The sequence below is a fragment of the Candidatus Thiodiazotropha endoloripes genome, assembly GCF_001708965.1.
Classification (GTDB): Bacteria; Pseudomonadota; Gammaproteobacteria; order Chromatiales; family Chromatiaceae; genus Thiodiazotropha; species Thiodiazotropha endoloripes.
This window is the reverse complement of sequence record NZ_LVJW01000003.1, coordinates 171,873-287,215: the sequence shown is the minus strand read 5'-3', so window position 1 is coordinate 287,215 and position 115,343 is coordinate 171,873. Positions and strand designations below refer to the sequence as shown.

The window sequence follows — 115,343 nt, the reverse complement described above, 5'->3', positions numbered from 1 at the left end:
ACGGGTACGTAGACACCCCCATGGGTAGTTGCCCAGACCCGAAACGCCTGATCCTTGTTGAAATTGTCGATCGCCTCCTGGCGTGCCAGCTCCAGCATCTCCGCATCCTCCTTGTTCAACGACCAGAGGAGCAACAACAGCACCATCAGTGTCCAGCCGAAAAAGACCAGCCAAAGCTGTACCCTTAACCTGGCCTTATCACTGTGAACAAGCGGAAATGATTGAATCATAGAGCTTACCAATCCATTTGGAACAACTCGTAATAGTTAAAAATTATCGCTAAACACAGTATATATCGGCAGGTATCAAAATATTTTAAATTGACCGTTTAACTGTGCGGCACTAGGTAACGGGGGCAATAGACAGGAATTCAATACCCTGTGGTAGCTAAAAAGCGTCAATTAAGGTATTAGGAGTGAGGTTTTATTGGATTCCTGGGACCAGGAGGGGAATTCTCTGAAGTGAAATGGGTGGGTAACAGATGTCGAGGACACCTCTCCTCCGCTATATCGGCTGTCCGCGAGCTTGAAAATCGTTATCGGTGCCCATGATCAGGCGGGAACAGGGGTGTTCTCCAGATTTCATCACGCTTTGACTTTATCAGTAAGCGCAGACAGCGTCCGCAATGATCCCCTGCCTGATCCAACCCTTAAGCAGACTGGCTGCCCGCATCGATACACCCTCCCGGTCAATCTGTGATGCCAATATTTCACATCCCTCATTGAAAGTACCGCCAGCGTGAAGCAGATCAAGGATCAACCGCTCATCCTCATCCAGCGAGCGAAAGCGCGTCACCAGATTTTGACGCCAGATCAACCAGCTGCCAGATGTCTCTATCGCCTCGACAGTTGCCGGTGGATCGGCGGTGAGAGACTTCCACATGGTTGGAATATTCCACTCATGATCGATACGGTAGACAGAGGGGCAAAACTCAAACCGAAGCGTGGGCCATGCGTCGGCCGGTATGGAGGCCATATCCTGTTCCTCCAGTAGCATGGATCCGGCCGCATCGAATGCCAGCCCCAAGGTCCACTCAAACTGCGCCAGCTCCGGCAGCCATGCCAGATCCCGCAGCGAATCTTCGCTGCCAACCTGTTCACGGAGGTAGGCTGCGAATCGACAGCCGAAATCCCGCAGAGAAAAGAAATGGGACGGGTGTTGCCTGATATAGCTTTCTGCCAGTGGTCCGAAACGATCATCACCAATGGCCATATTCACCGCAGGATAGTCAGTTTCCAGAACCTCTTTCAAACGTAAGAGATAGGCATTGGCATAGACTGAGAGCCGATAGCGTGATGGCACCTGGTCTGTCCCGCTTACCCATGAGATCTCCTCTCCATTTTCAGGCTGTAGAATGTAACTCTGAAAACGTGACTGCAATTCACTTAGCGGCATCATTGTCACCCCTTACGCCACCTGTTCACTATAAAGGGCATTACCGATCTGCCGAACACGATCGAGCTCAGACAGCAGATCCATCAGTGGCGGTATATTGTCATCACGCTCAATCATCGTGCTGACACGACCAAAGTGTCTGACCGCCTCGGCATACAACTCATAAACCGGATCTATAATAGGATGATCATGAGTATCCACGATCAGTCCCTTCTCTTGTGTGTGGCCAGCCAAGTGGATTTGATAGATCCGCTCACTGGGCATCGCCCTTAAATATTCAACTGGATCAAAATGGTGATTAAAGGCACTGACGTATATGTTGTTGATATCGAGCAGCATCAAACAGTCGGCGCGTTCCACCACCTCGCGTAAAAATTCCCATTCCGTCAACTGTGACTCGTTGTAACTTACATAACTTGATACATTTTCAATCAACATCTGTCGTCCAAGATAGTCCTGTACCTTGACGATACGTTCTACCACATGATCCAACGCCTCTTCTGTATAAGGCAGAGGAAGCAGGTCGTGCATGTTCAGTTTTTCGATACCGGTCCAGCATAGATGATCTGAAAACCAGGCAGGCTCGACACGCTCTATCAAAGCCTTCAATCTATCCAGATAATCGTAATTCAGTGGTTCAATACTACCGATGGACATAGACACACCATGCATTACCATGGGGTAGTGCTCACGAATCCGATCAAGATAATGGAGTGGCTTACCACCATCCACCATATAGTTCTCAGAGATGATTTCAAACCAGTCCACTTCAGGTTTGGTATCGATCACAGCTTCGTAATGCTGTCTTCGCAGACCCAATCCATAACCGAGAAAAGGTCTTTGATTGTCTTCAGTTTCGATCACAACGCTTCCCCAATCGATGATTGGCATGTGTGCAAGTAAGGAACTGGCATCACTATCCTTGGATAGCGCACCAGTCCATCGTTACTTGAATTACCCTTTCGGTTTATTTACAGAGCCACCAATCTCTTCACAGGCGTGTTGGGACATTTTAATAAATCCCTGCCCTTTACATGCTGCATGGCCCTTACAGGCATTATTGGCGGTTTTACAATCATTATGGCCCTTACACTTGTTTACACCATAACATTGCACATTCGCATCACTTCCGGCCTGGACCGTAGCGACAGGTGCCATGGAAAACATGGTGGCGGCGGTGGATGCCAGCGCAATCGAAGCGAATTTTCTGCGGGTTATCATGAATATCTCCTTCGGTTTACAAAATTATTCTGTAATGTAAAAACACTGAAGGCTGGCTTTGCCATCAGCGTGAATCAATTCTTATAGAGAATTATCACGGAAGTATCACGGTAAGATAACAAAAGACAATAGCGGGGAGTGCGGATGGGCGACGGATGAAGCAGCGTATTTAACCACTGCAAATTCTGAATAAACTGAGAGTCCTGTCAGTAATCATGAGGATTATAAAAAAAGCCGAGACACGAGCAGCAGGGATGGTATGGATATTCAGCATCCCCTGTTTACAGAAAGAACGATTACAGAGACCGTAACGATCGATAATATCGCTACAGGCCACCGATATCCTACTCAACCGGGCAAGAATAGACAGAAAGCAGCTTGTTGTCATAATCGGAGAGTCAACCAAGTTCACAGCGCTACTCCACGATCATGTTTGCGCCTAGGTCAATCGGCTCATAAGTGTCTGTGATGCAGATGAGGATGTCGAGAATTCCCAGCCCCACCCGGTTAGGGCCTGTTAGGCCATATACAAATTTGATGTAGGGCTCTTTGATTGAGTCATCAGAAGTAATTGGGTGTTGTCTACTCAATTTTTGCGGATAGATGCAGTTTCTGACAACAAATCAACGTCTTTCCGAGTTCTGTTTTGAATTACAGCATAGGCTTGTAGAATAAGCTTTTAAATCTCTCACTCAGGTTCTTTGATAGTTTGCCCTGCTGGGAATGACATTTCGGATTCCTCCGCTCGGGTTCTCTACATCCCCTTTGTAGCGCGGTAAAAGAATCACATGTAAATGGTCTATACTTCTTCCCGCTTCTCGTCCGTCGTTATTACCGATCGTGTATGCATTCGGCTTGTCTAACAAGAAGGGTAATTGTAAAACAGTTTCAATGTGATCCTTAGGCCGATTTTGGAGATAACGTCGATTAAGCATGTTTTGATAAAGCTCTATCATGTCAGTTGTTTCAATGACATCTTTAACACCCTTAATTGCATCGAAATAATCCTCATGCTCGGCATCATTTAGATTGAAGATAGATGCGACATGCCTACGTGGAATCACCAGTGCATGACCAGGGTTGACCGGATTAGTATCAAAGATACCGACAAAGGATCTGTTCTCGAAAATAAAAGGATCGGCTGTCTGACTGGTTACCTTGCAAAAGTAACAATTTTGTTCTGCTGAAAGAGTCATATTGGAATCTTTATAATAATTGGATTATTGCTATTTTTACAGATTTCAAAGCATCCGCGCCAATTCAGCGAATGAAAAATTGAAACCTGCTAGTTATTCAGAGTGCAATCTTATTTGATAAGCATGTAAACTGTAAACACTTGTTCAATCCGTCACCCCATGTTACACGACTTAAACAGCACTATTTCACTCTTAATCAAATAATTACATCTGTTAAACAACCGAAAAGTCGACCTGTCTACCACTTGCATCGATTGATCGTATAGTGAGCCTTCGATCACTACACCAGAACCATTCCGGAAGACTCTCAATTCACTTCCAGGCAATAAAGCCGGGTGCCATTTCAATTGCTGCACTGAACAAAACCAGGCATCACGGCCTGTGAGCTTTATCATCAGAAAAACAGAGGACAGGAATAAAATTCACTACATGGATACAGGCGATCTTATTTCTGTTTCAGATATGTCGATTTACTCATCGGATGCTCAATATTCTAATTCAATGATTTGTATTCATAATCAATACGGTTTACTGCCCGAACTCGCTCAATTCAACCAGCTATCTTTACTAAAATGAGCAGCAAATCTCAAACCTCGGTCTAGCGTCTTAACTACAGCAAAACGGTCCATTGGTAACCGCAACTAGGGCCTGTTACCAGTTTGAATGATCCACCTGCTATGGATCTCACTGACATGACATAAATAACCTTTATTCTTCCATTTGAATAAAAAATGAATTCCATGGTCGAATTGACTCATGATCAAAGCTTATTCGCAACGCCTCATGCCTCCTTACTCAGGATTGGTGCAAATCGTCGAGTCCGATACCGCAAGAGCGCTTACACTCGACGCCCTCAGCTGGGAGATCCATTTTCTCTACGATGCCGAAGTCAATTTGAATAAAGCCGGACAAACCGGGCGCAGGCGATTTATTCGGGTTCAAACACTGGAGCATGAGGCAATGAACACGATTGCCAAAACAGGATCACTACATGGCACAGTCATAGACGACAGAATCATTCAACTGGCTGAGTTTCTTGTTAATGCGAACTACCCGTTCCCGTCTGACGATCTGTATGAATACTGGATTCTTGACCCGAAAGATGAATCACCCTTAGCACTGGTTTTCAGCTGCAACAATCCTGATAGTTTCAGTAATTTTCCAACCAATACAGAGTGGAAAGCACTACCTGCCGCCGTGATGCCAATCGAATATACGGAAACAGAGAAACAGAACAATAAACCGCCTGTAAACTATAGAGTTGAACAGATGGTAACCAAAACAGCCGGTTACTTCCCTAAAGCAAAGTGGTTCAAACGGGGCATTGGCGAAGTGGAAAATTTCCCACCTATGATGATCAGGGAGGATTGGGGAGATGACCAGAAAAACAGCCTCTGCCAACGCTATATACAGAGACTGGCGCCACGTCTACTCATGTTGCCCGGTTTAGAGCTCGAGTGCAGGAGGAAGTTGGAATCATCAGCCGGAAAGCATGCCTTGGAAGTAGAAAGATTCCATAAACTCTATCCTGAAATCGCGGATGAAAAGAGATTGAATACAATCCTGGTAGAAGCCCGAATCCGCAGATCGACGAACGGGGATTTATCTCAATCACAACGTTGATACTGCACTCTTTATATTTCGCTACGGGACTCCACACCCAAGGCTATGCACAGGGGCAACAACAAAGATAAAGCCGGAAATCTGCGCCACCATTCGACTCAATTCGAATTCAGCGGCTGGTGACCCATTCCTATCATGAACTGTTCCTCCCTTATTTTGAAGTAGTTACTCTCACAATCAAAAATAACCGAAATTCTCAATCCTCCCCTATCTCTCCACCGGAGGCTCATTCAAGACACTAACCCAAAAATACTGTGTACTTGAAATTACTATACGTTCGTACTAATCTAAGTCGTCATTAATACACAGTCAGAAAAGGAAAACGCCCATGCGAGTTCTGATAACCGGCGCTACCGGCTTCGTTGGAAGTCATTGCATCGAAGCCCTGGCAAAACACCAGGACGTGATAACCATTGCGGCCTGCCGCGACCCTTCCAGATTACCGGGTGGATTCTCAGGGGAGTCCCGAATCGGGGATTTACGCGACGTCAACTACCTCGAGAAACTGATGCATGGGATCGATACGGTGATTCATGCCGCCGCCTGGACTTCACTTTGGGACCATCGAAAGCAATCCGATGAGTTGTTTCTCAAACCATCCCTGGCGTTGATCGAAACAGCCCGATGCCAGGGGGTTAAACGATTTATCTTTATCAGTACCGTGAGTGCCGCAGCGCCAGGGGCCTCATCTGATCCAATGAGCCCTGGTATCAAGCGCGCCTACTGGCCCCACGAGACGAATGTGGTACGAATCGAGGATCGATTACGCGAAGCCTCCAACGATCGTTTCTGTACGATTAATCTGCGCCTGGGTCTGTTTGCCGGTTCCCGATATGCACTCGGCCTGTTACCGATCCTGGTGCCACGCCTGAAAACCCACTTAGTACCCTGGGTAAAGGGCGGTAAAACCGGTATGACCATCACCGATGGTCGCGATATTGGCCACGCCGTCGAGCTAGCGGCCACCACCCCGAAGCTGACCGGCTATCAATCATTCAATATTCTCGGTCCGGAGGTTCCCCGGGTACGGGAAGTGATCGACTACCTGCATCAGCAATATGGACTGCCAAGGCCTCATTTCAGCGTCCCCTTCCCGCTCGCCTTTGTCTTCGCCTGGATGATGGAAAAGTTGAATCCGCTGCTGCCCTGGGAGCCGCTCGTGACCCGCAGCATCATCCATCTGTTACAGGAAACCAGTGCCGACAATGAGCGCGCATCAAAACTCCTCGGCTACAAGCCAAGACACCATTGGCGGGAAGCCATTGATATTCAAATGGCGGAGATGGGCAAACACCAGGGCAAGGCGATGTCCATGGCCCGACCTCTTCCCGGAGGGAGTGGCCGATGAAAGAGACTCAACTCAAACCCAGCGGGAGAGCTCCGACTTTCGAGACTCATGACTGGCAAGGCAATCCAATTGAGCCTTTCGGCTCGCATCCAGGCATGACCCTACTCAGTTTTTTTCGCTACGCCTCCTGTCCACTGTGCAATCTGCGGATCAGAGAGCTGATCACCAAACACCAGCAGTTTCTCGAAAGCGGTATCCGTATCCTGGCGGTATTCCAGTCACCACTGGAACGTATCGCACACTATGTGGGCACCCAGTCACCGCCTTTCCCGCTCATACCCGATCCGGATCTGAAACTCTATCGTCTGTATGGGGTGGAGAGTTCCTGGCGTGGATTCGCCCGTGCCTGGACTCTGGGAATACCCCAGGTCTACCGTGCGGTGGTGACAAACGGATTCCTACCCGGCACCATGGAAAACGAGATACATCGCCTACCCGCCGATTTTCTCATAGATCGTAACGGTCGCTTGATCGAAGTCTACTACGGGCGGGATATTGGGGATCACATACCACTGGAGCATCTGTTTTCCCATTCTTTGAATCCAACTTTAAAGATGGAGCGTATAAGTAACCGGACATAAGTGTCGGCTTGGATTTTTGTTGTACTCAAAGGCTGATATGACAATAAACTGGATGACACATCGAAACTGAAAAACTGTCCAAACGAAGTATCACATGGAGTAATTAACTATGAAAAAAAAGGCCAATAACCTGTCCATCATGATTTTAGTCATATCACTTCTCTGGCTACCGGTTTGCTATTCACAACAGGCTGGCCCGGAAGAGATCTACCATCAGTACCGCAAGTCCTTGTCATCAAGCAGCGACTTTGACTCTCTTACCGGCCTGCTCTCAAATCGTACTCTGAAGGCGAGTTATCAATATATCGAGAAACTCAAATCGAGGGGAATCTCTGAGGCGGAAGCCAAGTCCACTCTGTTTAGAGGCCGACAACGGGCCTTTAAGTACGAAAAGAGTCGAAAAAAGACAGACTTCCATCAATCGGATACGAAGGCTGTTATCACCTTTGTCGTTGAAGACGAAAACATCCCGAACCATTTCAGCAACAAACCTTCTGTGGATTCCGTTACCACTATTGAGAAGACCATTGAAGAGGTCCATCTAGTTAATGAAAATGGCTGGAAGCTGGATCGCAGAGTAATAAAACCCTTTAAATAATAGTACTCTACGTAGTTAATAGATACATATGCATTGGGTATGTTTAGGTTGAAAAGGTACTAAAATGAAACAGACGCTTATGGCGACCGTGATTTCGCTGCTGATCTCTATACCGGCTCATGCCGGCCCCGACTACGACTATTTCTCCCATGTACTGCAGTTGGAGAGTCGCTGGGCCAGGCTTTCGACAAAAACAATAGAAAACTATCAGCTTTACCTGGAAAAGAAAGGTCTGTACAAAAACCTCACTACCGAGGCAAAGAGCGGACTCAGAGAAGAGATTGAAGCGCTACTCAAGAGTCGCCTGACCTGGGACAAAGTTGGAGAGCGGGTAGTCGCAACGATAATATCTGCTTGCAGTGATGAAACACTAAGAGAATTTGCCAAGGCCTACCGGAACAGCGGAACCGAAACCGCAGTTTCGGCAGCTTCGAAGTACCTGGATTGTGCGACCGAAGGTGTGAGCCGAACCATACCCATCTTTCAAATGGAGTTTAAAGAGGCGGCCCCTTCACTTTCGCGCATTGCAAAAAAATACCGCAGCAAATAACCTGATATAAAAGTCACACTATGCATAGACCACAGCTTAATCGAGAGGCCATGAAGCAAGTACCGATATAATTACCAACAGATCCACATGCTGACAACCTCTACAATGAGAGAGAAGCCACATCCTGACGCGATTAATGGCACAACCTTTCGGTGACAACGGGACTTGCTGACGATCCCACCTCCCATAGGTACAGATCATGAAAACAGATCAGAAGAGAGCGGTAAAACAGCCCACACGTTTAGGCATTATTGACGCGGCCCGAAGCCACATCTACCACAAAGGCTTTGGTGCAACCTCCTACGCAAATATCGCACAACAAACGAAACTACAAAAAGGCAATATTCAGTACCATTTCAAATCCAAGGATGAATTGCTACAAGCCGTTATCGAGCAACAGGTTGAGGGTATCAGAGAACAGCTCGAGAGCTGGTCACTCGACTGCGGCACCACCTACGACTGCGTGGAGCGGTTCATCGCGATGGTTGATGACAATGCGGACAACCTCGCCCGGTACGGCTGCCCCATGGGTACCCTGAACAGTGAACTTGGCAAGGATCATCGTAAACAGCAGCACCAGGCAAGGGCCATGTTCGAACTTTACCTGCGCTGGCTGGAAGCACGCTTTAGCGCTATCCTGCCGCGAGAATCAGCGCGGGCGCGTGCAGAGCAACTGATGGTGATGGCCCAGGGAGCAAGTCTCATGGCGCATATCCATGAAGATCCGGAGATTGTCCGACGGCAATCAATCGTGATGCGTGAATGGCTGACCGAAGTATGCACCAACACCTAGGACTTGTAAGGCACATGGATAATAGTATGGACACAGATATCACAATTCATACGGCCACTGTCAACGATGTGCAGAAAGTGGCCATGTTAGTGGATGAGTTGCTGATTGAAATCACCCACGCCATTGGCGTTCAAGCATTCAATTATGACCTTGAAGAGACATCTTTAAAACTCAAGGATCTTATCGAGCAGAAAAAGTATTTTGTGTTCACTGCACGTAACGAGCAGAGTGAAAGTATTGGACTACTAACGCTGTATGAAAGTTACGCACTCTATGCTGGAGGCACCTTCGGCACTATACCGGAGCTCTATGTACGACCTGACTACCGTTCGAACAAGGTTGGACTACGGCTACTATCACACGCAAAAGAATTCGCCGCTTCGAAAGGCTGGAGTCGCCTGGAGGTCACAACACCCCCGCTCCCACAGTTTGACAAAACCCTGGCTTTCTATGTACGTGAAGGTTTCTCGATAACTGGAGGTAGAAAACTGAAAATGGATCTGTGAACCTGCATATCAGGTTCTTGATTTTTTTAGTTAGTTCGGAATGGCAAAGTTAACGGATATATCTCCCAGGTTCACCCAGCAAACTCCGCCACAGCGTCATAATCATAGGACACCGGTTTTTCCCAACTCACCAGGTGCCCTATGTTAATCAAAAAGCCGATTCAGAATCAGGTTGAACTGATATTGATCTCGCAATAGCGTTCAACATCCGCTGCTGTAATCGCACTCATATTGAAGATCCCGCGTGCTGTTACCGAAGGAATCACAATGTGAGCCGGCTTGCTGATGCCATTCAGGAACGGCCCAACCAATAATGCATCGGTCAGCGAGCGAATCAATCCAAGAGCGATATTTGCCGCATCGAGATTCGGCATGATCAACAAGTTGGCCGCCCCCGTCAGATTGGCACCCGGCAGGATACGTTTGCGAAGTTCCTCATTCATCGCCGTCAAAGCATGCATTTCACCATCGACTTCCACATCCGGATGTTTTTGTCTCAGAATTTTGGCCGCATCGCGCATCTTGTGCGCTGAACCACCGCGTGAAGATCCAAAATTGGAGTGTGACAGTAGCGCCACCTTCGGTTCGATGCCGAAATGACGTACGAATTCGATCCCGGATTCTGTAATGGACACAAGTTCTTCAGCGTCGGGATCGAGATTGAGGAAGGCATCGGCCAGGAACAGGGGACCGCTGGGCAGCAGCAATGCGCATACCGTGGAGGCACGCTGGTTTTTGCTGTCAGTGCCTAACACCTTGTGAATCGTTTTGAAATGGCTATCAAAACGACGTACTTTGCCGCAGATCATGCCTTCTGCTTCACCCATCGAAACCATTACCGATGCCAAAGCAGTCGGATTGTTGCGGACTTCGTTGCGTGCCGCCTCCACGTCTACGCCATTTCGCCCGACTCGATCATGATAGTGCTGCCAATAGCGATCATGCTGATCACAATCGTTGGGATTAAACACCATCACATCCTCACCGAGAGTAAAGCGTAAGCCGAGACGATCCATCTTCTGCTTCACGATTTCTGGGCGAGCAATCAGGATGGGGGTTGCAACACCTTCATCGACGATGGCCTGCATCGACATCAATACATCATCGTTTTCTCCTTCCGCATAGACCAGTCGACGCTTGGGTCCCTTTTTGGCAGCTTCAATCATGGGTTGCATGAATAAGCCGGAGGCATTCACAAACTCATGTAACGACTTACGATAAGCATCCAGATCCTCGATCGGTCTGGTCGCTACACCACTCTCCATCGCTGCACGAACCACGGCAACCGGCACTTCTTCAATCAACCGTGGATCGAAAGGTTTGGGAATAAGATAATCTGGACCAAACTTGAGCTCTTCCCCTAAGTAGGCTTCGGCAACCACGTCAGTTGCCTCCTTCATCGCCAGATCGGCTATCGACTTAACACAAGCCTGCTTCATCTCCTCGTTGATCGTTTTCGCACCACAATCCAGCGCACCACGAAAAATAAAAGGAAAACAGAGCACATTATTGACCTGGTTCGGGTAGTCCGATCGACCGGTGGCCAGGATCGCATCAGGGCGAACTTCCTTCGCCAGTTCCGGCCTGATCTCAGGTTCCGGGTTGGCCATCGCCAGAATCAATGGCCGCTCGGCCATTTTCTTTACCATCTCCTGAGTCAGCACTCCCGGTCCGGAAAGCCCCATGAACAGATCAGCGCCATCGATGGCATCATCCAGTGTTCGCATCTCTGTCTCACGGGCATACTTCTCTTTCCAGGGGTTCATGCCGGACTCCCTCCCCTGGTAAATGACACCACTGCGGTCGATCAAGGTGACGTTATCTTTCTGCATACCCATACTGACCAGCAGATCGACACAGGCAATACTGGCCGCGCCACTTCCAGAGACCACCAGTTTTATCTCTTCAATCTTTTTGTCTACCAGTCTTAAACCGTTGTATACCGCCGCCGCCGCAACAATCGCTGTACCATGTTGGTCATCATGAAAAACCGGAATGCTCATCCGTTCACGCAACTTTTGCTCCACCAGAAAGCACTCGGGCGCCTTGATATCCTCAAGGTTGATACCACCAAAGGTTGGCTCGAGGGCCGCAACGATATCGACCAGACGGTCAACATCACTCTCATTGACCTCGATGTCGAACACATCGATATTGGCAAACTTCTTGAACAGTACCGCCTTACCTTCCATCACCGGTTTTGAGGCCAACGGACCGATATTGCCCAAGCCCAGCACTGCGGTACCATTGGATACAACACCCACCAGGTTTCCACGCGCGGTCATCCTCGCAGCCTGACTCTCATCCTCGACAATCGCCTCACAGGCATAGGCCACGCCCGGTGAATAGGCTCTTGAGAGATCACGCTTGTTGGAAAGCGGTTTGGTCGCTTGTATTGCCAGCTTTCCAGGTACCGGACTGACGTGGTATCTCAGTGCACTTTCTTTAAAGTTTTCAGACATTCGGATGTTTCCTGATGAAATGGATGTTCAGATTTCGAAGTAGTATAACGGGCCGGACGCTCGTTGTATCGTCGAATAGAATCTAGCGATGAGACTCCAGAAGCAGATTCGGTTTGGTTATGCCAATGACAGAGTTGTGCGAACATCTGCAGATCCCAAATCACCCCACAAAGAGAGTGTAATCTTAATGCTTCTGGCAAGCATTAAGACAATAGAGCTTCGGTGCTCCAAGGCGAATTTGGTAACACTCCAGCCCTTAGGGGCTTCAAGGGAGAAGGGTGCTGGGCACATTGCATTAGAAAGTGCTGATATGAAGAATATAGGCGAATGAGGATATATCTGAAGGACAGGTACGGTAGTGATATCGCAGCGTTCATGCTGGGTGGCTGTTTCAATCTTGCGAACATTTCGCCAATGCGACTATCGCTCAGCCCGGCGTCCGACATGGATATCTCTATATGGTGCCAGCGAAAATTGCTGCACAGACGCACCGGCACGGATCAGATCCACAAGCAGATCGGCATCTGCACGTCCAGCCGACTACCTATTGAGTCGAGAACCAAATCTGCTCGTCACTGCAAAAAGATAGGATTTGGCTCCCCGTGCAAACAGCATGAGGTGCAGATTTGAAACCTCATCCCTACCCGAGCGCAGTAGTTTCAAGTAGGTAGATGCCGAACAAACCCTCTTCCGCCAACCAGTGTCTTACCGTAACCATACCCGCCTTTGATGCCAGGTCCAGGAACTCCTCCGGTTCGTATTTATAGGAATTCTCCGTATGCAGCGACTCACCCTGCTCAAATTCAAAGCAAAATCCGTTCAGGTGTAATAATTGATCCCGTCTGCTGACAAGATGCATCTCGATACGTCCGGCTGCGGCGTTATAAAAAGCATGATGATCGAATGATCTGGGATCGACCTCGATTTTGAGTTCATCGCGCATGCGATGCAACAGGTTTTTATTGAATTCGGCAGTCACACCAGCCGCGTCGTTATAAGCCGCATTCAACACGTACTCAGGTTTCTTGGTATCCAAGCCGATCAGAAGCATGCCCTCTTCGCCCAGTACTTCACGCACCAGTTTGAGAAATGCTTCCGCTTCCGTCATATCAAAATTACCCAGGCTCGAGCCCGGAAAGAACACCAACCTCGGGCTGTCCGGCGCCTCATCCGGCAGCGGCAGGGAATGAGAAAAATCCACGCAGGCGGCATGCACCGGCAGCCATGGGTATTCAGCCGCCAGTTGAGTGGCCACGGTTTTGAGATAATCAAAAGAGATATCCATGGGCACAAAAGCCGAAGGCTTCAGATCATCCAGCAACAGGCGCACTTTGGCGCCGCTACCCACTCCCGGTTCGATCAGCAGACGATTCTGCCCGGTCAATGAAGCGATCTCGGCAGACAGTTCGGACAGCATCTTGCGCTCAACCGATGGCGGATAATACTCGGGTTGTTCACAGATCCGGTCAAAAAGCTCGGAACCGCGCTCATCATAAAAAAACTTCGGCGGTATGCTTTTGTTCTCCTGCGACAGACCTTCGACGACGGCATCCAGGAAACTCAAAGCCTGCTGCTTGTGATCATGAAAAGTGACGTTCTGCATCAGGCATCCTCCGCCAGACGCAGGCCGGTAAAGGCCCAGCGTTCATTCGGGTAGAAAAAATTACGGTAAGTCGCGCGGGTGTGACCGGCAGGTGTTGCGGCGCTGCCGCCGCGCAGCACCATCTGGTTGGACATGAACTTTCCGTTGTACTCACCCATAGAGCCTTCCAGGGGCTTGAAACCTGGATACGCCGTGTAGGGTGACGAGGTCCAGGCCCAAAGGTCGCCGAACCACTGGCCTTGCTCTGATGCAGGTACCGGGTGTAAAAAATCAGATTCGGTAAAATTCCCTGTGACAGGCATCATCGACAGCGCCTGCTCCAGCTCCGCTTCGAGCGGAAGGCGTTTACCCGCCCAACGCGCGTAGGCGTCGGCTTCAAAATAGGACAGGTGACAAACCGGTTCATGCTCATTGAGCTCACGCATGCCACCCAAAGTGAACTGTCGCCAGCCATCGTCACCTTGTTGCCAGTACAGAGGTTGTGTCCAATTTTCTTTTTTAATCAGGGCCCAGCCGTCCGACAGCCACAACGCCACATCGTCGTATCCCCCATCCCTGATAAACTCAAGGTATTCGCCATTGGTGACAAAGCGACTAGCCAGGCGATAGTCCCGTAGCAAGACCTGATGGCGCGGTGTCTCGTTATCATAAGCGAAACCTTCACCGGCAAAACCGATTTCATGAATGCCGCCAGCCTGCTCAAGCCATCGCACAGGTCGGCTCTGTCCCTGTGGTATTTTCAGATCGTCGCGGTAAGTCGGCTTGACCGGATTGACCGAGAAATTGTGTTTGACATCCATGAGCAGCAATTCCTGGTGCTGTTGTTCATGGTTTAAGCCAAGGGTCACACGAAAAGCCAGTTCCTCACGGCGGGAGTCATCAATGTTATGCATCAACTGCAGCATTTGTTCATTGACATAGGCGCGGTAGTCATAAATCTCAGCCACGGTCGGCCTTGACAGAAGTCCGCGGTTCGGACGCGGATGCATCTGACCGTGCGTGTAGTAATAGCTGTTGAACAGAAAATCCATGACCGGGTTAAAGGGTGTGTAAGCCGGATTAAAATGCGGCAAAACAAAAGTCTCAAAAAACCAGGTGACATGGGCAATATGCCACTTGGGCGGACTGGTCTGCATAATGGACTGGATCTGGTAATCATCCGTCTGTAACGGACGACACAAAGTTTCGGTGTATGTCCGCACGTCGAGGAAGCGATTGATCAACTTCTCGCGAGCAGGGATTTGTTTTTTGTCTACTGCTACTTGCATTTCGACTCCTTTAGGGCCTGTTAACAGGCCCTAACACAAACTTACTTCATCAGCGCAGCACCATGGCCCTGCAGCTGTTGCAGGAATTCAAGCAGCATGGCCTGCGGATCGTTCGCTTTCAGCAACCTGGCATACGGCAGAATCGCTCCGACCCAGCCTTCGGTATGCCAATACGCCCCTTGTGACAATGCCAGGCCAGACCAGTTTTCAGGTATGGGATATGCGGTAACATAAAAATAAGCTTCATCTATTGAAGCGTCGCCGCTGACGAAACCAAAGTTCATCTGCTCATCCGCAGTATCCTCGTCGGCCGGATCCACGCCGGGCACCAGCCTGCCGGAAAACCAGTTCATCGCAATATCGAGGTGATGCGGAAACAACTGCACCGGACTGGTTTCCTGGCGCAATCCACCTTTGAAAGTCCGGAACACCACATCAATCCAACTGAGGGCGCGGTGAAAATCATCCGCAGTATCCGCATCATAAGCCAGTATGCTTTCATCCTCAAAAGCGCTCAGCAGCTGCTCATCCAGATCGATGCCCTGAGTAGCGAGCAGTTGCGTGATCTGCTGACGCATCCCGGCAGCACTGTTTCCCTTAAGAGGGATGCCGCAATTCCATCCCGTATTGCTGAAGATCGATAACTGATGTGAAATCAGATCGAGTTGCATTTCCAGAGTTCCACCACTTACAGGAAAAGGCGTCGTTGTCAGGCCATGTGCATTCACTGTAAGGGTGATATGCCACCAGTGTTTTGCCTTGGGCATGTAAAAGCCGCGTATCTTGCCGATGATGCGGGCGTATTGATGAATGGCATCACGGGTTTCTACCCAGTCGGCGAGAATCAATGAGGGAAGAGTTGCTGTCACGGTAATATCCTTTTTTAGGATTGATGATCGGGTAGTTTTTTTCCGCAATGCGGACAAAAATTCAGCGGCGACTGCAGCACCTCAATCGTGTTGGCGATAATGGAGCGAGCCTCAGCCCGGCTGATGAACAGTTGCTGACGGCGTTGTTCCACCTGCATCTCATCAACAGCCCCTTGCCTCTCGATCTGTTTTTCAACAAACATGCGAAAAAGATCCTGTTGGCTGTGCATGACCTGGGAAAAACGTGAAGCCAGCATGCCGGCCGGCAAGGCCACCATGCCCACGCCGAGAATCATGATCACGGCGCCCAGCATCCGACCAAACCCTGTTTGAGGAACGGCATCACCGTAACCGACGGTGGATAGTGTCACCACCACCCACCATAGAGCCGAGGGCAAATCACCAAAGGTGTCCGGCTGGTTCTCTCGTTCAAGCAGGTAAATACCACTTGCGGCAATCAGCATCAGGATAACAATTATCGTCAGAGCCGATAGCATAGGGCGGTATTCTTGGCGAATCACATTACCTAGCAACGCCAGGCTACGGAAATAGGGACTGAAACGGAAAACGCGAAACAGACGCAGCAGTCGTAACAGACGCAGATCGGCATTCAAAATAAAACCGAAATAAAAGGGTGCAATTGCGAGGATATCAATTAGGGTGTACGGGCTGGCCCAGAATTTAAGGCGGGAAGATTTTTCCCCTTCAGCACCGGCCATGTCCGCCACCCAATAGCGCAATAACAGCTCCAGCGTGAACACAGCCACTGAAAAAATCTCGAACCAATGAATCCAACGTTCATATTCGACAGCAAAACTGTTGACGGTCGACACAATCACCGCCAATACATTAGCCAGGATCAACAGTGATAAAAAAAGATCAAAAATACGCTGTGCACGACTTTGGCGGGGTATAGCTTCCAGCAACAGATAGAGTTTTGACTTGAATCCTGACATAACAGTAATCAGTCTCCTACCAGCTCCTCAAAATCCAGGCTTATGATCCGCAACGAGAGCAAAGCTCCACGCGCCAGATCGTTTGCAGCGGGTTTATGTGAATAGTCATGGATGGCGTCTATTTCGTCATGCAGATGGGCACAAAGTTTCGACGTGGAAAGAATCCTGAGCGTCGGCACTGAATCAAACAGCAAGTGGGCCAGCCAGGATTCAATCACACCGGTCATGACCCATCCTCCATATCCTTGAAGGTGGAAGAGAGTCGCAATGGCATAGCTTCGACACTGGCCTGTTCCGATGAAATGTCATCACCGCGACGCTGGCAGAGTTTCAATACCCTGGCATACAGGCTCACCCCCGGTAGTGCCGACAGGCCATGCAGAATGATGCTAAAAAAAACCGTGACAATCACCGTATCAAACACCAATGTCTGGTTCAGCAGTTGAGCATGTTCAAGCACCAACAAGACAAACAGAATCGAGGCCAGGCCACGCGGCCCGAACCAACCCACAAAAAGACCGGTTTCCCAGCGCAGCTGTTTACCCAGCAACGAAACAAACACCGGCAGCATGCGGATAACCGTCAGGCTCAACAGGGCGTAAACCACCATTTCGCCACTGATTCGTGGCCACACCTGCGGCAACAGTGCCACACCGAACAGGAAGAAAATCACTAGGTTCAATAACTGGCCTTCGGATTCGGCAAACTCATAAATCTCCTCATTGACATGCTTGAGCGTATTACCGGTCGCCACACCGGCGGCAAAAGCGGCGATAAAACCATTGCCGCCGACCAGGTCGGCCGCCAGGTAGGCAATAAACGTCATGCTCAGCAAATAAATATTGCAAAATTCATGGGTCAGAAAGCGTTTTTCAATCGCCATATTGATGGCTTTGGATCCCGACCAGCCAACCAGCGCACCAACCAGCGGACCCAATGTGAGTTGCAGCAACACAAAATTCAGCCAGACGGTATTCTGTTCACCAGAATGACTGCCAGCGGCAAACGAAATCACAAACAGCAGAGCTGGCAAGGCAATACCGTCGTTGAGCCCGCTCTCCACATTAAGCGACTGACGTATGCGTTCCGGCACTTTGGGACTACTGACCACCGCCTGTCCCAAGGCCGCATCGGTCGGCGCCAGGATGACAGCCAGCACCAGCGCCTCAAGCAACAGCAGTTGCGGCATCACGGCCAGCGCCAGCACCATACCCAGACCGATGGTCAGCGGCATGCCGATCAGCAGCAGGCGCATCGGCACATCATGGTCCGACCACAGGCTCTTGAGTTTGATGCGCGCCGCATCGGTAAACAAAACCAGAATCAGAGTGATCTCTGCTATGGCGTGAATCACCGCATTGTCCAAACCGAGATTGATCCAACCCAGCGCAATCGGACTGAGCAGTAGACCCAGGGCGGTAAAGGTCATCGGCGGTGTCAGGCTGCCGCGGCTGATCGGCCCGGAAAACAGTGCGAACAAGGCAATGCCGAGCAACACCAGTAACAGGCTGGCTTCATTCATGACTCAGACCAGTTCCGCATCAGTCAACACTTCCACCAGGGCTGGCCCCGGGTGGGCCAGTGCTTCATTGAATGCGCCTTCCAGATCGGCGGCATCGGTCACGCGTAGGCCTTTGGCTCCGCAAAGTTGCGCATACTCAGCAAAGTTGGGGTTGTGCAGGTTGGTCTGCCAGACCTCCCAGTTGCCAGCGCGCTGTTCCTTGCTGATCTTGCCCAGTTCACCGTTATTCATGAGCACATGAGTGATGTTCATGCCGTATTTGACTGCGGTGTTGATCTCGGCCAGATACTGACCAAAACCACCATCGCCAGAGACCGAAATAACCTGACGGCCTTTGAAGCGCGGGTCATCTTCCTGGGTCGCGGCCCAGGCGCCCATGGCTGCCGGGAAGGAGAAACCGATGGAGCCGAGATAACCCGACATCAGCACCGAATGCTCTTCACATTCAAAGTAACGACCGAACGCGTAAGTGTTGTTGCCAACATCCACGGCAATGATGGCATCTTTGTCGGCGCTGCTGGCGAGCTTATCAAACAGGATGGCCGAGTTGATGCCTTTGCCACGGTCATCCAGGGTGCGGCGCTGTTTTTCCTCACGCCAGATGGCCCAGCGTGTGGCGACATCATCTGTCTGGTCCTCGCTACCGCTGTAACCGGCCAAAGCCTCAGACAACAGTCTGGCAGTCACACCAACCTCACCCCATACCGGCACATCAATGGCATGGAACTTGGCCAGCGTCATGAGATCGTAGTCCACCTGGATGGTCGGACGTTTTTGCGTGATGCCGGTATGGTTGGAAAAACTCGCACCAAACACCAGCAGGCTGTCGGATTCATTCATCAGCCAGCTCGCAATCGGTGTACCGCTGCGACCCAGTACGCCGCCGGCCAGCGGATGAGTGTCGGCGATCTGACCCTTGCCTTTGAAGGTGGTGATGACCGGCGCCTTAAGCTGTTCGGCCAGGGCAATCACCGCGTCCATCTGGAAACGCGCGCCATGCCCGACCACAATGACCGGCCTTTTGCTGTTGGACAACAACTCCACTGCTGCCTGCAGGGCGTCGCCCGGCGGTGAGATTTCGCGCGAGGGCAAACGACCTTCGGGTGTGCCAGCCGGTGGCGGATTGTCCAGTTCACGCTTGGGCACTTCATCGGGGAAAATCAGGTGCGACACGCCGCTGTTGAGAATGGCACTTTTGCAGGCCAGGTTCATGAGTTCAGTATGTTTGCTGTCATGCATAACGGTTTGTGACCACTGCGCGACGCTGCCGAATGCCCCCACCTGATCAATCTCCTGGAACGCACCCGGACCCAGCACCTGGGTCTCGACCTGGCCGGTCAAAGCCAGTGCCGGAGCACGATCCACATTGGCATCCCACAATCCGGTCAGCAAATTGGTGGCCCCGGGACCGGCAATCGCCAGACAGGCGGCCGGACGGCCGGTCAGTTTGCCATAACTCGAGCAGGCAAAGGCGGCCGCGCCTTCGTGGCGGATACCGTAATAACTCAGGCGGCCGGCCTTCTCCTGGATGCGCAGGGCATCGGCCACACCAAGATTGGAATGGCCCACCATACCGAATACCTGATTGACGCCCCAGTTGGTCATGGTTTTCATCATCAGATCGCCAACGGTACCGATGTGGGTCTCTTCCGGCGGCAGACCGACATAGATGCCGTCGTCGCGAATTTCCACCGGAAAGGTTTCCACACCATCGTCAAAACCCGGCGCCTTGCCTGTCAGCGGATGATAATCCCAACCGTGCCAGGGACAACGCAGCAGGCCGTTTTCGATACTCCCCTCGCCCAGCGGGCCGCCCTGGTGCGGACATTTGTTGTCAAGCGCGCCGTATTGCCCCTCATGGTGGCTCATGCAGAGGGTTTTTTTCTTGCAGGTAACCGAAGTGACCCGACCTTCCGGTAACTCGTCTTTACTCAACACCTTGTGCCAAATGAGATCTATGTCCGCCATCTGTCATGCTCCTTTGGTTTGGTTTTTTAAACGTCAGTCCAGCTTCACACCCGCGTATTCAATGCCGGTCAGATGCGCAATGTCCCGGTCAAATGTGCTCAGGTCATCAATGCAGAACTTGCTGAGATGGTCATGGCCACAGGCGCGCGCCATGACCTGCATGAGCTCGGTTGAAGCCCGGAAAAAATTATTTAGCTGATTGGCCCCTTTTTCGATTTTGAGACGTTTGCGCAATTCCGGTTTCTGCGTGGCGATACCGACCGGACAGTTGTTGGTGTGGCAGGCACGCATGCCCAGACAGCCAATCGCCTGAATCGCCGAGTTGGACACGGCAATGGCGTCCGCTCCCAAAGCCATGGCCTTGATGAAATCTGCCGGCAGGCGCAGCCCGCCGGTAATCACCAGTGACACATCGTTACGGCCTTTTTTATCAAGATAACGGCGCGCACGCGCCAGAGCAGGAATGGTCGGTACGGAAATATTGTCACGGAAAATCAATGGCGCAGCCCCTGTGCCGCCGCCGCGTCCATCCAGAATGATGTAGTCCACACCGATCTGCAGTGCCGCTTCGATATCACGTTCAATGTGCTGGGCCGACAGTTTCACGCCAATGGGAATGCCACCGGTATTATCTCGCACTACCGCGGCGAAACGGCGATATTCGTCGATGTTGTCCCAGTCGGGGAAACGCGCGGGCGAAATCGCAGACTCACCTTCGTTGAGACCGCGCACTTCGGCAATCTTGCCCTTGACCTTGCTGCCAGGCAGATGACCGCCAGTACCGGTTTTGGCACCCTGACCGCATTTGAAATGGAAGGCCTGGCATTGTTTGACCTTATCCATGGAATAACCAAAACGTGCCGAGGCCAATTCATACAGATAGTGGCTGTTGGCCTGTTGCTCGTCGGGCAGCATACCGCCTTCTCCGGAACAGATGCCGGTGCCGGCCATTTCAGCCCCCATCGCCAAAGCCACCTTGGCTTCTTCCGACAGGGCACCGAAACTCATGTCCGACACAAACAAGGGCCGATCCAGTTTCAGCGGTTTTTCGGCATTGGGACCGATGACGACTTCAGTGCCGACCGGATCGTCATCGAGCATCGGTACCTTGTGCAGTTGCGCGGTGAGTATCTGGATCTCCTCCCACTTGGGCAACAGGTCACGCGGCACGCCCATGGCACCGACACGACCATGATGACCGACCTTGGAGAGGCCGTGCTCGGCCAGATGCTGGATGTATTTGGTATGCGGTTCTTCTGGCGCGCCGTGAATGTCCTGATACAGTCCCTGGTAGGCTTCACGGTTGTATGGTTGCGGATTGGTTTGCGTCCATTGGCGAATTTCGTCTTCATCCACCCAGACCTGGCCAGCTTCGATCCAGGCTTTGAAACGGTGCAGCTTTTCCGATGAGTTGTAAGAGCTGATCCCGGTTTTGTATTCGTAGTCCCAGTCATGCAGGCCGCAGACAATATTGTTGCCCTCGATGCGGCCGTCCGACATCAGTGCGCCGCGGTGCGCACAACGACCATAGAGCACCGAGACCTGCTCCTCATCAGGCCAGCGCACGATCACCAGATCCACATCAGCAACTAAAGCATAAGCTGGCTTTTCCGGCCCTAGTTCAGACCACTGGGCAATTGGGATTTTATTCATGTAATGGTCCTCTTTTTTTGAATTATTAATGCAGATACAACGTAATCTGTAACAGGTGCGGAAACGTAATTTTTTTTAAATTTGTATGGAACCGTCAACTGATTATTGCACATAGGATCTTAAGTTGGCTTTATATGATATATTTTCAGTGATGATTTCGACAGAAAATATCGATACCCATCGTCCACTTTATTTAACCAAACGTACATTTAATCAATATGGAAATGCATGATCCCAATAACGACATCAAAGATGATGCATTAACCCATTTTCTGACCAGGACTCATCTGCAGGCACGAATTTTCATGCACCGCAGCTATTGCGAAGAATGGGCCATTGATATTGCAGGCACCGGACAGATCCCCTTCTATCTCGTCGACAATGGTCAGGCATGGGTACACATGGATGGCACAGAACCCCGGTTAATCCAGGCTGGTGACCTGGTGATGTTTCCGCATGATTCTCACCATGTACTCGCAAATAGTCGAAAACCACAGAACAGGGAAAACATCAACCAACCAAAAGACTGTATAAAACAGGAGAGTTTGACCAGCGTTTTATGCGGCTTTTATGAATTTGAATCGGATGCCGCACAGTTGCTGTTAAATGATATGCCCGATATCGTTCTGCTGACTGATGCACGCAACAACCCAACGACTGATGGCATCGCCCATGTCATAGACACAATCCTTATCGAACTGAAGAACAACAACCCTGGGCGCAATATCGCACTTCGTGACCTGGCGCGCCTGCTGTTGCTGCACCTGCTGCGCAATTGTTATTCCGCCAACCTGTCACAGGGTTACCTCAAGGCATTGATCACTCCGCAAATTGGCCACGCCCTGCAATTGATCCATACCCGATTCAATGAGGAGTGGACCCTGGAAGATCTGGCCCGAACAATTGGTATGAGCCGTACAGCCTTCGCCCAAAAATTTCATGAATACGTGGGAATGCCGCCAGTCAAATACCTGACCTCATGGCGCATGCAGGAAGCCACCAACCTGCTGAAAAACACCACGCTCAACATCGAGAAAATTGCCGGGAAATGTGGGTACCAATCAGCAGCCTCTTTCAGAAAAGCCTATAAAAGTTTCACAGGGAATACACCCAGGCAACTCCGCAACAAAAGCCGGGATTCGTTTATCAGTCGTGCCCGACGGAGAATCCTGAGCTCCGAAGACCCTCCATCGAATCAATAAGGGTTTTTCAGTCAGGCCGAATGTAACCACAGCAAATAATGGATCATCCGCATGTTGCCATTATTCAAGAAATTTCCACATTTTTATGTATAGTTACTATTAAACACAAGCAGAATAGGGGGAGATCGTGCGACTCATTCGGGATCACATCGGAAACAAGATTCTGGTTGTGGTTGGGGTTTCCGCGCTGGTCAGCCTTCTCGGTATGGTGCTGTTCTATACCTGGAGCGAGAAACAGAGCATTCTCGAACAGTACACCAAGGGGCGCCAGGAGCTGTTGAACAGCGTAGACAGAGGCCTGCACTTCATCATGATCACCGGTTCCGCTGAAGCCGCCGAGAAGTATGCCCGTCAATTATTGGAAGCTCCAGATGTCACTGAATTTATAATTCTCCGAACAGACGGCAAGCAGGCCTTCCTTGATAACAACACCATTCACCAGGTCAACTGGAACAAGGGTGAGGAGCTGTTCACCCCCAGGGGTGAGGAAACCGAGCGACAGGTAATCGCCCCGGAAACCCCTGAATTCCGCAGGACAGTTCAGGAAGAACAGACCGTTCTATACAATGAGCAAGCTAGCAATGGGGAACCCTTGATAACCTTTCTGAAACCACTCGTCAATGACGAGGGCTGCCATCGCTGCCATGAACAGGGGGATCAAGTACTTGGTGTCATCAAACTGACCTCCTCCCTGCAGGCCACCCATGACGAAATAGAAAAGACCTGGCAAACCGCTTTAGTCGTCCTCGGAATATTTCTACTGATTATGCTGCTGATTACTGCGGCACTGATGCGCCGAGCCATCATTGTACCGGTCCAGTCGGTGACCAAGGCCATGAGGCAGGTTGAAGAGGGTGATTTTACCCAACAGGTGCCTGTACTTGGCAATGATGAACTCGGCCGCATGGCACGCAGCTTCAACAGCATGATCGAGAGACTGTTACAGACCTATACCGGCCTGCAACGGGAACAGGATAAGCTAACCACCATCATCCTCAGCTCCAGCGAGGGAATTGTGGTCACTGACCACGACGACCGCGTCGTGCTGGTCAATCCGGCGGCCGAGCGGCTGCTCGGTAAAAGTATGGGACAAATCATTCGGGAGGGCTTCAAACATCTTGCGGATCAACCCGACGTGCTGCAACAGCTAATGGACGGGAAGGTCGAGGATAGCAAAATCCTCAAATTCAACGATCGGTTACTGCAGATCTACGCGGCCCGTATACGCCGTAGCGACGGTGAACCCATTGGCTCTGCTGCCCTGATTCAGGACGTAACAGAGCAAAAGCGCCTGGAATCCGAACTTCGTCAACTCTCCTTCAATGATCAACTGACCGGCCTCTACAACCGGCGCAGCCTGGAAAAAACCCTCAAGAAGCAGTTGCACCTGGCGAACCGGCACCATTCCCCGTTGTCCATTGTCTTGTTTGATGTGGACCACTTCAAGCATTTCAACGACACCTACGGCCACGACCAAGGCGACAGGGTTTTGTCCACCCTGGGTGGTCTCTGTATGAACACCTGCCGTGAAACCGACCATCCCTGCCGTTATGGCGGTGAGGAGTTCTGCATCATTCTGCCACACACCAATAATGAGGGAGCCATGGTGTTTGCCGAGAAGTTGCGTCGCCGTGTGGAACAGGCCCGGGTTGACGAACTCCAGGTCACCATCAGTCTGGGTGTGGCCTGCACCCTTGGCCAAAAACCCATCCGCGACATCAATACTTTCATGAAGCAGGCCGACCAAGCGCTCTATGAGGCGAAAAACCAGGGGCGTAATCGTGCTGTCCTCGCAGTCTCGAGAGATAGCGATCAGCAACCGGACGATGGAGACGAAACATGACTGACTGGATCAAACTGAGCGCAACACTCTTGTTCTGCATTGGACTGATCATACAGACTATTGCTGTCGCCACTTCCGAACACGAAGACGAGGAGTATTATCTGGCACTGGGAGGGCGTGCCTACGACAACTGGATGAACCTGATTGATAAGAAAGAACGGAAGCAGCGCGGTCTGAGCATTCAGGAGTTCCACCACAACCACCCCCTCTACCCGGCCGCTGGCAAGAAACGGGGACTGACCACATGGCGTTGCAAGGAATGCCACGGCTGGGACTACCTTGGCAACCAGGGAGCCTATGGCTCAGGGTCTCATTACACGGGCATCAAGGGTATACGAGACATGCAGGGGGCAAGTCACGACAGCATCGCTGCGATCATCCGTGGCGACAGTCATGGTTACGATCAGCGCATGATTGACGATGACACCTTATCCGCTTTGGCACTGTTCATCAGCCGCGGTCAAGTGGATATGAACGCCTACATTGACCGTGATACTGGAAAGGCCAAGGGAACACCGGGAAAGGGCAAGCCCCTGTACAACTCCCTATGCGCTATCTGTCATGGTACCAAGGGCAGAAAGATCAATTTCAAGACATTCAACAAGCCCGAGTTCGTTGGAACCGTAGCCAACAGGAATCCGTGGGAAGTATTGCACAAGATACGTAACGGCCACCCCGGTGAGCAGATGATCTCGGTACTCGCACTCAATATACAACAGCAAGTGGATATCCTCAGATACTCTCAGGAGCTGCCAAAACAGTGAATACCTCGGGGCATTATTCCCAGGGTAGTTGAAAATATAAATCCTATTTTGTACTTCCAACGCTTGCAGTAGAGCTTATCGGGGACACTTTGAAATACTCAACGAACGCACCGAATCATTAGGAATAGTGCGAAAAGCGGATATTGCAAGTACACCACTTGTTTCAATCCACCGCTTATCTATCCCAGAACCAAACACCGGATTCACAACTTCCGTCCTCCCCACCAAACTGCCACCGAACAGCTTCCCGGCTCTCGTGGCCTCCATGGGGGCGTTGAGTACCAGCTGGTTGGTCTGCTCAGAGATCTTGTCAATGTATCGCAACACCCTGTCGACGCAGAGGAAATCCCCAGTCTACTGGTCGAGGAGGTGACCGCCTGCATCAGAGATTGGGCAACCTATTGATGCCGCCCCTCCACGGCTTAGAGCTTCGACTGCTGCATCAGCAGTGCATGCTCCACTGTGGTTGCCACCTGTCCCCTCTGCCGGAGTAGACGAATTCCAGGAGATCGTTGTCTGCGTATTGTTTGGCAGTTTTTCACAGTGTAGCGAGGGGACGTGTCACCAGATGTGCGATGAGGAGCGCCGGCGGTAGTCCGGCAATCAGGGACAGCAGACCATATAAGGACGAAAGCTGTCCGCTGAGGATGCCGACTCCGACCCCAGTCAGGATGATGGCGGACGTGATGTCAAAGGCCGGCTGGGCCTAGTTGAAGCAAAACTGGAGTCTACCCAGCAGCCCGTTACCGCCCTCTTTCCAGTTGACCAGTTGGTAGAGGTTTTTAGCGCGTTTTAGCTGCTCATGGGTGGGCGCATGCCTGACCGACTGGTAACCGCTGGGGTGTTCTCCCTCATAGACGGCGAAACATAGGCTTGGAACCAGTAGATGTCTCTGTTTTTGAAGCGATTTTTCACCACCCTGATCCAGGGATTGCCCACCTTCAGGATCTACCAGAGATTTTCGAAAGCCAGCAGGGGCAAATCAGGGTGGCGACCGATGTTGTGACTGGAGCCGATAAGCTCTTCGCGGCTGAAGAAGAATAAACAAATATTGATTTCACTCAGGAGAACGTCTGTTAATAAATTGAAGATACAAACTGTATCAGCAGGTCTGCTATTATTTAATAACCATATTATTTAAAAGCTTTTCAGTCTTTTCAAAACCCCCAGGCTGAGCCAGGCAGTAACCGGAAATACCGGAACGATTGAAAACATTATTGTTTATTCAGAAACAAAAATGCTATTTCCCCCTAAATATTTCATGCCAGGTTCTATTTTAGCGACCACTCTACTATTTTTTTGCCCGATCCTGGCGATAGCAGCGGATGCCAGCCGCATTCTTATCATACACTCGTATAGTCAGGAATACCCCTGGACCAAAGGCCAGCATGAAGGTTTTATCGATGGACTGCAACAAGAGCAGCCAGCACAAACCATCATCAAAACTGAATACCTGGATAGCAAACGCACCGACTACAACAACAGCTATGCCGACTGGTTCGAGCAGTATCTTCAGATTAAATACCAAGACTTCAGACCGGATGTCATTTATGTCACAGATGACAACGGCCTGAATTTCGGTTTGACCCACCTGGTGAATTTATTTCCGGAAACACCATTGGTTTTTTCCGGGGTCAACGACTATTCGATACAGGAAAAACTCGATCCTGCATTACAGACAGGCGTATTCGAAAAAAAGGAAATCGGCTCTAACCTGGAACTGGTGCAACAGCTGTTCGGCCAGCCTGATCAGGTTTTCATCGTTGGGGACAACTCCAACACCTACCAGGCGATCGAGCGTGAACTGCGAAAAAAACTGTCAACAGCGCAATTCCCGAAAACGATTTTTTTAGCTGACAACAACATCGATAACATCACCAAACATCTCAGCTCGGTAGAAAAACCACTGGTTTTACTGACTACGCTCGGTGCCATGCGGGATAACAGCGGATCAACCCTGAAACTCAACGACACGATAAAAAAGATCGTTACCTCCGGATCAGAGATTGTCATCAGCATGGAAGATGCCTACCTGTTTGATGGCGTACTCGGAGGTTATGTCACCAGCGGAAAGGCCCAGGGAATGTCAGCAGCTTCCCTGGTAAAAGCTTTTATAAACGGGGTAAAGATCACAGAACTGCCGCCAATTACAAAAAGCCCAAACGAATATATTTTTTCCGACCCCACTCTGCAGGCACTTAATCTAAAATTACCCGCAACCATCGCTAACAAGGTAACCATACTAAATCCACGAACCGGTTTTTATGGACGTTACAAACAAGTCATTATATCGACCATTGTTATTCTGTTCCTGTCACTGATTGCCAGCCTTATCCTGTATACCTGGCTTACCTCAAAGAAAAACAAGAAATTACAACAGCAGTCAGAATTGCTCAGATTGAAAAAAGAGCAGTTAAGTCAAAGTGAGGAAAAATACCGCTTGCTGTTCGAACGCCCCGAAGAACCCATGCTGGTTATTCGTAAAAACACCTTTGTCATCGCCAATGATTCTGCCGCCCGTCTTCTAGGCTACGAAAGCTCACTGGCACTTCAGCAAATACACCCGTCCGTTTTGTCGCCCGATAAGCAGCCTGACGGCCAGCCATCAATCGACAAAGCCAATGACATGATGGAACAGGCTTATAAAACCGGTTACCACAGATTTGAATGGCAACATTTAAAGAAAGATGGCACCCCGCTATTGATCGAGGTATCACTGACGCGCATTCCCTTTGAGAATGATTTCGCTCTGTTTTGTATATGGCGCGATATCACTGAATGGCGTAATGCAGAAAATGGGTTACGTGAAAAAACCACTTACCTAAACAGCGTGCTCAGCGCTTCGGTCAATATTGGTTTAATTGCCACAGACACCAGCCTAAAGATCAATTATTTCAACGAATCAGCCGCTCGTATTTTCGGAATGGAGCCCAACCAGCTGAAAGATCAAAGCATCCACATATTTCATGCAGGACACGGCTCTGAAAGCAAAAACCGTTTTAAAGCAGCCATGCAGATAGCGCAGGAGAAGGGAGAGTATCGTTTTCAACTGAACCTGCCAATCAAGGATGAAACTCGATACCTGGACGCCAGGATCTCGCCAATCAGGGATGATAACCAGGAACTGCAAGGTTATATCCTGATGATAGAAGATGTGACACGTCAGCGTGAGGCGGAAAGACTGATCAAATTCCAAGCATCTTATGATCACCTGACCAACCTGCCGAACCGACTTACGCTGCTGACTCGCCTGCAACAGACCATCTCTCGTTGTAAACGTCACAATCATCTCGGCGCAATTCTTTTCATCGACCTGGATAACTTCAAACAGGTCAATGACACGCTTGGTCACTCTGTTGGAGATTCACTGCTGCAGGAAGTTGCTCAACGCATGCTCAAAGATGTCCGGGATGAAGACACTGTAGCACGGCTTGGTGGCGATGAATTTGTTGTATTGCTATCCGAATCAGGCAACACGCTGGAAAAAGCGATAGCCGATATCAAACAGGTTGCGGATAAACTTAACGAAACGATCGCCCAGCCCTACCTGATTGACGGGCATGAGATTCGTACAACTACCAGTATCGGTATTAGTGTCTTTCCTACGTCAGATGAAACAGCCGATGACATTTTACGCCAGGCTGATACCGCCATGTACCAAGCCAAGGAAGCCGGACGCAATACATTCAGATTCTTCTCACTAAGCATGCAGAAAAATATTGAGGCACGCATGTACCTGCTTGATGAACTGCATCATGCTATTGAAGAAAACCAGTTCAAGGTTTATTTCCAACCTCAGTTTGACAGCTCCATGCAATTAGTCGGCATGGAATCTTTGGTACGTTGGAAAAAGGCAGACGACAAAATCATACAACCGGGAGATTTTATACATCTGGCCGAGGAGAGCGGTTTAATCCAGCCAATCAACAACTTTGTCCTGCGCCACTCTTTGCTCAAGCAGTTGGCATGGAAAAAAACCTATGCCGAGAAAGCAGTTCAACGCATCTCGGTCAATGTCAGCGCCGTTCAATTCAATCAGGATAATTTTGTGCAAAATATCCTGGATATCATCAGCCAAACAGGCACTGACCCATCTGTCCTGACTCTTGAAATTACTGAAAGCATGTTATTGCATGATATCAATGCAACGGCATTAAAGATGAAAGAGCTGAAAACGTCCGGTGTACGCTTTTCCATTGACGATTTTGGCACTGGTTATTCATCCCTGGCCTACCTGAAACGTCTGCCCATCAGTGAAATCAAGATCGATCGCTCATTTATCCATGACATGCTTGATGATCCCAATGATGCTGCGGTGGTTGAGACCATCATTAAGCTGGCCACCCAACTCGGCATGGAAACCGTGGCTGAAGGCGTTGAAAACAAGGATGTCCTCGATCAATTGATCGATTTTGGCTGCCAAGCATTCCAGGGATTTTATTTCAGCCAGCCTGTGGCTGCTAAGGAATTCGAAGAGCGTTTCCTGAATGAGAGTACTAACTGGTCCGCCAACCAGAGTACACGTTTTTGGAATGAATTAAAGACATAAAAAGGGCTGGTCAGCGGAATAAATGTTTGTATTGCATTTACCCCGAAAAAACAGCCTGCCAAGGTCGAGTGTTTATTTCTGAAAACTGCTTTCCAAGTTAACCGGTCAACACCACAATTTACCGGGGCAGCGGGGCAACTTATCCAATTGCCTTAGTCAGGGCCTTCTACATCACCCTGGTATTTCAGTTGAACTGATAGATTTGATCGTATCGTGCAGTTCCTTTTGTAGCGCTTCAATCTGCAAGAATTCAGGCAAATGCTCCAGTTCATAAACACCCACTGTGTCATACCATTTGCCGAATCTGCATGCAGGGTGTGAAAACGCCACTTTTTCATCAAGTGATGACACATCGGAAAATCAACAGTACTGCAACCATATCTTCAGCGAACACTCTGCTAATCATGGGAAGAGCTCATTCTCTGTCTGCGTGCACAGGCTATAGTCCTGGATCACCCTGCCATCCTGCAACTGCACCAGGCACCGGCAAGTCAGTTTTTCACAAGATTCGGTTATACTTGCAGAAAATTTGCAGTTTGGGGACACAGCCATGCACATTCAACATCAAGGACAGTGGGTCTTCGCGATCGGGCTGGTCGTAGTGTTGACCAGCGTGCTCGCCGGAAACTTCATCCAGGACGAGCTTGTCAGCCTGGGAGACCAGGCCTTTCTGGCCAAACACGGCGCAACAGGTTGGCTGACCTTTCTCTCTTTCGCCTTCGGATTTCCACTGGGCATGGCTGTCTGTGCCACCGGCATGTTCATGGCGAGCGAACCCGCAGCCGGAAAACGCCTGCTGTTTGCGATCACCGCACTGTTTGTCGCCCTGTCGGCCATCCTGGTGCCGGGAATCGCAGGGCGGGCACCCAGCCCCTATTTTTTCGGCACCGGCGGCTACATTATTCTGGTGCTGGTGCTGGCAACCCTCTGGTTTTGGGGCAGGCATCGGGCCAGCCTGCCACCCGAGGCGCGCCTAGGCGCGGACTTGCAGGGCGCCGGCTATCTGTGCTTCGCTGTTGTCGCCTGGAACCTGTGCGGCGTTGGCGGCATGCCCTCCTTTGCCCTGGATCCGGAAAAAATGCTGGCCACGGGCAGCCGCGGCTTTGCCATCGGGCAGATGAAAGCGATCATGGCGGCGCTGGTGGCCGGTTGGATACTCACAGCAGCCGGTTATCGCATGTCGCTTAAGACCTCGCAATAACCCCGCTCGGAGCAGGCGATATGCAGTACAACCCGTTCCGTATCGGCAACAGCAGCAGACCGGGCCAGCTGTTGCGAATTTTACAAGCACTCCTGCTGGCGCTGCTGCTTTCGTCCTGCAGTCGTATCCAGCTGGCCTATAACAACCTCGACTGGCTGTTGCCGCATTACCTCAGCTCTTACATGCCCCTGTCCGATAACCAGGACAGCCTGCTGGAAGCGGGCGTCGAGAATTTCCTCCACTGGCATTGCAGCACCCAGGTCACCAGCTATGCGCAACTGTTGCGCGAAGTCGATAGACGCTTCCGAAGCGACGATCTGATCCGGACCGAACTGGTAAACTTCAACGATCATGTCCAACAGGCCTGGACGGGCATCCTGCAGCAGGGCAGCCCGGCACTGGGTGTTATCCTGCTCACCGCGGATGAAACCCAGATCAGGGAACTCTTCGAAGGCTTTGAGGAACGCAATAGCGAGTGGCTGGAGGAGTTCGAAGCCACCAGTGACGAGGAGTTGCGCGATGACTACCGAGAACGCATGAGCAAGGAGTTGCAACGCTGGTTCGGCGAATTGGACGAGCGGCAGGAACAGCTACTGGTCGTCTGGAGCAGGCGGTTCCAGCCACTGGGCCTGCAAGGATTGGAAGTACGGCGGCGCTGGCAGTCACGCCTGCAGGAGATCATGAACGCCCGCAATGACCCCGAGGCTTTCCAGCGCGAATTCGCTGAACTGCTGACCAACCCGGGCACACTGCGCACCCCGGTTTACCAACAGCGCCTGGATCATAATCGCGATGTGACGATCGACATGCTCTATACCATAGTCCTACAACTCAGCGATGCGCAAAAGCACCACTTGAAACGGCAGGTCAAAGCTGTGGCAGGCGATTTTGACGACCTGGCATGCAGCGGTGTGCCCGTAGCTTCTTGATTCGAGAACTGTGTTATCAACCGGGTGCTGAATCTGCAGCAAACCCTTTCCCGTGTCCTGCCCAAAACGACTGTTCGTTCTCTATAGAGATGAATGCTTTATGCTTGCTGTTGCCAGCCAGTGCCCGTCATTGACTGTGGGTACCGGTCACTCCCACTCGATTGTCGCCAGTCTGGCGCATGGAAATGCCCTGTTAATGACAAAATGCTACCGCTGTAACAGGTACACCGGTTGCGATCAGTATTGCGAATACACTCCAGCTTTCCCCTGAGCCCTTTGCACTTGCCATGCTGTTTGGCGCCCATATGAGTTATGCAACACCCATGGCTTATCAGACAAATCTGTTGGTCATGCGTGCAGGAAACTATAAATTTTGGGATTTTATGCGGGTTGGTTTGCCGCTCATTCTGATTATCTGGCTTGCTTATAGTTGGATTTTACCGGCACTCTATTATTCTTAGAGCTTCAGAATCAGGCTAATAGTGACTGAATTCCCATTAGATGCTTGATCAATCACGTGATTCTCTGCCAACAAGTGAGAATAGTGTCGGCCGAGCCAGGAAGGTCATTGAATATCAATGGACATAGTGTGAAATGGCTTCTATTCTTCACCGATTGGATAGGTTGGGTGTAATATCGCGCTGTAAGTGTTACACCTGACTTTTGATTTACTGAGGATATTCGAGAAATTGAGGACACTCATTATATGTAGCGTTATTATGCAATTGATCTATAAGTATTTTTATTGATATTACACAGTAGGCACCCGTATTAGGTTATCTTCTTTCTCTCTTAATAGAGCCTCGGCAGCAGTTTCCATATACGCTAAATGATGGACCTCCCTGTTCTTTGGTTCTTTGAGAGGAGCTTTATGCGCGAATCGACCCTCTGTCCAGGGATATGATTCAGTCTTCGATTGAAGTTGAGGCAAAAAATCTAATGATTGGTTTGAAAAAACAGCCGATCAGCCATCGGAGATAAACTAATCCTTGAAATGTCACCTATAGATTCAGGATAATCTGATGTTGGTCTAGTCGTAGATCAAACACCTATTTTGGCCCTTGACCCGCCAATACAGAAACGACAAGCGCCACGTAGGTGCTTTACAAAGACGGCCCAACCTCCGCCGAGAATAACACTGCAGGCTCCTGAACGGGCAGATATTGGTAATTATTTACCAGAATCCCCTGTTTCATTGAGACCGGCATGGTAGCGATCGATGGACGGCGAATATGAAAAATGGGTTGAATAAACGAGGATCAAAGCCGCGATGGGCCAAGCGCTTCGCCGACAAGAGACAGAACAAGGCGAAATTCTCAAACAACAAAAATCATAGTGACCCGGCTCTTGCAAACCGTATTTTCAGCGCGTTCAAGGACGGCATCCTGGTAACTGATGCCAAGCTTCAGATCATTGACGTCAATGAATCCTTCAGCCGAGTTACGGGCTACTCCCGTGAAGAGGCCTTAGGGCAGAAACCCCAGTTGCTCTCATCCGGCCGACATGGCCCCGATTACTACGAGCGCATGTGGCAACAACTTGAGCAAAATGGAGTTTGGCAAGGCACAATCTGGAATCGCAGAAAAAACGGGGAAGTCTATCCTGAGTGGCTATCCATTGAGGCGTTGACCGACAGGCGTGGTGATGTGACTCACTATACCGCGGTTTTCTCAGACCTGAGTAAACACAAGGATATCCACAATCAGATTCATCTGATGGCCTACTACGACTCACTGACCGGTCTGCCGAATCGTCAACTGTTCTCGGACCGGCTCGATCTGAGCCTCTCCCTGGCCAGGCGTGAAAAACAGAAAGTGGCACTGTTTTTCATGGATCTGGACCGCTTTAAGGACATCAATGACTCTCTGGGCCACACCACCGGAGATCAATTGTTGAATGCCGTTGCCAATCGACTGACCAACAGCCTGCGCCAATCCGATACCATCGCCAGGCTGGGTGGCGATGAGTTCACCGTGATCCTCTCTGGTATCCAGGATAATGAAAAGGCTCTCAATGTGGCAAACAAGATCCTTGACTGCTTTCAGCAGCCGTTTCGTGTTGGCCGGCGGGACATCCATATCAGTACCAGTATCGGCATCAGCCTCTATCCTGAACACAGCACAGACAGCGAGCATCTAGTCAGGCATGCAGATACTGCCATGTATCAAGCCAAAGAGGCGGGAAAGAACCGCTTCATGCTCTACACCCCGCAGATGGGTAGTCAGCACAAGATGCGGGTAACTCTGGAAAATGAACTGCGCAAAGCCTTGACTGAGAATTCCCTGAAGCTGGCCTATCAACCGCAAATTGATCTGACTTCCAATAAAATTATCACCATCGAGGCATTGGCACGTTGGAACCATCCGGAAATCGGAGCCATTCCGCCAAACCACTTCATCCCAATCGCCGAGAAGTGTGGCCTGATCAATGATCTGGGCAGTTGGGTGCTCCACTCTGCCTGCAGTCAGTTAGCAAAGTGGCGCCAGCAGATTGGAATTGACCTTCGAATCGCTGTCAATGTCTCAGGCATTCAACTGCTTGAGGGTCGGCTCGACAGTGATGTCCGACTCGCTTTAAATGCCAATAAACTACCCCCATCCTCACTCGAGCTGGAAATCACTGAAAGTGTGCTGATGCTTGAAAATCATGAGGCGCTCAACGTGCTTTCGAACATCAAGCAGATGGGTGTTTTGATCTCCATTGATGATTTCGGCACCGGTTACTCTTCACTCAGTTACATAAAACGATTCGATATTGACAAGCTGAAGATCGATCGCTCGTTTATTTGCGACGTCAGTTCCAGTGATTGCGACCGTCAACTGGTCAGAACCATCATCAACATGGGTCACGACCTCTCCCTGAAGGTGACCGCAGAAGGCATTGAGGACAAGCTACAACTCGACTTTTTACAGGAGTCAGGTTGTGATCTGGCACAGGGGTATTATATAAGCCCCCCGGTGAGTAGCGGAGAGTTGACCCAACTGCTACAAGAAGCGCAACGAAGATTGCAGGCACAAACGACTGATGAAACCGATTGCCTTGATCCCATCTGACGTCAGAGAACAGTGTTGTATATGACCACCTCGATATATTCGAGGTCTATAAAAAGCACTTCACATTCATAAACTCAGTGTATGAGTAGTGCCATTTTCAAGAGACTATTCTACAAGCTGATGACAGACATCAACGACTCTGATACCGCAAAGTATTACAATTCGAATGGGCATGGAAGTCAACATCGAAGTCCTATATTGTGTACAGGAAGTACGATCATGAATACTTGGCGGGCTTTAGTATGAACAAGCAGGCCAAACTGTTACTTGTGGATAGCAATCAGCCTTCGCTGAAGGCGATGCGCTGCAGTCTGGAAACCACAGGTTACAGGGTATATACCGCATCCAACAAACAGGACGCAGCACGACTGAACAATCTTGAAAAACCCAACCTCGTCATTCTCAATAATCGATTGATAGGCAGCATAGGGTTGGATCTTGCGGATACGCTGTTGGATTCAGGTTCTCCCTTCATCTTTTACCAGCATCAGCAAGCGCCAGATCCGCTGCATTCGCACGAGACTGGTGAAGATTCCGCCATCTTGCTCAGACAGGATGAACAGGTTTCGAGCTTGATTGCCTGCATCGAGTCGTTACTTAAGCAGTCCTTTGAGTCAGAGGAGCTCAAAGGGCAAGAACAGCACTACATCAAGGCTATCGAGACAGGTAAGATCGTTGGTACGGTAGTAGGAATTCTCATGGAACGACATCGACTCAACCGTGCCAACGCATTCGATCTGCTGCGAACTAGAGCCCGCTCCCAACGACGCAGTCTGGTTGAATTGGCACAAGAGATTCTGGATGCGCTGGAAACGCTCACCCAGGTTAGCGAATGAAGGCAACTTCGTCTGCTATAAGCAGAATAACCGTTCCCTCCTGAATATCAAGGCAGAATACTGGAAGCGGGATATGCCTGAAACATCCGACTATCCAGTCTTAATCGATTTAACACCCTGGGATTCACGCTGATTCTGATCTCTTCTGCTCAGTTTCAGGCCCTCCGGTTTCCAACAGACAACGGATCACCGGCCACCTGCACTACGTTGCCGTGACGTGCTGTGATTGCTGATAAAAACCCAGTGCTATGCTGACCAGTCCGATGCGGGTGAGGCTCGTGTCTCAGGCAGCAATTCGGTTGCCGACGGACATGCGCCGATCTTCATGCAGGAAGCCAGAATTTTGTCGATGATCGGATGAAACTTGATGCTGGCAATAATTAAAGGGTACTGCCCCCCTTTAATCAGCTGACGGATATTCCCTATGGAAGTCAGGGATAGCCGAGTTTCTGAAACCGCTGGTCTTGAAATAGTTTCTGATTTAAGGTCTACGGTATGACTGAGACACACCCCAAGGTGGGCAGCAGCGCCTGCCCCTGTTACCGGTGAAAGAAGAGGAGCGGCTCAACGACACAGTGCTGCATAAAAACTTCGTCAACCGGAGCTATCTCCTGCAGCGCTGGCAGCAGCTGTTGGAACAGGGTATCAGCGCCGCCGGCCTGATCGAGTTTCACACCATTCACAAGTATCTGTTGATGGCCCACTCCCAGGCCGCCTATCAACCCATGCGATGCCTGCTTTCCAACATACCAAGCAAAGAAATCAATGCTATATCTGAATGTGTTATCAATGAACTCATACTGGCGCTCAAACGTGGCGTCAAGCGTAAACGGCACGTGAATGTCCTTCATCACATCAATGGATACCTGAAACGTGAAATCGACAGTAACGACAACCCGAAGCTGAACGACAGACAGTATCGAGGCGAGACGCCGTTGGTGGTTCCGGTCAGCCTGCAGCATCACTACTTTCGGCGCCATCCCGATCCCTACATGGCGAAGCAGGTCTACCTGCAACCCCACCCGGACAATCTGGGTCTACGTAACCACATTTGAGCGGCAGAGTCACACCACCCATGCAATCCATCGTCACCGCCCTGCTGCCCATCCTGACGCTGATCCTTTTAGGACTGGCGCTGAAGCAGGTACGCTTTATCCCGGATGAGGCCTGGATGGGGATGGAGCGGCTCACCTACTTCCTGCTCTTTCCCGCACTCTTGATCCATACCCTGAGTCGCCAGCAGACCGACGGCCTGCCCTGGCTGGCCATACTCGGCGTGGTGGTCGGAGTGCTGCTGTTGAGCGCACTTCTGCTTGTGATCGGCTATCGCCTACTGCCAAAGGTCTCGGGCCCCACCTTTACCTCAATCTTTCAAGGGGGCGTGCGCTTCAATACCTATATCGCCCTGGCGCTGGCCCAATCCCTGTTCGGGGCCACCGGGCTCGCCCTGGGTGCGGTGGCAGCCGGTTTCATGATCCTGCTGATCAACTTCCTCTGCATCATGGCCCTGTCGATTTGGGGGGAGAGGCACCAGCGACCCAAGGGTGGCCTGGCACGGGATATCCTCGGCAACCCCCTGATCATCGCCTGTCTCATCGGCTGGGCATTGAGCCTGAGCGGCATCGGTCTGCCTGGCCCCAGTGAGGAGATCCTGGAGATCATCGGTCGGGCCGCCCTCCCTTTCGGTCTGCTGGCGGTGGGCGCCGCCCTGCGGCCCAGGGCATTGCACGGTCACCTGGGACCGACCCTGGCTTCTTCCCTGGTGCAGTTCCTGGTAAAACCCCTGGCCGCAGCAGGTTTGGTCCTGCTCACCGGCCTCACCGGGGCCGCCGCTGGCGCGCTGGTGATCGCCTTCATGACACCAACCGCCCCGTCCGCCTACATCCTGGCCCGACAGCTGGGGGGCGATACCGAGACCATGGCCTCGATCATTACCTTGCAAACCCTGCTCGCCTTCGCGGTGATACCGCTGATCGTCTATCTCATGTTGAGCTGGGGCGTTCTGACCCACGTCCTGTAACTACAACTGTCGCCCCGCTATGCGGCCATCCTCTCCGGACAGCTTCGGCCTGATCGCCATTGGCAATGAGATCCTGTTCGATCAAAATTAAAGGTCTCTGACTCCTTTAATCCATATCAGCAGAAACAGGGGCTGGTGGCTGATGGTATTGCTAGTGAATATCTTTTGCTGCATCTGCAAAAATAGATTCATTATAAAAAAAGGGCTTTGGGTAAATCCAAAGCCCTTTTTGATTTGCTCAGAAAAGAAACCATCGGTTTAGTATGACCTTTTATAAAGGGTCAACGAACTGGAGTGGTGGTTTAATCTTCATCATCATCTTCGGTAATATTCATAACAACCGAAATCGGGAAATGATTGCTAAAAGTTTCGCGCCATTCAGCAAACGATTCTGGAGCATTCTCTGGCAGCCAGAGAAATGCCCGATTGCCAAATAGATGCCTTTGAGCTGCTTGACTGACAAGCACGTGATCGACAATGCTGTCCAGTTCGGTGTCCATACGCGTGCTTTTAAAGTCTGCTGGCACGTAATCCATATAACCTTTGAAGGCCATGTGGTAATACATGGCTGGAGAGTATTTCAGAGTACCTGTTTCGGATACTTTTTGAGGGTTGTCATTAAAGTCACCCAAAATAATCCGGTCCTCCTCATTAATATTCATGGCTGTGAGCGCATCATCCAGACGATATTCAATCAATGTCATGGCTATGAGGTGATTTTCATCATTGTGCTGGCCTGGTGCCAGGTTGACATTTACCAGGGCAAAGTCATTCAGTTCACTTTCTTCGTCTTTGTCATTCGCTTCAAAATAACCGATGACTGGAGTGCGGGGAAAAAGCGCTGCACCGGCAAGTGATACCTGGGGAACCCTCATGGGAGCGATTGCAATTGCCTTTACTTTCTCTGTATTCCACAGGTAACCCACATACATGGAATCAGGCGTATGATTGTAGGGAACTGGGGGCAAGTAATACTTCCAGCTTGATCCAAGCTTTTTAACGATGGCATCAAGTTGCGTATTCCGAGAAACAGGGCCATAGGCATGGCTAATACCGATTTCCTGCAAGGCAATTACATCAGAACCAAGGTCATCACGGATAAAATCGGCAATATCGTTCAACTGCTCCTTGGTGCGGAGAGGAAGATCAGCTTCACCATGACCGCCATCAGAACCCCTGCCGTAAGTCCCCAGGTTTTCAATATTCCAGGTCGCGATTCTTAGTTGATCAGCAGAAACGGATGCACTGATGATCAGCGCGAAAAGAGCAAAAAATAAACGCATAACCCCTCCATGAAAAATCAAGACAGTTATCTCAAAAAAATAGCAAATCAACGCTACTGAAGCTTATAAAATCTAATAATTTTATGAAGTATCGCATATTTCATTGATCGGGGTTGGGTTAAAGGCTATTTATGCATTTCAGAGAGTTGTGAAGTGGCTGTGCTATATTGAGCCGCAAATAGTTAACGGTACTGCGAAATGAGTATAGAAAATATTAACACCCTTTTCGCCCTGCTACTGGTATAGCCGAGGATCAATTTCACCGGCACTGAACCGTTCACCATCCCGGCAAACAGTTTTCCGCTCATAAATCAGGATTTCGTGAGCACATATTTCAACGGATATGGGTCAACACAGAGCAAGATCAGCTAATGAGTATTGACATCAAGAAACTGTTGAGTGCGGCTCCGGCAATCCTGGAGGCCAGCAGCGAGGCCATCGCCACCATCGACGGCGACGGTCAGATCAAGGGCTTCAACAGCCACTTCCTGGAACTGCTCGGCATCGCCGAGGATGAATGCAAGGGTCTGAATATAAGCCAAATATTCCGTGACTTGGATGATACCTTCATCATCCAAGGGACCAAGGATGAATTTGAACCCGCCAAGCTCACCAGTGCAGAGGGTCAGGTGTCCTGGGTACTGGTCAAAGTCATCGGCATCGGCAAGACCGGCAGGGAGACCCGTACCGTGCTGGTACACGATCCGGAGACCATTCGCCGCATCATCGATCGCCTGGATTACATCGAGAACTATGACACACCCACCGGCTTGTTGAATCATCGCAAAGGCATCGTCGAGTTCGAACAGCTCCAGGCGAGTAATCTGGCCGGCGGCTGCATCCTGCTGGACCTGGAATCGGGTCCATCTGTGGCAGCCGGTATGGATCTGACCGCCTGCATCCGCTCCATAGCCGGGCACTTCAAGCTCATCGAAGAGCAGAGCGTGCTCTGCCGCCTGGCCAATTCCGAGGTCCTCTGTATCTACTCCTCAACGGAGCCGCTGCCGGCCGAAGCCCTTTCATCCCTGATCGAGGCCATCAGGAAGGACAGCAGTGTCCCCGACGGGGTCAGGCCGCACATTGCCCACCTGGACTGGAAAGCCGGCACCATATCGGTGAACGGTATCCTGGACCGTCTCAAGGCAGAACTGACTCCCATCGATGAGCCCCACCTGCTCGCCCACCTGGATGCCCAACAGCACGCCACATCCCACGCCTCGTTCCTGCTGCGCCTGAACCAGGCACTGGAAGCCGGTGAGCTGGATTTTTTCATCCAGCCCCAGATCTGTTCAGAGGGCCGCCAGGTCATCGGCGGCGAACTGCTGATCCGCTGGATCCCATCGCCGGGGGAGATCATCCCGCCGGCCCACTTCATCGAGTTCCTGGAACAGGGTGAATTCGCCGACAAATTCTTCCACTGGGCGCTGGTGCGCACCGCCCAAGTGTTGAAGACTGTCCATGATGAACTGGACATGTGGATACCGCTGTCGCTCAACCTCGCCACCACCCACTTCCACGACCGGCAGATGATGAAGGCACTGGCCGACACCATGCGGGAGTACAACATCCCCAGCGACATACTGGAGGTGGAGATCACGGAGCGGATCCTTGCAGACGACCCCGAGGCCGTGCTGGAGAACCTGGAACACCTCCGTGAACAGGGCTTCAAGATCGCCATCGACGACTTCGGCACCGGCTATTCCAGCCTCTCCTACCTACGCCGTTTTCCCTTGGACCGCCTGAAGATCGACCGGGTATTCGTTTCCAACCTGGAGGAAAACGAGGAAGACCGTCTGATCGTCACCTCCATCGCCTCCCTGGCACACATTCTGGGGCTGGAAGTCGTCGCCGAGGGCATCGAAGAACCCTTCCAGGCCTCGTTCCTCATGAATATCGGCTGCGAATACTTCCAGGGCTACCTGACCGGCAGGCCCATGCCCGTCGATGCCTTCATCGAGTTCACCAGGCACAATCCCGAACACAGCGAATGGCTGGACGAACCCAGCAAGTTCCGCAGCGAACACAGCCTGGAGAGCAAGGCCCGGAAGGTCAAATGGAAAAAGAGCTTCTCCACCGACGTAGTCTCCGTCGACAATGAACACCGCGCACTGATCGATGCCCTGAATGCCTTCAGCGACCTGTTTATAAAAGATCCCGAATCCATCGATATCACCGAGACTCTGGACGTGATCGCACTGGAGGCCATCAAGCATTTCGATCACGAGGAAGACGTGATGTTCAACATCGGCTATCCCCGCTATGAAATGCACCGGGAAAAACACAAGTGGCTGATTGCCGACATCGCCAAGCGCAAACTGGAGATCAGCGAGCACAAACAGAGCACCAGTTTCGACGAGGTCCTGCAGTACCTGAAATACTGGCTGTTGCGTCACCTGGTGAGCGAGGATACCCACCTGCACCGTTTCATCAACAAGCCGTCCTCGGAACGGCGCACCTGAATCTGTGTTAGGCGTATAGGAAATATTAACACCCTTTTTTCCCTGCCACGGGTATAGCCGAGGACCAATCCCACCGGCACTGAACCGTCCTCCTTCCCGGTAAACCGCCGCGAAACCGCACAAATCACCCGTCTGGCGGGTCGAATCAACCCGTTACTCAGGTACCCGGTAATTACCTGCCCTGCGCTGCCATAAGCGCAGCGAATGCCGGTAAATACTCGTCAACGATCTGATAGAGAAGGGTTTGCTCGGGCCGGTGACGCTGGTAGCCACCCGCATCCACGTCCCGGCCGGCCATCCTGGCCACCACATGAGGTAGGCAATCGATATAGAGTCAGCCAGTGCCAGACATTGCCTGCCAGTGCCGCTCACTCCCACTCGATTGTAAATAATCCTTTTTTATCTTTTATATTCAATGGCTTATTTTTCCACTGATTGGTAATACCATGAAAAATACCATGCTGAGAAATGGTCACTATATTATCACTATTAATTCAAATCTAATGCGACCAATTGACAAGCTCTGTCAGCTTTCACTGTAGCTCAGGCGCCAATCAACGACACGCCCTTGCGTAATCACAGCATAATAACTATCATCATTTGATGTCATATATTATGCCTTCCAATGAAGGAGGATTACTTATGAGAACCACACTGAACATCGATGACCAATTACTAGAAGAGGCTCAGCGGATTACCGGGGTGAGCGAGAAAGTTGCTCTCGTTCGAGAGGGACTGCGCGCCCTGATTGAACGAGAGAGCGCTCGCCGGTTGGCGCGACTGGGTGGAAGCGAGCCTCAGCTGAAGCCAATACCTCGTCGCCAGTCCGCTCCTGCAAAATGATCCTGGTCGATACTTCGATCTGGATCGACCATCTGCGCTCCGGCGATACCCGGCTTGCTGATTTACTGGCTCAAAGTCAGGTACTGGCACACCCTTTTGTCGTAGGTGAACTGGCATGCGGCAATTTGCGTAACCGCGATGAAATTCTCAGACTGCTCAATGACCTTCCACAGTCACCGATCGCCACTCCAGCAGAGGCACTGCACTTTATCGAAAGTCATCAGCTGATGGGGCTGGGAGTCGGTTATATTGATATCCATCTGCTTGCTGCAACCGCATTGGCGGAAAATGCTAGGCTCTGGACAGGCGATAAACGACTGAAGAAAGTTTCAAGCGAGATGAAACTGGTGTTTGACGAATAACCACTGGATTATCTGAAATCCAGCGGCCAACTTGTTTAGCATAGAGTGCTGCGGCTACCCTGCCCACACTCCGGGACTCATAAAGCGGTCATCAATATGCCCGCTCAGCTGAGCGCCATAAAATACCATGACAGCATCAATCTACTTCTCATGGTATCACTTCTTTTTGCCTTACAGAGCGCAGAAAATACCATGAATAATACCATTGATGACGTAGATTATATTGTTGATCATGTTATTTTAATTGTTATAAATCAACGTGTTAAAAACCCCTGTCACTCCCACTCAATGGTCGCCGGCGGCTTACTGGAAATATCATAGGCCACACGTGAGATACCCGACACTTCATTGATGATTCTGCGCGAAACCTCTTCCAGAAAATCAAATGGCAGATGAGCAAACTTGGCGGTCATGAAGTCGACTGTCTTCACCGCTCTCAGCGTGACCACATATTCATAGCGCCGTGCATCGCCCACAACGCCCACTGATTTAACCGGTAGGAACACGGCGAATGCCTGGCTCACCTCATCATAGAGATTGTGCTTGTGCAGCTCTTCAATATAGATGTGATCCGCCTGGCGCAGCAGGTCAGCATACTCTTTCTTGACCTCGCCAAGAATCCGCACACCGAGCCCCGGCCCGGGAAATGGGTGGCGGTAGATCATCTCATAGGGGAGACCCAACTCAATGCCAATTTTGCGCACCTCATCCTTGAACAGTTCGCGCAGAGGTTCAACCAGGGCCAGTTTCATGTACTCCGGCAGACCACCCACATTGTGGTGTGACTTGATCACATGAGCCTTGCCCGACTTGGCGCCGGCAGACTCGATCACATCCGGATAGATGGTGCCCTGCGCCAGGAAGGAGACATCCTCCAGCTTGCTCGCCTCCTCCTCGAAGATATCGATGAACAGATTGCCGATGATCTTGCGTTTCTGTTCAGGGTCGGTGACACCGCGCAGCGCTTTGAGAAAGCGATCTTCCGCATCGACACGGATCACCTTAACACCCATATGCTCGGCAAAGGTGGCCATCACCTGGTCCCCCTCATGCAATCGCAGCAGTCCGTTGTCGACAAACACGCAAGTCAGCTGATCGCCGATCGAACGATGCAGCAACGCAGCGACCACGGATGAATCAACCCCGCCGGAGAGCCCCAGCACCACCTGTTGTTCACCCACCAGTTCACGCACATGGTGAATGCTGTCCTCGATGATCTGTCCGGGTGTCCAGAGCACTTCACAGCCACAGATCTCAAACAGAAAACGTTCGATGATACGCTTGCCCTGACGGGTGTGAGTCACCTCGGGATGGAACTGCAGACCATAGTAGCCGCGAGATTCATCAGCTATACCCGCCACCGGAGCATTCTCGGTTTCACAGATCACCTGAAAACCTTCGGGCAGGGACTCGACACGATCCCCATGGCTCATCCACACATCCAGCAGGCCATAGCCTTCCGGACTGGTATGATCCTCGATATCCTTCAGCAGGCGCGAGTGCCCTCTGGCACGTACCTGGGCATAGCCATATTCATGCTTGTCGGAAGACGCCACTTCGCCACCAAGTTGTGCGGCCATGGTCTGCATGCCGTAGCAGATACCCAACAGCGGCACCCCAAGCTCAAACACATCTTGTGGTGCAGCGGGCGCTTCATCGGCGGTGACCGTCTCTGGGCCACCGGAGAGAATGATGCCGGCAGGCTTGCTACCGGAGAGCCCTTCATCCGCATTGTCATAGGGATAGATCTCACAATAGACACCGGCTTCACGCACCCGGCGTGCAATCAGTTGTGTATATTGAGATCCAAAGTCCAGAATCAGGATTCGATGGGCATGAATATCAGTTGTCATTACTAGGGCCTGCTAAGACTTAACCGGTAAAGTGGATCACAAACGATCAATCACGCCGATAGTTGGGCGCTTCCTTGGTAATCGTTACATCGTGCACGTGGGATTCAGTGACACCCGCATTGGTGATCCTGACAAACTCCGGCTTGGTGCGCATTTCGTCGATATTGGCGCAACCGGTATAGCCCATGCTGGATCGAATACCACCGATGATCTGGTAGATGATCGCCACCACCGGACCTTTGTAGGGCACCCGCCCTTCAATACCTTCCGGTACCAGCTTCTCTTTCTCACTGGACTCCTGGAAGTAACGATCACTGGAACCATCCTTGCCGGACATGGCGCCAAGTGATCCCATGCCCCGGTAAGACTTGTAGGAACGCCCCTGAAAGATCTCCACTTCACCCGGCGCTTCATCGGTTCCGGCAAACATACCGCCAATCATCACAGAGTAGCCGCCGGCCGCGAGAATCTTTGAAATATCCCCGGAATAGCGCAGGCCACCATCAGCAATCAGTGGCACTCCGGTGCCTTCCAGCACCTTGGCCACATTGGAAACCGCCGTCACCTGGGGTACACCGACACCCGCAACCACCCTTGTGGTGCAGATCGAACCGGGCCCGATACCCACTTTCACCGCATCGGCACCGGCTTTGACCAGATCGAGCGCGGCATCAGCGGTGGCGATGTTGCCGCCAATAACCTGTACTTGAGGGTAGGTCTTCTTTACCCAGGCGACCCGATCCAGTACACCTTGTGAGTGTCCGTGGGCGGTATCCACAACCACCACATCGACACCGGCCTGGACCAGTGCGTCCACACGCTCTTCGGTACCTTCACCGACACCAACGGCCGCCCCAACCCGCAGTCGCTCCTGATCATCCCGGCAGGCGTTGGGATTGTCTTTCGCCTTCTGGATATCCTTGGCGGTGATCATCCCCTGCAATTCAAAGCTATCATCAACCACCAGTACCTTTTCGATACGGTGCTTATGCAGCAGGCTCATCACCTCATCACGGCTGGCACCCTCTTTGACCGTCACCAGGTCTTCCTTACGGGTCATGATATTGCGTACCGGATCATCCATTTTGCGTTCAAATCGCAGATCCCGACCGGTGACAATTCCAACCAATTCCTTGCCATCCACCACCGGTACGCCGGAGATGTTTCTGGAGTGGGTGAGTTCAACCACTTCGCCAATGCTGACGTAGGGTCCAACGGTGATCGGATCCCGGATCACACCACTCTCATATTTTTTGACCTTCTCCACCTCCTGGGCCTGAGTGGTGGCATCCATATTCTTATGGATGATGCCGATACCCCCTTCCAGCGCCAGAGCAATGGCAAATCTGGATTCGGTAACCGTGTCCATGGCAGCAGAAACCAACGGGATATTGAGATCGATCTCCCGGGTCAGTTTGGTCCTTAAATCGACGTCCTTTGGCAGTACCTGTGAGTGGGCGGGTACCAGGAGTACATCGTCAAATGTGAGGGCTTCCTCGATTACACGCATAGCATTTTTTCCGGCTGGAGGGATGAAGTAGCCGGGCATTATAGAAGTTGCAGTCTAACCGGTAAACCTGCAACAAGTTCACCACAACCCTGCACACCCCCTGAAGCTTCGCCAATCGGCAGCCAATGGCACGCGTAGTAAAGTCACTTTTAGTGAATTTTCAATACGTTACAAAATTTCGCAATAAGTCATCATGGACACACAACTGACTTTGTGTACGGCCATTTCCAGCGCCACCTCACGGCCGAGTAAGGGGTTCGGCCTGGAATATCGATTGATCACCGGCTCTAAAACCCTCTTGGCATCGAATTTCACCCTATTGCGAGTCGACCGGCAGTCGATTCATTCACCTTTCAATTTGGCCAGCCATCGAATTGAATTCTTGACCGTACCGCGACCTGCCAATCCTCTCAGCAACCTGCATTTCGAGGATTCTGGCGCTATGCTAAGGATTAAGGAATCGGACAATGAAGTCAGGAAGTGCAGATGCACAAATTTGTGTTTAACTGGAGTTTTTTCCTCCTTTTTGCCATAGGCCTGCTGATCAACTGGGGTATTGCGCTGGGCAATACCCCCATGTCCCTGCGTGTGGGTGTCTACAAAAACCCACCCTTGGTTGATACCGATTCTATGGGACGGCCGGGGGGACTTTTCATTGACATCCTTGAGCAGATCGCCCACCAGGAGGGGTGGAAGGTGCGCTATGTGCTCGGTACATGGAGTGATCAGCTCTATCGACTCTCTGCCGGAAAGATCGACCTGTTACCTGCGATCGCGATCAATGACTCACGGGAAAAGCGTTTCCTCTTCTCAGATCAGACCATCATTGCCAACTGGGGGCAGATTTACGTTCCTGAAAACTCGGATATACAGACCATTGCCGATCTTCATGACAAGAAGATTGCCGTATTGACGGATGACATCTACCTGACCTCAAAAAATGGACTGCATGAGATCTGCAACTCATTCAGGATTGAGTGCCCTACCCAGAAATACGCCACCTATGACATGGTGATGAGGGCGGTTGCCAGCGGCCGTGCGGATGCCGGCCTGATCAGTCGCCTGTATGGCTTGAGCCATGGCCATTTCCATAGTCCGGTGCCCAGTCCAATCATCCTGATCCCCCTGGATATCCGCTTTGCCATATCCCAACAGAGTCCCAAAGCGCATACCATCAAGCAGCGACTCGACTTTCATCTCGCCAACCAGAAGAGCGATGAACTCTCGATCTACCATCAACGACTCAAGACACTGTTCGAAACCCATACACCTCCGCAAACACAACCTCCACTGCTCTACCAGGTCATCTTTGCGATTGGCATCCTGGTGGCGGCGCTGGTGTTGATTGCGCAAATTCTCAGATGGCGGGTCAGGGTCAAGACCCGGCAACTCGCTGAAACCGAGGCCCAGTACCATAACTTCTTCGATGGGGTCGCCACCGCATTATGCGAGGGTGACAGCTCAAAAGCCCTGGCCAGACTGGATCAGCTGTTGGACTCGGGTGTGGAAGATCTCAGAACCTATTTCGATATCCATCCGGATCAATTGCGCGAGATGTTGTTCCTGATCCGGGTGATCAACGCCAATCCGGCCACCTTCAGACTGTTCGGTGTAAAGAGCCTGAGAACCCTGCAGGAGTGGTTGCCGAAAAGCATCACTCCGGAAGTGTTCACCGCCTTCAAAGAGTTTCTGATTGCTTCGAGTGAAAAACAGACGGTATTCACATGCGAGGTACCGCTGCTGACCGCAAAGGGTCAACTGATCCAGGTTATGATCAGCTTTCCTTTATCGGACTCTGTCGAAGAGGTACGGCATATGCCGGTAACCCTGGTAGACGTCTCCCATCTGCGAGAAACCGAAAAGCAACTCTCACTGGTGGTCAAAGGCGCCTCTCTGGGGTTTTGGGACTGGAACCTGATCACCGATCAACTTACCGTCAATCAACGTTGGTTGGATCAGCTTGGACTGGAAGCATCCGCCATGAAGCACAACATTGACGATTGGCGGGAGCGTCTCCATCCCAAGGACAGGGAGCGGATCATGCCGATCATCAATCAGCGGATTGAAGAGGGCAAAACCTATAAAGTCGAATACCGCATGAAACATGCGAACGGCCAGTGGGTCTGGATTGAAGGTTCGGGTGGAGCGGTGGAATTCGATCCGATCACCCAGCGCCCGACCCGAGCCTGCGGCACCCATCAGGAGATATCGGAGCGTAAGCGCGCGGCAGAGACCCTCAACACTCTGATGGAGAGTATGGTCGGCATCACCGGCGAGGATTTCTTTGAACATGTGGCCCGCGAGCTGTGTCGCTGGTTTGGTGCCGATGGCGCGAATATCGGAGAACTGGCAGGCAGAAATCAGGTCAAATCCCTGGCCAACATCATCGATGGCCGGGTGATCGAGGATTTCGCCTACCATATCAGTGAAACCCCCTGTGACAAGGTCATCCGCCAGGGAGCCTGCCTTTTCCCCCAGGGAGTTCAGGACCTCTTTCCCAACGATGAGGACCTGGTGCTGCTGGATGTCCAGGGTTATGCCGGCTCACCGATCCGGGATCGCAACAATACGGTGATCGGTATTGTCTGGGTGGTATCCCGCAAACCCCTCTTCATGCCACCTGACTGGGCCGATGTGATGGATATCATCGCGGCCCGTATAAGCGCTGAAATTGAGCGTATGCGAGCCATGGACCGACTGGCCTATCAAGCCACCTACGACTCTCTCACCTCCCTGCCCAACCGACGCTTGCTGATCGATCGTCTGGGTCAGGCTCAATCCCGCTGCCGCCGGCACAACCACCGCGGTGCCGTCCTGTTCATGGACCTGGACCATTTCAAAACCATCAACGATTCACTCGGCCACAATGTCGGTGACCTGTTACTGCAGCAAGTTGCGGAACGCCTGACCAGTGAGATCCGGGATGAGGATACCGCTTCAAGGCTCGGTGGTGATGAGTTCATCGTGCTGTTTAGCGAACTCGACGGCAATCCACAGATTGCGGCCCAACAAGCCCGCCAAGGTGCTGAAAAGATTCAGTCGACCCTGTCGGAGCCCTACAACATCAGTGACAATGAACTGCATATCACCCCCAGTATCGGTATCGTCATCTTTCCGATGGATGGCGCCAGTGCTGACGATATCCTCAAATATGCAGATACCGCCATGTATCGAGCCAAGGAGGAGGGTCGCAATACCATCCGCTTCTTCCTGCCCGGTATGCAGGACGCGGCAGAACAACAACTCAGGCTGCAAAACGATCTGCGTAACGCACTGATCAATGATGAGCTGTCACTCAACTATCAACCCCAGGTCGACCTGGCTGGCAATCTGGTCAGCGTTGAAGCACTGTTGCGCTGGCACCATCCCAACCATGGGCAAGTTGAACCCCGCCGATTCATTACCGTTGCTGAAGAGTCAGGACAGATCCTGCAGATCAGTGAATGGGTACTCAAGCAGGCACTGCAAAAGATCAAACACTGGTCTGAGCAGCTTCAGGGCCCGCTCAACCTGGCCGTCAATATCAGTGCGGTTCACTTCCATCAGGCCAGCTTTGCAGACCAGATAGAAGAGCTGGTAACCAATACCGGGGTCGATCCCAGACACCTGACCCTGGAGATTCATGAGGGCACCCTGGTAGAGAACTTTGAAGAGGCCACGGAAAAGGTCCTGAAACTGAAAAAACTTGGGGTCAGATTCTCCATCGACTGTTTTGGCATCGGCTACGCCTCGATCGCCTATATACGCCGTCTACCTGTGGATCAGCTGAAAATCGACCGAAGCTTCATCCGCGACATCTCCAGCGATCCGAAAGATGCACAACTGGTACAGACCATCATCACCATGGCTCAGACCATGGATATCGAAGTGGTTGCCATCGGTGTGGAGACCGATGCTCAATTGAAATTTCTGCGTGACAAAGGCTGTAGAATATTCCAAGGTTACTACTTCAGCCATCCACTGCCGGTGGATCAATTTGAAATCTATCTGAGTAAAGAGATCGCTTGAATCAGCAATCCCCAGCCAATAACGGTACAAGAGAGATCTTCTCCGTCTCCCGCCTGGTACGGGAGACCCGTGCGGTACTGGAAGCCAGTTTCCCGCTCCTCTGGGTCAGTGGAGAGATCTCCAACCTAGCACAACCCGCCTCTGGTCATATCTACTTCAGTCTCAAGGATGAAGCGGCCCAGGTACGTTGCGCCATGTTCCGCATGAAACGGCAACGGCTGCGCTTTCGCCCTGAAAACGGGCAGCAGGTGTTGATCCGCGCCAAGGTCAGCCTGTACGAGGCTCGCGGCGAGTTTCAGTTGATTGCCGAGCATATGGAGCCGGCCGGTGAAGGAGCATTGCGAATTGCCTTTGAGCAACTGAAACAGAAACTGGCGACTGAAGGCCTGTTCGACAGTGAACAGAAAAAACCGATACCCGTACCGCCCAAACAACTCGGCCTGATTACCTCGCCAACAGGCGCAGCCGTTCGGGATCTGCTCTCCGTATTGAAGCGGCGTTTTCCCGCCCTGCCTGTGATCATCTATCCGGTCCAGGTACAGGGCGAGGATGCAGCGAGACAGATTGTTCAGATGCTGAAACTGGCCGAACAGCGCCAGGAGTGCGACCTGTTGATCTTAAGCCGGGGCGGCGGCTCCCTGGAGGATCTGCAGGCATTCAATGAAGAACAGGTTGCCAGGGCGATCCATGAAGTCAGCATCCCGGTGGTTACCGGTATCGGACACGAAATCGATTTTACCATCGCCGACTTTGTGGCGGACCGACGGGCCGCCACTCCCTCGGCAGCGGCTGAACTGGTCACACCGGATCAACTGGAGTGGCAACAGCGTCTGCATGCCGTCACCAGACGCTTGAAGCAAAACCAGCAGCAGCGGCTGCAACAGCTGCAGCAGCACTTTTCAGCACTGCTCAAACGTCTGCAGATCCAACACCCGAAACGACGCCTGCAACAACAGGCTCAGCGTCTGGACGAACTGTCCGACCGCCTGTCACGCCAGTTTCATGTCAACCTGCTGCAAAAGCACCAGCGTGTTGACCGGCTTCACACCCGCCTGGCCAGACAGACACCGGAGCAACGACTCAAGCGTTTGGTTCAACAAACCACCAGCCTGGAGCAACGACTGCATCGTGCCGTAACCCAGCGCCTGAACCGGGAACAGACCCGCTTCACACAGCTTGGCAGGGATCTGCACAATCTGAGCCCACTCAACACACTCGGACGGGGTTATTCGATTGTCAGCAGTCCGACAACCGATGCCATCATCACCGATGCCTCAGACGTTGAGCTAGGGGATGAGTTGCAGGCCAGACTGCATAAAGGCAGTCTCATCTGTCAGGTGGTGAAGAAAAACCTGTAGTGTGGAATGACCATTGGCCGCGAATGGACGCCAATAAACATTCAGCAGTGTAAATCAGGACAAGGCACTCAACTTTCCTTCAGGATCTCATCGTAAAGCGACTCTGTCTTCTGCACATTCACATTGATATGAAAGTGATCCATCAATCGGTCAAATCCTGCTTTGCCGATCTGTTCCGCGTAGTCCCTGTCTTGAAGCAGACTGATGACGGAATCCGCAAGATGGTCATGATCCCCAGGGGTGAAGGTCAGACCGGTTTTACCATGCTCCACGATCTCCGGAATTGCCCCATCGTTCGAAGCGATCAAAGGTTTCGACAGGGACATTGCTTCAATCAAGACACGTCCAAAGGGCTCAGGATCGATCGAGGTATGCAGCATGATATCCAGAACGTTGAGATAATCCGGCACATTTTTCACATGGCCGGTAAAGATAATGTTCGACTCCAGCCCAAGCTCGGTGATAAGTGATTTCAATCTCTCCTGGTAATAGATATCCTCTTTTGAGGTATCGCCGATCAACAGACAAACCGTTTTCGGGAAAGCATCGACCACCTTGCGCATCGCCCTGACAGCCACCTCCTGCCCTTTCCACTCCTTGATATTGCCAATCACCCCGATCACATTGAAGTCTTTGCCGATCTTCAGCTGCTGCAGCATATCCTGGTCCGACACCTTCAGCCTGACATCATCCGGATCGATACCATTGTGTATGGTGACGATCTTTTCGCTATCTATGCCATGTTCGGTCAGCCTTTCGGTTACCGAGTTGGAGATACTGATAATCGACTTCAGACGCTTGGCGAGAAATTTCGAGATAGCTGGGTAGTGATCATTGATACCGCGTTCATGGGTTATGCAGGGAACCCTTGCCATGGAAGCGGCTACGATCCAATTGTTATTGCGGATGATGGAGTTGTTCAGATGCAACAGGTCGACCGAGTTCTGCTGCAGCAGTTTTTTATATTTGTTGCCATAGACAAACAGATAGCCGAACAGATTTGCCAGTTTCTGTACGATCTTGATGATCGGGCTCAACAGGGGAATTTTATTGGATTGAAACAGAATCGGATCGAATGAGGGCACGACCAGGGTTCTGACGCCTGCCTTGTTGTACTCGGGAATCAGGGCATTGTCTCTATGAAATACGACAACTGGTACGTATTTGGTTTTATCCAAACCCCGGGTCAGATAGAGCAAACTGTAGTATGACCCACCGATTGTGCCATCGATATTACCTTCACAAAACATTATGGTCTTTTTATTCTGCATCACTGCTGTCCCGTTAACTCATAATTCGCCAAGCAGATTCCTAAAAACCCCTCTCCCTTGATGGGAGAGGGTGAACGTCTTGCGTATTTATGTCATTAGGCATAAGTCGCACTGCATGAAAACATAATCCTTATATTGTGGATTATCTATAGATAGGAGGGTGCTGAAGGATTCTCCCCCTCTCCCCCGGCCCCTCTCCCGCAAGGGGAGAGGGGAGCTACTCTCTTAGTCTGTTTGGTACGCTGATGATTGGTTATATCTCTTCCCCACACTTCAGTGTCGGCAATTACAGCCACAGCTTAATCCTGTTTTCTCTTGCGTAGAATGAAGACCGTCAAGGCAAATGCTCCGAACAACGCATAGTAGACAGCCTCATTTCGATCAACCCCGAAAAACAGCGCGCCATAGCCACCGATCGCAGCACCGATGCCGCCAAAAGCCAATCCGCGCATAACCCGGCAGAGGGTGCAGTTGCTGAAGTTCTGCTGAGCAGTCATGATTCGATCAACCGTTTGACACACTCATAATAGGCCTGTTCATCCGGCATTCTGTTCTCAACCTGAGCTTCCCAGAGGATACGCCCCAGACACTCCATAAGCTGGTGTTCGGCCTCATGGGCATCCCCTTTGCGCTGACAGAACCTTTGATATAAACCGCTGATGCCGGGAGGACGATCGGTGGAGACCTGCTCAATCAAAGTGAGATGCATGGCCATATGCAGAAAGGGGTTGGTCTCACCCCCCTCGGGCAGATAGTCCCGGTCAAGACCCTGCTGCCGATCGTTCAGCAATCTGTGATACTCCGGATGTTGTTGGATCACCGTTGCGACCATCTCTTCCAGAGGCTGCAGGGATTCACCTTCAGAGCGCTTTCGCCAGGCCTCGAAAAAGACCTGGCGCAGCTGATTGCGATCGTTACTAAACATCAGATATCAAATACTCAGGGCTGAGTGGCTTTGCTGGCAAACTTCTGCAGCGCACCGGTCACTTTTTTTCTCACTTTTTCCCGATCATTGATGGCAAACCGGTCAAACAGTCTGTCCGGATTATTGTAACCCAGCCAGACCTTGGCCTGATCATCCACCCAGACCAGTGCCTTCATCGGCAGATCGATGCCGGCCCGCTGATCGCTGGTCATCAGTGCCGTACCCACTTTCGGGCTGCCAAAGATGATCAACAGGGTGGGGCGCAGGGATTGACCAACCTTTTGGGCCCCCGCACTGTGATCGATTTTACTGAACACTTTCAGCTCAGCCCCCTCCACGGCGGCCACAAAGCGATTGACCGTCTCTTCGAAACTGAACTGACTGGGCAGGGTTACCAAACCGCCATCCGCCCGGGCCAGGCCAACACTGAACAACAGACTTACCAGCAGGATCGTTATCGTTTTCATTTCAGACTCCTTTGTCAATTGACGAACCAACCTCTATTCCGTCTTCTCTTTATATTCGCAAAGATCTTCAATCACACAACTTCCGCATCTCGGTTTGCGCGCCACACAGGTATAGCGCCCGTGCAGTATCAACCAGTGGTGTGCATCCTGTAAAAAAACCTCCGGGGTGGAACGCAACAGCTTCTTCTCCACCTCCAGCGGCGTCTTACCCGGAGCGATCCGGGTACGGTTCGATACCCTGAATATATGGGTATCCACCGCCATGGTCGCATGGCCGAAAGCCGTATTCAGTACCACATTGGCAGTTTTCCGTCCCACACCGGGCAGCGCTTCGAGGGCCTTACGCTGCTGCGGCACCTCTCCCCCATGGGTCTCCATCAGGATACGACAGGTCTCGATAATATTCTTCGCTTTGTTGTTGAACAGACCTATGGTCTTTATATACCGCTTCAGCCCCTCAAGACCCAGATCGTGGATTTTCTGAGGGGTATTGGCCACCGGAAACAGCTTATCGGTTGCCTTGTTGACCCCCTTGTCGGTGGCCTGCGCCGAGAGAATGACCGCCACTAAGAGTTCGAAAGGGGTTTGGTAATTGAGTTCCGTGGTGGGATTGGGATTGGCCGCTTGAAGTCGCTCAAAGATGGCCTGGCGTTTTTGTTTATTCATGAAGCAGGTTGGACGGCTGGTGGATCCGCGCCATTCTAGAGCAAAACGGGGTCATTATTAACCCGGTGACTCGATCGGTCAGTTTCAGATTTTTGCCGGATGCGCAGGGAGAGCCTCACAGCCAAGATGGAAAACTCGAAGATTCTGAAGTTTCACCTCCTGTCAACAGAATTCCAAGCCGGCCAAAATCTTCGATAACCGAAAAGATGAAGCCCTATAAACTATATTTATAGATGGATAGCGAATTTCTTGTTGGTTTCCTATACTGGTGAACCTGCTCATTACCCATGCAGATCCACCCCCTGTCTGTATCGCGATAAGGCCAAAAGCCTGGACAGTTAACTACTCGTAAACAAACGAAAAACAGTGTCGGACAATCACCATGACCAGAAAACATGATGGCGCTTCACGCACAACCAATCAAAAACTTTTAAATTGGGTTGATGAGATCGCTCAACTCTGTAATCCGGACCGGATCTACTGGTGTGACGGCTCACAGGAAGAGTACGACCGATTGTGCGATGAGATGGTGAAAGGCGGTACTTTTATCCGTCTCAATCCTGAAAAGCGACCCAACAGTTATCTGGCCCGCTCCCATCCAAGTGATGTGGCTCGCGTTGAGGAGCGCACCTATATCTGCTCAGAAAAGGAAGAGGATGCCGGTCCGACCAATAATTGGATGGATCCGAAAAAGATGAAAACCATCCTCAAGGGATTGTTCAAGGATTGCATGCGGGGCCGGACCATGTATGTAATCCCATTCAGCATGGGGCCTCTCGGCTCCCATATCGCCCACATCGGCGTCGAAATCTCCGATTCACCCTATGTGGCGGTGAGTCAGCGCATCATGACCCGGATGGGGCAGGCGGTACTCGATGTCCTCGGGGACGATGGTGCATTCGTACCCTGTGTACATTCGGTCGGCGCCCCTCTGGCGCCGGGTGAAGCGGACGTCCCCTGGCCCTGCGCCGGGAATATAGAGGACAAGTACATTACCCATTTCCCCGAATCGCGGGAGATCTGGTCCTTCGGCAGCGGTTATGGCGGCAACGCCCTGCTGGGCAAGAAGTGTTTTGCCCTGCGTATCGCTTCGGTAATGGGCCGGGATGAGGGCTGGCTTGCGGAGCATATGCTGATCATGGGTGTGGAGACACCTGAGCAGAAGAAGTTCTTTGTCGCCGCCGCCTTCCCCAGCGCCTGCGGTAAAACCAACTTCGCCATGCTCAAGTCACCCAAAGGCTTCGAGGGCTGGAAGGTCACGACCATCGGCGATGACATTGCCTGGATCAAACCCAACCCTGTAGATGGTAAGTTCTACGCCATCAATCCAGAATACGGTCTGTTCGGCGTCGCCCCGGGAACCAATGAATCATCCAATCCCAACGCACTCGCCGCCTTGCGGGAGAACTGCATCTTCACCAACTGCGCCCTGACCGATGATGGCGACATCTGGTGGGAGGGATTGACCGAGGATCCCCCGGAACACATGATCGACTGGCGCGGCGATGATTGGCTGATTGGCTGCGGCCGCCCGGCGGCTCACCCGAATGCACGCTTTACCGCACCAGCCTCAGCCTGTCCTTCGATCGATCCTGAGTGGGAGAATCCGGACGGCGTACCGATCACCGCATTTCTGTTTGGTGGTCGGGTCAGCCACAACTTTCCGTTGGTATTTCAGAGCTACAACTGGGAACACGGGGTCTATATGGCGGCCACCATGGGCTCGGAGGCCACCGCCGCCTCCATCAATCAGGCCTCGATGCGACGCGATCCAATGGCGATGCTGCCGTTCTGCGGTTACAACATGGCGGAATACCTGAAGCACTGGCTGCGAATCGGTCGAAAGAATGTTGCCACTCCACCCGCCATTTTCCGCGTAAACTGGTTTCGCAAGGATGAGCATGGTCGTTTCATCTGGCCGGGATTCAGTGAAAACATGCGTGTGCTGAAGTGGGTGGTGGATCGCTGCAACGGCGTCGGCCATGCGGTGGAAAGCCCATTGGGCTGGGTCCCTTCACATGCAGCGATCAACTGGGAGGGTCTCGATTTCAACAAGGACGACTTTTTTGAAATCATGAATATCGACCGGGAGATCGCGCGCCACGAAACCGTTGATCAGGAAGAGCTGTTCACCCGTTTTGGCGATCACCTGCCCAGAGAGATGGAGCTGGAGCGGGAGCTGCAACTGGCACGCTTATACCACTCCCCGAAATACTGGGACCTCTCCGCCAGCTGTGATTGAGCGATAGAGCGCCTCACTGAGGTATGCTGACCGCCCGTTAACCCGGCCCTCGATTGTTTTCCGGGGCTGCGGTAGGCTGTGGCGATGGAACAGGTTCCGAACAGCGCATTCAGTATCCGGCGACTCAACCCGTTCAACGGTTTACTGCAGGTCTTCCAACTTGATACCGCCCGTGCACTCAGTGCCAATGGCCAGGTTTGGGAGATCCAGGTACTCAGCGATTCCCCCCAGGGACTGTGGGCCAACACCCCGCTGGGCGCCCAGCAATATTTCACCTTTGGGCTCTGGTCCGAAACCAGTGGACTCAAACAGGTGCCCGTCAATCCCCTGTTCGACATCCGCACCATGATCGCCGCCAGCGACAGGCTCATCGAATCTCTGCAGCCCGTATTGAGCCAGCTGCCATTCCCGATGGCTGACCGTTATGAACAGTGGCTGCTGGATGAAACCGACCAACAACCGCTGGCACTGTTGCGGAGCTGTCGCACAGAAAACGAAATGGCGCTGACTGACAGTCCTGCCAAATGGATTGCGGCAGAAGCGGACGATTGCAGTTTCATCTCATCGTATCTGAATCAGCGGGGCCTACCCGACCATGACGGTGACAACCCCAGGGTACACGCCTCGACTCTCGAGGCTGAGGTTCGCCACAGAGCCGGATCCAAATCCCGCACAGCCTGGTTCTATCGGAATGGGGAGAACGAGATGGTGCCGTATCACGAAAACCAACCGCCGGATCTCGAATTCCCCACTCTACTGCTTGCCGAATCGGGCTATGATGCGAAAAACGCCCCATTGATCGAAGATTACATTGCCTGGAAGGCGCCACAGCTACTGATGCTCCCTTATATAAGTGGCGGCTGTCGCGAAAGACTGGAACAATTGGCGGTCAAGCAACCGGAACAGATCGACCGCTTCTGGCCCCTCTATCCGGAAATACACAATAAAGACCTGTTGAAACGGGCACGGGTAGAAGCCAGAATCCGCTCAGCCAACCGGGACTGATGCCATACACCATGAAATATCTGAATCAAAAACAACAACTCTCGATGCCGGATGGCGGCCTGGCTATTCTGCTGATCAACTTAGGCACACCGGACGCCCCGACTACCGGCGCGGTACGACGCTATCTGGCGGAATTCCTCAGCGATCCAAGAATTGTGTCGATTCCGAAACTGATCTGGCAGATCATTCTGCACGGCATCATCCTGCGGGTAAGGCCCAAGCGTTCCGCCAAGGCTTATGCCTCGATCTGGACCGACGCAGGATCACCGCTGCTGGTGATTTCAAAACAGCAGCGGGACGCCATCGAGCAGGCGATCGAGAACAGATTCACCGGCCAGGTGAGTGTTGCGCTGGCGATGCGCTATGGCAATCCATCAATCGCCGATACCCTGAAACTGTTGCGTGAGCGGAATATTCAGCGACTGCTGGTACTGCCCCTCTATCCCCAATACTCGGCAACCACCACCGCCTCGATCTTCGATGCGGTCACCGCTGAACTGCAACAGTGGCGCTGGATACCCGAGGTCAGATTCATACAACGCTACCATCACGAGCCAGACTATATCGATGCCCTGAGCAGTCAGATCGCCGACTACCGAATGACTCACGGAGGCGCAGACAAACTGCTCTTCTCTTTCCATGGCATCCCCAAAGACTACTATGATGCAGGGGACCCCTATCCGGATCAGTGCCGGGATACGGCTCAGGCCGTGGTCGACAGGTTGGGGCTGAACGAGGAGCAGTGGCTGCTCGCCTTCCAATCCCGCTTCGGTGCTCAGGAGTGGGTCAAGCCCTACACCGATGAGACCCTCAAACAGTGGGCGGCCGAGGGGATCAAAAGCGTGCAGGTGGTCTGCCCCGCCTTTGCCACCGACTGTCTGGAGACCCTGGAGGAGATCGGGGTCGAGAACAGGGACTATTTTCTTCAGGGTGGCGGCGCGGAATACAGCTATATCCCGGCCCTGAATGACGAACCGAAACATATCGAAATGTTCGCCAATCTGATCCACCGTCACGCCTTGGGCTGGCCGGAGGCCAAACCACTTCCCCCGCCATCTACAATCAGTGACTGAGTCTTCAGCGGGATTCAGACAAACCATTGAAACTATCTGCCGGTGACGATCTCAAAACAATCGATAGCAGACACTCACTCCCGGAGTGAGAAGAGTCGAATCAAAAGCCGCATCAACGACATTCAAATTAGGACCTTATATCAACATGAGTTCTACACCACGTCCGCTGGATATCAAAGTCCACCAACAGAGCCGCTTTCTCGATATCGCCTTCGATGACGGCGCCCATTTTGCCCTGCCCTGTGAATACCTGCGGGTCTATTCCCCTTCGGCGGAGACCCGGGGGCACAGCCCGGCCACGGCAAAACTGGAGAAAGGCAAAGAGCTGGTCACCATCACCAAGATCGAACCGATAGGTCAGTATGCGGTGAAGATCCACTTCGATGACGGTCACAACTCAGGGCTCTACGACTGGCAGTATCTCTACAATCTGGGAAAGCACCAGGATGAGCTGTGGCAGGCCTACCTGGAGAAGCTCGAAGCAGTGGGCCATCAGCGACAAGAGCCGGAGTTGATTCCCCGTGATGGTGGAGCCTGAAAAGAGAGATGCCATCCTTCAGCCTCGACCCAAGACTGGCTGCAGATTGCCATCTGCTTGCAGAGCTGGAGTTGAGCCAGCTGCTGCTGATGAACAATGCTCTGCTGCCCTGGTACATTCTGGTCCCCAGGGTGAGTTGCGATGAGTTGTACCAACTCACACCCGAGCAGCAGAAGCTGCTGTTCGAGGAGATCAACCAAATCTCCCTTTTCATCAAAGCCGACGAGAACATCGATAAACTCAATACTGCAACGATCGGCAACATCGTACGACAGATGCATATCCATATCCTGGGACGCAAGAGCAGTGATCCCTGGTGGCCCGGTACAGTTTGGGGTACCAAGCAACGGCGGCCATACAACCAAACTGAACTGAATGAAATCAAACGCAGGCTGATCCTGGAACTACCCAAGACAATAGAGATCCTGCAGCCTACCGCCAAGGCTTAATCAATTCCGCCCTATCCTGAATACCAACAGGGGTTAGTCGACTGAATATTCCTATTCAGACAACAAGTTTCAGAACAGCGAAAAGCAACAACTCTGAACAGCAGGAGCAGAATGCTTACGTTACAGTCATATAAACATCAAGCATCGAAGTAGCACATATAGCTCCCTTCTCCCCTCGCGGGAGAGGGGCCGGGGGAGAGGGGGAAGGCAGGAGCACAACAATCACCACAACTCATTAACCCTCCAACAACTCACCCATTGCGTAAACAGATCACAGCATCAGATCCGCTCTCTGCACAAATAACAAAATCCCTAGAATTCATGATCCAGCTCAACCAAGCCTTAACGATATTAGTCCACATAGAACGGTCAAATTGACTACACTATCTATGTGCTTCGGAGACGCCCAAAAACGTCTCCCTTACACAACCTCTGAAAACAATTTGCTGTCAAAACAAACCATGGGGGCATAGGGGTTAATGGAAGAGTCACTGCAGCGCTTACTCGATGCCGAAAACAGGGCACAACAGATCCACAACAAGGCCGAAGAGCAACGGGAGCGCATCATTCAGGAGGCGTTGCAGGAAGCCAAGACCAAAGAGCAACATTTCGAAACCCGCATCCCGGAGCTTCACAACAGCTTTATGGAAAAGGCGGAGAGTCGCGCCGAGCAGACCATTGCCGAACTGAAAAAACGTTTCGATGAACGCCACGCCCAGTTGCGTGAATACGCCGAGGCGAGAGAAGAGGATGCGCTGAGCGCCGCCTTTGCGGTACTGATCGATCCCAATGCCGACGAGGATTGAGCCTAACCGATGAACTCACAACGGGATCAGGCCTACCTCAAGACCCGGGTCGGAATCTACGCCTCCAGACTGCTCTCCGCTGAGGATATCCGGATACTGAAGCAGATGTCCCTGCATCAACTCGGGGAGCGTTTCGATCTGCTGCCGATCTTCGAACAGGAGATCGAAATCCGCCAGAAGAGCGGCCTGGTGGAACACCAACTGCTGCAGCAGCTAATGAATGAACTGAAGGTTCTGCTGCGGCCTCTGAGCGGTCGCTCACGGGGACTGATACTCTACTGGCCACGCAAGTATGAGCTCTATAATCTGAAGACCCTGATCCAGGGCAAGTGGAACAATCTGGGCATCCAGGAGATACGCCACAATCTCTATGCCCTGCCGGAGAACATCCGGCTGCCCCATGAAGCCCTGCTGCAGGCGGAAAACGTTCAGGAGATGCTGCGCCAGCTCGAACGGGGGCCCTACTCCCAGATCGCCAGTCAGGCCCGCACCATCTACGAAGAGCAGCACGAAAACTTCTCCCTCGGCGCCGCCATCGACCGGCTCTACTACACCGGCATGCTGGCCCAGGCCAACATCACCGACTGCAGCGACAAGCGCGGCTTGAAAAAGGCCATCGGCTGTATGGTGGACCGGCAGAACATCCTCTGGTTGATGCGCTATCGCCTGGTCTATCAGTTTGCACCCAGTGAGGTCTACTACCTGTTGATTCCTTACGGCGGACAGATACAGCGGGATAAACTGATGGAGCTGGCCAATGTGGAGGGGCTGGATACCATTATCGAGCAGCTGCCCGACCCCTTTCACAGCCTGCTCGCCGGCAGCGCCAACATCACCGATGCCAGACAACGGCTCGACTTCTGGGTCTCCGATGAGTTACGCAAACTGATGCTGGGCAGTCGGGACGGGGTGGTCGCTGCGCTCTGCTATCTGATCAGCCGGGACACGGACATCTGGCGTCTCTACGCCATCATCCAGGGCAAGCTGCTGGGTATGACGAACGAGCTGCTGGATGAAGCCGTTTCTGGCATCAAAGGCTCCTCATCCTCTGAGGAGGCGGCATGATCGTCCGGCCGTTTATCCGATACAACCCGCTTCACGCCGACCGAGGGACCGCTGATGTTTAGCCCCCTGCCGATGAAACAGATCAGCATCAAGGTACTCAACGAGGACCTGCCCGGCGCATCGGTGATCCTGGCCGGTCTCAACAATTTCAGCCCGGACAACCGTCCCTATGCGGAAAACGCCCTGACCGAGATTCCAGGACAGCACTTTCGCGAGCAGTACAACCAGGCGAAGAGCCGGCTGGACAAGATCAGCGCCCTGGTGAGCTACACCCCGACCCCCTTCGATGGCGAAGTGACCACCATTACCGAAGCTGAACTGGAGCAGGCCAATCAGTGGCTGGGCGAGGCCTGGGAGACCTGTTCCGACTTTGAAGAACGACAACGCCGCCTCACCGAAGAGTCACGCAATATCAGCCAGCTCGAGACCAGTCTGGCGAATTTCAGCAATCTGGATGTGGACCTGGGTCAACTGCAGCAGGATCAACCCTTCCTGGAATCCAGTATCGGCGTGGTATCCAGCAACCGGGTGGAACAACTCAAGGATGCCATCGGCCTCGACGGCTATTTGCTGTTCCCCTTTCTGCAGAGTGAGAAAGAGAGCCATGTGCTGATCATCGGCGCCAAGCGGACAGAGCATTCAAAGCTGAAATCGGTCCTCGATACCGCCGGCTTTCGACCACTGGATATCCCACCGGAGCTGCACACCGAGCCGGAGACTGCCAAGAGCCGACTGGCGGAGCGCCATGCAGCGGTCGATGAAAACTCACAACAGCTCAACCTGGAGATCGTTGCCTGGCGGGCCAATGCGCTGCAGGGCCTGGAGCAGGCCGCCCAGACCCTACACCTGGCTGTCCCCTATGTGGCACTTGGCGAAGCAGCTCGTAAAAGCGGCAAGCTGGCACGCCTGCAGGGCTGGGTACCCGCCGAGGATATGGCCCAGGTGGAAGAGGCTCTGCAGCAGAAACTGCCCAACGCCTTCGTCCTGGAGAGCCGTGATCCACTGCCTGAAGAGCGTGCCATCGTACCCTCGGTGATGCGCCACAGCCGCCTTTTCAAACCCTTCTCATCCCTGGTGATGCAGTATGGGGTACCCCGTTACGGCGAGGTCAATCCGACCCATCTGTTCGCCCTCACCTATATCCTGATGTTTGGCATGATGTTCGGCGACGTGGGGCATGGTGCTGTGATCCTCGGCGCCGCGCTGATCTGGCGCCGCAAGCTGGGCAGCTTCACCCCGTTCGGGGTGGCCGCCGGTATCTCCTCGATGGTGTTCGGGCTCCTGTATGGCAGCATCTTCGGCTTCGAGCATCTGTTTCACGCCTGGTGGATCGCCCCCCTCAGCGACCCCCTCTACATGCTCACTGTGGCCCTGTTGTGGGGAATCGGCTTCATCGTCATCTCCTCCCTGCTGAACATCATCAACCACCTGGTGCAGGGAGATCGGCTGGGCGCCCTGTTCGGCGACAACGGCCTGCTCTCGCTGCTGCTCTACAGCGGCATGCTGGGCAGCGGTTATTCTCTTTACGCGGAAGGGTCGGTGGGCGGCTTCTGGGCCACCCTGGCGATCCTCACCCTGATCGGTATCTTTGCCCACAAGCTGATCGAGCAGGAGGCCTCCATTGGCGAACGCATTCTGGTCGCCTTCATCGAGACCTTCGAGACCATCACCGGCTACGCCTCCAACACCCTCTCTTTCCTGCGTGTCGCGGCGTTCAGCCTGAACCATGTGGCGCTGGCGATCGCGGTGTTCACCCTGGCCGGCATGATGGGTGACACCGGCCACTGGATCACGGTGGTATTGGGCAACGTATTCATTCTGGTACTGGAGGGGCTGATCGTCGCCATCCAGGTGCTGCGTTTGGAATTTTACGAGGGCTTCTCCCGTTTCTATGCGGGCGACGGCAAGGCCTTCAAACCCTTGACACTCTCCTGAAACCCTGGCTTCGGGAGTGCATGATGATTGAACTGAAAAACAGCAAGAGGAGCACACTATGTACTGGCTTATCGCGGTAATGACACTCGGCATCGTTGGCCTGATCGCCACCGGCATCGTCATGGAGATGCAGCCGGCCAAAGTTACCAAACCCTGGTTCAAGCCCACCATCGCCATGAACCTGGTGATCTTTGTGTGCGCCCAGGCCGCGCTGATTTTCATCGGCGCCCAGGATGTCATGGCGGCCGTTGAACCGGCGGTGGAAGCCAGCGGAGAGATCTCCATCGGCCTCGGCCTGGGTATCATCGGTGTGGGTATCCCCACCGCCCTGAGTACCATCGGCGCGGGTATTGCGGTGGGACCGATCGGTGCCGCTTCGCTGGCGGTACTGGCGGAAAAACCGGAGATCTTCGGCCGGACCCTGATCTATCTGGGACTGGCTGAAGGTATCGCCATCTACGGCCTGGTGATGAGTATCCTGCTGCTCGATAAGATTTGAAACCATGTCAGAGAGCAGCAGCCACAACGTCCGCAACATCTTTATCGGCAGCCATACCCTAGGCGACGGCTTCCGTCTGATCGGATTCGAAACCCTGACCGATCCGGACACGGCAGCACTGGATGAGCTCCTCTCCAAGCTGCTGCAGGAGAAACAGCGGGCGCTGCTGATCATCGAACAATCAGTCAACCGGCTGGAGTCGAAAATGTTGCAGCAGATCCGCAACGAAGGGGGACGTATCGTACTCTCGGAAGTGCCGTCCCTGCATGAATCGGACAACTTTCAGTCTGAGCTGGACGAAACCTTGAAACAACTCACCGGCGGTTAACCAGGAGATCACGAGTGAACCAGGTCGAAGCCCTCGAAAAAGCAATCTTAGATCGCGCCGAACAGATGGCCAGCGAGTGCCACAGTCGCGCCGATGCGGGACGCAAAAACATCCTCAGGGAAGCCAGCGACAAACTCCACCTGCGGGAAGAGAAGGAGACCCTGCTGGCCAAATCCCAGGCCGACCGGGCCTACCTGCGCAAGGTCCAGGCGGATGAGCTGAAGCTGCACAGCAAGATGGATCACATGCGCTGGAATCTGGTGCAGGTGGTGGTGGATCGGCTGAAACAGGAGATGGCCGATTTCTGCAAACAGAAAGCGCAATATTTCGAACTGCTGCAGGCGCTGCTGAAACAGGCCGCGGCACAGATCGACGACGATCAGTTGCTGGTGAAGGTCAACCCGGAGGATCTTCGCCGCTTACAACCCGAATGGCAAAAACTGACCGACAACCTGGTGGACGGTAAACAATTTCAATTGCTGGAGGAGACGCTCAACACCGTTGGCGGATGTCTGGTAACCACCGCGGATCAGCGGGTGCAGATCGACCACACCTTCGAGGGTCGACTCACCCGTCTGGAGCGTAAGGTGCACCAGGCGCTGGTCGAACGGCTGCTGCCCCCAGTTGGTGACGGACAGGCACTCTAATCATGAACACGACATCCAATAAAAAAGGCAAAATCAAAGATATCAACGGCCCGATTGTCACCATCGAGCTGCCCGGCGTGCAGAACGGCGAGCAGGTCCGCATCGGCAGTCTCGGACTCTATGGCGAGGTGATCTCGCTGGAGGGTAACGAGGCCCTGGCGCAGATCTACGAATCGACTGAGATGGTTCGCCCCGGCGAGCCGGTGGAAGGGCTTGGCCACCCTCTCTCCGTGGAGCTGGGCCCAGGCCTGATCGGCGGCATCTTCGACGGTGTTCAGCGCCCTTTGGAGGCGATGTTTCTCAAGGCCGGCGATCAAATCCCGCGAGGGCTCAGTCCCCTGCCCCTGGATCGGGACAAGACCTGGCACTTCGTACCCTCGGAAAATCTGGAACCGAACATGCCGATCATCGGTGGCGCGGTTCTCGGCAAGGTGCAGGAGACAGAGACCGTGGTGCATCGGATACTGGTGCCGCCCAATATCGCCGGGGAGCTGATCGAACTTGCTCCGGAGGGGGACTACCACCTGGAGGAGAGCATCGGCCAGGTCCGGGACCAGCAGGGTGAGATACACCATCTGAAACTCTACCACCGCTGGCCGGTGCGTCGGCCTCGCCCCTACCAGAGCCGGGACAACGGTGTCGAGCCTTTGATCACCGGGCAGCGTATTCTCGACACCTTCTTTCCCCTGCTGAAGGGGAGCAAGTGTGCCGTACCGGGTCCTTTCGGCGCCGGCAAGACGGTGGTTCAGCACCAGGTCGCCCGCTGGGCCAATGCGGACATCGTCATCTATGTGGGCTGCGGTGAGCGCGGTAATGAGCTGGTGGATGTACTCGACAGCTTTCCAAAACTGAAAGACCCCTACACCGGCCGGCCGCTGATGGACAGAACCCTGCTCATCGCCAACACCTCCAACATGCCAGTGGTGGCCCGTGAGGCCTCCATCTACGTGGGCATCACCATCGCCGAATACTACCGGGATCAGGGCTATGACGTGGTGATGCTTGCCGACTCCACCAGCCGCTGGGCGGAAGCATTGCGCGAGGTCTCCGGCCGTCTCGGCCAGATGCCCGTGGAAGAGGGTTATCCCGCCTATCTGGCCTCCCGGCTTGCCGCCTTCTACGAGCGCGCCGGTCGGGTCGACACCATGGACAGCGGCAAGGGATCGGTGACCCTGATCGGTGCGGTATCACCACCGGGCGGTGACTTCTCCGAACCGGTGACCAGTCACACCAAAGAGATCATCCAGACCTTCTGGGCCCTCTCCAAGGAGCTGGCGGATGCCCGTCACTACCCGGCCATCGACTGGGTCGACAGTTTCTCCGCGGATGTCAGCACCGCCGCCGAATGGTGGCACGAGAACATCGACCGGGAGTGGGAGAAAAGACGCTCCCAGGCACTGGGGATGCTGGCCCGGGATGCGGAGCTCTCCCGCATCGTCAATCTGGTGGGTCCGGAAGCCCTCTCCTCCGCCCAGCGCTGGGTACTGGAGGGTGCAGCTTTGATCAAGGAGGGTGTATTGCAACAGAGCGCCCTCGATCCGGTGGACACCTTCTCCTCACCGGAAAAGCAGTTCATGCTGCTGGATCTGATCCTCTCGGTCTACGATGCGGGGGCCGACCTGATTGAGCTTGGGGTGCCGGTACAGGAGCTCTCCGAGATGTCGGTGCTGGCCCGCCTGAGGCGCTGCAAAGAACTCTATGACTCCAACCAGATCGATCAACTCAAAGCCTTCCGGGAAGAAGCCCTGAACGACTTCAAGGAGATCCATTCCGAATACGCGCAACGAGGAGAACAGCCAGCATGAGTGCCAAGGAGTATCGAACCGCCTCCTCCGCCCGCGGTGGCCTGCTGACCGTGGCCAAGGTGCCCAATATCGCCTTCGGCGACCGGGTGCATATCCGCGATCAACAGGGTAACACCCGCAACGGCCAGGTCATCCGCAGCTCCGATGAGGAGGTGCTGATCCAGGTCTTCGAGGGGACCTCCGAGCTCGACCTGGAGAGTACCTGGGTACGCTTTCTCGACGAGCCGGTGGAGATCGCCCTCTCACCGGAGATCCTCGGCCGCATCTTCAACGGCCTGGGAGAGCCTCGGGACTACCGTCCCCCCATCGTCTCAAGCCTGCGTCGCAGCATCAGCGCCGCCGCCTTCAACCCGGCAGCCCGCACCTACCCGAAAGAGTTCATCCAGACCGGCATCTCCACCATCGATGGACTCAACTCCCTGGTGAGGGGACAGAAGCTGCCGATCTTCTCCGCCTCCGGACTGCCCCACAACCGTCTCGCGGCACAGATCGTCCGCCAGGCCAAACTGCCCGACGACGACAGCCGCTTCTCGGTGGTGTTCGCCGCGATGGGCGTCTCCTACGCGGATGCCCGTTTCTTCCAGGAGGAGTTCGCCTCCTCCGGTGTGTTGGGCAACGTGGTGATGTTCGTCAACATGGCCGACGATCCCCCGGTGGAACGGCTCACCCTGCCGCGCATGGCGCTCACCGCCGCCGAGTACCTGGCCTTCGATCTCGACCGCCACGTGCTGGTGGTGATGACCGACATGACCCACTATGCGGAAGCCCTGCGTGAGGTGGCCACCGCCAAGGGTGACGTACCCGCGAGAAAGGGCTACCCCGGTTACCTCTACTCCGATCTGGCCGAGATCTATGAGCGCTCCGGACGGATCAAGGACCGCCATGGGTCGATCACCCTGGTGCCGGTGCTGAGTATGCCCAGTGACGACATCACCCATCCGATTCCGGATCTGACCGGTTACATTACCGAGGGTCAGATCGTACTCAGCCGGGAGCTGCACAATCAGGGCATCTATCCACCGGTACACATCTCGCCGTCCCTCTCGCGACTGATGAAGGACGGCATCGGCAAGGACTTCACCCGGGAAGACCACCCTCATGTCTCAAATCAGCTCTACGCCCTCTACGCCAGAGCCCTGGAGACCCGCAACCTGGCCTCCATCATCGGCGCGGATGAGCTCTCAACCCGGGACCGTCGCTACCTGGAGTTCGCCGACGCCTTTGAAAATCGTTTCGTCCGTCAGAGTGAGGATGAGGACCGCAGCATCGAAGAGACCCTCAATCTGGCCTGGGATCTGCTCTCCACCTTCCCACCCCAGGCACTCACCCGGGTCAATGAAACCGAAATCGCAAAATACCATCGGCAGAGCGTATGACCGTAAAACGCATCAAGGCGGCACCGACCAAAAACACCCTGTTGCAGCTGAAGCGACAGCTCAACTTTCTGCAACAGGGTCATAGCCTGCTGGAACGCAAACGGGAGTTACTGACCCGCCTGGTCTATCAGCGGATCGGTGAATACCGGGAGATCCGCGATCAGGCCCATCAGGCGGTCAAACTCGCCTACCACTGGCTCAGCCTGCTGCAGATGCGGATGGGGAGCCGGGCGATCAACCAGACCGTGCTCGGTGTACAGCAGGTGCTTGAGTTAAAGGTACTCCCGCGCAGGAACCTGGGGGTGGAGTTTCCTTCGGTGAGCGGCGAAGTGAAGCCCCTCAACCCGGTCGGCCTGCTGGGCACCGATCCCAGCTTTGACGACACCCGCCGACACTTCGGCGAGGCCTCCCTGCTGCTGGCGAAAATGGGTGAGGTCTCGATGAGCCTGAACCGGTTGATTGCGGAACAGAGGAAAGCCCAGAAGCGCGTAAACGCACTCCGCTACAACATCATCCCCCAGTACAAAGAGACCATAAAGTTCATCGAAAACGCGCTGGAAGAGGAAGAGCGCAACGCTCTGTTTCAGGTTAAGGTATTGCGGGATCAGAACAGAATTTAGTCGTCCTGATCTTGCTGGTTTGGTGAATGTGGATTTTTTATTCAGTCCACAAATGAACGCAAACAATACAGATAATAAAAAATCGGTTCGAGCAGACCAAAAGTTGCAATCACCCCACAATCATTCGATTTCAGTCTATCTTCTATTCTATTGGTAGAGAATAAAATCCTATTTGCTTTTATTAGCGTTCATTTGCGGACTAAAAATATAAAAAGGGGAGAAGGATGATCGAACATGCACTCGTTGCAGATGCGAAGATTCGCTGGCAGAAGCCCAATACCGTGGCGCAACAGCAGAACGGTGCCATCGTCCAGAGCGTCAGTGCCGCCAGTACCATGCGCTATATCGGCAGCAACCAGCAGCAGCGACGAGGGCTGTTCAGACGCCCGGCAAGGGTCTATCAAATGCCCCTCAACTCACCAATTCCCCACAACTGGCTCGACTACATTCCGGGACGCACCGCCTATGTCGCCCAGGGCACCGATGTATTGACCGGCTTTATGAGCGGCTGCCTGATCGCCCGGGGAACCTACCAGGGCGGTATGCGGGTCTTCCACATGGGCACCGTTGAAAACCAAGTAGTCAACAATCAGGTAAAGACCACCTTCCGCGCTGCATTGCCAAACGACGCAACCGGTTTCTATCCCGCTGACGCCTGGAGCGTGGCTGAACGCGCCGCGACCAATAAAGCGACGGACATCATCGCCCTGGTCACATCCGCAGGCGGTTTCTTCTCAATTCTTCTCTGCCATGATGGTGTGGGGGAGTATTTCGTTGGGGGGATCAAGAAAGTGCCACCGATACATCGCCCTGCACTTCTGGCTCGGTTAGCCTAGGGCCTGTCAACACGAATCCAATAGGCCCTAAGTAACCGATATAGTTTGTCGTCAAGGACATCTATTGAGCAGACGTTAATTGTTCAGCCGAATTATTTTGATTCATTTGTTACATCGAGACACAAATGATCGATGTTCCGATTCAGGCGCTTGACTTGAAAGGCCTATCGCAGGCGCTGCATTACTGATACCTATGCATTGACATTGCCGATCTAAGCGTGAGATTGGAAGAGCGACTGAAGATCTTCTCCTGAAAGGATTTTAATTCCTTCGCGGTCTCCGGTTTGAAAGGGTATAATTATAATCGTTTAAGGAAAGAATAACGCAAAATCATAACAATACCCAGCTGCAGAGCAATTCTGCGCTGGCGACAGAGAGTGGAAATGTCGCGGCCTTCATTTTTACGATCAGCGGTTGCCACGCTCACGGCCATTGTGTCGTTGGTTTACCTTGTCTCTCTTCACGCTGCACAGCCTTCGCAGCGATCCACTGATCTTGATCTGACGACTGAGGAAACTGTCTGGCTGGAGGCCCATCCCATCGTAGATATTGGGGTGGATGGCAGTTGGCCGCCTATCGATTTTATGCTGGACGATGAGCACCGAGGCATTACCGCCGATTACCTGAGTCTGATCTCAGAGCGGCTTGGGATTGAATTCAAAACACACCCCGGACCGACATTCAAAGAGATGCTGCAGAAGGTGCGCGAGGGCGAATTGCCGCTGGCGGCCTCTGTGGTAAAAAACGAGGCGCGTGAGAGAGATCTCTATTTTACAGAGCCTTTTTTGCAGACGCACAAGGCTATCGTCACGCGTTCCAGCCGTCAGGGTCTGTCCGATATCGAATCTCTAAGAGACAAGGTGGTTGCCGTTGAGGATGGGTTTTCTACCATGCGTCAGCTGCAGGAGTTACATCCAGAGATAAATCTGTTGCCGGTACTCAATACCCACGAGGCGCTTCAAGCTGTTTCCTGGAAAAAAGCAGATGCCTATATAGGGACCAGGGCAGTGGCACAGTGGGTCATCCAAGATCAGCAACTGGTTAACCTTCACTTCAGTGGTGATGCGGGAATAGGATCTTCTTACCAACGTTTCGCGATTAACCGCGATGAGTCCTTGAAGCCACTCGTCTCCGTTTTGAACAAGGCATTGCGGTCTATCACTGACGCAGAGCGGCAGGAGATTCTAAATCGCTGGATATCGATACCCAAGCCACCTTTATCCGACAAAAAGTTGCTGAAACTCACTGTAGAGCAGAGAGAATGGTTGAAGCAGATCGTTACGGTACGCGTTGGCATCGATCCAGCCTGGGATCCAATCGAGTTTGTTGATGAAAATGGCGTATACCAAGGCCTCTCGTCAGACTATGTCAGTTATTTCTCTAAAGTTTTAAATTTACAAACTGAAGTAATAAAAGATCTGACTTGGCATGAAGTCATGGACGCGGCAAGAAATCGTCAACTGGATCTGCTGCCGGCCTTAGTGAATACGCCAGAGAGACGAGAGTTTCTCAATTTCACCCAGCCCTATCTTGACTTTCCATTTGTTATATTTGTGGGCGAAAAGCAACCCTTTGTGAATGGTCTGGAGGACTTCATTGGCCGCAAGATCGGTGTAGTTAAAGGCTACGTCGCGGAAGAGTACCTCAAACAGGATTATCCTGGCATTGAGTTGATATTGGTGCCTAGTGCATTGGACGGCTTAAAGCGACTGGCCCTTAATGAGATTGAAGGGTATGTAGGCAACCTGACTGTGGGAAGTCACCTGATCCGTAAAAATGGATTGACAAACATCAAGGTCGGAGCGCCGACTCCCTATCATTATCAATTATCAGTCGGAGTACGTAAGGATTGGCCGATTCTGGTTGAAATTCTGGATCAAGCCATCCGCACTATGACTGAGAAACAAAAAAACGAAATACAACAGAGATGGATGTCGATACGTTACGATGTGAGCGTGGACTACACGACTGTGTGGCGTGTTATTGGTGTGGCTTTGTCTGTAGTGATGGTGTTTGTAATCTGGCTGTTGCGGCTACGCAGAAAACACCAACTGGCAAAACAGAATGAAGCACAACTTAACTTGATTATAAATACTGTACCTGTAGCGATTGTGGTCAGTGATATGAATGGTGTTATTAGAATATCCAATGAACAATCACTTTTAGAGATCGAGGCAGACGGATCATCAATCATCGGAATGAATATGGCTGGTTTTTATGCTGATCCCGCAGACCGTGAACGGGTATTGACTGCATTACAAACAAAAAGAGAAGTACGGAACATGCGTATTGGCATAAAGACCCTGAAAGGCAATCGGATTGAGGGTCTGCTATCTGCCATTCCCATTCGCATGCAGGATCAGATGATGCATCTCGGAGTTCTGGTCAACTTAACAGAACGAATACGGGTAGAAAAAGAGATAAAAAAAGCGATGAAGCTGCAACGCCAGGCGAATCGCTTCAAGAGTGACTTTCTGGCGAACATGAGCCATGAAATCCGCACACCGATGAATGCAATCATCGGTATGACTCATTTGGCGCTGGATACTAACCTTACAGAAAAGCAGTTTGACTACCTCAGCAAGATCAAACTGTCATCAATCAATCTGCTGGGCATTCTGAATGATATCCTCGATTTTTCAAAGATTGAAGCGGGCAAGCTACAGATCGAACAGAGTGAATTCAGACTGGACTCAATTCTGGAAAACCTATCCAGCTTGATTTCAATCAAAGCTGAGCAGAAAGGACTTGAGTTCATCTTTAAGCAGGATTTGACTATTCCACAGAAACTCATCGGCGATCCGTTGAGAATCGGCCAGGTACTCATCAACCTTGCGCAGAATGCGATTAAATTCACCGCTGAGGGAGAAATTCTCTTATCGGTCGAGCTGGAAGAGCAAAGCGGTTCGGATATCAGAGTGAGATTCTCTGTAAAAGATAGTGGCATTGGTATAGAGCCGGAAAAAGTTGAGCGCCTGTTTGAGGCCTTCGTACAGGCAGATGCATCAACCACACGCCGCCACGGAGGCACTGGCCTGGGACTCAGTATCAGCAATAATCTTGTAAAGCTGATGGCTGGAGAGATCAGTGTAAAAAGCACGCCCGGTGAAGGCAGTGAGTTCAGTTTTGCCCTTCCATTGAAGGTAGCCAGGAAACAAAAGCCAAGCGAGTTTGTTTTCAAGGATTTTATGCGTGGTATGAAGGTGTTGGTTGTCGAAGACAACGACACCACACGTGAGGTGATCACCAAGACGCTTGAATCATTCTCTTTCTCGGTAACAGCGGCATCTTCTGCCGAAGAGGCCTACGCGGCATTACAAGCAGTGAATGATATCCGCTTGTTGATCATGGATTGGCGCATGCCTGAGATCGATGGTGTGCAGGCGGTTGAACAAATCCGCAAAGATCTCGATACATCACATTCAATACCAATCATTATGATTACAGCGTACGATCATCAGGATCTCCTGATGCATACAGACCGTCTGGGCGTGGAAAGTGTTCTGATAAAGCCGATCAGTCCATCAACCCTGTTTGACACGATAAGTGAAGTACTCTTTGGCCAAACCAAACAAACGCAAAAGCGCCATATCAAGTCCCGTCGCTTCAAGGGGCAGGTGCTGCTGGTTGAAGACAATGTGATCAATCAGCAGGTTGCTCGAGAACTGTTGGAAAAGCTCGGTTTACTGGTTGTTATCGTCAGCAGCGGTGAAGAGGCACTCAAGAAAATCAAAGAGATTAATTTTGATCTGGTGTTTATGGATCTCCAGATGCCAGGTCTCGATGGCCTCGAAACAACCCGTCTGGTGCGAAACGAGCTCAAAAATACCTACGTGCGGATCATTGCGATGACCGCTCACGCCATGCGAGGTGACCGGGAACGCTGCCTGGCAGCAGGCATGGATGACTACCTATCCAAGCCGATCGATCCGGACAGGCTGTCGAGTACATTACTGGCTTGGCTCCCCATAGATGATCGTCCACTCTCCGATATACAGCCTGACTCGGGCCATGTCCACGCTTACGATCTGCCCGATACGCTAGAGGGTATTGATCTGAGGTGGGGGACCAATCGGGTTGGAGGAAATCAGCGTCTCTACGTAAAACTCCTGCTGGAATTTCAACAGCGCTATCAAGATAGTGCGATTCAGGTTTCGGAGCTGCTTCGCTCGAACGAGCAGGACACGCTGAAGCGCCTCCTACATACCTTGCAGGGCGTTTCCGGTAGTATTGGAGCCAATAACCTGCAGGAGGCGACACGTAATCTATTGAATGCCGTGCTTGACCCAGCTGATGGAGAACAGATCACAAACTTCCAAGAGCTATTCGATAAGCAGCTGAGTATCGTTTTTGACAGCATTCAAATACTTCAAGATATGATTGACAAAGCTCAGATTGAGGATGGTTTCAATGAAGGAGTAGATACTGAGGACCTTCAACTATTACTTGAGCAGACAGATACTGCTCTTAAACAAGGTGACGTCTCATCGTCAGGACTGCTTGAAAAGCTGACCCCTTTGGTTCTGGCTCTGGATTCAAGCCTCTCGGATTCGGTCAACGAATTGAAAATTCATGTTGATAATTATGACTTTGATAAAGCTATAACTACATTACTGGCTCTTAAAGGACGACTGCTGGCGGCAACAGATGAAAAAATATAATGAACAGAAAGCACGTATTCTATTGGTCGATGACGAGAAATTTTATATTGACGTACTCGTTGAAATATTGAATCAGAATTATCAGGTTATCGTCGCTAAAGATGGTGAGAGCGCACTCCAGCGTGCTACCCATGAAGACCTTATACCTGATTTGATCTTACTCGATATATTGATGCCGGATATAGATGGCTATGAGGTCTGCCAGAGACTCAAACAAAACCCATTGACGCGTGATATTCCTGTCATATTCCTGACAGTAAAGAGTGAGGTTGACGATGAACTTCGTGGTTTCACCCTAGGAGCGGTTGACTATATTACCAAGCCAATCAGCCCCCCCATCGTAGAGAGTCGGGTTGCGAATCACCTGGCATTGGCGAGAGGAAAGCGAATATTAAGTGACGAAAACAGCCTGCTGGAGCTACGTGTTCAAGAGCGAACCAAAGAGATCAGGCGTACTCAGGATGTGGCCATACGTTGCATGGCATCACTGGCAGAGACGCGTGACAACGAGACAGGCAATCATATCAAGCGAACCCAATACTTCATACGTTTGCTTTGTGAAAAGCTGAAAGACCATCCGGAGTACAAAGAGTATCTTACTGATGATACGGTCGACAGACTATTTCGTTCAGCACCCCTGCACGATATTGGTAAGGTGGGCATACCCGACCAGATTCTTATGAAGCCTGGAAAGTTGACGGAAGACGAATGGGTAGTTATGCGGACCCATTCCCAACTCGGCTACGATGCCCTGGTAAAAGCTGAATGTGATTTCGGCACAACTGAATTTCTGGCAATGGCAAAAGAGGTAACGCTCACACACCATGAAAAATGGGACGGCAGTGGTTACCCCCAAGGCCTTAAAGGGTCGCAGATACCCATCTTTGGCAGACTGATGGCCCTTGCGGATGTCTACGATGCATTGGTGAATAAGCGCGTCTACAAAGAAGCCTACAGCCATGGAAGCGCGGTCGAGATTATTCTGGAAAGCTCAGGGAGTCACTTCGATCCCGTCATTGTGGAGGCATTCAAAGCGCTGGAAGGTGAGTTTAATGACATTGCAATCAAGTTCGCTGACAGCTAGAAACCCTTTCTTGATACGATAAAACCAGCGCAATCGAACCAACAAACCTGTTCAGGATCTAAATAATAGTGAACTTACAGAGACTTATACCAATGCTGAATGTCAGCAACATTAAACGTAGTCTTAGTTTCTACGAAGACGCTTTTGGTTTCAAAGTGGTCAGTGATCCTAACGCGGTCGAAGCGTGGCGATGGGCAACGATACAATCGGGTAACACTGAGTTGATGCTCTCCGAAACGGAGACGGATATCGGTTTAGAGTACCCTATAGATCCCCAACAGAGCACACAATGGCCAACAATTTTCTATTTTTATCCTGACAACGTCAAAAAGCTGTACGATCATGTTGTAAGGCGCGGGTACAAACCGACACCCTTGATTCATACAATCTACGGTATGAGAGAGTTCAGCATTCAGGATCCTGACGGCCATATGCTCAGTTTTGGAGAAGACGCAGAGGAGCCGTGAAGGATTTCTTAATCCGCCGTCAAAAGACATAATTATAAAAAGCTCTTGAATCATGCAGAAAGTAATTCTGGACATCCACTGCATAATGATTTCATAAATCCCAATAGATCAACAATATAACTTTCTTATAAGTGAAGGATACCCTTCATTTCAGAGTAGGATCTCCCTCTGGAGAATACCAGTAACTTCTTATACAGGATAAGGTGTCAAATGAAGCAGAGAATACTCTATACATAGAGCTGGATTTTATACATCACTTAGTACGTGGATTTTAATCTTTACTCGAGGTTTGGATGAGCACCAACCAATTGCAAGAGTTTAATTGGAGGCACGCTGTACTTCTGTTTCTGCTGCTCTTCCCTCTCGTCTTGCTTCTGCTGATTGAACCAATTCCTCAAGAAGAGGCCTATCACCGCTTTACTGATACTGCCCCTTTCCTTGGAATCCCAAATTTTCTCGATGTGATATCCAACCTGGCCTTCCTGCTCGTCGGTGCCATTGGCATCGCATTTTGCCTGAAAAATCATACAGGCCCCGGTCATAGCGCATGGCTTGTACTGTTTGCGGGTGTCAGCCTGGTGGGTATTGGTTCGATCTACTATCACTGGAACCCAAGTAATCAGACCCTTGTCTGGGACCGGATACCGATGAGTATTGGATTTATGGGTTTTCTCACGGCACTCCTGAGCGAATATGTCAATCGCCGGTTGTCTTACCTACTGATCCCGCTCATCATTGTTGGTATCAGCAGTGTTCTCTATGGCTACTTCTTCGAGGACCTGCGCCTCTACGTATGGGTGCAGTTCATCCCGCTGCTGACGTTGCCCTTCTTCTTGATGTTGTTCAACAGTGGCTTTACACACCAGGGTCTGCTCTTCGTTGCCCTTGTGTTATACGCCTTGGCAAAAGGTGCGGAGGCATACGACACGGCCGTGTTTCAGATGACAGGAGAGATCATGAGTGGACACACGGTGAAACATCTACTGGCAGCTGTCGGTTGCTACTCCATTTTAATTATGCTTAAAAGACGAAAACTTATCGCATAAGAGCCCAGGTGATGAGCAACCGACTGCACAAGGATGTCTCCCACTCACGGTATACTCCCCTCTCCCCTTGCGGGAGAGGGGCCGGGGGAGAGGGGGAGAGGGGGAGAGGGGGAGAATTAGAACCTTACTCTTCAAGAGAAATCAATCCGACAAAATTGAATGGTGAGTTAGATATTTGTCTTTTGCCCAGGTGAAACGCTTCGCGTACACACTTTTCAGAGTCCTAAAACCGTATCTTGATTGGTCATCTGAATAGAAAGTCAGTATATATATTAATGTAAGACATGAGGCCGCCACCCCACCTGAACTAAAAGTAACTGCTAAGATTGAATTGATAAATTAACCATCACATCCGGAAGAGGTACTCGACTTTACAGCTCCACCGGTTTGGTTGGTACAGAACACCATGAGGCAGTTGTGGAATATCGAGTCAGAGCACAATTCGTAGTCAATCAGCTTCCAGCCTTTTACGAGGTCTTAGCTGACGGAACAGTCGCGAACCAGAAGCCGGATGGTGCTGAGATCGTCTCATCGATGAAGCAAGCCAAGATCGTCGCCCCAAACACAATCGAGTGGTTCGAGACCTGTTACTGTCCATCCCCTTTGAAACATGAGCGAGTGACAGTTTATGACAAATACCTGGTCAATTTTGAAACGCTTCCCGTAAAGAAACGTGATGAAATTGAAGGTGATTCATTCTGGTCTTTCTTGCAAAATCACAGCAAGACTCAGTTTAATAAGTAAAAAGGAGTAATTGTGTATGGATCCGGTCACTCAGATATTGCTCGGTGCGGCCGTTGGCCACGCGGCGCTAGGTGCGCGCGTCGGCCGTAAAGCGCTTATCTGGGGGGCCATATTCGGCGGAATGCCTGATCTCGATGTTTTCCTGCCCCACGCGGACGACGTTGCCGCTGTGACCAATCACCGTGGCTTCAGCCACTCCCTTGTCACTCACACCATCGTCGCGCCGGTCCTGGGTGCGGGGCTTGCACGCCTGCATGCGAGAGACGGTGCATCGATCACACGCTGGTCCCTGCTCGTGTGGCTCGCACTCGCGACCCACGCCTTGCTCGATGCAATCACCATCTACGGCACACAACTCTTCTGGCCAAGCAACGGACCGCCGATCGGGCTTGGCAGCATCTTTATTATCGACCCCCTGTATACGCTACTGCTACTGGTCGGGGTGCTTTGGGCTGCTTTCAGCAAACGCAAGCTGACTACCGGACGACGCGCGAACAGGATTGGACTTGGCCTGAGCACGCTCTATCTCGCAATTGCCATCTCCATACAGGCGCAGGTGCGTGACATCGCCGAGAGTGAACTGACTCGTCAGGGCATTGAGTACAATCGGCTGATAGCGACACCGACGCCATTCAATCTGTTGCTCTGGCGCATTGTCGCGATGGAACCGAATGGCTATCGGGAGGGCTACTATTCACTGTTCGACCCACTACCCGAGATTGGATTCGAACAGTATTCAAGCAACGATAGCCTGCTCTCCCCGGTTAGCGATGCACCCGCCGTGATGCGGCTGCGCTGGTTCACCAAGGGCTTCTATCGCGTACGGGAGATCAATAGCCGATTGGAGATCACCGATTTGCGTATGGGATTCGAACCACGCTACATATTCTCCTTTGTTGTCGGTCAACGAGAGGAAGGAGTCATGCGCCCATTGATCCCGCCCGAACGCATCCCCGCCGAACGACCCGACATCGAAACATTGCGATGGGTTTGGCAGCGGATGCTCGGCGAAGTGTATTGAATAAAGTAATGAAAAGTGAGAAAAGAACAGGGACATGCAGGGTTTAATGAGTCAAGGGTAGCCTGAGACCTCTATACAGGCCATGCAAACAGATGACATACCCTTTCCAATCGAGTAGATGCGTAGAAAAGCAAAACTGACGGCCTAAGTATGACAAATCATACAATCCACGATCATTCAGACTACAAAAGCCCATTCAACCTGAAAAGGGAAATGGGTTACACACATGATGAGATTTTTAACCTGCTGCCGCGTGCGCTGTCTGATTATCGGTATGAGATTAAAGATGATGTTGTAACAATTGAACTAGAGAAAGAATCAGTACTTTTGGAAATAGGCGGTGAGCGTGGACGCCGCTATACAGATAATGTCTATTTTCCGATCCTCCCTATTTCAATCAGTTTTATAGATGTTGACAAGGCAGTCCAATCCAGGTTTTTACATAAGTTTGACACTTCCTATATGAAAGGATTAGCTTAAGTTATCTACTCCCCTACTCTGTGAAACACTTGCTTCTGACCTGTAACAGTCATACTTGATGATCTAAAAAAAGACCTTAATCAATTTCTCTCAGATCAGCATAATGGCAAAATCACTGATGTTTTCAAATATCCAGCAACCCCTCACCAGACAGAGCAAGACCAACCGGTAACAAACCACTTATTAATGTACAAGCCATCCAATTCATCAAATCAAAACAATTTTACCGGCAGCCTGTGGATGACCATTTCCATGGGATGTTTCGCCATTGAGGATACTTTTCTTAAAATAGTCACTCAGACAATGTCCATCGGACAGTTGCTCATCGTTTTTGGTTTAGGTGGCGCTCTGATTTTTACGGGTATGGCACGCTTCAGTGGTCAAAACATTTTCACAAAAGCGTGTTTCTCAAGACCGATGCTGACACGCATCCTATTCGAGATTATGGGTCGGTTGTTTTATGTGCTTGCCTTGGCATACACCACGTTATCCGCCACTACCGTTATCCTTCAGGCTGCACCTATATTCGTCGTCTTGGGCGCTGCTCTGTTCTTTGATGAAAAAGTGGGATGGCAGAGGTGGACAGCGATCTTTATTGGCCTGCTGGGTGTGGTTGTCATTATCCGCCCAGGCTCTGAGAGTTTTTCCATCCTCTCCCTGTTCGCGGTTGCCGGAATGCTTGGGTTCGCTGGTCGCGATCTGGCCAGTCGGGCCGCTCCGTCAACGCTCGGCATTTCCATACTGGGCTTTTATGGCTTTGTATCGATCGTGATTGCCGGTTTGCTGTTCTCTGCCTGGCAGAACACGCCGTTTATCACTCCTGACTTCTCAACATCACTCTATCTACTGGGGGCCATATTATTCGGGGTTATTGCCTATTCAGGATTAATGAAAGCAATGCGCACTGGTGACGTTTCGGCGGTAACCCCATTCAGATATACAAGACTGCTGTTTGGTGTCTCTCTGGGCGTGCTGCTTTTTGGAGAACCACTTAGCACTCCGGTGGTTGTGGGTTGCTGCCTTATCGTCATCTCGGGAATTGTGATTCTCTGGAGTGACAAAAGCCAGCGATCAGCTGCCTGATTCCAATTAAACTGATTGAATTTACACTAATCAGTTGATCAACTGTATTTGATGTATTTGAAACGGGGATCGTCGGGGGTACCTTCGAGGGCCCCCTCCGCAAGCCTGGGCTGCCACATCACCACTTCCTCGATTTTGCCTGCCAGTTCAAAATCCTTGTTGGTGACGCCTTTCGCAGAGTGGGTCACCAGTTTGACAATAACGAACGCATAGGAGACGGTGAGATCCGGGTGATGGAACGCGGCCTCCGCCAGGTGTCCTACCCTATTTACCACCATCAGGGTAGCTTTCCAGCCACTGGTTTTATATTTACGTCGGATCCAGCCCTTCTCCAGATACCAATTCGGAAGCGCCTCTTTCAGCCTAGCCTCTATCTCTTCATCACTGTAGGTCTCATCTTGTTTGCCTGTCATGACAGCCTCCTGTCATCTCTATCAGCACTGTTACTAAGACTGTAGATGATAGGGAGTCAGGATTAACACTGAGATTATTACGGGTTGTTTTCACTCTATATCGAGCGAGTGTTTGCGTTCATTGGCGGCCATTAGATTTGTAATCTTCTCAATCAAGGAATGATTCAACAATTCACGCATTTACAAATCAGTACCAACCGCAGTGATTGATTGGTGGCATAGAGAACTCCGGTTTTATCTCAATCCCGTTCGCCAAGCAAAAGCCCGGCAATCAATCTTTCTACCGGGGCATAGTCATCGGTAAGCACCGGCAGCTGATCCAACGGTTTTCCCAACTCCATCAACTTTTCAGTAACCCGAAACCAGGTTCGTTCGAAACCGAATCGGGCCTGAACGATCTCCGGCGGTCGTTCACTGTTTGTGGCACTCAGCACGAAGGTAACCCGATCGGCGCCGGGTACACCCTCCATCCATAGATCGACGTGGGTGAACACCTCACTCAGGGTTTTGGTGATGGCACGTACCAGACGGGGATCGGGAAAGGCGTCGACGATATTCATGAGATAGATACCATCAGGTCTCAACCGTTGGCGGACGATTTCAGCAAACTCCAGCGTGACCATATGCTCGGGAATCGCAACATCGTGAAAGACATCGCCGACGATAACATCGAACTTACCGGTTTCTGCCGTCAGGGCCCGACGTCCATCTTCATGTAGGATACGCATCGCTTCCGGCTCCAGATAGAGCTTCTCCACCGCGGTCAAGGTCACCATCGGATCGAGCTCGGCCACGGTGACAGAGGACTCCGGACTCAACGCCTGAACGGCTCGGGGGTGGGTATAGCTGCCTCCCCCGAGAAAGAACCAGTCAAGTCCGGCGTCATAACGTTGATCGAAGTGCTCATAGACAAGCTCATCGATGGCATGCACATAGGGGGCAATGATAATCCTCGGATCGGTGTCGTGGTTGATGCCGTGGAGCAGATGGTCAAGCACCATCCCGCGGGCCTGGCCAAAGGGGGCGTCACTGCTGCGATCGACCACCCGGATGCAGAAGTACTGACTCTCCCGGTCACAGGAGCCACGCAGCCCCTGTTGAGAGAGGCTGAGAATGCCTGAGGCGAGCGTGATCAGGATCAATACCACCAGTACGGGTGGACGTAGCCGCAGCAGGAAGGGTGCTGCGAGCAGGATCAGTCCCACACCGGTACCGAACAGAATGGCCCGGGAGCCGAACGACTGAACCAGCCAGTACCCGGTAGCGAAGGTGCCGACGATGCTACCGATGGCCGCCAGTGCATGCATCCTGCCAACCACATGCCCTGCCCGGGGATCCAGGTCGAGGGCCCGGGTTGTCAGCAAGGGGGTGACGATACCGATCGCCACTGCGGGTGGCGCAAACAGGGTGAAGGCAAAGACGAAACTCGATCCAAGCAGACCCACCTGTTGCGCAGCCAGCAAGTTGCCCAGTCCATCCATCAGCGGCAGCGCGAGGATGGCATAGATGCCCGCCAGCGCCATGGCAACGCCGGCCACCCGCCCGTCGGCTCCCCGATCCGCCCAAACCCCACCCAGCCAGTTACCGAGTGACAGGCCAGCGAGGATCACTCCGATGATCGATGTCCAGGTATAGAGCGACACCCCGATATGGGGCGCCAGCAACCGACCGGCGAGGATCTCAAGCACCAGCAATGCAGCTGAGGAGAGGAATACGGTCAGGGAGAAACCCAACAGACGCAGTCGATTGGAGTCAGTTGCTGCAGATTGATCACTCATAAAAATCTCTCGATTCGATGTGGTATCCGGAAACCAGCTTTCACACAGAAAGATGATTCAACACTCATGGCTGCAGGGATTAATAACCGGATCAGGGCCGTCAATCAATACACTGAGGTGTCTACGGAAGCTGATTCAACTTTATTTTTTTAACTCACTGCTGTTCCGTTAACTCAAAATTAGCCAAGGAGATGCGGTAAAGCCCCTCTCCCACAAGGGGAGAGGGGGGCTATTCTCTCTGTCTGTTTGGCACACTGATAATTGCGTGTTTTTCCAACCTTCATCTTCTTAATGGTTATCTCTTTTCATGCTACACATCCCGATAGGCTAGGGCTTGTTACCACAACAATCCAGTATATCGCTTTCCAACATAAAGTGACGGCTTACAACTTGCCTGTTATTCAGATAATCTCATAAGAAAAAGGTGGTTGTTGTAGGATCCATTGGAACCTCGATAACCACCCGCCGCTCAAACAACCAACAATAAAAACCGGACCAAGTAAAAAGGATATACCTATGGCAAATGCTTACCTCATTGGACATATCACGGTGAAAGAGAACGATAAGTGGCAGGAGTATCGTAACAAGGTACCTGCTACCCTTGAGCCCTGGCAGGGCTCTCTGGTCTTCCGCGGCAGATTGTCGGCGGTTCTATCCGGCAGCCATCAGCATAGTGACACGGTTGTCATCGAGTTTCCCGATATGCAGGCCCTGGACGACTGGTACACCTCTCCTCAGTATCAAGCACTGATTCCACTTCGTCAGGAAGCGGCGGAGATGGATCTGCTAACCTATGAAGCGTGAACCTCAGACTGTGTGAACGACCAAATGCTCTATTTCGCTTATGGTTCGAATATGTCTTCCAGGCGCCTCAAGGAGCGAGTGCCTTCGGCACGATTCAGATTTACCGCCACATTAGAATCACACGATCTGCGCTTTCATAAAAGAAGCCGGGACGGTTCAGCCAAATGCGACGCACTGGAGACCCGTGATCCGCAACATCAGGTGATCGGTGTTGTGTTTGAAATTGCTCAAGCTGAAAAAGCGGAGCTTGATCGGCACGAAGGCCTGGGGAACGGCTATGAAGAGAAACAGGTTACCCTGTTGACTGGATCTGACGACAGCATAACCGCCTTCACCTACTACGCCACCCACATCGATTCTTTGTTGAAACCTTACAGTTGGTATAAACACCATGTATTGAGTGGCGCCAGAGAGCACCGGTTCCCCACCACCTACATCGACAGAATCGACCGTATCGAAACAATCACCGATCCGACCAGTGAAAGGCATGCACTGGAAATGGCCATCTATATCGACAAATTGGAATAGACCGATTTGAGACTAGTCACCAGCCCTCCCCCGAGGGAGAGGGCATCAAGGATTTGATGCGAAAACTCAAAGCAGTTTAACGACGACCATCCTGCTGGTCAGCACACCGCTCTGATCCACATAGTCGCCACTGGCAAGCACGCCTTTTACCAGACTGCCCGCCTCGATTCGAGCCTGCAGATCCTCGGCAAAATTGGTGAAACTGGTATGCAGCTGCAGGGATTCTCCCTCCTCGATCCAGAAACTCCCCTCCCCATCCGCATGGGGGACGATCACAGGTTCCACACCCAGTTCAGTCAGATCGATCACGATACCGGCCCGGCCCAGGTGGTGAAAGAGCTCCGCATCGGTCAGATCGAGGGTCAGACCCTCGGCCGAGATGGCACTGAACGCATTGGCGCTGCCGCTGCCGTAACCCAGGGTCAACACCGCCGCAACCTCGGTCAGGTCCACCAGGCTTTGGGCTGTGAAATCCGCCGGTGCCGTAGCGAAAGGGGTTACAAAGCCAATCACCCGCAATGGCACACCCGCACCGATCTGCGAGATATCCAACGCACCATGATCCACTTCATAATTTTGTGGATCGGCATCGGTCGCCGCACTGCTGCCGGTACCGCTGAAATCGAAAAGCGAAACCGGCCGGCCATCGATCTTCTGCAGATCGACCACCAGAGCGCTCTCATCATTGGCCCGGGTAGTGCTGAGTACGGTCACCAGCATCCGCAGATGATCCGCGCTCAGGCTCGACTCGGCCCCATCCAGGTTACCGAACACCAGCACCCGCTGCCCGACGGAAATTTCACCGCTATCGTGCTCCTCGGTCGACAGCTGTTTCTTGACCACGGTCTCCCCATCCAACTGCACGTCGATGGTATCCCTGAAAACCACCGAGCCATCCGACCTCATCAGCGTCGCACCCCGCACGGTCAACTGCTCACCATCCCTGGCGATCACATTACCTCTCACTACGTCCAGCTCTCCACCTGGCACACTGGAGCCGGCATAGACTTCCGTTGCCTGATAGGTGAACCTGTTGTTGTTCCGCTGTAACTCCCCGACTGCCAGGGTCGCCGTGAATGTCGGAACGTCATCGAGGGCAGCCAGTCCACTCTCTCCCTGGTAGGTCTCGCCATCGATCTCATAATAGGTCTCATCCGAGACCTGCACGGTCAACTCGCCGAAACGGTTCTGTCGATTGAAGCGGTGACGAAATGGACGAATACTGATCTCAAACTCACTGTTCTCACTGTCCACATCCAGTAAGGGGCCACGCAGACGATGGGGCTTGGGGCGATCGAGTTCCACATCCGCCAGCAGAATCGGTTGAACGGTCAACAGCGGTTCCGCCCCGCTGAGATCAACCTGATTTGAAGTATTGAGATCGAAATCGAGGGTCAGATGAGCGGGTATGCCTGGCGCAATCAGCAATGACTGCCGGCCTTCAATATGCACCGACAGCTCTAGCTGGCTCAACGTCTCCCCGGCTTCGTTGAGAATGTTCGCCGCTGGCACCTCCAGCAACTCGCCGCTCTCGTCTTCCACCCAGATCTCGGCATTACTGTAGTCCACCACCATCTCCGCCTTAACATAGCGTCCTGCCGGAACCGTCGCGGCGGTGATGAACTCGGTCATATCCGTATATTGGGCAAAATCGATGCGGGTGTTGAGCGGCAGGGTATCGACGATCGCGCCACTCTGTTTGGTCAGGGTCATTGAGACCACATCCACGGTATAACTGCTGAAATCCCCCGGAGCATCGGTTACCCCGATCACCAGCCTACCGCTCTCGTCCGTGCTGGTTTCAGAGGTGGTATCGGAACTACCACCACCGCCACAACCTGCCAGCAACAACAACAGACTGACCAAACCCGGCAGCAGCCAGTTATCTAACAAACCTTTCATTACAGTCTCCTCTTTTTTGATTGATTAATCCTTATCAGACGATTTATTCCGTCCTCTGTAGGGATTAACGCAATCAATGCAGTCAGGTTGACAGGGTGTTTGTATGAAAGTCTGCGTTAGTTGTCTGAGGAGAGTCTGTTACCAGAAGAGGCTCAAGCCGATATTGGAGAAAAGGATCTTCTCCTCGGCATAATCCACATCCTGTATGCCACCCATCAGATTGAAACTGAATTGGTCGTTGAGCGGAATATCCAGTGAGAGACTGGTCAGGCTGGCATAGTTGCCATCCACCGCGGAACGACCTCGACTCCACGCCAGATCGATATTCATCTCACCGAGCAGCTTGCCGATTCCGATTGAGTAACGGTAGTCATCCAGGCCACTGGCCAGATCGAGTGTATCGAGAGGGAAGATATAGACGACCCGGTAGTCCTCATCCAGACGGCTGATGTTTTTCGAGTAGTCATAGTTGAAATAGCTGCCATGGAAGAGCCAGCCGTCTGCCGCATAATAGTCCAGCATGAGACCGATATCCCGACTCTCAAGATCCACATGATCCGCACGACGTCGATACCATTCGGTGACCTGCAAGCGGATATCCCGCTGCTGAGGCATCAAGGTAACCGAGAAGTCACCCAGGTTCATGGTGAAACCGAGCCACAGGGTTTCGATGGTCAGCGCCTCATCATCCCCCCACTCCTCAAAGCCGGCCGAGACCGCGATTTCTGCCAGAGGATCGGTCGTAACACCCAGTGAGTAGTAGTCGGTCTCCAGTTGTGCCTGATCCGATTCGATATAACTTTCACCATAGGAAAAATCAAAGCGGGAGTAGAGCGGCCCCGCCAGACTGAGATCGAACTGACGACTCCAGCCATCCGCATCGTCAGCACCGAAATTGACCGTCAGACTGGATTGGGCAGGTGGCCCGAGCTCATCCAGCCAATCCCACTCCAGCGGTGCCCCCTGCGCATCAGCAATGAGGCCACAGATCAGCAGGGTCGATGCGATATAACGATCCATCACTACTGTTTCAACTTCCTCAACAACCGTTGTCTCTGCTGTGGTGTCAGACGACGCAGTAATTTTGACCGTTTAAGCGCCCGCTGCCGCTGTTGTGGCGACATGCTTTGCCATCTTTTGCGTAGCGCCTGCCGCTCTTCCACAGAGAGGTTCTGAAAACGCTGGTAGCGATCGAGCAGCTGCTGTCGCTGTTGCGGTTCGAGCGCGACAAACTCCTGAAACCGATCCCGCACCAGCTGTTTCTGATCAGAGTCCAGGTCACGCCACGCCTGAAGACGTGATTTTGCCCGTTGCCGCTGCTGCTCCGTCATCTGCGACCAGCGATCCGCCCCTTTGAGCAATCGTTGACGCCGCGCCTGCGGAAGACGCTCCCACTGCTCCTCCAGAGGTGCAAGCAGCTGTTGCTGACTTTCACTCATCCCAGTCCAGGAGAGATCCTCAGCCATCAACGGAGAGACCATCAGCAGCAGGCCTATCTTTAACCAGAACCTAATCATATTCCTGTTCCACATCATCTTGCCGAGCTTCCCGGTCATCAACCAGCAGCAGTGGATCCAGCCACGCCCCTTCCGGGGTTTCGAATCCACCCAGAAACTCCAACAGTTCCATACTGGGAGCCTCCTCAGCTCCGGATTGAACCTCACCGGCCAATACCGCCCCTGTCGTCAGAAACAGCATCAGACCCCACTCAGCCTGAATCCTCTTCATCCGTCACCCATAGGTAGAAATCCAACTCCTGGTAAAACTCCAGCTCCTCAGCAGCCCCCAGCAGCTCCATATCCTCCAGCAGGGTGATTGGCTGCAGTGGTTGCTGCACGGGAGGATAAGCGGGCTTCAGCAGAACGATGGAAGCGATCAACAGCACACCGGCCAGCAACAGCATCGGCAACCCGCCGCGACTCAGGCTCAAGACATCGCCAAAGCGGAAAACCGCAGCTCGATCCGCAGCCTCCACAGCACGTCTGCGGGCGGCACCGAGCTTGGCCAGAGTCAACTCGTCCAGCTCATCGGTTGTGCTCTGCAGCTGCTGTTTGACCTTATCGAGGAACTCGTCGTCCGATCTCATGGCCAGTGGTCCTCCAGTCTCGCTCTCAGGGCGGATACGGCTCGGAAGTAGTGGGTCTTCACGCTCCCCTGGGAGCATCCCATCACCTGCGCCGTCTCCTCCACACTCAAACCTTCCCACAATCTCAACATAAATGCCTGCTGCTGTCTCAGGGAGAGGTCATGGATCGCCTGCTCCAGATTGGCTATCGCATCCTCCTGCTGAAGTCTCTCCACGGATTCCGTCTGCCGACTGTCCGGGTAGTCCTGCAGTGGATCCGCTGCATCGGATTGACCCTCCCCACCACCGATAAAGCGACGCCAACGGTTCTTCACCCAGGAGCGGCGGTGCCAGTCAGTGATAGCGTTCTGCAAAATACGCTGAAACAACGGTCCCCACTGATCTTCGGGGCGTTGTGCATATCGGCTCGCCAGCTTCATCATCGCATCCTGAACCAGATCCAGGGCATCGTCCACATTGCCGACCGAAACAGTCGCCATACGCAGTGCCCGCCGCTCGACTCCTGCGAGAAAGCGATTCAGCGCCTGGTTGCTGTCCAGCCCATCCCCTTGCAAAGCAAACTCCTGCATAACAGCAATGGAATCAAGCGGTTGTTTTACCATCAACTGCACCTGAGGATTCCACTGCGGCTTATATTTCTCAAGCAAAGCAGTGGCCATGATACACCGGTAACTGTGGTAAATAGCAATTTCTGCGGTTTCAAATGGAGACCCTGTTTATGTAACATCACTCTCCATATAACGCAGCCTGGGACCATTGGTTGACAGAGAGTAATCACTCCGCGCCTGATCAATAGCGGAGCTGCGATTCGGATATGATTTCCACGCTCAGGACTGGAGCGTGCTGAACAAATGGACACTTATGAAATTACCGAAAATCTTAAACAGACTGTTGATCGCGGTTAGCATCTCAATCATTGCGCTCATCGGATACTATGGATGGGAGTTATATGCCGCTTATCACTACACCGTTGACAGTGTCATACCGATGGAGAATAAGACATCCTACCCCCTGACGACCTCATCCCTTAGTGTGAGTCAACATGACGCCCTGCTTAAAATAGAAGACCCGGACTTCTATCACCACACCGGTATCGATCTATCGACCCCAGGCGCTGGCATCACGACCATTACCCAGGGCCTGGTCAAAAAGATCTACTTCGATCGATTCACACCGGGTATTGGAAAAATCAAACAGACCCTCATAGCCCGTTTTGTTCTCGACCCCTTGATGCCAAAGGAGATGCAACTCAGACGTTTCATCAATACAGTCTACCTGGGGCCGAATGCCAGGGGTTTTGAACAGGCCGCCAACTACTATTTCAATCGACCTTTCGAAGAGATCAGCGAGGATCAGTATCTGGCTCTGCTGGCAATGATCATCGCACCGGAAACATTCAACATTGAAAAACACCCGGAACGGAATCAGACAAGGGTTGCACGAATCAAACAGGTGATCAGCGGTGACTATCAGCCGAAAGGTCTATTCGATCTCTACTACGGCAGACTGGATGACAAGACGCAGCAGAACCTGCCCAAACTCTCTTACTTCGAATCTTATTACCGTTAACTGACCGACGATTGTTTTTAATCGTGATATCCAACAAATACATTGCACCGTTCAATTTTTCTTTTTGATCAATAACTGAACTATCACTACCTATTGCAAACGCATTTCCTTTCAACAGATGAGTCTGTAAACAAGAAATGAGACTTTGTTCATTTTTATCGAACCACCCCTACTATAAGATTGGCTCCGTTTGTATTAGGGTCTGTTAACACGAATCCATTAGGCCCTAGCTATAGATAGTTAAAAAAACAAACAATTAGATAATCAGTAAGAGACAGTGACCCTCCCCCCTGGTTCGTGAGTTCAATAACACAAGCCCGCATCCACCCAAAGTCAGCTGTCGACATAATTGCAAGGAGAGAGCAATGAAACTTATCAAGACTATTGCATTGATCAGCGCCTTTTTATCCGTTCCCTTATCCACTGACATCCTGGCTGATGGCAACCGCTACTTTAAAGATCGCCTCTACCATTCCGAAATCAGTGCCGCCGAGGCCTACCAGGCACTCAAGTCCCGAGGACACTATTACGGCAGCCACCGGAGTCATGGCGGTCGTGCCCTGCTGGTCGATGTCCGTACCATGGAAGAGTTCGCCGCAGGCCATCCGAAACGCAGTTACAACATCCCCTACCCCCGGGTCTGTACAGGTTGTGATACACAGACGGAAGAGAACTTCTACTGGGAAGTCTATGAGCTGGCCAACGGGGATACAGACCGCCTGATCATGACACTCTGCAGAACCGGATCGCGTAGTGTCGGCGCAGGTAATGTACTGGCCAATCCTTCTGAATATGGTATCGATGGCCCTGCTTTTACCAATGTAAGAAATATCTGGGAAGGTTTTGTCGGCCAATATAAATATGCCTATGATGGTGGCACCATCCTGCTGGACACGGATGGCTCACCGGTCGCGCTCGATCTGAACAACAATGGTGAAATGGACAGTGACACCGCCGATGTCTACGTGGAGAGAAATGACATGAATCCGGACAAGGATGGATGGCGTAACTTCCAGCAACTGCCCTGGACCACCAAGGTCAATTATCGCAATGCCTACCAGAACGATCCGGATCCGTACGAGGCGCTTACTTTGACGCCTGTCGACTGATCGTAACTCATTTTTCTTTTGAGTCCTTTGACGCCCTGCTATTTAGCAGGGTGTTTTTGTATTAGCCCGCTAATAATCGCAGATTGAATTTGTGGCTGGGATTGGATTGAACCCGGACAGAGGCATAACCTTTCACTGTTGTCCCGATAACCCGATATCAACCCATACGAATTTATTTAGATATGTGAGAGTGCTGATAAATACTCCCCCTCTCCCCCGGCCCCTCTCCCGCAAGGGGAGAGGGGAGTTACTCTCTCCCTTTATGTGGCAAGCTGATGATTGCGTGCTTTTTCCAACCATCATCATTGCCTTTGGAATGATGAAGAACGATCTGATCGCACCTTTTCCACTGCCTATTTTGTACTTCTCACACCTTTCATGCTGATTCAGATCAAAACCGTTGCGGTCTATTTGAAACTGAGTTGTCAGCTATTGAGATATGGGCTTTACCGGGTTTGAGAAGACTTAATGAGTTTGAATCCAAGCCATAGAGAATGAGCAACACACTGATCTTTTAGTTCACAGCCATCCCGGCATTCGCCGGGATCACGGGATGAATTTGATGTGAGGTTATATCTATCATGACTATTGCATGTAGAATTTGACAAACTATCGATCAACATTGTCTGACATCAACCTGGTGCCAAAACCCTTACACATTGGTTTCTAGGCCGTCTCTTCAGCACCCTCCTTCATCACCCCGGCCAGAGCCGTATAGGTAACAACCCAGGCCTCTTTGACCTCATCGGTAAAGGCATCACCCAACCCCTCTCCCAATGTCCAGAGCAAGGCATCGGCCACTTTGTCGTAATCCACCGCCTGCACACCATACTCAGCATGCCGTTTACCCGATTCACGGATCACCGGTAGCAGCGGCTCCAGATTATCGAGACTGCCGACAGCCGTTCCGATCATGCTCATCAGCTTCTTGCCCTGAGCCTCCATATCACCTTTGAAGTAGGGTTTGACTTCGGGGTAAACCTCAAACAAGCGACCATAAAAGAGCGCCGCTGCCTGATCGGCAATCGGCTCCACTTTTGACCAACTCGATTTCACGTGAGTGATCTGTTCAGGTGTCATGACTTTCTCCTTTACCTTTCAAAAATAAACCAAATCTGTTTAGGCCGTTTGAGCCTGTCTCTCTTTGATCAGACGATTGATCTCCGACAGGCAGGAACCACAGTTGGTGCCCGCCTTGAGTTTTTCACCGATCGCCTGGGCACTCTGAAGCCCCTGATCTTCGATTGCGCTGACCAAGGTGTTCAAGCCCACCCCGAAGCAGGCACAGACTGTCTTACCCGCATCCTCCTGGGCATTCATCGGTGCACCGGCAAGCAGTCGCAATCGCTCCTGGCGTGAAAGGTGCTTTTTCGCAAACAGCTGCACCAGCCAGTCCCGTTTCGGCAGATCGTGGTCCGGGCCGATGAAAAGGCAGCTCTGCAGCTGACCATCATTGACACTGACACCCCGGTATTGGCCACCGGCACTGTCCATCATCTCGGCCCATTGACTGGTATCACTGGCCGAGCTGAGTAGGTTACGGGCCAATGCGGACCAATCCTCGGCAGCGCTCTCCCCGGCCAGCTCGAAGTGCCATAGACCATCCCGTTTGGCCTTGGCCCAGTAGGTTGCATCTTCCAGCATGACCTTTTCACGGGTCAGCAGAAAACCGTACCAGGTGGGTTTGTAGGCTTCGATCGCCACCGGTGTATGTTTGAACTCCGGCTGTCCGGAGATCGGGTCGAGTGCCGGATTGACCAGACAATCGACCGTGGCATTACTGGCAAACTGATCGTTCCAGTGCATCGGTACGAAGATCTGCCCCAGCTGCTGACGCTCACTGAGGCGGGCACGAACCACTACATCCCCCCAACGACTGCTGACCCTCACCAGCCCACCCTCGACCACGTGACTGACGTCAGCATCCTGCGGATGGATCTCGGCAAAGGGTTCATTATCGTGTCCGGAGAGACGGGGGGATTTACCGGTTCGGGTCATGGTATGCCACTGATCCCTGACCCGTCCCGTATTGAGCGCCAGGGGATAGGTCTCTGACGGAGTGTTGCCCGGCGGTTTTGGTGTCACAGCAACAAACTGCGCCCTTCCGGACGGAGTATAAAACCGGCCATCGCTGAACAGCCTGGGTGTCCCCTTGGCCTGGCCATTCACCACCGGCCACTGGATTGGCTTAAACCGATCATAGGATTCGGCATCGAGCCCGGCCAAGGCAGAAATATCGAAATCACGCCGGCCTCCATTCTCGAAACCGGAGAGTTCGGCATACTCGCTGAAGATCTGCGCTACAGCACCATAGTCAAAACCTTGGTAACCCATCCGTTGCGCTACCTGGCTGAGAATCCACCAGTCGGGCTTGGCCTCTCCCGCCGATCTCAGAAATCCGTGCTGACGACTGATGGTGCGTTCGGAACTGGTTACTGTTCCAGACTTCTCCCCCCACCCCTGTGCCGGTAGCAGCACATCCGCATAGCGGGCGGTATCGGTTTCAGCCATACAGTCCGAGACCACCAGAAACTCACACTTTTCGAGTGCCCGTCTGACCTGATTGGCATCCGGCATACTGACGGCCGGATTGGTGGCCATCACCCAGAGCGCCTTGATCTCACCCGACTCCACAGCCCGATAGAGATCCACCGCCTTGAGGCCCGGTTTTTCAGTCACTGAATCGCTCTGCCAGAAACGCCCCAGCAGTGAGCGGTGATCCCGGTTTTCGATATCCATGTGGCAGGCCAGCTGATTACTCAATGCACCCACTTCCCGACCTCCCATGGCGTTGGGCTGCCCGGTAATGGAGAAGGGCCCCATCCCCGGCTGACCGATCCGACCGGTGTAGAGGTGGCAGTTGATGATGCTGTTGACCTTGTCGGTACCGCTGGAGGTCTGATTGATCCCCTGGGAGTAGAGGGTCACCACCCGCTGTTTTTGCAGAAACCAGTGGAACAGGGTCAACAGATCATCCAGCGGCAACCCACACTGTTCTGCAGCTGCCCTCGCTGTGGGGGCATACCAGCGGGCAAGCTTCAGCGCCTCTTCCAGACCTTCGGTATGAGCGGCGACAAAGTCATGGTCTTTGGCATCGTGACTATCGAGAAAGCTGAGCAGACCATTGAACAGCAGACTGTCGCTGCCCGGCTTGAGGGGCAGGTGCAGATCGGCGATCTCACAGCTGGCAGTCTCACGGGGATCGATCACCACCACCTTCAGCGCCGGATTGTTCTCCTTCGCCTTGACGATGCGCCGATAGAGCACCGGATGACACCAGGCGGTGTTCGAACCGGTCAGAACAATCAGTTCAGCCTGCTCGAAATCCTCATAACAGCCCGGCACCGTGTCTGAACCAAAGGCCCGTTTGTGACCGGCCACGGATGAGGACATACAGAGCCGGGAGTTGGTATCGATATTACCCGAGCCGATGAAGCCCTTCATCAGCTTGTTCGCCACATAGTAGTCTTCGGTCAACAGCTGGCCGGAGACATAGAAGGCCACCGCATCCGGGCCATGCTCATCGATCACCTGACGAAAGCGTTTGGCAACCCGTTCGATCGCCTGATCCCAATCCACCTGAATCCCGTCAACCAGCGGTGACAGAAGACGACCATCCAGATCCAGGGTTTCGTTGAGTGCGGTACCCTTGGAGCAGAGCCGCCCCTGATTGGAGGGGTGATCGGGATCTCCCTGTATCAGCCATCCCCCATCCCCGTCCTGCTCGACCAGCAGGCCGCAACCAACCCCGCAATAGGGACAGGTGGTGTTGATCGTCTCAGACATGGGCAGGGATCCGCTTCATCGATAGCACTGTGTGATCAATATTCTGTCGTCGCCGGATCATTTAGAACACCAGTCAATTCAAAGGGTAAATAGCCGCTTAAGCGGCGGACTCCAGGGAGGCGATATCGAGATAGACCACCCCGTCTTCGATTCTCACGCCGAAGCTGCTGACACACCCCTGATCCGGTCCCTGCACTTCTCCACTCTGCAGATCGATCTTCCAATTGTGCAACGGGCAGGTCACCGCCTCTCCATGAACAATGCCTTGTGACAAGGGGCCTCCCCGATGGGGACAGCGATCCCGCAGGGCGAAGACCGCATCGCTGCCGGTACGGAACAGGGCGATATCCAGATCCCCCGCCTGCAGTTTGCGGGCACCCAGCCTGGGAATCTCTTCTAGTTTGGTCACGGGAATCCAGTCGCTCATGATGCGGCCCTCATACGGTCGATGCTCAATGGTGTGAATTCATGGGTCTCAGCACCCTCGGCTCGCGCCTTCCAGGGATCGACCTGGGCGAACTTCTGACTCAGCTTGAAACGATCATAGAGGGCCTTTCTGCCCACCTCATCTTCCACGACACGCTGCTTCACATAATTCAAACTGACCCGCTCCACCCAGGGCGCGGTACGCTCCAGATAGTGGGCCTCCTCCCGGTAGCACTGGATGAAGGCACCAGTGTACTCCAACACCTCCGCTTCGCTCTCTACCTTGCAGAGCAGATCGGTGACCCGCACCTTGATTCCCCCATTGCCGCCGATGTGCAGCTCATACCCGGAATCGACACAGACCACACCCAGATCCTTGATGGTCGCTTCGGCACAGTTGCGTGGGCAGCCGGAGACCGCCAGCTTGAACTTATGGGGCATCCACGAGCCCCAGGTAAGCTCTTCCAGCTTCACCCCCAGTCCGGTGGAGTCCTGAGTGCCGAACCGGCACCAGTTTTTACCGACACAGGTTTTTACCGTACGCAGAGCCTTGCCATAGGCGTGACCTGAGACAAAACCGGCCTCGGAGAGATCCTTCCAGACCGCTGGCAGCTGATCCTTCTTCACACCGAACAGGTCGATCCGCTGACCACCGGTGACCTTGATCTCAGGCACCTCGAATTTGTCCGCCACATCCGCGATGGCACGCAGATCATCGGCGCTGCAGAGACCACCGAACATACGTGGCACCACAGAGTAGCTGCCATCCTTCTGGATATTGCCGTGGGCCCGCTCATTGATGAAGCGGGATTGGGCATCGTCCTGATACTCGGCCGGCCAGGCGGCCAGCAGATAGAAGTTGAGGGCAGGCCGGCAACCGGGGCAACCGTCCGGCGTCCCCCAGTCGAGTCTGTCGAACAGCTCAGGCATCGATTTCAACTCAAGTTCGCTGATCGCCTTGCGCACTTCATCATGGCTGTAACTGGTGCAACCACAGACCGCCTTCTTGCTCGGTGTGGCCGCATACCCCTCGCCGACTGTGGAAGCCAGCAGCGCTTCCACCATGCCGGTGCAGGAGCCGCAGGAGGCAGAGGCCTTGGTGTGGGCTCTCACCTCATCCAAAGTGAACAGCCCCTGCGTGGTAATGGCGTTGACGATATCCCCTTTACAAACCCCGTTGCAGCCACAGATCTCAGCCTCATCGGAGAGCATGCCGACCCGGGTCTCCTCCCCGTGTCCTGCATCGCCCAGATCGTGCTGACCGAACAGTATGGTGTTGCGGAAACTGGAGATGTCCGTGGCTTCCCGCAACAGCTGGAAATACCAGCTGCCATCCATGGTGTCGCCATACATCACGGCGCCTTTGATGCGGTTATCCCGAATCACCAGTTTCTTGTAGACTCCCTGCGCGGGATCCTGCAGCACCAGGGTTTCATCCCCCTCGGTCTCATTGAATTCACCGGCGGAGAAGAGATCGATACCTGTCACCTTCAGTTTGGTGGAGGTGACCGATCCCTGATAACGGCCGTAGCCAAGCTGGGCCAGATGGTTGGCGCAGACCTTGGCCTGTTCGAACAGGGGCGCCACCAGGCCATAGGTGTTGTTTCTGTGCTGCACACACTCACCCACCGCATAGATGCGGGGGTCGAAGGTCTGCAGGGTATCGTTGACCACGATGCCCCGCTCGCAGTGGAGCCCCGCCGCATCGGCCAGGGCCATGTTGGGGCGGATACCCACCGCCATCACCACCAGGTCGGTGTCGAGCTCACTGCCGTCCTTGAAGCGCAACCCGGTGACCCGCTGATCACCAAGGATCGCCTCGGTCTGCGCCTCCATCAGAAATTTCAGTCCGCTCTCTTCCAGTGAGGCCTTCAACAGACCGGCGGCGGGTTTGTCCAGTTGACGCTCCATGAGAATATCCATCAGATGAACCACCGTCACATCCATACCGTTCTTTTTGAGCCCGTTGGCCGCCTCCAGACCCAGCAGCCCGCCGCCGATCACCACCGCCTTTTTGTATTGGCGGGCAGAGTCCAGCATGGTCTCAACATCCTGTATGTCACGGAATCCCACCACCCCGGGCAGATCGTGTCCGGGTATGGGAATCATGAAGGGATTGGAACCGGTAGCGAGTAACAGCCGATCGTATGAGGCTTGCATTCCCGATGCCGTGGTGATCTGCCTGGCCTGACGATCGATGGCTGTCACCGGATCGCCGGTATGCAGGGTAATACCGTTTTCCGCATACCACTCACGACTGTTGAGCACGATCTCATCCACCTGCTTTTCACCGGCCAATACCGGGGAGAGCATGATACGGTTGTAGTTGGGATGGGGCTCAGCGCCGAACACGGTAATGTCGTATAACTCGGGTTCCAGTTTGAGCAGCTCTTCCAGGGTGCGAACCCCGGCCATGCCGTTGCCGATCAGGATCAGTTTCTGTTTTTTCATTGGCTTGCCTCTTCGGTCAAAGGCTCGGTATCCGGTGATAGGGATCGCTTGGATGGATTGGCTTGCTGCAGAGCTTCAAGAGAGCAACCCAGATTACTCACCGGTTGCCCGGTCAGATAGTCGATGGGTTGCTCCGGATCGAAGGCTTTGCCGTCGAAAAACAGATCCGAACCCATCGTCAGGTTCTGCTGCTCACCGGCAAGCTGCCAGGCTTCCCCATGGACCCCTTCCGGCTTGCTGTCACTCTGTGGCAGATCAATGGAGAGGGAAGCGGCGGCCTTGCGGTAGATCTCAGGCTGATAGACCAGCTTGGCGATACGTTGCAGGTCGAACGGATCCCGTAACTGTCCCCAACGAACCATCTGGGTCAAAAACCAGAGCGCATGGGAACGCCAGGGAAAATTGGCGCTGTAACGGTTGAAGACATTGAAGTCGGCCCGCTCCACGGCTGCCTCGTCACGGGAGAACTGAAAGGTGCCGAGCATCGACTTCTCCAGTATCTCCTGAGGTGCATTGACATAGCGTCCCTGACTCAGCAGTTCACAAACCTCTTTGCGGTTTTGCGGCTGATCGATCCACTCACAGGCCTTGATCAATGCGGTAATCACCGCCTGATGGGTATTCGGATTGGCGGCCGCCCAACTGCTGGCCACACCAAACACCTTCTCCGGATGGTTGTTCCAGATATCGTAACTGGCCGCCAGAGTATGACCCAGGCCGTTGCAGACCGCCAGGGTGTTCCAGGGTTCGCCGACACAGAAACCCGAGATCACCCCGGCCTGCAGATAGTTGACCATCTGTGGTGGCGGCACCACCGTCAGCTGGATGTCGTTGTCCGGATCGATACCGGAGGCGGCCAACCAGTAACGCAACAGATAGTTGTGGGATGAGTAGGGAAACACCGTGGCGAACATCAGCGGCTTGCCACCGGCAGCCCGGTTCTCCTCGATCACCTGTTTGAGTGCCCGGCCACTGCCGGCCAGGCTGTCGAGTTCGGTTTCACCGGTGGCCACCATGCGCTGATAGATATCCTTGGATACGGTGATGCCGTTCCCATTGAGGTCGAGACTCATGGCGGTGATCATCGGCACCGAACCGCTCACACCCAGGGCGCTGGCGAGTGGCATCGCCGCCAGCATCTGCGCCCCATCGAGCATGCCGATACCCACCTTGTCGCGGATGTTGGCCCAGGAGTTCTCCCGTGACAGTTCCACGTTCAATCCCTGTTGATGAAAGAAACCTTTCTCTTTCGCCACCACCAGAGGGGCACAGTCGGTAAGCGGGATAAAGCCCAGAGTGAGCTGATCCTTTTCCAGGGTTTTACCACTGGCCGATTGACTCGATTTCAACCAGGCCGAAAGATCGACCACGGTATCACTTTCAGCCTCAGTCTTCGGCTGTGCTTTCTCCTCTTCCGGCTGCTGATGACGTTCGTGAAGGAAGCGCACCACTTCCGCCCGGTAGTGGTTGTAGACCGGGTTCTCCGCCAGGGCCAGGCGGTTGCGCGGCTTGGGCAGATCGACATTGAGAATCTCGCCGATGGTGGCGGAAGGCCCATTGGTCATCATGATGATCCGATCGGAGAGCAGTACCGCTTCATCCACATCGTGGGTGATCATGATCACCGTATTGTTGAGCCGCGCCTGGATCTCCATCAGGGAGTCCTGCATATGGGTACGGGTCAATGAGTCGAGCGCACCGAAGGGTTCATCCATCAACAGTACTTTGGGTTCCATGGCCAGGGCGCGGGCAATGCCGACACGCTGTTTCATGCCGCCCGATATCTCATCCGGCTTGCGATCGAGAGCATGGGACATATGCACCAGTTCCAGATTGTGCAGGGTCCAGCGATGACGCTCCTCTTTCGATTTACTCTTTTTGAAGACCTGATCCACCGCCAGACGCACATTGTCATAGACGGTCAGCCAGGGCAGCAGCGAATGGTTCTGAAACACCACCGCCCGATCCGGCCCGGGTTCAGTGACCTCCTTCTCTTCGAGTATCACCCCACCCTCGGTGGCGTTGAGCAGTCCGGCCACAATATTCAGCACCGTGGACTTACCGCAGCCCGAGTGACCGATGAGAGAGATGAACTCCCCCTGGGAGACTTTCAGGTCCACATCGTTCAACACATTCAACGGACCGTTATCGGTCGGAAAGGTGATACTGACATGGTCGATATTCAGATAGTTGTTCATACTGTTTATCCAATCAATTCGTTACACGCTTACGCTGTTAGCGCAGTACCGCGTTCTTGTCCCAGCTGAAGCTCCGCTGCAGCATCAACATGCCGCGATCGAGCAGAAAACCGATAAATCCGATCACCAGTACCGCCACCATGATCCTCGCCAGGGAGTCGGAGCTGCCGTTTTGAAACTCGTCCCAGACAAATTTGCCCAGGCCGGGATTCTGCGCCAGCATCTCGGCGGCGATCAGCACCATCCAGCCGATACCCAGTGACAGTCGCAGACCGGTAAAAATCATCGGAATCGCTGAAGGTAATACGATCTTCACAGTCTTGGTGAAGGCGTTGAGTCGCAATACCCGGCTGACATTGATCAGATCCTTATCGACACCGGAGACACCCACCGTGGTGTTGATGATGGTGGGCCAGAGACAACAGAGCGTGACGGTAATCGCCGAGTTGAGAAACGATTTGGAGAAGAGTGGATCATCGGTCACATAGAGCGCCGAAACCACCATCGTCACCAGTGGCAACCAGGCGAGTGGCGACACCGGTTTGAAGATCTGGATCAATGGATTGATCGCGGTGTAGAGGGTTGCACTCATGCCACACACGATACCGATCGGAATGGCAATCAATGAGGCAACCACAAAGCCCGCCATCACAGTCAGCAGGCTGGTCAGAATCTGATCGAAAAAGGTCTCTTTGCCGGTATATTTTCTGGACCGCATCCGTTCGATGCGCTCTTCCGGCTGGCCTGCGGCCACTGCCTTGTCGATACGTCCCTGCATACGTTCATAGAAGGCATCCGCTTTCGCCCGCTCCGCATTATGCTCCTGGTACAAAGACTGTGTCTGCTCCCAGACTTTAACCGGACCGGGCAAAATACCCAGCGAGGTCTGCACATGTTTGGCGCCGACACTCCACAGTCCGAGAAATATCACCAAGGCAATGAGAGGTACCAGCAGTTGCTTGATCAACTGGGTGAAGGATTTACCGAACTGATCACTGGCCAGGCGATTGAGCGCTGACTCGAGCCATGGCAGATTGAAGGTCTTTGATGAGATTGAAGTTGCCATCTTAATTTTCCTGTTGATAGGCCGGTGCTTCTCTGAACCGATAAAGAGCGTCCCTGCTCAACCATGAAAGCTCTACCCGGATCAGGGCGCGACTCAGCCGCACCCTGTACCGGTTTAAACCTGATCATCCCCCTTCAGGCCGATGCTGAAACTATCGATGTACTCATTTGGCTTGGTGCCATCGAATGTCACTTCATCGATGAATTCGGTTTGAGGTTTGCGATAACCGGTCTCAGTTTTGAAATCGGGAAACTCATCCGCTTTCAACTTGCCCTCGGCAATCAGGGATTCAGCCGCTTTCTGATAGATGTCGGGGCGATAGACACTCTTCGCCACTTTGTCGTACCAGCTGTTGGGTTTCTGTTCCGAGATCTGTCCCCAGCGACGCATCTGGGTCAGGTACCAGACCGCATCCGAGTAGTAGGGATAGGTGGCGTTGTAGCGGAAGAAGACATTGAAATCCGGAACCGAACGTTTGTCCCCCTTCTCATACTCGAAGGTGCCGGTCATGGAGTTGGCGATTACTTCGTAATCGGCTCCCACATAGTTGGACTGGGAGAGAATCTTCACCGCTTCAGGGCGATTGGCATTATCGTTCTCATCGAGCCATTTACCGGCACGAATCAACGCTTTCACAACCCGGATGGTGGTATTCGGATACTTCTCGGTGAACGCCTTGGTCATACCGAAGACCTTTTCCGGATTATCCTTCCAGATCTCATAGTCGGTAATTACCGGCACACCGATTCCCTTGAATACAGCCTGCTGATTCCAGGGTTCACCCACGCAGTAACCATAGATGGTGCCCGCCTCCAGTGTGGCCGGCATCTGTGGCGGCGGTGTTACGGACAGCAGTGCATCGGCCTTCAACTGACCGGTGATATCACCTTTGTGTGGCGCGTAGTAACCCGGATTGATTCCCCCGGCAGCCAACCAGTAACGCAACTCATAGTTGTGGGTGGATACCGGAAAGACCATACCCATCTTGAAGGGTTTGCCATCCTTCTTGTATTGATCGACTACCGGCTTCAGGGCATCCGCCTTGATCGGATGAACCGGCTTGCCATCGGCCTGTTTCGGCACATGGGGCTTCATCTGCTCCCACACCGTGTTGGATACGGTAATACCGTTACCATTCAGATCCATGCTGAAAGGGGTGACGATATGGGCCTTGGTGCCGAAACCGATGGTTGCAGCCAACGGCTGGCCGGCAAGCATATGGGCACCATCCAGTTGCCCATCGATAACCCCATCGAGCAGCACCTTCCAGTTGGCCTGGGCTTCCAGGGTTACATACAGCCCCTCATCCTCGAAGTAACCCTTTTCGTAGGCGATGGCCAATGGCGCCATATCGGTCAATTTAATGAAACCGAACTTAAGGTCCTCCTTCTCCGGATAGCCTATCTCCGCTGACGCCGTACCGCTTGCCAAACCAATACCGGCGGACAAAGCGACAGCCAACGCCGCCCGTTTCAGGAAACCCCTGCGACTGCTGTTCTTGATCACACTGCTTGAACTCATGAAAAACACCTCTGGTAAATGTCAAAAAACCTGTATTGGTCAGCAGGCAAAAAAAAGCGCCCACTCCCAACCACGATCGGAGATCGTGTGGGAATGGACGCCTTTGTCCTGGTCGGCCTGCGTTGACCTGAATTCGTAAACCGGTTGGATGCCCGCCATTGGGCCGGTCCGCCTTGGGACCAAACTCAACCTTTGCAAACTTAGAGCAAACCACATGCCAAGTTCCCTGCAGCGGTCAGCATGTGCGATCGCCTCAAGTTACTTAGTTGTTGTTTTTTAAGAGAGATAATTCAGTAAAAAAAGAGAGAGACTGGACAAATCCGATGACAGAATGGCTCACCTTCCTTACAAACAACCGAGGCAAAGCGCACTAAAAAAAGTCACCAAGATTGTGCAAATGCACAACTTTGGCTCATGAAAGCGCACTCCACAGAATCATCCTGAGAGGATACTGGCTGCCTCGATGATGTTCTGTGCCACCTCGGCAATCTTACGATTGGTGTCCATCGCCAACTTGCGCATCGCCTGATAGGCCTGCTCCTCATTCAGTCCACGCTGTTTCATGATGATCCCCTTGGCCTTGTCGATCACCTTACGGTCATTCAGCTGCTGATGGGCTTTTTTCAACTCCGACTCAAGATGGTTGAAATGTTGAAAGCGCGCGACAGCCGCATCGATGATCGGGCGAACCCGATTGCCCTGCAGACCATCCACCACATAGGCGCTTACCCCGGCCTGTGTGGCGCGGCGGATCGTCCGGTTATTGTCATCCTGGGAGAACATCACCATTGGGCGGGGCACAGTACTCTGTACCGATTCAAGACTCTCCAGCGTATCCCTGCCCGGCGCCTCGATATCGATCAGAATCACATCGGGATTGCACTGCTGCACCGCTGACAACAGATCCCCGTCACCGGAAACACAGGCCACCAGTGCACACTCGATATCGCGCAGTGCAAAATCGATCATCTCCCGCCGGTCGGACTTATCGTCCACCAGCATGACACGCAGCGGTTTGTTCGGTTTGGAATGAGTCATGGGGTTCGTGATAGACAATAATCATGCCAAAAAAACCAGAATTTTTGACCGCCATTACAGGATATCTCCTTTCAGCGCATTGAACCCGCTCATTCATTCTGCTAATTTACAGGCAGTTAACCAATCCAAGCCGGAGGGTATGAATGAGTGTAATCGACACCCCCCGGGCAGCCAGCTGACCACCAGCTAGTCTCTGCCCGGTTTTTATAACCGGGGCCCAAGCCCCATCGAGTTATTGTCATTAGAACGATGCGTTTTATGCATCGGGGGCACTCATGTCTAACCATAAATCATTACACCAACTGGGTTGGTCACCCTCTTTCCAACAACAGCTCTCTCTGGAAGAGCTGGAAACATTCACCATCGGACGGGTAATCACCCAGCATCGTTCCAGACTGGAAGTTGAAACCGAAGCGGGTATCACCTCCCTGCCCACTACCCACGCTATGCCCGCCATGACGGTAGGTGACTGGCTGCTGCTGGACCTGGAAAACCATTTTTACAGAGCGCTGGACCGACTCACTCTGTTCGCCCGCAAGGCGGCCGGCAGCAAGGTTGAGACCCAGCTGATTGCGGCCAATGTGGATACCCTGTTCATCGTCAGCTCGCTCAATGAAGAGTTCAATTTGAACCGTATCGAGCGTTATCTGGCAATCGCTGCAGAGGCTGGGGTGGAACCTGTGGTGGTACTCAGCAAGGCAGACCTTTGCCAGGATCCCGACTCCTATGTTCAACAGATAGAGGCGATTGACCCAATCTTGAGTGTGGTCCCTGTGAACGGGCAACAGAGCGGCAGCGTGGCCGAACTGAATCTCTGGTGCACAACCGGCAGAACCGTTGCCCTGCTGGGATCCTCGGGGGTGGGCAAGTCGACTCTGGTGAATACACTCCTGGGTGGTGGCCACCAGGCCACACAGGGGATCCGCCTGGATGACAGCAAGGGACGTCACACCACGACCGGCAGATCGCTACACTTTATCCCTTCCGGTGGTATTCTGATCGACACCCCGGGGATGAGGGAGTTGCAGCTCTATGATTGTGAGCAGGGTATCGAGGAGAGTTTCTCCGATATCACCAGCCTTGCAGAGCAGTGCCGTTTCAGCGATTGCGCCCACCAGGGTGAGCCAGGTTGTGCGGTCGAGTCAGCCATCGAACAGGGTAAGCTGGATCAGCGACGTCTGCTCAACTATCAGAAACTGATGCGGGAACAGCAGCAGAACAGTGCAACCATCGCACAGAAGCGAGCCAGGGATCGGGCACTCGGGCGTTTCTACCGCAGCACATTAAAAGCTTCACAAAAGCTGAAGAAGGGTACCGGTTGATCCGTTTGTCCTCGAAACCCTGAATCGATTGCCACGGGTCAGAGACGCTCAGCCCCGTGGCAGTCGATCAACTACAGTGCCCGGAAATACCTGCGGCAATGCGGGGATATTTTTGTGATCTTTACGTGAGGATTGATCCATATTCATTAACTTAAACTGTAGATAATTCCACTGAAGTAACTTTCGTTACAGGCTGAGTTATGAAAAACCGTTGCAACACGCTTCTGACCCTGACACTGCTGATTTTGGCTCCCTTTCAAATCGCCCAGGCCAACAGCCAGCAAGATCATCTCGAGAGTATCATTCTGGGAATGGGCTGCTTCTGGGGTGCGGAGAAGAGAATGTCGGCGCTGCCGGGAGTGGTCGATGTGGAGAGTGGTTATGCAAATGGTGAAATCGAGGCAAGCTACCGCAAAATTCTCAGTCACGAATCCCTGCGTAAACTGGGGCTGTCCGATAAGCGTAACCATACCGAGGTAGTGAAAGTCACTTTTGACACCAACAGAACCAGTCTGGAAGCGGTATTGATCGGTTTTTGGCAAAATCATGATCCGACTCAGGGTGACCGACAGGGAAACGATGTGGGATCGAACTATCGCAGCGCGATCTATACCCACAATGATGATCAGACAGCTACAGCAGTTAAAACCCGTGATATCTATCAACAGGCCCTGTTGGCAAAGAAGTTTGGCAGGATAACCACTGAGATCGCCCCGCTCACAAACTATTCTGCGGCAGAAACCTACCACCAGGATTACCTCGTCAAGAACCCGAATGGCTACTGTGGCCTGGGTGGTACCGGTGTGATCTATCCGGACAGTCAGGAGAGCCGCCTGCAACCACCATCAACGACCGCCATGCTGGATGGTGCAAAACTCGATCCACAACAACAGCTGGTGGTTTTCGAAGCGGAAGAGTGCATCTTCTGCCAACAGTTCAAGGCCGACATTCTTGACCACTGGCAGGCTGAGGTGGAGATTGCCAGCACCCTGTCGAGACAACCACCTGCTGGCTGGAAACTGCAGAAGAGTCTGATCGCCACCCCCACCATTGTGCTGTTCGAACAGGGCAATGAGGTCTCCCGATTTACCGGCTATAACGGCAACATGAACAGATTTTGGCAATGGTTTGACAGCCAACGCATGAGGCCTGAAGCTTCACATATCGCCGGAAAAATGGAGGCAGGGAGAGCTAAAAACTCACTCTTTTAATTCCCCCATGAAGGTCTGTTCAGAAGCTTTGAACAGCACCTTGGGAGCTCCCGATCAGCCGCACGATTCCACAACCTTCCCTTGATTTATCAATGCGTTACAATCATGGCTCTTCGCATGGAACCAACCGGAACGATCGCGGATTCACACCACCTTCGAAGCGCTGAACAGACTAAAGATTTCGCCCTGTAGGCCGCTACAGGAAAGTGAATCCCAACTGAGAATTTCAGGAGTTGAGTTATGGACATTGCCGGTGTCAGCACTTCCGCAGTCAGCATGGTTGCGAATGCAGGAACAGAGACTAGTGTGGCCATGCAGAAGAAAGTCATGGAGATGCAGGAACAGATTGCCGTACAGATGGTTCAGTCTGTGGAGCAGAGTGCACCGAAAGCCAACCCATCATCTTCCCTCGGCAACAACATTGATGTAAAAGTCTAGCGACTGCAGTAAGGCCGAAGACCAGTTCCGCAAAATCAGCTCCTCAGGTTTAACCAGGAGCTGATTTTTTTGCCTCAGAATAAAACCAAGGCTCTGTTTGTGCCGCAAATGGAGACCAATCACCACAATGAGTTGCGATGAGCATAATGAGCTGATCAGTTACGACTGTAAGGTGGTCAATCTGGCCTGCTGGCCGTTGTGCTCGGTGAATTCGACAAACTGTTGACCAGTCATTGGCTTGGAAAATAGAAAACCCTGACCTTCATCACAACCCTCCTGACGAAGAAAATCCTGTTGATCGGAATACTCGATCCCCTCGGCAATCACAACCTTGCTGAGGGTACGACCCAGGGCAATAATGGTTCTCGAGATCTCCGCACTCTGTTCATCCTGACAGATATTGGTGACGAAACTTCGATCGATTTTCAATTTATCGACAGGCAGGGTGGCCAGTTGGGCCAAAGATGAATAGCCGGTACCGAAATCATCAATGGCGATATTGATCCCCATGCTTTGCAGCTCAACAAGCGAGTTGATCGACTTTTCACTGTCACGCATCAGTATGTTTTCCGTAACCTCCAGTTCCAGCAGATCAGTAGGCAGACCGGTTTTCAGCAGAATACTCTTCACCGTCTCCAGAAAGTCTTCACTTTGCAATTGAACACCGGAAAGGTTGACAGCCATTCTGCCGATATCGAGACCTCGAGATTGCCAATCCTGTGCGGTTTTACAAGCCTGCAACAAGACCCATTCACCAATCCCTCTGATCTGACCCGTCTCTTCCGCTATGGGTATGAATTGTTCCGGGGGTATCTCTCCGAATTGCGGATGGATCCAGCGTACCAGTGCTTCAGCACCTTTAATCGCCCCGGATGAGAGATCGATCTTGGGTTGATACAGAACCGAAAACTGCTGCTTGCTGAGAGCCTGACGAAGACCGGACTCTATGGTGTAGTGTCGCAGAGCCTTTTCACTCAGCTCTTCGGTATAAAACTGAAAACCACCTCGATCGATGTTCTTCGCTTTATACATGGCCGCATCAGCATTTTTCAGCAGACTGGCCGCGTCGCCCCCATCGTTTGGATAGACCGAAATACCGATACTGCCACTGATATAGAAGTCGTGACCACCAACCACAAAACTTTTTTCGAAACTGCTTTTGATCTTACCCGCCATCAGCGCCGCATGATGAGAGTGGTGAACGTTCTCCACCAATACCGCGAATTCATCACCACCCAGTCTCGCCAGCGTGTCATCCTCCCTGACAACCTTTTTCAACCTTTCCGCAATCATTTTCAATACATGATCACCGGCTGGATGACCAAAGCTGTCGTTGATATTTTTAAACCGGTCCAGGTCCAAAAACAGAATGCACAACTTCAGGCCAGTATGTTTGGATTGGGAAATTGCATGACTGATTCTGTCATTGAACAGTATACGGTTGGGCAGCTTGGTCAGCCTGTCGTAATAAGCCAGCTTCTTTATTTTATTTTCCGCTTTGACTCGCTCTGTGATATCGATATGCACACCGGTCAATCGAATCAACTTACCTTGCTTATCAAGCGTCGGTGTTGCTCTCGCCAGAATCCCCCGATAACCGCCACTTTTATTGAGTAAACGGAATTCCGCTTCCCAATGCCCTCTGGGGTGAATCAGATAGTTATCAAGCTTTTCGAGAATCACGTTTCGGTCATCAGGATGCAGCAGATTCTTCCAGGTATCCAGTTCACTCTTCAATTCGTGATCTTTATAACCCAACTGTGCCTTCCAACGCGGAGAGAGGTAGAGATCGTTTTTCTGCAGATCCCACTCCCAATATCCATCCAGAGAGGTCTCCAGAACATTGTCAAACTGTTGCTCAGCATTCTTTAAGGCATGCTCCATACTTTCCAAATTCTGTGTTCCATTCAACAACTCCTTTTGCAGAAACTGGTGTTCAAACGACAGATGGATACTTTCAATGTATTGGGTATAAAACCGTCTCGCGACAAACAGCATACCGATGGCAAACAACAGCAACAGCATACCAAGTACCGAGGTGAAGATTTCCCCCCTGGCAAACAGATCCAGCTCCAGGGGAAGCAGCAAGGGAATAAGAAACACCACATAGACTTCAAGTACTGCGGCATAAGCTGTAATGCTGAAAGCTGCCAAACCGGTCAGCAACATCACCAGCATCACTTGGTGTGACGTCGCCCAGTTCGGATCATAGGTAAGACTCAGCAATCCCCATATCAGGCCACTGAAAAATGTCAGAACAAGATGCCTGCGCAGCCAGATACTGAGTATTGCCTGACGCTTATTGATGCGTTTGAAACTACGCAGTAGATAGAGCCTGGCGAGATTCACTCCGATCAGCGACACCCCCCAGAGCATCAGCCAAGGTGTGTCGGTAACAAATGAGAAGTATATCCAGGCAAAACAGCCAACGGCTATCCCTGAGGCCACCACAGTGCCACTGTAGGAAAAAAGCAGATCTATCTGCTTGTCTAAAATCGCTTGCTTGATCGATTTCATGTTCCGTTTAGACCGTTCTCAGACTCTCCCTTCAATCCCCGGTATTGTACACACCGGTGTATAAAACACTAATTTCGAAAATAATTGTGATAAGTAAATCCCACCATTAAACCGATTCCGGAGAAAATCCCTTGCGCATGCTGTTTTCGGTGATATTTCTGGCCCGCAGAAACTGCAGCAAATAGTCAGGGCCGCCCGCTTTAAAGCCTGTACCACTCAATCTGAAACCACCAAACGGCTGACGATTCACATTGGCTCTGGTTATTTTTCGATTCAGGTAGAGATTACCGACGCTAAACTTCTGTTTTGCCAATCTCAGGTTGTCAGGTGAACGGCTGTATACCCCGCCGGTCAGTCCATAATCACTGTCATTGGCAATATCTATCGCCTCAGCAAAGTTCTTAGCCTTCAATACTGCCACTACCGGAGCAAAGAGCTCTTGCTGTGCCAGCGGTGAATCCTCCAGAACATCACTGAAAATCATTGGCGGAAGATAGTGACCCCTTAGTGATGCAGGCAGTTCAACCTTGGATACACATGAGGCAGTCAATTCACACGCATCCAGCTTATCAACAATTCGTTGCTTGGCAGCTTCAGAGATTACCGGACCCATTGTAACTCCGGGCAACGCCGGGTCACCGATCCGGATACTTTCGACCGCATCGACCAGTCTTGCAACAAACAGATCGTGAATCCCCTCCACACAAATCACCCGTGAGCAGGCGCTGCATTTCTGCCCCTGGTAACCAAAGGCCGATTCGATCACCCCTTTTACCGCCTCATCCAGATCCGCATCCTGATCTATGATGATGGCATTTTTTCCACCCATTTCAGCGATCACTTTTTTAATCTGACGCTGGGACTCTGAAAGCCCGGTCACAACGTTTAACAAGTGCAGTCCGACCTCTTTGGAACCGGTAAAGGCGACAAAATTGGTTCTTGGGTCACGCACCATGGCCTCACCAATCACGGCGCCACTACCCGGAAGATAGTTCACAACGCCTTCAGGCATACCAATCTCTTGCAAAAGTTTACACAAATGCCACGCCACGATTGGCGTCTCAGAAGCGGGTTTCAAGACAACACTGTTGCCACATACGATTGCTGCAGCAACCATTCCAACGGGGATGGCCAATGGAAAATTCCATGGCGGCAATATGACTCCGACCCCCAGTGGAAGATATTCATGAGTATTGATCTCACCTGGCATGTCGGGCTGCTCGACGGTGTCGAAGCGACGTGCGGTTTTAGCATAGTAGTTAAGAAAATCGATCGCTTCTGCGACATCCGCATTGGCCTCCTGCCACCCTTTACCCGCCTCTTTGACTTCCCAGGCGGCAAATTCATCCTGATGTTCGATCAACTTCGATGCCGCCGCTTGAAGCAGATCGGCCCTTTCACTGAATCGTTTCCGCCCCCAATCACGTTGCGCATCGACTGCTCTCTGCAATGCCACTTCCGCATCATCCTCACCGGCCCGGACCACTCGCCCAACGATTTCATCAGGCTTGGCAGGATTGAATGATTCAAGAAAAGCCTCTTCGATTGTTAAATGACCTGCCAGTAACAGTGGATAGGTCTTATCCAGATTCTGTTCAACCGATCTCAATGCAGCGGCAAAGTTTTCACGTTCCGACTGTTGGGTAAATCGGTGCAGTGGATGATTGATGAACTCCGCCTCAAACTCAGAGCGCCGATTCTCACCAACCTGAGGCGGAGCGAGGACTCTCTCAACATCCGCACTCTCCAGCACCGGCAGTATGGATTGGTCCGATGTGTTTTCGAGCAACCGACGAACCAGATAGGCAATACCCGGTAGCAGTTCGCCATAAGGCATGTAGAGTCTCAGTTTCAGGCCGCGCTCTGTAACCAGACCCTCGAGCTCATCAGACATACCGTACAACATCTGAAACTCATAACTGTCCGGCGAACGCTGCGTCTGATCGGCCAATACAACAGCACAGGCAAGGCTACGGATATTATGGGTTGCTACCGCAGGATAGATCAGTGGCGATGCAAAAAGGCGTTTTAAACAACGTTCATAGCAAGCATCCGTTTCAGCTTTTGTCTGCCACACGGGTACACTCCAGCCCTGCTGTCGTGCCATTACGGTCTCCATATCCCAATAGGCGCCACGGACCAGTCTGACAGAGACAGGCACGCCACGCTGCTCAACCCACTCGAGCAGTTCAGTCAAATCCTCATCACTCTCTTTGAGATACGCCTGCAACACCACACCAAACCCCTGCCACTGCCGATAGGATGGCTGCATGGCGAGGTGTTTAAACACTCTGAAAATTATCGCTTTATAGTCATACTGCTCCATATCGAGACAGAGGCTGATCCCAGCATCCATTGCCGCATCACAGATCGGCATCAACCGCTCAGACAGAATTGCAACCGCGCCATCCGTATCGACCGGTGTGATTTGCGAATAGAGGGATGAGAGCTTGAGTGAAAGATTCAGATCATCAAACCCTTGCCTGGCGAGCTGCTGAATCAGATCAAGGTAGGCCTGCTGATAGGCAAACGCCTCTTTTTCGCTTACCGTCTCCTCGCCGAGCAGATCGAGGCTGGTATGGATGCCGCTCTGCTGCAACCTGGATACCGAATCAACGATCTCAGCCACGGTTTCACCGCCTATGAATCGATGCGCAACGCCTTTCACCGCAGCCCTGATAACCGGCGCCATAAAGCCTGGTATGGAATAGAGGGAGATGCGTCTGATTCCCCAACTGATCAGCGCCGGGAGACGGCCCGGATCCACTTCACCAAAGTACTCCTTGAAATGTCTCACCAAAGTTTTATCATCGTTCAGCATCGGCACGGCATCGATGAACCTAAGTGCTTGGGTGCGCAAATGATTATCGGCGATCAACTGGGGAAGCAAACGGTCGATCCAGGCGGATCGATTGATCCCTTCCTTGAGCTGACGCTGTTGCCACATCTGACGGCCAATCTGTTGAATCTCGTCTTCAAACGACCTGTCCACCTTCAACTCCTGTCACCTTTTTTTAATTTAAGTTTAGTCGGCTTCCTTTTGACCAGGGGTAACTGAACACCCTTTCCTGCACCACAACGACTTGGGGGCAGAACCAAACAACACACCTATGTAGATGAAATAGTAATTAAACAACCAAATGCATCTTTCTGGTGCTTCTCCCACTCCCCATCCGCACCGCTTTGGGTCAGAAACTCGAAAAACCATATGCATCAAGCGCCAAAACTGTGCGCCTTAAAAATTCCACTTGCACTAAAATGAGATATCTAATTGAAATAGAACAAATATTTATAGTTGGCACAGTACATGCGATAAGGCTCCTCAGACCAAAAACGTTGACTCTAACGAAATAGGACGAATAACAGATGAGCATATCGAAACAGAAACTAAAGCAATTGGTTCTTGGCACAGCTACAGGTCTTGCACTCTCCATCACCTCGATTGCACAGGCATCCGACACCATCAAGGTAGGTATTCTGCATTCACTCTCCGGCACCATGGCGATCAGTGAGACCACCTTGAAAGACACCATGCTGATGCTGATCAAAGAGCAGAATGCAAATGGCGGCCTGCTTGGCAAACAGCTGGAACCGGTCGTGGTCGATCCTGCTTCAAACTGGCCGTTATTCGCGGAAAAAGCACGTGAACTGCTCAGCAAACATAAAGTCTCCGCAATCTTCGGTAACTGGACCTCGGTTTCCAGGAAATCTGTACTGCCGGTGGTCGAGGAGTTGAATGGCCTGCTCTTCTATCCGGTACAGTACGAAGGTGAAGAGTCCTCCAAGAACGTTTTCTATACCGGCGCCGCACCAAACCAGCAGGCGATTCCGGCGGTTGATTACCTGATGAATGAGATCGGTGTAAATCGCTGGGTTCTGGCCGGTACTGACTATGTCTACCCACGCACTACCAACAAGATTCTCGAAGCCTATCTGAAAGGCAAGGGAGTGGCAGACAAGGATATTATGATCAACTACACGCCGTTCGGTCATTCCGACTGGCAGTCCATCGTTTCGGATATCAAGAAATTCGGTTCCACCGGGGTCAAGACCGCTGTGGTCTCAACCATCAACGGTGATGCCAATGTCCCCTTCTATAAAGAGCTTGGTAACCAGGGAATCTCTGCAGAAGACATTCCTGTCGTCGCCTTCTCGGTGGGTGAAGAGGAGCTCTCCGGCATCGACACCAAACCTCTGGTTGGACACCTGGCTGCATGGAACTACTTCATGAGCGTGGATAGCGAAGCCAACGAGGAGTTCATCACTGCCTGGAAGAGTTTCATCAAAGATGAAAAACGGGTAACCAACGATCCCATGGAAGCCCACTACATCGGCTTCAACATGTGGGTCAAGGCGGTTGAGAAGGCGGGCACCACAGATCCGGAAGCGGTTCAGGAAGCCATTATCGGCGTAGCTGTTCCAAATCTAACCGGTGGCCTGTCAGCGATGATGCCCAACCATCATGTCACCAAGCCCGTACTGATTGGTGAGATTCAGGAAGATGGGCAGTTCGAAGTAGTCTGGGAGACATCAGGCCTGGTAGCCGGTGATGCCTGGTCGGACTTTCTGCCCGGCTCCAAAGATATCATTTCCGACTGGAGAGCCCCACTCGCCTGCGGTAACTACAACATCAAGACCAGCAAGTGTTCTGGACAGAACTACGAATAACTTGTTCGGGTTGATTTAACACCTCTCGGCTCCAGGGAAGGAGCCCTCCTAAACACCAGGACTGCTTGCAAGGGTACGCTCCGATCGTACTGCGATACTCGTTTATTCATAAAAGGCTTTGCAAGAACTTACTACCAGCAAATGAAAAACCAACAGGCAGCAACCGTGGTGCATCCACGATCAGAAACAGCGGCAGTGATAACTGACACAGGTTTCCAAGAACGATTCAGCTGATACCGGAAGATGACTATCACCAAGCAAATAAAAACCATCATTCTGCTGCTAGTCCTGCTACTGGCACCTGGCACATCGAGCTTTGCCGATGCGTCAGAACCAAAGCTCGACCAGGCTGTTGAACTGCTCAAAGGCAAGAAGTTTCAACAGAAGTATCAGGCGATAGAATTACTGGCAGAAACAGCAACCCCTCAGGCACAGAACCTTCTCAAAGCCCTGCTGGAACGTCGTCTTTTCAAGTGGAAGAAAACCAAGCAGCTGGTAATTGCAGAGAAGCAGGGGAAAACCTATCAAATACAACAGGCAGTCAGCCAGGAAGCCCTCGGTGAGGTCAAAAAACGAGCCCTAAAAAAGATCTCGGTGAATAACAAAATGCGTACTCTGATACGCAGTGCGCTGGCCAGCTTCGATCTGAAAAGCCCTGATCGAGAGAAGCGCCTGGCAGCCATTCAACAAATTCTCAACAAGGCTGATATCGACAAAGCTGAGATCATCCGGCCAATGTTTGAACAGGAGCAGGATGGTGAAATTCGTGAAGCGATGTCGATTATCATCGCCTTGTCCGATCTGAGCTCTGAAGACAAGCAACTGCGTAGTGATTCGGTAAAGCTGCTCAGTGGCAATATCCATCCCTCGGTACGAAATGCCCTGAACCAACTTCAGCAGCAGACAGAGGATGAAGCACTGGCCAGGAGTATTAAACAGGCGCTCGACAGCATCGATGCAAAACTGCAGTTCTACGCGGTGATCGAAAATCTCTTTTTCGGTCTCAGTCTTGGCTCGGTACTGGTACTTGCCGCTATCGGTCTGGCGATCACCTTTGGCGTCATGGGTGTGATCAACATGGCCCATGGCGAGTTGATCATGATTGGCGCCTATACCACTTATGTCATTCAGTTGTTGATGCCGGAGAGTATCGGTACTGCCACACTGATCGCCATACCCACCGCCTTT

96 protein-coding genes and 3 pseudogenes (2 of these 99 cut by a window edge) are annotated in these 115,343 nt (G+C 52.3%); 57 read left to right on the top strand and 42 right to left on the bottom strand.

Translation table 11 applies throughout. The features are described 5' to 3' along the window. From A3193_RS01295 to A3193_RS01280, 5 genes are all read right to left on the bottom strand, one after another. Nucleotides 1–230 carry the beginning of an EAL domain-containing protein gene (locus A3193_RS01295; RefSeq protein ID WP_069004398.1) on the bottom strand. 1,852 nt of this gene lie to the left of the window's left edge, so 230 of the gene's 2,082 nt are visible here — the first part of the coding sequence; its start codon is at nt 228–230; the stop codon falls past the left edge of the window. 370 nt (nt 231–600) lie between these two features. Continuing rightward, the gene (locus tag A3193_RS01290) at nt 601–1,395 is read right to left on the bottom strand and encodes an HvfC/BufC N-terminal domain-containing protein (protein ID WP_162273679.1); all 795 of its coding nucleotides are present in this window, start codon (nt 1,393–1,395) and stop codon (nt 601–603) included. Nucleotides 1,396–1,407: 12 nt separating this feature from the next. After that, nucleotides 1,408–2,259, bottom strand: coding sequence for an MNIO family bufferin maturase (gene bufB / locus A3193_RS01285; protein ID WP_235614879.1), 852 nt, complete (start codon nt 2,257–2,259; stop codon nt 1,408–1,410). Nucleotides 2,260–2,349: 90 nt separating this feature from the next. After that, a complete protein-coding gene (bufA2, locus tag A3193_RS19970) occupies nt 2,350–2,616 on the bottom strand; it encodes a BufA2 family periplasmic bufferin-type metallophore (RefSeq protein WP_071932380.1) in 267 nt (88 codons plus the stop codon). Between the two features lie 692 nt (nt 2,617–3,308). Further along, the gene (locus A3193_RS01280; protein WP_069004395.1) at nt 3,309–3,812 is read right to left on the bottom strand and encodes an HIT family protein; all 504 of its coding nucleotides are present in this window, start codon (nt 3,810–3,812) and stop codon (nt 3,309–3,311) included. 756 nt (nt 3,813–4,568) lie between these two features. Here A3193_RS01280 and A3193_RS01275 point away from each other — a divergent pair. The 7 genes from A3193_RS01275 (at nt 4,569) to A3193_RS01245 (ending at nt 9,811) form a co-directional block, all read left to right on the top strand. Beyond that, entirely contained in the window at nt 4,569–5,435 is an 867-nt protein-coding gene (locus tag A3193_RS01275; RefSeq protein ID WP_141694527.1) for a hypothetical protein, read from the top strand. Nucleotides 5,436–5,763: 328 nt separating this feature from the next. Beyond that, complete coding sequence (locus A3193_RS01270) at nt 5,764–6,783, top strand: NAD-dependent epimerase/dehydratase family protein (RefSeq protein WP_069013850.1); 1,020 nt, start codon at nt 5,764–5,766, stop codon at nt 6,781–6,783. Next, a complete protein-coding gene (locus A3193_RS01265; RefSeq protein ID WP_069013849.1) occupies nt 6,780–7,364 on the top strand; it encodes a peroxiredoxin-like family protein in 585 nt (194 codons plus the stop codon). Before A3193_RS01270 ends, A3193_RS01265 begins: the two co-directional genes overlap by 4 nt. A 109-nt stretch (nt 7,365–7,473) precedes the next feature. Then, nucleotides 7,474–7,962 (top strand): hypothetical protein, encoded by a 489-nt coding sequence (locus tag A3193_RS01260; RefSeq protein WP_069013848.1) that lies wholly within the window; start codon nt 7,474–7,476, stop codon nt 7,960–7,962. 64 nt (nt 7,963–8,026) lie between these two features. Beyond that, nucleotides 8,027–8,512, top strand: a complete 486-nt coding sequence (locus tag A3193_RS01255; RefSeq protein WP_069004390.1) for a hypothetical protein — start codon at nt 8,027–8,029, stop codon at nt 8,510–8,512. A gap of 199 nt (nt 8,513–8,711) precedes the next feature. Next, nucleotides 8,712–9,305 carry a TetR/AcrR family transcriptional regulator gene (locus tag A3193_RS01250; protein WP_069013847.1) on the top strand — a complete coding sequence of 198 codons (594 nt, stop codon included), beginning with the start codon at nt 8,712–8,714 and terminating at the stop codon, nt 9,303–9,305. Between the two features lie 26 nt (nt 9,306–9,331). After that, entirely contained in the window at nt 9,332–9,811 is a 480-nt protein-coding gene (locus A3193_RS01245; protein ID WP_069013846.1) for a GNAT family N-acetyltransferase, read from the top strand. A gap of 167 nt (nt 9,812–9,978) precedes the next feature. On the opposite strand, the gene A3193_RS01240 is transcribed toward A3193_RS01245, so the two are convergent. From A3193_RS01240 to A3193_RS01190, 9 genes are all read right to left on the bottom strand, one after another. After that, complete coding sequence (locus A3193_RS01240; RefSeq protein ID WP_069004387.1) at nt 9,979–12,273, bottom strand: NADP-dependent malic enzyme; 2,295 nt, start codon at nt 12,271–12,273, stop codon at nt 9,979–9,981. A 640-nt stretch (nt 12,274–12,913) separates the two neighbouring features. Then, a complete protein-coding gene (egtD, locus tag A3193_RS01225) occupies nt 12,914–13,876 on the bottom strand; it encodes an L-histidine N(alpha)-methyltransferase (RefSeq protein ID WP_069013844.1) in 963 nt (320 codons plus the stop codon). After that, nucleotides 13,876–15,144, bottom strand: coding sequence for an ergothioneine biosynthesis protein EgtB (egtB, locus tag A3193_RS01220; protein WP_069013843.1), 1,269 nt, complete (start codon nt 15,142–15,144; stop codon nt 13,876–13,878). The genes egtD and egtB overlap by 1 nt, the downstream gene beginning before the upstream one ends. A gap of 41 nt (nt 15,145–15,185) precedes the next feature. Next, the gene (locus A3193_RS01215; protein WP_069013842.1) at nt 15,186–15,992 is read right to left on the bottom strand and encodes a DUF5996 family protein; all 807 of its coding nucleotides are present in this window, start codon (nt 15,990–15,992) and stop codon (nt 15,186–15,188) included. 35 nt (nt 15,993–16,027) lie between these two features. Further along, entirely contained in the window at nt 16,028–16,969 is a 942-nt protein-coding gene (locus A3193_RS01210; protein WP_069004382.1) for an ion transporter, read from the bottom strand. A gap of 8 nt (nt 16,970–16,977) precedes the next feature. Beyond that, nucleotides 16,978–17,196: a hypothetical protein gene (locus A3193_RS01205; protein ID WP_069013841.1), complete on the bottom strand. Its 219-nt coding sequence runs from the start codon at nt 17,194–17,196 to the stop codon at nt 16,978–16,980. Next, nucleotides 17,193–18,491, bottom strand: coding sequence for a cation:proton antiporter (locus A3193_RS01200; protein WP_069013840.1), 1,299 nt, complete (start codon nt 18,489–18,491; stop codon nt 17,193–17,195). Before A3193_RS01200 ends, A3193_RS01205 begins: the two co-directional genes overlap by 4 nt. A 3-nt stretch (nt 18,492–18,494) precedes the next feature. Then, the gene (locus tag A3193_RS01195; protein WP_305781989.1) at nt 18,495–20,426 is read right to left on the bottom strand and encodes a thiamine pyrophosphate-dependent enzyme; all 1,932 of its coding nucleotides are present in this window, start codon (nt 20,424–20,426) and stop codon (nt 18,495–18,497) included. A gap of 66 nt (nt 20,427–20,492) precedes the next feature. Further along, the gene (locus A3193_RS01190) at nt 20,493–22,112 is read right to left on the bottom strand and encodes a glutamate synthase-related protein (RefSeq protein WP_069013838.1); all 1,620 of its coding nucleotides are present in this window, start codon (nt 22,110–22,112) and stop codon (nt 20,493–20,495) included. A 224-nt stretch (nt 22,113–22,336) separates the two neighbouring features. Here A3193_RS01190 and A3193_RS01185 point away from each other — a divergent pair, with 224 nt between their 5' ends. From A3193_RS01185 to A3193_RS01170, 5 genes are all read left to right on the top strand, one after another. Beyond that, nucleotides 22,337–23,314, top strand: a complete 978-nt coding sequence (locus A3193_RS01185; protein WP_069004377.1) for an AraC family transcriptional regulator — start codon at nt 22,337–22,339, stop codon at nt 23,312–23,314. 127 nt (nt 23,315–23,441) lie between these two features. Then, entirely contained in the window at nt 23,442–25,157 is a 1,716-nt protein-coding gene (locus tag A3193_RS01180) for a sensor domain-containing diguanylate cyclase (RefSeq protein ID WP_083218243.1), read from the top strand. Then, nucleotides 25,154–25,921: a c-type cytochrome gene (locus A3193_RS01175; protein WP_069013837.1), complete on the top strand. Its 768-nt coding sequence runs from the start codon at nt 25,154–25,156 to the stop codon at nt 25,919–25,921. Before A3193_RS01180 ends, A3193_RS01175 begins: the two co-directional genes overlap by 4 nt. A gap of 873 nt (nt 25,922–26,794) precedes the next feature. Beyond that, complete coding sequence (locus tag A3193_RS20505) at nt 26,795–26,965, top strand: hypothetical protein (protein WP_155523019.1); 171 nt, start codon at nt 26,795–26,797, stop codon at nt 26,963–26,965. A 193-nt stretch (nt 26,966–27,158) separates the two neighbouring features. Continuing rightward, nucleotides 27,159–30,470 (top strand): bifunctional diguanylate cyclase/phosphodiesterase, encoded by a 3,312-nt coding sequence (locus tag A3193_RS01170; RefSeq protein ID WP_083218532.1) that lies wholly within the window; start codon nt 27,159–27,161, stop codon nt 30,468–30,470. A gap of 171 nt (nt 30,471–30,641) precedes the next feature. Here the strand turns inward: A3193_RS01170 and A3193_RS19965 are convergent, their stop codons facing one another. Next, nucleotides 30,642–30,821, bottom strand: coding sequence for a CZB domain-containing protein (locus tag A3193_RS19965; protein WP_071933770.1), 180 nt, complete (start codon nt 30,819–30,821; stop codon nt 30,642–30,644). A 199-nt stretch (nt 30,822–31,020) separates the two neighbouring features. On the opposite strand from A3193_RS19965, the gene A3193_RS01165 reads away from it, so the two are divergent. The 8 genes and pseudogenes from A3193_RS01165 to A3193_RS01140 all read left to right on the top strand — a co-directional run bounded on the left by A3193_RS01165 (nt 31,021) and on the right by A3193_RS01140 (nt 38,509). Further along, complete coding sequence (locus tag A3193_RS01165; protein WP_069013835.1) at nt 31,021–31,671, top strand: hypothetical protein; 651 nt, start codon at nt 31,021–31,023, stop codon at nt 31,669–31,671. Nucleotides 31,672–31,691: 20 nt separating this feature from the next. After that, nucleotides 31,692–32,600, top strand: coding sequence for a DUF6279 family lipoprotein (locus A3193_RS01160; RefSeq protein WP_069013834.1), 909 nt, complete (start codon nt 31,692–31,694; stop codon nt 32,598–32,600). Between the two features lie 218 nt (nt 32,601–32,818). After that, nucleotides 32,819–33,061: pseudogene (locus tag A3193_RS21055) on the top strand (SLC13 family permease); the annotation flags it as partial. A 771-nt stretch (nt 33,062–33,832) separates the two neighbouring features. Then, nucleotides 33,833–35,653, top strand: coding sequence for a putative bifunctional diguanylate cyclase/phosphodiesterase (locus tag A3193_RS01155; RefSeq protein WP_069013833.1), 1,821 nt, complete (start codon nt 33,833–33,835; stop codon nt 35,651–35,653). 242 nt (nt 35,654–35,895) lie between these two features. Further along, entirely contained in the window at nt 35,896–36,489 is a 594-nt protein-coding gene (locus tag A3193_RS01150) for an ANTAR domain-containing response regulator (protein ID WP_069013832.1), read from the top strand. Nucleotides 36,490–36,715: 226 nt separating this feature from the next. Then, the gene (locus A3193_RS20870) at nt 36,716–36,850 is read left to right on the top strand and encodes a hypothetical protein (protein ID WP_268802978.1); all 135 of its coding nucleotides are present in this window, start codon (nt 36,716–36,718) and stop codon (nt 36,848–36,850) included. Between the two features lie 184 nt (nt 36,851–37,034). Then, nucleotides 37,035–37,544 carry a YbgA family protein gene (locus A3193_RS01145; RefSeq protein ID WP_069013831.1) on the top strand — a complete coding sequence of 170 codons (510 nt, stop codon included), beginning with the start codon at nt 37,035–37,037 and terminating at the stop codon, nt 37,542–37,544. Between the two features lie 20 nt (nt 37,545–37,564). Next, a complete protein-coding gene (locus A3193_RS01140) occupies nt 37,565–38,509 on the top strand; it encodes an AEC family transporter (RefSeq protein ID WP_069004368.1) in 945 nt (314 codons plus the stop codon). A 302-nt stretch (nt 38,510–38,811) separates the two neighbouring features. Here the strand turns inward: A3193_RS01140 and A3193_RS01135 are convergent, their stop codons facing one another. After that, the gene (locus A3193_RS01135; RefSeq protein WP_069013830.1) at nt 38,812–39,792 is read right to left on the bottom strand and encodes an endonuclease/exonuclease/phosphatase family protein; all 981 of its coding nucleotides are present in this window, start codon (nt 39,790–39,792) and stop codon (nt 38,812–38,814) included. 371 nt (nt 39,793–40,163) lie between these two features. On the opposite strand from A3193_RS01135, the gene A3193_RS01130 reads away from it, so the two are divergent. The 3 genes from A3193_RS01130 to A3193_RS01120 all read left to right on the top strand — a co-directional run bounded on the left by A3193_RS01130 (nt 40,164) and on the right by A3193_RS01120 (nt 43,456). Beyond that, the gene (locus A3193_RS01130) at nt 40,164–42,251 is read left to right on the top strand and encodes an EAL domain-containing protein (RefSeq protein WP_069013829.1); all 2,088 of its coding nucleotides are present in this window, start codon (nt 40,164–40,166) and stop codon (nt 42,249–42,251) included. Nucleotides 42,252–42,893: 642 nt separating this feature from the next. Next, complete coding sequence (locus A3193_RS01125; protein WP_069004365.1) at nt 42,894–43,094, top strand: type II toxin-antitoxin system VapB family antitoxin; 201 nt, start codon at nt 42,894–42,896, stop codon at nt 43,092–43,094. Beyond that, nucleotides 43,091–43,456 carry a type II toxin-antitoxin system VapC family toxin gene (locus A3193_RS01120; RefSeq protein ID WP_069004364.1) on the top strand — a complete coding sequence of 122 codons (366 nt, stop codon included), beginning with the start codon at nt 43,091–43,093 and terminating at the stop codon, nt 43,454–43,456. The genes A3193_RS01125 and A3193_RS01120 overlap by 4 nt, the downstream gene beginning before the upstream one ends. 275 nt (nt 43,457–43,731) lie before the next feature. Here A3193_RS01120 and guaA read toward each other — a convergent pair whose 3' ends face one another. Both guaA and guaB read right to left on the bottom strand, forming a co-directional pair. After that, nucleotides 43,732–45,309 carry a glutamine-hydrolyzing GMP synthase gene (guaA, locus tag A3193_RS01115; protein ID WP_069013828.1) on the bottom strand — a complete coding sequence of 526 codons (1,578 nt, stop codon included), beginning with the start codon at nt 45,307–45,309 and terminating at the stop codon, nt 43,732–43,734. A gap of 46 nt (nt 45,310–45,355) precedes the next feature. Continuing rightward, on the bottom strand, nt 45,356–46,819 hold the full coding sequence (gene guaB, locus A3193_RS01110) for an IMP dehydrogenase (protein ID WP_069004835.1): 1,464 nt from the start codon (nt 46,817–46,819) through the stop codon (nt 45,356–45,358). A 486-nt stretch (nt 46,820–47,305) separates the two neighbouring features. On the opposite strand from guaB, the gene A3193_RS01105 reads away from it, so the two are divergent. Both A3193_RS01105 and xseA read left to right on the top strand, forming a co-directional pair. Next, on the top strand, nt 47,306–50,827 hold the full coding sequence (locus A3193_RS01105) for an EAL domain-containing protein (protein ID WP_069013827.1): 3,522 nt from the start codon (nt 47,306–47,308) through the stop codon (nt 50,825–50,827). Continuing rightward, nucleotides 50,824–52,185 (top strand): exodeoxyribonuclease VII large subunit, encoded by a 1,362-nt coding sequence (gene xseA, locus A3193_RS01100; protein WP_069013826.1) that lies wholly within the window; start codon nt 50,824–50,826, stop codon nt 52,183–52,185. Before A3193_RS01105 ends, xseA begins: the two co-directional genes overlap by 4 nt. Before the next feature lie 68 nt (nt 52,186–52,253). Here xseA and A3193_RS01095 read toward each other — a convergent pair whose 3' ends face one another. The 5 genes from A3193_RS01095 to nth form a co-directional block, all read right to left on the bottom strand. Then, a complete protein-coding gene (locus A3193_RS01095) occupies nt 52,254–53,456 on the bottom strand; it encodes a glycosyltransferase family 4 protein (protein ID WP_069013825.1) in 1,203 nt (400 codons plus the stop codon). Between the two features lie 299 nt (nt 53,457–53,755). After that, nucleotides 53,756–53,953: a hypothetical protein gene (locus tag A3193_RS01090; protein WP_069004359.1), complete on the bottom strand. Its 198-nt coding sequence runs from the start codon at nt 53,951–53,953 to the stop codon at nt 53,756–53,758. Further along, nucleotides 53,950–54,381, bottom strand: coding sequence for a DUF1841 family protein (locus tag A3193_RS01085; RefSeq protein ID WP_069004358.1), 432 nt, complete (start codon nt 54,379–54,381; stop codon nt 53,950–53,952). Before A3193_RS01085 ends, A3193_RS01090 begins: the two co-directional genes overlap by 4 nt. A 14-nt stretch (nt 54,382–54,395) precedes the next feature. Continuing rightward, a complete protein-coding gene (locus A3193_RS01080; protein WP_069004357.1) occupies nt 54,396–54,848 on the bottom strand; it encodes a DUF302 domain-containing protein in 453 nt (150 codons plus the stop codon). A 33-nt stretch (nt 54,849–54,881) separates the two neighbouring features. After that, nucleotides 54,882–55,514: an endonuclease III gene (gene nth / locus A3193_RS01075; protein ID WP_069013824.1), complete on the bottom strand. Its 633-nt coding sequence runs from the start codon at nt 55,512–55,514 to the stop codon at nt 54,882–54,884. 382 nt (nt 55,515–55,896) lie between these two features. On the opposite strand from nth, the gene A3193_RS01070 reads away from it, so the two are divergent. From A3193_RS01070 to A3193_RS00960, 23 genes are all read left to right on the top strand, one after another. Then, a complete protein-coding gene (locus tag A3193_RS01070; protein ID WP_069004355.1) occupies nt 55,897–57,756 on the top strand; it encodes a phosphoenolpyruvate carboxykinase (GTP) in 1,860 nt (619 codons plus the stop codon). Between the two features lie 84 nt (nt 57,757–57,840). Then, nucleotides 57,841–58,761 carry a hypothetical protein gene (locus A3193_RS01065; protein ID WP_069004354.1) on the top strand — a complete coding sequence of 307 codons (921 nt, stop codon included), beginning with the start codon at nt 57,841–57,843 and terminating at the stop codon, nt 58,759–58,761. An 11-nt stretch (nt 58,762–58,772) separates the two neighbouring features. After that, nucleotides 58,773–59,834: a ferrochelatase gene (hemH, locus tag A3193_RS01060; RefSeq protein ID WP_069004834.1), complete on the top strand. Its 1,062-nt coding sequence runs from the start codon at nt 58,773–58,775 to the stop codon at nt 59,832–59,834. 145 nt (nt 59,835–59,979) lie between these two features. Continuing rightward, nucleotides 59,980–60,372 (top strand): gamma-butyrobetaine hydroxylase family protein, encoded by a 393-nt coding sequence (locus tag A3193_RS01055; protein WP_069004353.1) that lies wholly within the window; start codon nt 59,980–59,982, stop codon nt 60,370–60,372. 8 nt (nt 60,373–60,380) lie between these two features. After that, nucleotides 60,381–60,821, top strand: a complete 441-nt coding sequence (locus A3193_RS01050; protein ID WP_069013823.1) for an HIT domain-containing protein — start codon at nt 60,381–60,383, stop codon at nt 60,819–60,821. Nucleotides 60,822–61,300: 479 nt separating this feature from the next. Next, nucleotides 61,301–61,627 (top strand): SPFH domain-containing protein, encoded by a 327-nt coding sequence (locus A3193_RS01045; RefSeq protein ID WP_069004351.1) that lies wholly within the window; start codon nt 61,301–61,303, stop codon nt 61,625–61,627. Nucleotides 61,628–61,636: 9 nt separating this feature from the next. Next, a complete protein-coding gene (locus tag A3193_RS01040) occupies nt 61,637–62,692 on the top strand; it encodes a V-type ATPase subunit (RefSeq protein ID WP_069013822.1) in 1,056 nt (351 codons plus the stop codon). 54 nt (nt 62,693–62,746) lie between these two features. After that, nucleotides 62,747–64,627 carry a V-type ATP synthase subunit I gene (locus tag A3193_RS01035; protein ID WP_069013821.1) on the top strand — a complete coding sequence of 627 codons (1,881 nt, stop codon included), beginning with the start codon at nt 62,747–62,749 and terminating at the stop codon, nt 64,625–64,627. Nucleotides 64,628–64,685: 58 nt separating this feature from the next. Next, nucleotides 64,686–65,126 (top strand): ATP synthase subunit C, encoded by a 441-nt coding sequence (locus A3193_RS01030; RefSeq protein WP_069004348.1) that lies wholly within the window; start codon nt 64,686–64,688, stop codon nt 65,124–65,126. A 4-nt stretch (nt 65,127–65,130) separates the two neighbouring features. Continuing rightward, nucleotides 65,131–65,454 carry a V-type ATP synthase subunit F gene (locus A3193_RS01025; protein ID WP_069004347.1) on the top strand — a complete coding sequence of 108 codons (324 nt, stop codon included), beginning with the start codon at nt 65,131–65,133 and terminating at the stop codon, nt 65,452–65,454. A gap of 14 nt (nt 65,455–65,468) precedes the next feature. Next, the gene (locus tag A3193_RS01020; protein WP_071932378.1) at nt 65,469–66,101 is read left to right on the top strand and encodes a V-type ATP synthase subunit E; all 633 of its coding nucleotides are present in this window, start codon (nt 65,469–65,471) and stop codon (nt 66,099–66,101) included. 2 nt (nt 66,102–66,103) lie between these two features. Next, nucleotides 66,104–67,906 (top strand): V-type ATP synthase subunit A, encoded by a 1,803-nt coding sequence (locus A3193_RS01015; protein WP_069013820.1) that lies wholly within the window; start codon nt 66,104–66,106, stop codon nt 67,904–67,906. Continuing rightward, nucleotides 67,903–69,282 carry a V-type ATP synthase subunit B gene (locus tag A3193_RS01010; RefSeq protein WP_069004345.1) on the top strand — a complete coding sequence of 460 codons (1,380 nt, stop codon included), beginning with the start codon at nt 67,903–67,905 and terminating at the stop codon, nt 69,280–69,282. Before A3193_RS01015 ends, A3193_RS01010 begins: the two co-directional genes overlap by 4 nt. Next, the gene (locus tag A3193_RS01005; protein WP_069004344.1) at nt 69,279–69,902 is read left to right on the top strand and encodes a V-type ATP synthase subunit D; all 624 of its coding nucleotides are present in this window, start codon (nt 69,279–69,281) and stop codon (nt 69,900–69,902) included. The genes A3193_RS01010 and A3193_RS01005 overlap by 4 nt, the downstream gene beginning before the upstream one ends. A gap of 224 nt (nt 69,903–70,126) precedes the next feature. Further along, nucleotides 70,127–70,738, top strand: coding sequence for a hypothetical protein (locus A3193_RS01000; RefSeq protein ID WP_069013819.1), 612 nt, complete (start codon nt 70,127–70,129; stop codon nt 70,736–70,738). Between the two features lie 383 nt (nt 70,739–71,121). Next, on the top strand, nt 71,122–75,399 hold the full coding sequence (locus A3193_RS00995; RefSeq protein ID WP_069013818.1) for a response regulator: 4,278 nt from the start codon (nt 71,122–71,124) through the stop codon (nt 75,397–75,399). Further along, nucleotides 75,386–76,483: an HD-GYP domain-containing protein gene (locus A3193_RS00990; protein ID WP_069013817.1), complete on the top strand. Its 1,098-nt coding sequence runs from the start codon at nt 75,386–75,388 to the stop codon at nt 76,481–76,483. The genes A3193_RS00995 and A3193_RS00990 overlap by 14 nt, the downstream gene beginning before the upstream one ends. A 92-nt stretch (nt 76,484–76,575) precedes the next feature. Then, nucleotides 76,576–76,950, top strand: a complete 375-nt coding sequence (locus A3193_RS00985) for a VOC family protein (protein ID WP_069004340.1) — start codon at nt 76,576–76,578, stop codon at nt 76,948–76,950. Nucleotides 76,951–77,243: 293 nt separating this feature from the next. Next, entirely contained in the window at nt 77,244–77,996 is a 753-nt protein-coding gene (locus tag A3193_RS00980) for a ceramidase domain-containing protein (protein WP_069013816.1), read from the top strand. A gap of 417 nt (nt 77,997–78,413) precedes the next feature. Then, on the top strand, nt 78,414–78,740 hold the full coding sequence (locus A3193_RS00975) for a hypothetical protein (RefSeq protein ID WP_141694747.1): 327 nt from the start codon (nt 78,414–78,416) through the stop codon (nt 78,738–78,740). A gap of 16 nt (nt 78,741–78,756) precedes the next feature. Further along, complete coding sequence (locus A3193_RS00970) at nt 78,757–79,761, top strand: metal-dependent hydrolase (RefSeq protein ID WP_069013814.1); 1,005 nt, start codon at nt 78,757–78,759, stop codon at nt 79,759–79,761. A gap of 150 nt (nt 79,762–79,911) precedes the next feature. Further along, a complete protein-coding gene (locus A3193_RS00965; protein WP_141694746.1) occupies nt 79,912–80,241 on the top strand; it encodes a hypothetical protein in 330 nt (109 codons plus the stop codon). Nucleotides 80,242–80,427: 186 nt separating this feature from the next. Continuing rightward, nucleotides 80,428–81,324 carry a DMT family transporter gene (locus tag A3193_RS00960; RefSeq protein ID WP_069013812.1) on the top strand — a complete coding sequence of 299 codons (897 nt, stop codon included), beginning with the start codon at nt 80,428–80,430 and terminating at the stop codon, nt 81,322–81,324. Between the two features lie 38 nt (nt 81,325–81,362). On the opposite strand, the gene A3193_RS00955 is transcribed toward A3193_RS00960, so the two are convergent. Beyond that, nucleotides 81,363–81,737 (bottom strand): 4a-hydroxytetrahydrobiopterin dehydratase, encoded by a 375-nt coding sequence (locus tag A3193_RS00955; RefSeq protein ID WP_069013811.1) that lies wholly within the window; start codon nt 81,735–81,737, stop codon nt 81,363–81,365. A gap of 239 nt (nt 81,738–81,976) precedes the next feature. Beyond that, the gene (locus A3193_RS00950) at nt 81,977–83,515 is read right to left on the bottom strand and encodes a fused MFS/spermidine synthase (RefSeq protein WP_069004333.1); all 1,539 of its coding nucleotides are present in this window, start codon (nt 83,513–83,515) and stop codon (nt 81,977–81,979) included. Between the two features lie 516 nt (nt 83,516–84,031). Here A3193_RS00950 and A3193_RS00945 point away from each other — a divergent pair. Together A3193_RS00945 and A3193_RS00940 are read left to right on the top strand one after the other, a co-directional pair. Next, nucleotides 84,032–84,319, top strand: coding sequence for a DUF1330 domain-containing protein (locus A3193_RS00945; protein ID WP_069004332.1), 288 nt, complete (start codon nt 84,032–84,034; stop codon nt 84,317–84,319). Between the two features lie 12 nt (nt 84,320–84,331). Then, nucleotides 84,332–84,847, top strand: a complete 516-nt coding sequence (locus A3193_RS00940) for a gamma-glutamylcyclotransferase family protein (protein ID WP_069013810.1) — start codon at nt 84,332–84,334, stop codon at nt 84,845–84,847. A gap of 66 nt (nt 84,848–84,913) precedes the next feature. Here the strand turns inward: A3193_RS00940 and A3193_RS00935 are convergent, their stop codons facing one another. From A3193_RS00935 to A3193_RS00910, 6 genes are all read right to left on the bottom strand, one after another. After that, entirely contained in the window at nt 84,914–86,749 is a 1,836-nt protein-coding gene (locus tag A3193_RS00935) for a DUF4382 domain-containing protein (protein WP_069013809.1), read from the bottom strand. A gap of 138 nt (nt 86,750–86,887) precedes the next feature. Then, nucleotides 86,888–87,769: a hypothetical protein gene (locus A3193_RS00930; protein WP_069013808.1), complete on the bottom strand. Its 882-nt coding sequence runs from the start codon at nt 87,767–87,769 to the stop codon at nt 86,888–86,890. A gap of 2 nt (nt 87,770–87,771) precedes the next feature. Further along, nucleotides 87,772–88,266 carry a DUF3106 domain-containing protein gene (locus A3193_RS00925; protein WP_069004328.1) on the bottom strand — a complete coding sequence of 165 codons (495 nt, stop codon included), beginning with the start codon at nt 88,264–88,266 and terminating at the stop codon, nt 87,772–87,774. After that, nucleotides 88,259–88,477 carry a hypothetical protein gene (locus tag A3193_RS00920; RefSeq protein ID WP_069004327.1) on the bottom strand — a complete coding sequence of 73 codons (219 nt, stop codon included), beginning with the start codon at nt 88,475–88,477 and terminating at the stop codon, nt 88,259–88,261. The genes A3193_RS00925 and A3193_RS00920 overlap by 8 nt, the downstream gene beginning before the upstream one ends. Further along, nucleotides 88,458–88,835, bottom strand: a complete 378-nt coding sequence (locus A3193_RS00915; RefSeq protein ID WP_069004326.1) for a hypothetical protein — start codon at nt 88,833–88,835, stop codon at nt 88,458–88,460. The genes A3193_RS00920 and A3193_RS00915 overlap by 20 nt, the downstream gene beginning before the upstream one ends. Continuing rightward, nucleotides 88,832–89,437, bottom strand: a complete 606-nt coding sequence (locus tag A3193_RS00910) for an RNA polymerase sigma factor (protein ID WP_235614878.1) — start codon at nt 89,435–89,437, stop codon at nt 88,832–88,834. Before A3193_RS00910 ends, A3193_RS00915 begins: the two co-directional genes overlap by 4 nt. A 259-nt stretch (nt 89,438–89,696) precedes the next feature. Here A3193_RS00910 and A3193_RS00905 point away from each other — a divergent pair, with 259 nt between their 5' ends. Next, nucleotides 89,697–90,404, top strand: coding sequence for a transglycosylase domain-containing protein (locus A3193_RS00905; RefSeq protein WP_069013807.1), 708 nt, complete (start codon nt 89,697–89,699; stop codon nt 90,402–90,404). A gap of 365 nt (nt 90,405–90,769) precedes the next feature. Next, the gene (locus tag A3193_RS00900) at nt 90,770–91,513 is read left to right on the top strand and encodes a rhodanese-like domain-containing protein (protein ID WP_069013806.1); all 744 of its coding nucleotides are present in this window, start codon (nt 90,770–90,772) and stop codon (nt 91,511–91,513) included. 666 nt (nt 91,514–92,179) lie between these two features. Here A3193_RS00900 and A3193_RS00895 read toward each other — a convergent pair. The 9 genes and pseudogenes from A3193_RS00895 to A3193_RS00860 form a co-directional block, all read right to left on the bottom strand. Then, nucleotides 92,180–92,593, bottom strand: coding sequence for a globin family protein (locus A3193_RS00895; RefSeq protein WP_069004322.1), 414 nt, complete (start codon nt 92,591–92,593; stop codon nt 92,180–92,182). Between the two features lie 39 nt (nt 92,594–92,632). Then, on the bottom strand, nt 92,633–95,305 hold the full coding sequence (locus tag A3193_RS00890; protein WP_305782021.1) for a nitrate reductase: 2,673 nt from the start codon (nt 95,303–95,305) through the stop codon (nt 92,633–92,635). Nucleotides 95,306–95,396: 91 nt separating this feature from the next. Further along, nucleotides 95,397–95,726, bottom strand: a complete 330-nt coding sequence (gene nirD, locus A3193_RS00885) for a nitrite reductase small subunit NirD (RefSeq protein WP_069004320.1) — start codon at nt 95,724–95,726, stop codon at nt 95,397–95,399. Then, nucleotides 95,723–98,176, bottom strand: coding sequence for a nitrite reductase large subunit NirB (gene nirB, locus A3193_RS00880; protein ID WP_069013804.1), 2,454 nt, complete (start codon nt 98,174–98,176; stop codon nt 95,723–95,725). The genes nirD and nirB overlap by 4 nt, the downstream gene beginning before the upstream one ends. Then, nucleotides 98,173–99,480: pseudogene (locus A3193_RS20990) on the bottom strand (CmpA/NrtA family ABC transporter substrate-binding protein); the annotation flags it as partial. The gene nirB and the pseudogene A3193_RS20990, both read right to left, overlap by 4 nt. 96 nt (nt 99,481–99,576) lie before the next feature. Next, nucleotides 99,577–100,374: pseudogene (locus A3193_RS20985) on the bottom strand (ABC transporter ATP-binding protein); the annotation flags it as partial. Between the two features lie 37 nt (nt 100,375–100,411). Continuing rightward, the gene (locus A3193_RS00870) at nt 100,412–101,440 is read right to left on the bottom strand and encodes an ABC transporter permease (protein ID WP_083218240.1); all 1,029 of its coding nucleotides are present in this window, start codon (nt 101,438–101,440) and stop codon (nt 100,412–100,414) included. A gap of 114 nt (nt 101,441–101,554) precedes the next feature. Continuing rightward, nucleotides 101,555–102,961 (bottom strand): ABC transporter substrate-binding protein, encoded by a 1,407-nt coding sequence (locus tag A3193_RS00865; RefSeq protein ID WP_069004317.1) that lies wholly within the window; start codon nt 102,959–102,961, stop codon nt 101,555–101,557. Nucleotides 102,962–103,396: 435 nt separating this feature from the next. After that, nucleotides 103,397–103,999 (bottom strand): ANTAR domain-containing response regulator, encoded by a 603-nt coding sequence (locus tag A3193_RS00860; RefSeq protein WP_083218239.1) that lies wholly within the window; start codon nt 103,997–103,999, stop codon nt 103,397–103,399. Nucleotides 104,000–104,274: 275 nt separating this feature from the next. Between A3193_RS00860 and rsgA the strand changes: the two genes are divergently transcribed. The 3 genes from rsgA to A3193_RS00845 all read left to right on the top strand — a co-directional run bounded on the left by rsgA (nt 104,275) and on the right by A3193_RS00845 (nt 106,970). Continuing rightward, the gene (rsgA, locus tag A3193_RS00855; protein ID WP_069013802.1) at nt 104,275–105,321 is read left to right on the top strand and encodes a ribosome small subunit-dependent GTPase A; all 1,047 of its coding nucleotides are present in this window, start codon (nt 104,275–104,277) and stop codon (nt 105,319–105,321) included. Between the two features lie 200 nt (nt 105,322–105,521). Further along, nucleotides 105,522–106,532, top strand: a complete 1,011-nt coding sequence (gene msrA, locus A3193_RS00850) for a peptide-methionine (S)-S-oxide reductase MsrA (RefSeq protein WP_069013801.1) — start codon at nt 105,522–105,524, stop codon at nt 106,530–106,532. Nucleotides 106,533–106,772: 240 nt separating this feature from the next. Next, nucleotides 106,773–106,970, top strand: a complete 198-nt coding sequence (locus A3193_RS00845) for a putative motility protein (protein WP_068987712.1) — start codon at nt 106,773–106,775, stop codon at nt 106,968–106,970. A 159-nt stretch (nt 106,971–107,129) separates the two neighbouring features. Here the strand turns inward: A3193_RS00845 and A3193_RS00840 are convergent, their stop codons facing one another. Together A3193_RS00840 and A3193_RS00835 are read right to left on the bottom strand one after the other, a co-directional pair. Continuing rightward, a complete protein-coding gene (locus A3193_RS00840) occupies nt 107,130–109,487 on the bottom strand; it encodes a putative bifunctional diguanylate cyclase/phosphodiesterase (RefSeq protein ID WP_069013800.1) in 2,358 nt (785 codons plus the stop codon). Between the two features lie 106 nt (nt 109,488–109,593). After that, the gene (locus A3193_RS00835) at nt 109,594–112,479 is read right to left on the bottom strand and encodes a proline dehydrogenase family protein (RefSeq protein ID WP_083218531.1); all 2,886 of its coding nucleotides are present in this window, start codon (nt 112,477–112,479) and stop codon (nt 109,594–109,596) included. A gap of 374 nt (nt 112,480–112,853) precedes the next feature. Here A3193_RS00835 and urtA point away from each other — a divergent pair, with 374 nt between their 5' ends. Then, nucleotides 112,854–114,155, top strand: coding sequence for an urea ABC transporter substrate-binding protein (urtA, locus tag A3193_RS00830; protein WP_069013799.1), 1,302 nt, complete (start codon nt 112,854–112,856; stop codon nt 114,153–114,155). A 243-nt stretch (nt 114,156–114,398) separates the two neighbouring features. Continuing rightward, nucleotides 114,399–115,343 carry the 5' portion of an urea ABC transporter permease subunit UrtB gene (urtB, locus tag A3193_RS00825; RefSeq protein ID WP_069004310.1) on the top strand. It continues 675 nt past the right edge of the window, so the window shows 945 of its 1,620 coding nt (coding positions 1–945); its start codon is at nt 114,399–114,401; its stop codon lies beyond the right edge, outside the window.

Coding starts and splice junctions, on each gene's coding strand:
- A3193_RS01290 (WP_162273679.1), bottom strand. CDS start 1,395: ATGCCGCTAAGTGAATTGCAGTCACGTTTTCAGAGTTACATTCTACAG.
- bufA2 (WP_071932380.1), bottom strand. CDS start 2,616: ATGATAACCCGCAGAAAATTCGCTTCGATTGCGCTGGCATCCACCGCC.
- A3193_RS01280 (WP_069004395.1), bottom strand. CDS start 3,812: ATGACTCTTTCAGCAGAACAAAATTGTTACTTTTGCAAGGTAACCAGT.
- A3193_RS01275 (WP_141694527.1), top strand. CDS start 4,569: ATGATCAAAGCTTATTCGCAACGCCTCATGCCTCCTTACTCAGGATTG.
- A3193_RS01270 (WP_069013850.1), top strand. CDS start 5,764: ATGCGAGTTCTGATAACCGGCGCTACCGGCTTCGTTGGAAGTCATTGC.
- A3193_RS01265 (WP_069013849.1), top strand. CDS start 6,780: ATGAAAGAGACTCAACTCAAACCCAGCGGGAGAGCTCCGACTTTCGAG.
- A3193_RS01260 (WP_069013848.1), top strand. CDS start 7,474: ATGAAAAAAAAGGCCAATAACCTGTCCATCATGATTTTAGTCATATCA.
- A3193_RS01255 (WP_069004390.1), top strand. CDS start 8,027: ATGAAACAGACGCTTATGGCGACCGTGATTTCGCTGCTGATCTCTATA.
- A3193_RS01250 (WP_069013847.1), top strand. CDS start 8,712: ATGAAAACAGATCAGAAGAGAGCGGTAAAACAGCCCACACGTTTAGGC.
- A3193_RS01245 (WP_069013846.1), top strand. CDS start 9,332: ATGGACACAGATATCACAATTCATACGGCCACTGTCAACGATGTGCAG.
- A3193_RS01240 (WP_069004387.1), bottom strand. CDS start 12,273: ATGTCTGAAAACTTTAAAGAAAGTGCACTGAGATACCACGTCAGTCCG.
- egtD (WP_069013844.1), bottom strand. CDS start 13,876: ATGCAGAACGTCACTTTTCATGATCACAAGCAGCAGGCTTTGAGTTTC.
- egtB (WP_069013843.1), bottom strand. CDS start 15,144: ATGCAAGTAGCAGTAGACAAAAAACAAATCCCTGCTCGCGAGAAGTTG.
- A3193_RS01210 (WP_069004382.1), bottom strand. CDS start 16,969: ATGTCAGGATTCAAGTCAAAACTCTATCTGTTGCTGGAAGCTATACCC.
- A3193_RS01205 (WP_069013841.1), bottom strand. CDS start 17,196: ATGACCGGTGTGATTGAATCCTGGCTGGCCCACTTGCTGTTTGATTCA.
- A3193_RS01200 (WP_069013840.1), bottom strand. CDS start 18,491: ATGAATGAAGCCAGCCTGTTACTGGTGTTGCTCGGCATTGCCTTGTTC.
- A3193_RS01190 (WP_069013838.1), bottom strand. CDS start 22,112: ATGAATAAAATCCCAATTGCCCAGTGGTCTGAACTAGGGCCGGAAAAG.
- A3193_RS01185 (WP_069004377.1), top strand. CDS start 22,337: ATGCATGATCCCAATAACGACATCAAAGATGATGCATTAACCCATTTT.
- A3193_RS01175 (WP_069013837.1), top strand. CDS start 25,154: ATGACTGACTGGATCAAACTGAGCGCAACACTCTTGTTCTGCATTGGA.
- A3193_RS01170 (WP_083218532.1), top strand. CDS start 27,159: ATGCTATTTCCCCCTAAATATTTCATGCCAGGTTCTATTTTAGCGACC.
- A3193_RS01165 (WP_069013835.1), top strand. CDS start 31,021: ATGCACATTCAACATCAAGGACAGTGGGTCTTCGCGATCGGGCTGGTC.
- A3193_RS01160 (WP_069013834.1), top strand. CDS start 31,692: ATGCAGTACAACCCGTTCCGTATCGGCAACAGCAGCAGACCGGGCCAG.
- A3193_RS01155 (WP_069013833.1), top strand. CDS start 33,833: ATGAAAAATGGGTTGAATAAACGAGGATCAAAGCCGCGATGGGCCAAG.
- A3193_RS01150 (WP_069013832.1), top strand. CDS start 35,896: ATGAACAAGCAGGCCAAACTGTTACTTGTGGATAGCAATCAGCCTTCG.
- A3193_RS01140 (WP_069004368.1), top strand. CDS start 37,565: ATGCAATCCATCGTCACCGCCCTGCTGCCCATCCTGACGCTGATCCTT.
- A3193_RS01135 (WP_069013830.1), bottom strand. CDS start 39,792: ATGCGTTTATTTTTTGCTCTTTTCGCGCTGATCATCAGTGCATCCGTT.
- A3193_RS01130 (WP_069013829.1), top strand. CDS start 40,164: ATGAGTATTGACATCAAGAAACTGTTGAGTGCGGCTCCGGCAATCCTG.
- A3193_RS01125 (WP_069004365.1), top strand. CDS start 42,894: ATGAGAACCACACTGAACATCGATGACCAATTACTAGAAGAGGCTCAG.
- A3193_RS01120 (WP_069004364.1), top strand. CDS start 43,091: ATGATCCTGGTCGATACTTCGATCTGGATCGACCATCTGCGCTCCGGC.
- guaA (WP_069013828.1), bottom strand. CDS start 45,309: ATGACAACTGATATTCATGCCCATCGAATCCTGATTCTGGACTTTGGA.
- guaB (WP_069004835.1), bottom strand. CDS start 46,819: ATGCGTGTAATCGAGGAAGCCCTCACATTTGACGATGTACTCCTGGTA.
- A3193_RS01105 (WP_069013827.1), top strand. CDS start 47,306: ATGCACAAATTTGTGTTTAACTGGAGTTTTTTCCTCCTTTTTGCCATA.
- A3193_RS01095 (WP_069013825.1), bottom strand. CDS start 53,456: ATGCAGAATAAAAAGACCATAATGTTTTGTGAAGGTAATATCGATGGC.
- A3193_RS01090 (WP_069004359.1), bottom strand. CDS start 53,953: ATGACTGCTCAGCAGAACTTCAGCAACTGCACCCTCTGCCGGGTTATG.
- A3193_RS01085 (WP_069004358.1), bottom strand. CDS start 54,381: ATGTTTAGTAACGATCGCAATCAGCTGCGCCAGGTCTTTTTCGAGGCC.
- A3193_RS01080 (WP_069004357.1), bottom strand. CDS start 54,848: ATGAAAACGATAACGATCCTGCTGGTAAGTCTGTTGTTCAGTGTTGGC.
- nth (WP_069013824.1), bottom strand. CDS start 55,514: ATGAATAAACAAAAACGCCAGGCCATCTTTGAGCGACTTCAAGCGGCC.
- A3193_RS01070 (WP_069004355.1), top strand. CDS start 55,897: ATGACCAGAAAACATGATGGCGCTTCACGCACAACCAATCAAAAACTT.
- A3193_RS01065 (WP_069004354.1), top strand. CDS start 57,841: ATGGAACAGGTTCCGAACAGCGCATTCAGTATCCGGCGACTCAACCCG.
- hemH (WP_069004834.1), top strand. CDS start 58,773: ATGAAATATCTGAATCAAAAACAACAACTCTCGATGCCGGATGGCGGC.
- A3193_RS01055 (WP_069004353.1), top strand. CDS start 59,980: ATGAGTTCTACACCACGTCCGCTGGATATCAAAGTCCACCAACAGAGC.
- A3193_RS01050 (WP_069013823.1), top strand. CDS start 60,381: ATGCCATCCTTCAGCCTCGACCCAAGACTGGCTGCAGATTGCCATCTG.
- A3193_RS01045 (WP_069004351.1), top strand. CDS start 61,301: ATGGAAGAGTCACTGCAGCGCTTACTCGATGCCGAAAACAGGGCACAA.
- A3193_RS01040 (WP_069013822.1), top strand. CDS start 61,637: ATGAACTCACAACGGGATCAGGCCTACCTCAAGACCCGGGTCGGAATC.
- A3193_RS01035 (WP_069013821.1), top strand. CDS start 62,747: ATGTTTAGCCCCCTGCCGATGAAACAGATCAGCATCAAGGTACTCAAC.
- A3193_RS01030 (WP_069004348.1), top strand. CDS start 64,686: ATGTACTGGCTTATCGCGGTAATGACACTCGGCATCGTTGGCCTGATC.
- A3193_RS01025 (WP_069004347.1), top strand. CDS start 65,131: ATGTCAGAGAGCAGCAGCCACAACGTCCGCAACATCTTTATCGGCAGC.
- A3193_RS01015 (WP_069013820.1), top strand. CDS start 66,104: ATGAACACGACATCCAATAAAAAAGGCAAAATCAAAGATATCAACGGC.
- A3193_RS01010 (WP_069004345.1), top strand. CDS start 67,903: ATGAGTGCCAAGGAGTATCGAACCGCCTCCTCCGCCCGCGGTGGCCTG.
- A3193_RS01005 (WP_069004344.1), top strand. CDS start 69,279: ATGACCGTAAAACGCATCAAGGCGGCACCGACCAAAAACACCCTGTTG.
- A3193_RS01000 (WP_069013819.1), top strand. CDS start 70,127: ATGATCGAACATGCACTCGTTGCAGATGCGAAGATTCGCTGGCAGAAG.
- A3193_RS00995 (WP_069013818.1), top strand. CDS start 71,122: ATGTCGCGGCCTTCATTTTTACGATCAGCGGTTGCCACGCTCACGGCC.
- A3193_RS00990 (WP_069013817.1), top strand. CDS start 75,386: ATGAAAAAATATAATGAACAGAAAGCACGTATTCTATTGGTCGATGAC.
- A3193_RS00985 (WP_069004340.1), top strand. CDS start 76,576: ATGCTGAATGTCAGCAACATTAAACGTAGTCTTAGTTTCTACGAAGAC.
- A3193_RS00980 (WP_069013816.1), top strand. CDS start 77,244: ATGAGCACCAACCAATTGCAAGAGTTTAATTGGAGGCACGCTGTACTT.
- A3193_RS00970 (WP_069013814.1), top strand. CDS start 78,757: ATGGATCCGGTCACTCAGATATTGCTCGGTGCGGCCGTTGGCCACGCG.
- A3193_RS00965 (WP_141694746.1), top strand. CDS start 79,912: ATGACAAATCATACAATCCACGATCATTCAGACTACAAAAGCCCATTC.
- A3193_RS00960 (WP_069013812.1), top strand. CDS start 80,428: ATGTACAAGCCATCCAATTCATCAAATCAAAACAATTTTACCGGCAGC.
- A3193_RS00955 (WP_069013811.1), bottom strand. CDS start 81,737: ATGACAGGCAAACAAGATGAGACCTACAGTGATGAAGAGATAGAGGCT.
- A3193_RS00950 (WP_069004333.1), bottom strand. CDS start 83,515: ATGAGTGATCAATCTGCAGCAACTGACTCCAATCGACTGCGTCTGTTG.
- A3193_RS00945 (WP_069004332.1), top strand. CDS start 84,032: ATGGCAAATGCTTACCTCATTGGACATATCACGGTGAAAGAGAACGAT.
- A3193_RS00935 (WP_069013809.1), bottom strand. CDS start 86,749: ATGAAAGGTTTGTTAGATAACTGGCTGCTGCCGGGTTTGGTCAGTCTG.
- A3193_RS00930 (WP_069013808.1), bottom strand. CDS start 87,769: ATGGATCGTTATATCGCATCGACCCTGCTGATCTGTGGCCTCATTGCT.
- A3193_RS00925 (WP_069004328.1), bottom strand. CDS start 88,266: ATGATTAGGTTCTGGTTAAAGATAGGCCTGCTGCTGATGGTCTCTCCG.
- A3193_RS00920 (WP_069004327.1), bottom strand. CDS start 88,477: ATGAAGAGGATTCAGGCTGAGTGGGGTCTGATGCTGTTTCTGACGACA.
- A3193_RS00915 (WP_069004326.1), bottom strand. CDS start 88,835: ATGAGATCGGACGACGAGTTCCTCGATAAGGTCAAACAGCAGCTGCAG.
- A3193_RS00910 (WP_235614878.1), bottom strand. CDS start 89,437: ATGGTAAAACAACCGCTTGATTCCATTGCTGTTATGCAGGAGTTTGCT.
- A3193_RS00905 (WP_069013807.1), top strand. CDS start 89,697: ATGAAATTACCGAAAATCTTAAACAGACTGTTGATCGCGGTTAGCATC.
- A3193_RS00900 (WP_069013806.1), top strand. CDS start 90,770: ATGAAACTTATCAAGACTATTGCATTGATCAGCGCCTTTTTATCCGTT.
- A3193_RS00895 (WP_069004322.1), bottom strand. CDS start 92,593: ATGACACCTGAACAGATCACTCACGTGAAATCGAGTTGGTCAAAAGTG.
- nirD (WP_069004320.1), bottom strand. CDS start 95,726: ATGAGCGACTGGATTCCCGTGACCAAACTAGAAGAGATTCCCAGGCTG.
- nirB (WP_069013804.1), bottom strand. CDS start 98,176: ATGAAAAAACAGAAACTGATCCTGATCGGCAACGGCATGGCCGGGGTT.
- A3193_RS00870 (WP_083218240.1), bottom strand. CDS start 101,440: ATGGCAACTTCAATCTCATCAAAGACCTTCAATCTGCCATGGCTCGAG.
- A3193_RS00865 (WP_069004317.1), bottom strand. CDS start 102,961: ATGAGTTCAAGCAGTGTGATCAAGAACAGCAGTCGCAGGGGTTTCCTG.
- A3193_RS00860 (WP_083218239.1), bottom strand. CDS start 103,999: ATGACTCATTCCAAACCGAACAAACCGCTGCGTGTCATGCTGGTGGAC.
- rsgA (WP_069013802.1), top strand. CDS start 104,275: ATGTCTAACCATAAATCATTACACCAACTGGGTTGGTCACCCTCTTTC.
- msrA (WP_069013801.1), top strand. CDS start 105,522: ATGAAAAACCGTTGCAACACGCTTCTGACCCTGACACTGCTGATTTTG.
- A3193_RS00845 (WP_068987712.1), top strand. CDS start 106,773: ATGGACATTGCCGGTGTCAGCACTTCCGCAGTCAGCATGGTTGCGAAT.
- A3193_RS00840 (WP_069013800.1), bottom strand. CDS start 109,487: ATGAAATCGATCAAGCAAGCGATTTTAGACAAGCAGATAGATCTGCTT.
- urtA (WP_069013799.1), top strand. CDS start 112,854: ATGAGCATATCGAAACAGAAACTAAAGCAATTGGTTCTTGGCACAGCT.